Origin of the sequence: Actinoplanes sp. NPDC026670 (assembly GCF_040638175.1) — a bacterium.
In the GTDB taxonomy this organism is placed as follows: Bacteria; Actinomycetota; Actinomycetes; order Mycobacteriales; family Micromonosporaceae; genus Actinoplanes.
Genome location: NZ_JBEZXU010000015.1, coordinates 111,270 through 200,298 on the forward strand (window position 1 = coordinate 111,270; position 89,029 = coordinate 200,298).

80 protein-coding genes, 1 tRNA gene, 1 other RNA gene and 1 pseudogene are annotated in these 89,029 nt (G+C 69.4%); 35 read left to right on the top strand and 48 right to left on the bottom strand.

The window, feature by feature from the left end; genetic code table 11:
* Nucleotides 1–661: MFS transporter (locus AB0E94_RS16910; protein ID WP_360327023.1), on the bottom strand; the 661-nt coding region annotated here is incomplete at its 3' end.
* A gap of 46 nt (nt 662–707) precedes the next feature.
* Nucleotides 708–1,757, bottom strand: coding sequence for a MerR family transcriptional regulator (locus AB0E94_RS16915; RefSeq protein WP_360327025.1), 1,050 nt, complete (start codon nt 1,755–1,757; stop codon nt 708–710).
* Between the two features lie 163 nt (nt 1,758–1,920).
* Here AB0E94_RS16915 and AB0E94_RS16920 point away from each other — a divergent pair, with 163 nt between their 5' ends.
* Nucleotides 1,921–3,165 (top strand): alpha/beta fold hydrolase, encoded by a 1,245-nt coding sequence (locus AB0E94_RS16920; protein WP_360327027.1) that lies wholly within the window; start codon nt 1,921–1,923, stop codon nt 3,163–3,165.
* Here the strand turns inward: AB0E94_RS16920 and rdgB are convergent.
* From rdgB to AB0E94_RS16940, 4 genes are read right to left on the bottom strand one after another with little or no spacing between them, the layout of a single operon-like run.
* Nucleotides 3,162–3,782 carry an RdgB/HAM1 family non-canonical purine NTP pyrophosphatase gene (gene rdgB, locus AB0E94_RS16925; RefSeq protein WP_360327028.1) on the bottom strand — a complete coding sequence of 207 codons (621 nt, stop codon included), beginning with the start codon at nt 3,780–3,782 and terminating at the stop codon, nt 3,162–3,164. The two genes, AB0E94_RS16920 and rdgB, sit on opposite strands and share 4 nt — an antisense overlap.
* A complete protein-coding gene (gene rph / locus AB0E94_RS16930) occupies nt 3,779–4,507 on the bottom strand; it encodes a ribonuclease PH (protein ID WP_360327030.1) in 729 nt (242 codons plus the stop codon). The genes rdgB and rph overlap by 4 nt, the downstream gene beginning before the upstream one ends.
* A gap of 10 nt (nt 4,508–4,517) precedes the next feature.
* Complete coding sequence (locus AB0E94_RS16935; RefSeq protein ID WP_360327032.1) at nt 4,518–5,741, bottom strand: glycosyltransferase; 1,224 nt, start codon at nt 5,739–5,741, stop codon at nt 4,518–4,520.
* Between the two features lie 49 nt (nt 5,742–5,790).
* Nucleotides 5,791–6,537: an MBL fold metallo-hydrolase gene (locus tag AB0E94_RS16940; protein ID WP_360327033.1), complete on the bottom strand. Its 747-nt coding sequence runs from the start codon at nt 6,535–6,537 to the stop codon at nt 5,791–5,793.
* Between the two features lie 273 nt (nt 6,538–6,810).
* On the opposite strand from AB0E94_RS16940, the gene AB0E94_RS16945 reads away from it, so the two are divergent.
* Nucleotides 6,811–7,194 (top strand): hypothetical protein, encoded by a 384-nt coding sequence (locus tag AB0E94_RS16945; protein ID WP_360327035.1) that lies wholly within the window; start codon nt 6,811–6,813, stop codon nt 7,192–7,194.
* Here AB0E94_RS16945 and AB0E94_RS16950 read toward each other — a convergent pair.
* The 5 genes and pseudogenes from AB0E94_RS16950 to clpS form a co-directional block, all read right to left on the bottom strand.
* The gene (locus tag AB0E94_RS16950) at nt 7,191–8,156 is read right to left on the bottom strand and encodes a cysteine synthase (RefSeq protein WP_360327037.1); all 966 of its coding nucleotides are present in this window, start codon (nt 8,154–8,156) and stop codon (nt 7,191–7,193) included. The genes AB0E94_RS16945 and AB0E94_RS16950 overlap by 4 nt on opposite strands.
* Before the next feature lie 5 nt (nt 8,157–8,161).
* Nucleotides 8,162–8,479 carry a MoaD family protein gene (locus tag AB0E94_RS16955; RefSeq protein ID WP_317788346.1) on the bottom strand — a complete coding sequence of 106 codons (318 nt, stop codon included), beginning with the start codon at nt 8,477–8,479 and terminating at the stop codon, nt 8,162–8,164.
* Between the two features lie 68 nt (nt 8,480–8,547).
* Nucleotides 8,548–9,044 (bottom strand): annotated as a pseudogene (locus tag AB0E94_RS16960) (M67 family metallopeptidase).
* A 59-nt stretch (nt 9,045–9,103) separates the two neighbouring features.
* Complete coding sequence (locus AB0E94_RS16965; protein WP_317788347.1) at nt 9,104–9,604, bottom strand: DUF2017 domain-containing protein; 501 nt, start codon at nt 9,602–9,604, stop codon at nt 9,104–9,106.
* Nucleotides 9,605–9,653: 49 nt separating this feature from the next.
* On the bottom strand, nt 9,654–9,944 hold the full coding sequence (clpS, locus tag AB0E94_RS16970; RefSeq protein WP_093620264.1) for an ATP-dependent Clp protease adapter ClpS: 291 nt from the start codon (nt 9,942–9,944) through the stop codon (nt 9,654–9,656).
* 106 nt (nt 9,945–10,050) lie between these two features.
* Here clpS and AB0E94_RS16975 point away from each other — a divergent pair, with 106 nt between their 5' ends.
* The 5 genes from AB0E94_RS16975 (at nt 10,051) to AB0E94_RS16995 (ending at nt 14,082) form a co-directional block, all read left to right on the top strand.
* The gene (locus AB0E94_RS16975; protein ID WP_360327039.1) at nt 10,051–11,337 is read left to right on the top strand and encodes a nicotinate phosphoribosyltransferase; all 1,287 of its coding nucleotides are present in this window, start codon (nt 10,051–10,053) and stop codon (nt 11,335–11,337) included.
* Nucleotides 11,338–11,348: 11 nt separating this feature from the next.
* Nucleotides 11,349–11,927: an isochorismatase family protein gene (locus tag AB0E94_RS16980; protein WP_360327041.1), complete on the top strand. Its 579-nt coding sequence runs from the start codon at nt 11,349–11,351 to the stop codon at nt 11,925–11,927.
* A complete protein-coding gene (locus AB0E94_RS16985) occupies nt 11,917–12,417 on the top strand; it encodes a GNAT family N-acetyltransferase (protein WP_360327043.1) in 501 nt (166 codons plus the stop codon). The genes AB0E94_RS16980 and AB0E94_RS16985 overlap by 11 nt, the downstream gene beginning before the upstream one ends.
* A complete protein-coding gene (locus AB0E94_RS16990) occupies nt 12,414–12,995 on the top strand; it encodes an alpha/beta hydrolase (protein ID WP_360327045.1) in 582 nt (193 codons plus the stop codon). The genes AB0E94_RS16985 and AB0E94_RS16990 overlap by 4 nt, the downstream gene beginning before the upstream one ends.
* A gap of 70 nt (nt 12,996–13,065) precedes the next feature.
* Nucleotides 13,066–14,082: a hypothetical protein gene (locus tag AB0E94_RS16995; RefSeq protein WP_360327047.1), complete on the top strand. Its 1,017-nt coding sequence runs from the start codon at nt 13,066–13,068 to the stop codon at nt 14,080–14,082.
* 1,362 nt (nt 14,083–15,444) lie between these two features.
* On the opposite strand, the gene AB0E94_RS17000 is transcribed toward AB0E94_RS16995, so the two are convergent.
* From AB0E94_RS17000 to AB0E94_RS17010, 3 genes are all read right to left on the bottom strand, one after another.
* Nucleotides 15,445–16,839, bottom strand: a complete 1,395-nt coding sequence (locus tag AB0E94_RS17000) for an MFS transporter (RefSeq protein ID WP_360327048.1) — start codon at nt 16,837–16,839, stop codon at nt 15,445–15,447.
* A gap of 214 nt (nt 16,840–17,053) precedes the next feature.
* Complete coding sequence (gene ctaD, locus AB0E94_RS17005; protein ID WP_360327049.1) at nt 17,054–18,808, bottom strand: cytochrome c oxidase subunit I; 1,755 nt, start codon at nt 18,806–18,808, stop codon at nt 17,054–17,056.
* A gap of 112 nt (nt 18,809–18,920) precedes the next feature.
* Entirely contained in the window at nt 18,921–20,027 is a 1,107-nt protein-coding gene (locus AB0E94_RS17010; protein ID WP_360327050.1) for an FAD-dependent monooxygenase, read from the bottom strand.
* A 360-nt stretch (nt 20,028–20,387) separates the two neighbouring features.
* Between AB0E94_RS17010 and AB0E94_RS17015 the strand changes: the two genes are divergently transcribed.
* A complete protein-coding gene (locus tag AB0E94_RS17015; RefSeq protein ID WP_360327052.1) occupies nt 20,388–21,455 on the top strand; it encodes a DNA polymerase ligase N-terminal domain-containing protein in 1,068 nt (355 codons plus the stop codon).
* A gap of 240 nt (nt 21,456–21,695) precedes the next feature.
* Nucleotides 21,696–23,069 (top strand): trehalase family glycosidase, encoded by a 1,374-nt coding sequence (locus AB0E94_RS17020; protein WP_360327053.1) that lies wholly within the window; start codon nt 21,696–21,698, stop codon nt 23,067–23,069.
* A gap of 3 nt (nt 23,070–23,072) precedes the next feature.
* On the opposite strand, the gene AB0E94_RS17025 is transcribed toward AB0E94_RS17020, so the two are convergent.
* The 5 genes from AB0E94_RS17025 to AB0E94_RS17045 all read right to left on the bottom strand — a co-directional run bounded on the left by AB0E94_RS17025 (nt 23,073) and on the right by AB0E94_RS17045 (nt 31,514).
* Complete coding sequence (locus AB0E94_RS17025) at nt 23,073–24,158, bottom strand: S-(hydroxymethyl)mycothiol dehydrogenase (protein ID WP_360327055.1); 1,086 nt, start codon at nt 24,156–24,158, stop codon at nt 23,073–23,075.
* Between the two features lie 54 nt (nt 24,159–24,212).
* On the bottom strand, nt 24,213–24,692 hold the full coding sequence (locus AB0E94_RS17030) for a MarR family transcriptional regulator (protein WP_360327056.1): 480 nt from the start codon (nt 24,690–24,692) through the stop codon (nt 24,213–24,215).
* A gap of 203 nt (nt 24,693–24,895) precedes the next feature.
* A complete protein-coding gene (locus AB0E94_RS17035; RefSeq protein WP_360327058.1) occupies nt 24,896–25,285 on the bottom strand; it encodes a cupin domain-containing protein in 390 nt (129 codons plus the stop codon).
* A 20-nt stretch (nt 25,286–25,305) separates the two neighbouring features.
* Nucleotides 25,306–26,979 (bottom strand): EAL domain-containing protein, encoded by a 1,674-nt coding sequence (locus AB0E94_RS17040; RefSeq protein ID WP_360327060.1) that lies wholly within the window; start codon nt 26,977–26,979, stop codon nt 25,306–25,308.
* A gap of 338 nt (nt 26,980–27,317) precedes the next feature.
* Nucleotides 27,318–31,514: an AAA domain-containing protein gene (locus AB0E94_RS17045; RefSeq protein WP_360327061.1), complete on the bottom strand. Its 4,197-nt coding sequence runs from the start codon at nt 31,512–31,514 to the stop codon at nt 27,318–27,320.
* A gap of 130 nt (nt 31,515–31,644) precedes the next feature.
* Between AB0E94_RS17045 and AB0E94_RS17050 the strand changes: the two genes are divergently transcribed.
* A complete protein-coding gene (locus AB0E94_RS17050) occupies nt 31,645–32,517 on the top strand; it encodes a hypothetical protein (protein WP_360327063.1) in 873 nt (290 codons plus the stop codon).
* A gap of 312 nt (nt 32,518–32,829) precedes the next feature.
* Here AB0E94_RS17050 and AB0E94_RS17055 read toward each other — a convergent pair whose 3' ends face one another.
* Nucleotides 32,830–33,498: a hypothetical protein gene (locus tag AB0E94_RS17055; protein ID WP_360327065.1), complete on the bottom strand. Its 669-nt coding sequence runs from the start codon at nt 33,496–33,498 to the stop codon at nt 32,830–32,832.
* Nucleotides 33,499–33,601: 103 nt separating this feature from the next.
* Here AB0E94_RS17055 and AB0E94_RS17060 point away from each other — a divergent pair, with 103 nt between their 5' ends.
* Nucleotides 33,602–33,886: a hypothetical protein gene (locus AB0E94_RS17060; RefSeq protein WP_360327066.1), complete on the top strand. Its 285-nt coding sequence runs from the start codon at nt 33,602–33,604 to the stop codon at nt 33,884–33,886.
* Nucleotides 33,887–34,220: 334 nt separating this feature from the next.
* Here the strand turns inward: AB0E94_RS17060 and AB0E94_RS17065 are convergent, their stop codons facing one another.
* Nucleotides 34,221–34,676 carry a hypothetical protein gene (locus AB0E94_RS17065; protein ID WP_360327068.1) on the bottom strand — a complete coding sequence of 152 codons (456 nt, stop codon included), beginning with the start codon at nt 34,674–34,676 and terminating at the stop codon, nt 34,221–34,223.
* A 3-nt stretch (nt 34,677–34,679) separates the two neighbouring features.
* Complete coding sequence (locus tag AB0E94_RS17070) at nt 34,680–34,964, bottom strand: hypothetical protein (RefSeq protein WP_360327070.1); 285 nt, start codon at nt 34,962–34,964, stop codon at nt 34,680–34,682.
* Between the two features lie 179 nt (nt 34,965–35,143).
* On the opposite strand from AB0E94_RS17070, the gene AB0E94_RS17075 reads away from it, so the two are divergent.
* The 4 genes from AB0E94_RS17075 (at nt 35,144) to AB0E94_RS17090 (ending at nt 40,453) form a co-directional block, all read left to right on the top strand.
* Entirely contained in the window at nt 35,144–36,448 is a 1,305-nt protein-coding gene (locus tag AB0E94_RS17075) for an AAA family ATPase (RefSeq protein WP_360327071.1), read from the top strand.
* 15 nt (nt 36,449–36,463) lie between these two features.
* Complete coding sequence (locus AB0E94_RS17080) at nt 36,464–37,468, top strand: beta family protein (RefSeq protein WP_360327072.1); 1,005 nt, start codon at nt 36,464–36,466, stop codon at nt 37,466–37,468.
* Nucleotides 37,469–37,487: 19 nt separating this feature from the next.
* Entirely contained in the window at nt 37,488–38,336 is an 849-nt protein-coding gene (locus AB0E94_RS17085) for a bifunctional DNA primase/polymerase (RefSeq protein ID WP_360327073.1), read from the top strand.
* A gap of 293 nt (nt 38,337–38,629) precedes the next feature.
* A complete protein-coding gene (locus AB0E94_RS17090; protein WP_360327075.1) occupies nt 38,630–40,453 on the top strand; it encodes a SpoIIE family protein phosphatase in 1,824 nt (607 codons plus the stop codon).
* On the opposite strand, the gene AB0E94_RS17095 is transcribed toward AB0E94_RS17090, so the two are convergent.
* Nucleotides 40,346–41,836, bottom strand: coding sequence for a hypothetical protein (locus AB0E94_RS17095; protein WP_360327077.1), 1,491 nt, complete (start codon nt 41,834–41,836; stop codon nt 40,346–40,348). The genes AB0E94_RS17090 and AB0E94_RS17095 overlap by 108 nt on opposite strands.
* Entirely contained in the window at nt 41,833–42,873 is a 1,041-nt protein-coding gene (locus AB0E94_RS17100) for a hypothetical protein (protein ID WP_360327079.1), read from the bottom strand. The genes AB0E94_RS17095 and AB0E94_RS17100 overlap by 4 nt, the downstream gene beginning before the upstream one ends.
* A gap of 107 nt (nt 42,874–42,980) precedes the next feature.
* Here AB0E94_RS17100 and AB0E94_RS17105 point away from each other — a divergent pair, with 107 nt between their 5' ends.
* Nucleotides 42,981–43,265 carry a DUF427 domain-containing protein gene (locus AB0E94_RS17105; RefSeq protein ID WP_317788377.1) on the top strand — a complete coding sequence of 95 codons (285 nt, stop codon included), beginning with the start codon at nt 42,981–42,983 and terminating at the stop codon, nt 43,263–43,265.
* A 19-nt stretch (nt 43,266–43,284) separates the two neighbouring features.
* On the opposite strand, the gene AB0E94_RS17110 is transcribed toward AB0E94_RS17105, so the two are convergent.
* Entirely contained in the window at nt 43,285–43,617 is a 333-nt protein-coding gene (locus AB0E94_RS17110; RefSeq protein ID WP_360327080.1) for a hypothetical protein, read from the bottom strand.
* Nucleotides 43,618–43,666: 49 nt separating this feature from the next.
* Entirely contained in the window at nt 43,667–43,852 is a 186-nt protein-coding gene (locus AB0E94_RS17115) for a hypothetical protein (protein WP_317788379.1), read from the bottom strand.
* A 237-nt stretch (nt 43,853–44,089) separates the two neighbouring features.
* Here AB0E94_RS17115 and AB0E94_RS17120 point away from each other — a divergent pair, with 237 nt between their 5' ends.
* Complete coding sequence (locus AB0E94_RS17120) at nt 44,090–45,760, top strand: bifunctional diguanylate cyclase/phosphodiesterase (RefSeq protein ID WP_360327082.1); 1,671 nt, start codon at nt 44,090–44,092, stop codon at nt 45,758–45,760.
* Here AB0E94_RS17120 and AB0E94_RS17125 read toward each other — a convergent pair.
* On the bottom strand, nt 45,744–47,021 hold the full coding sequence (locus tag AB0E94_RS17125) for an MFS transporter (RefSeq protein ID WP_360327084.1): 1,278 nt from the start codon (nt 47,019–47,021) through the stop codon (nt 45,744–45,746). The two genes, AB0E94_RS17120 and AB0E94_RS17125, sit on opposite strands and share 17 nt — an antisense overlap.
* Before the next feature lie 53 nt (nt 47,022–47,074).
* On the opposite strand from AB0E94_RS17125, the gene AB0E94_RS17130 reads away from it, so the two are divergent.
* The 10 genes from AB0E94_RS17130 to AB0E94_RS17175 all read left to right on the top strand — a co-directional run bounded on the left by AB0E94_RS17130 (nt 47,075) and on the right by AB0E94_RS17175 (nt 56,573).
* Entirely contained in the window at nt 47,075–48,046 is a 972-nt protein-coding gene (locus tag AB0E94_RS17130) for a helix-turn-helix domain-containing protein (protein ID WP_360327085.1), read from the top strand.
* Nucleotides 48,047–48,178: 132 nt separating this feature from the next.
* Nucleotides 48,179–49,846: an ATPase, T2SS/T4P/T4SS family gene (locus tag AB0E94_RS17135; protein ID WP_360327086.1), complete on the top strand. Its 1,668-nt coding sequence runs from the start codon at nt 48,179–48,181 to the stop codon at nt 49,844–49,846.
* 85 nt (nt 49,847–49,931) lie between these two features.
* On the top strand, nt 49,932–51,044 hold the full coding sequence (locus tag AB0E94_RS17140) for a type IV pilus twitching motility protein PilT (protein WP_360327088.1): 1,113 nt from the start codon (nt 49,932–49,934) through the stop codon (nt 51,042–51,044).
* Between the two features lie 4 nt (nt 51,045–51,048).
* Nucleotides 51,049–52,278 carry a type II secretion system F family protein gene (locus AB0E94_RS17145; protein WP_360327090.1) on the top strand — a complete coding sequence of 410 codons (1,230 nt, stop codon included), beginning with the start codon at nt 51,049–51,051 and terminating at the stop codon, nt 52,276–52,278.
* A 125-nt stretch (nt 52,279–52,403) separates the two neighbouring features.
* Nucleotides 52,404–52,889 (top strand): prepilin-type N-terminal cleavage/methylation domain-containing protein, encoded by a 486-nt coding sequence (locus AB0E94_RS17150; RefSeq protein WP_360327092.1) that lies wholly within the window; start codon nt 52,404–52,406, stop codon nt 52,887–52,889.
* A gap of 50 nt (nt 52,890–52,939) precedes the next feature.
* Nucleotides 52,940–53,722: a prepilin peptidase gene (locus AB0E94_RS17155; protein ID WP_360327093.1), complete on the top strand. Its 783-nt coding sequence runs from the start codon at nt 52,940–52,942 to the stop codon at nt 53,720–53,722.
* A gap of 38 nt (nt 53,723–53,760) precedes the next feature.
* Nucleotides 53,761–54,783, top strand: coding sequence for a type IV pilus assembly protein PilM (gene pilM, locus AB0E94_RS17160; protein WP_360327094.1), 1,023 nt, complete (start codon nt 53,761–53,763; stop codon nt 54,781–54,783).
* Nucleotides 54,783–55,478 (top strand): PilN domain-containing protein, encoded by a 696-nt coding sequence (locus AB0E94_RS17165; RefSeq protein WP_360327096.1) that lies wholly within the window; start codon nt 54,783–54,785, stop codon nt 55,476–55,478. Before pilM ends, AB0E94_RS17165 begins: the two co-directional genes overlap by 1 nt.
* Nucleotides 55,478–56,053 carry a type 4a pilus biogenesis protein PilO gene (pilO, locus tag AB0E94_RS17170; RefSeq protein ID WP_360327097.1) on the top strand — a complete coding sequence of 192 codons (576 nt, stop codon included), beginning with the start codon at nt 55,478–55,480 and terminating at the stop codon, nt 56,051–56,053. Before AB0E94_RS17165 ends, pilO begins: the two co-directional genes overlap by 1 nt.
* A gap of 133 nt (nt 56,054–56,186) precedes the next feature.
* Nucleotides 56,187–56,573 carry a response regulator gene (locus AB0E94_RS17175; protein WP_360327099.1) on the top strand — a complete coding sequence of 129 codons (387 nt, stop codon included), beginning with the start codon at nt 56,187–56,189 and terminating at the stop codon, nt 56,571–56,573.
* Nucleotides 56,574–56,727: 154 nt separating this feature from the next.
* Here AB0E94_RS17175 and AB0E94_RS17180 read toward each other — a convergent pair whose 3' ends face one another.
* The 3 genes from AB0E94_RS17180 to AB0E94_RS17190 form a co-directional block, all read right to left on the bottom strand.
* Nucleotides 56,728–58,314: a hypothetical protein gene (locus AB0E94_RS17180; RefSeq protein WP_360327101.1), complete on the bottom strand. Its 1,587-nt coding sequence runs from the start codon at nt 58,312–58,314 to the stop codon at nt 56,728–56,730.
* Between the two features lie 167 nt (nt 58,315–58,481).
* Nucleotides 58,482–58,554 (bottom strand) — tRNA-Ala (locus tag AB0E94_RS17185).
* A 77-nt stretch (nt 58,555–58,631) separates the two neighbouring features.
* Nucleotides 58,632–59,180, bottom strand: a complete 549-nt coding sequence (locus AB0E94_RS17190; protein ID WP_360327145.1) for a YqgE/AlgH family protein — start codon at nt 59,178–59,180, stop codon at nt 58,632–58,634.
* Between the two features lie 122 nt (nt 59,181–59,302).
* Here AB0E94_RS17190 and AB0E94_RS17195 point away from each other — a divergent pair, with 122 nt between their 5' ends.
* Nucleotides 59,303–60,097 carry an S-methyl-5'-thioadenosine phosphorylase gene (locus AB0E94_RS17195; RefSeq protein WP_360327102.1) on the top strand — a complete coding sequence of 265 codons (795 nt, stop codon included), beginning with the start codon at nt 59,303–59,305 and terminating at the stop codon, nt 60,095–60,097.
* Nucleotides 60,098–60,168: 71 nt separating this feature from the next.
* On the opposite strand, the gene AB0E94_RS17200 is transcribed toward AB0E94_RS17195, so the two are convergent.
* Nucleotides 60,169–61,497: a PHB depolymerase family esterase gene (locus tag AB0E94_RS17200; RefSeq protein WP_360327103.1), complete on the bottom strand. Its 1,329-nt coding sequence runs from the start codon at nt 61,495–61,497 to the stop codon at nt 60,169–60,171.
* A 253-nt stretch (nt 61,498–61,750) separates the two neighbouring features.
* On the opposite strand from AB0E94_RS17200, the gene AB0E94_RS17205 reads away from it, so the two are divergent.
* Nucleotides 61,751–62,443 carry a lytic transglycosylase domain-containing protein gene (locus AB0E94_RS17205; RefSeq protein WP_360327104.1) on the top strand — a complete coding sequence of 231 codons (693 nt, stop codon included), beginning with the start codon at nt 61,751–61,753 and terminating at the stop codon, nt 62,441–62,443.
* Nucleotides 62,444–62,499: 56 nt separating this feature from the next.
* Here AB0E94_RS17205 and AB0E94_RS17210 read toward each other — a convergent pair whose 3' ends face one another.
* On the bottom strand, nt 62,500–64,884 hold the full coding sequence (locus AB0E94_RS17210) for a carboxypeptidase regulatory-like domain-containing protein (protein ID WP_360327105.1): 2,385 nt from the start codon (nt 64,882–64,884) through the stop codon (nt 62,500–62,502).
* Nucleotides 64,885–65,192: 308 nt separating this feature from the next.
* On the opposite strand from AB0E94_RS17210, the gene AB0E94_RS17215 reads away from it, so the two are divergent.
* From AB0E94_RS17215 to AB0E94_RS17225, 3 genes are all read left to right on the top strand, one after another.
* Entirely contained in the window at nt 65,193–66,416 is a 1,224-nt protein-coding gene (locus AB0E94_RS17215; RefSeq protein ID WP_360327107.1) for a glycosyltransferase, read from the top strand.
* 3 nt (nt 66,417–66,419) lie between these two features.
* Entirely contained in the window at nt 66,420–67,334 is a 915-nt protein-coding gene (locus tag AB0E94_RS17220; protein ID WP_360327109.1) for a glycosyltransferase family A protein, read from the top strand.
* Nucleotides 67,335–67,424: 90 nt separating this feature from the next.
* Nucleotides 67,425–68,528 carry an acyltransferase gene (locus AB0E94_RS17225; RefSeq protein WP_360327111.1) on the top strand — a complete coding sequence of 368 codons (1,104 nt, stop codon included), beginning with the start codon at nt 67,425–67,427 and terminating at the stop codon, nt 68,526–68,528.
* Here the strand turns inward: AB0E94_RS17225 and AB0E94_RS17230 are convergent.
* From AB0E94_RS17230 to AB0E94_RS17255, 6 genes are all read right to left on the bottom strand, one after another.
* The gene (locus AB0E94_RS17230; RefSeq protein WP_360327112.1) at nt 68,519–69,574 is read right to left on the bottom strand and encodes a glycosyltransferase family 2 protein; all 1,056 of its coding nucleotides are present in this window, start codon (nt 69,572–69,574) and stop codon (nt 68,519–68,521) included. The genes AB0E94_RS17225 and AB0E94_RS17230 overlap by 10 nt on opposite strands.
* A 1-nt stretch (nt 69,575) precedes the next feature.
* The gene (locus AB0E94_RS17235; RefSeq protein ID WP_360327114.1) at nt 69,576–70,898 is read right to left on the bottom strand and encodes a polysaccharide biosynthesis C-terminal domain-containing protein; all 1,323 of its coding nucleotides are present in this window, start codon (nt 70,896–70,898) and stop codon (nt 69,576–69,578) included.
* Complete coding sequence (locus tag AB0E94_RS17240; protein WP_360327116.1) at nt 70,895–72,331, bottom strand: O-antigen ligase family protein; 1,437 nt, start codon at nt 72,329–72,331, stop codon at nt 70,895–70,897. The genes AB0E94_RS17235 and AB0E94_RS17240 overlap by 4 nt, the downstream gene beginning before the upstream one ends.
* The gene (locus AB0E94_RS17245) at nt 72,328–73,131 is read right to left on the bottom strand and encodes a hypothetical protein (protein WP_360327118.1); all 804 of its coding nucleotides are present in this window, start codon (nt 73,129–73,131) and stop codon (nt 72,328–72,330) included. Before AB0E94_RS17245 ends, AB0E94_RS17240 begins: the two co-directional genes overlap by 4 nt.
* Before the next feature lie 19 nt (nt 73,132–73,150).
* Nucleotides 73,151–74,329, bottom strand: coding sequence for an exopolysaccharide biosynthesis polyprenyl glycosylphosphotransferase (locus tag AB0E94_RS17250; protein WP_360327119.1), 1,179 nt, complete (start codon nt 74,327–74,329; stop codon nt 73,151–73,153).
* 485 nt (nt 74,330–74,814) lie between these two features.
* Nucleotides 74,815–75,771, bottom strand: coding sequence for an NAD-dependent epimerase/dehydratase family protein (locus tag AB0E94_RS17255; RefSeq protein WP_360327121.1), 957 nt, complete (start codon nt 75,769–75,771; stop codon nt 74,815–74,817).
* Nucleotides 75,772–76,393: 622 nt separating this feature from the next.
* Between AB0E94_RS17255 and AB0E94_RS17260 the strand changes: the two genes are divergently transcribed.
* On the top strand, nt 76,394–77,395 hold the full coding sequence (locus tag AB0E94_RS17260) for a hypothetical protein (protein ID WP_360327122.1): 1,002 nt from the start codon (nt 76,394–76,396) through the stop codon (nt 77,393–77,395).
* Between the two features lie 105 nt (nt 77,396–77,500).
* Here the strand turns inward: AB0E94_RS17260 and AB0E94_RS17265 are convergent, their stop codons facing one another.
* Nucleotides 77,501–78,574, bottom strand: coding sequence for a hypothetical protein (locus tag AB0E94_RS17265; protein ID WP_360327123.1), 1,074 nt, complete (start codon nt 78,572–78,574; stop codon nt 77,501–77,503).
* A gap of 543 nt (nt 78,575–79,117) precedes the next feature.
* On the opposite strand from AB0E94_RS17265, the gene AB0E94_RS17270 reads away from it, so the two are divergent.
* Nucleotides 79,118–79,852: a hypothetical protein gene (locus AB0E94_RS17270; protein WP_360327125.1), complete on the top strand. Its 735-nt coding sequence runs from the start codon at nt 79,118–79,120 to the stop codon at nt 79,850–79,852.
* Between the two features lie 269 nt (nt 79,853–80,121).
* Here AB0E94_RS17270 and ssrA read toward each other — a convergent pair.
* The 8 genes from ssrA to AB0E94_RS17310 all read right to left on the bottom strand — a co-directional run bounded on the left by ssrA (nt 80,122) and on the right by AB0E94_RS17310 (nt 86,710).
* Nucleotides 80,122–80,503: a transfer-messenger RNA gene (ssrA, locus tag AB0E94_RS17275) on the bottom strand.
* A gap of 25 nt (nt 80,504–80,528) precedes the next feature.
* On the bottom strand, nt 80,529–81,224 hold the full coding sequence (locus AB0E94_RS17280) for a cellulose binding domain-containing protein (RefSeq protein WP_360327127.1): 696 nt from the start codon (nt 81,222–81,224) through the stop codon (nt 80,529–80,531).
* A 219-nt stretch (nt 81,225–81,443) separates the two neighbouring features.
* Nucleotides 81,444–81,920, bottom strand: coding sequence for an SsrA-binding protein SmpB (gene smpB, locus AB0E94_RS17285; protein WP_317788415.1), 477 nt, complete (start codon nt 81,918–81,920; stop codon nt 81,444–81,446).
* A gap of 22 nt (nt 81,921–81,942) precedes the next feature.
* The gene (locus AB0E94_RS17290) at nt 81,943–83,172 is read right to left on the bottom strand and encodes a M23 family metallopeptidase (protein ID WP_360327129.1); all 1,230 of its coding nucleotides are present in this window, start codon (nt 83,170–83,172) and stop codon (nt 81,943–81,945) included.
* A gap of 96 nt (nt 83,173–83,268) precedes the next feature.
* Nucleotides 83,269–84,144 carry a permease-like cell division protein FtsX gene (gene ftsX / locus AB0E94_RS17295; protein ID WP_360327131.1) on the bottom strand — a complete coding sequence of 292 codons (876 nt, stop codon included), beginning with the start codon at nt 84,142–84,144 and terminating at the stop codon, nt 83,269–83,271.
* Nucleotides 84,145–84,210: 66 nt separating this feature from the next.
* Complete coding sequence (gene ftsE / locus AB0E94_RS17300; protein WP_317788419.1) at nt 84,211–84,891, bottom strand: cell division ATP-binding protein FtsE; 681 nt, start codon at nt 84,889–84,891, stop codon at nt 84,211–84,213.
* 140 nt (nt 84,892–85,031) lie between these two features.
* Nucleotides 85,032–86,144: a peptide chain release factor 2 gene (prfB, locus tag AB0E94_RS17305; protein WP_360327132.1), complete on the bottom strand. Its 1,113-nt coding sequence runs from the start codon at nt 86,142–86,144 to the stop codon at nt 85,032–85,034.
* Between the two features lie 50 nt (nt 86,145–86,194).
* Nucleotides 86,195–86,710: a PadR family transcriptional regulator gene (locus AB0E94_RS17310; protein WP_360327134.1), complete on the bottom strand. Its 516-nt coding sequence runs from the start codon at nt 86,708–86,710 to the stop codon at nt 86,195–86,197.
* 366 nt (nt 86,711–87,076) lie between these two features.
* On the opposite strand from AB0E94_RS17310, the gene AB0E94_RS17315 reads away from it, so the two are divergent.
* Complete coding sequence (locus tag AB0E94_RS17315; RefSeq protein WP_360327135.1) at nt 87,077–88,303, top strand: hypothetical protein; 1,227 nt, start codon at nt 87,077–87,079, stop codon at nt 88,301–88,303.
* On the opposite strand, the gene AB0E94_RS17320 is transcribed toward AB0E94_RS17315, so the two are convergent.
* Entirely contained in the window at nt 88,255–88,764 is a 510-nt protein-coding gene (locus AB0E94_RS17320; protein WP_360327137.1) for a hypothetical protein, read from the bottom strand. The two genes, AB0E94_RS17315 and AB0E94_RS17320, sit on opposite strands and share 49 nt — an antisense overlap.
* Nucleotides 88,765–89,029: the final 265 nt, after the last annotated feature.

An 89,029-nucleotide genomic window follows, 5' to 3' on the forward strand; every position in this document is an offset into this window, starting at 1 on the left:
GCGATCGCACCGCCGAACCGCTTCCGGACGGGTGCGTGGTTGCGCCCGACGAAGGCGACGACGGTGTCTGTGGGGGCATTACGGGCAGGCGGAGGGCCGCCCAGAGGACGGCCAGCAGGGTGGCGGCGTCGCAAAGATAGAGGGTGCTCAGGCCGGCCACCGGGATGAGCAGACCGCCGAGGACCGGGCCCAGGATCCAGCCGCCGTAGCGAACCAGGGAGTTCAGGCTGTTGGCGGCGGCCAGGAGCTCCGGTGGCAGCAGCCTGGGCAGGACCGCGCCGGCAAGGGTGGAGATCGCTCCGAAAGTCAGGCCCTGACAGGTCACCAGAGCCAGCAGAATGGGCAGCGGACCGTCAAGGGTGGCCTGCGCCCACAGGCCCACGTAGGTAGCGGCGAGACCGGCCTGGGCCGCCAGCAGGACCAGCCGCCGGTCCCAGCGGTCGGCCAGGGTGCCCGCGGTCAGCGCCCCGATCACCAGACCGGCGAACGACAGCACGGCGGAGCCGCCGAGCGCCGCGGACGAGCCGGTCGTCGCATAAAGCTGAGCCGGGACCGCGACCACGCTGAACGAGCCGCCGACCGCGGTCACCAACGACGCGATCCACCAGCGGCGAAACGCGGGAACCGCGAGCGGGCGGCGGTCGGCGAGCGCCGCCCTCACGGCGACACCGCCGGAGCGGGCGCACCACCGCCGGCGAGGGTCTCAGTCATGCCGGGACCACGTCGGCGACGACAGCGGCGACGTTGTCGTGGGCGCCGGCCGCATAGGCGCGGGAGAACAACTCGTCGAGCGCCTGGGCCGGGTCGCCTGGAGTGGCCAGGACGGAGCGCAACTCAGGCTCCGGGACCGTGGTGGCCAGGCCGTCGGAGCAGAGCAGGTAGCGATCGCCGGCGGCGGCCTCGTGGAGGGAGAGATCCGGGGTTTCGTCGCCCGCGCCGGTGAGGGCTTTGACCAGCAGTGACCGCTGTGGGTGGACGGCGGCCTCGGCCTCGGTCAGGCGGCCCTCCGCCACCAGTGACCGGACATAGGTGTGGTCGACGGTGATCAGGCTCAGCTCGCCGTCGCGAAGGCGATAGGCGCGGGTGTCGCCGATGTGCGCGAGCGCCAGCTGTGAGCCGGACCAGTAGAGGGCGGTCAGCGTGGTGGCCGCCTCGCCGTCGAGCTCGCCGACCGACTGGGACGCCGCCCGCACCGCCTCGGCCAGCGAGCCGAGCAGGTCGCCGGCCGGGATCGTCACCGTCTCCAGTGTCTTCAGCGCGTCGACGGCGGCTGAGCTGGCCCGGTCACCGCCGGGGCCGCGCATCCCGTCGGCCACCGCCATCAGGCGGGGGCCCGCGTAGGCGGTGTCCTCATTGCTGTCGCGGACCAGGCCGGTCTCGGACCGCGCCGCATAACGGAGCCCCAGTGTGCCCATCGTGCTGCCCCTCCCGGAGAGATAGTCGACGAGGAAGGTGGCGAGCCGGCCCCGCTCGGCGGTCTCGGCGAGCACCTGATCCCAGTAGGCGCCGATCTGGGCCGCCTGCTCCGGCGCGGGCAGCTCGCCGACCTGCCGGATCCGCTCCAGCGGCATGCCGAGCCGGCGCAGCCAGGCGATCAGGCGGGCCTGCTCGAGCTGCTCGGGCGCGTAGAGCCGATAGCCCGAGTCGTTGTCGACCTCGGCCGGTCTCAGCAGGCCCAGCTCGTCGTAGAGCCGGAGCGCCTTCGGCGACAGCCGCGCCGCCCGGGCGAACACGCCGATCGTCAGCAGCTCACGCACCGTGTCTCCCCCGCGTCATCGACCCGGCCCTGATGACCGGTACCGAAATCCTGAGCCCTTCCCCAAGGGCAAGGTCAAGCCGACGCCGACGCCGCCCGACGACACGGAGGACAAGGGTCGATCCGGCTCCCGTCGGCGGCCGTCGATACGGGAGGCTCGGAGGATGATTCATCGTCACTCCGGGCTCGTCTTCGTCGGGCACACGCTGGCCGTACCACTGAATCATGCGGATCCGGACGGACCGCGCATCGAGATCTTCGCGCGGGAGGTGAGGGAGACGGGATCAGCGGCCGAAGGCCGTCCGTTTCTGGTGTATCTCCAGGGTGGGCCGGGAAGCCGGTCGCCGCGTGATCTGCCGGTGTGGCTGCGCCGGGCGGCACGTGACTACCGGGTGGTGCTGCTCGACCAGCGGGGAACCGGGCGCAGCACGCCGTTGACCAGGCAGACCCTGGCCGGAATCGAGGACCAGGCCGGGTATCTGGCGCATTTCCGGGCGGACAGCATCGTGGCCGACGCCGAACTGCTGCGCGCCCGTCTGGCCGGGGATCGGCCGTGGAGTGTGCTGGGGCAGAGTTTCGGCGGGTTCTGCGCGGTGACGTATCTCAGTTTCGCGCCGCACGGCCTCCGCGAGGTGATCATCACGGGTGGTCTGCCGGGGCTGACCGCGACGGCCGAGGACGTCTATCGGGCCGCCTATCCGCGGGTGCTGGCGCACAACGAGCGGTTCTTCAAGCGGTATCCGGAGGACGAGGCGATCGCCAGGCGGGTCGTCGACGCGCTGCGTGACCAGGACGCCCGGCTACCTGCCGGGGACCGGCTGACCCCGCGCCGTTTCCAGACGATCGGCATCAACCTGGGATCGAACGCCCGCTTCGACCTGCTGCACCATCTGCTGGAGGAGGCGTTCGCCGGCAACGAGTTGTCCGAATTGTTCCTGCGCCGGGTGGACGCCGCGGTCTCCTTCGCCGAGCAGCCGCTGTTCGCGGTGGTGCACGAGGCGATCTACGGTCAGGGCGCGGCCACCGGATGGGCGGCGCACCGGGTCCGTGACGAGTTCCCGGCCTTCGACCTGGATGCCGGCGGGCCGGTCCGGTTCACCGGGGAGATGATCTACCCGTGGCTGTTCGAGGAGGACCCGGCGCTGGTTCCGCTGGCCGCCGCGGCCGATCGGCTGGCCGGGAAGCCGGACTGGGCGCCGCTGTACGACGTCGACCGGCTGGCTGCCAACGAGGTGCCGGTGGCGGCCGCGGTCTACTTCGACGACATGTATGTGGACCGGGACATGTCGCTGGCCACCGCGGCCCACATCGGGAACCTGCGGCCGTGGGTGACCAACGAGTACGCTCACGACGGCCTCGGACGTGACGAGCACGTCCTCGACCGTCTCCTGAAGATGGTGCAGGACTAGCGGGGCAATTCCTTGGCGATCACCTTCGCCAGCTCGCGGAACGCCTTGCCACGGTGGCTGATGGCGTCCTTTTCCGCGGGGCTGAGCTCGGCGTTAGTACGCTCCTGGCCGTCCCCGACGAAGATCGGGTCGTAGCCGAAACCGCCCTCGCCGCGCCGGCTGCGCAACAGCCGGCCGGTCTGGCGGCCCTCCACCAGGTGCTCGCGCCCGTTCGGCAGCACGAGCGCCGCGGCGCAGACGAACGCCCCGCCCCGGTGCTCGTCGGCCACGTCGGAGATCTGCGCCAGCACCAGGTCGAGGTTGGCGTCGTCCTTGTCGTCGCCGGTGGTGCCGGACCAGCGGGCGCTGAACACGCCGGGCATCCCGTTCAGCGCGTTGACCGCGATGCCGGAGTCGTCGGCGACCGTGGGCAGGCCGGTCCGCTTCGCGCCCTCACGGGCTTTGATCAGCGCATTTTCCCCGAAGGTGAGGCCGGTCTCGGGCACATCCGGGTAGCCCGGGAAGTCACCGAGCCCGACCAGCTCGATCTGGGCGACACCGAGCGCGGCGTCCAGAATGCGCTGTAGTTCGACGAGCTTCTTCTTGTTACCGGTGGCGAGCAACAGCCGTGCGCTCACGCGGCCAGCGCCTTCTGCTGAAGGATCGCCAGCTCGGCGCAGCCCTGCACACCGAGGTCGAGCATCGCGTCGAGCTGGGCCCGGCGGAACACGCCGTTCTCTCCCGTGCCCTGCACCTCGACGAAGTCGCCGGCGCCGGTGCACACCACGTTGAGGTCGACCTCGGCCGAGACGTCCTCCTGGTAGTCCAGGTCGAGGCGCGCCTGGCCGTCGTGCATGCCGACACTGACCGCCTGGATCGAGGTGTGCAGCACCTTCTCGATCTTGCCGGCCAGCGACTTGCGGTCGGCCAGCCAGGTGACCGCGTCATACAGCGCCACATAGGCGCCGGTGATCGCAGCAGTACGGGTGCCGCCGTCGGCCTGGAGCACGTCACAGTCGAGAACGATCGAGTTCTCCCCGAGCGCTTTCAGGTCGATGCAGGCTCGCAGGCTCCGGCCGATCAGGCGGGAGATCTCCTGAGTCCGCCCGCCGACCTTGCCCTTCACACTCTCCCGGTCGCCGCGGGTGTCGGTGGCCCGGGGCAACATCGCATACTCCGCGGTGAGCCAGCCGAGCCCGGAGCCCTTACGCCAGCGGGGCACCCCCTCGGTGACGCTCGCCGTGCACAGCACACGGGTGTTGCCGAACTCCACCAGCACCGAACCTTCGGGGTGCATACTCCAGCGCCGGGTCAGCGTCACCGGTCGCAGCTGATCGGCCGTCCGGCCGTCGGGTCGCGCCATGCTACGTACCTTATGCGTAGCGTGCTGCGCCCGCTTCGTCCGCCCCGGATTCCCGCCCGGCGGCACCGAACCGGCGGGGCGACGGCAGGCCGTTGAACGGCGCCGCGGGCCGGATCAGACCGGTCACCGGCGCCGGGTTCGCCTCGTGGGCCTGGAGGAAGCCCTCGACCGATTTCGGCCATCCATACTGCTCGGCCTGGGCCCGTGCGGCGGCCCGGCGCTCCACCCGCGGGCGCTCCATGATCCGGCTGACCGCGTCGGCGAAGCCCTCGGCGGTGCCCGGCACGGCCACCCCGGCGTCGCCGACCACCTCGGGCAGGGCGCTCTGCTCGTTTACCACCACCGGCGTCCCGCAGGCCAGCGACTCCAGCGCGGCCAGGCCGAACGTCTCGATCGGGCCCGGCGACAGCACCACGTCGGCGCTGGCCAGCAGCGCTGCGACATCGGCCCGCTCGGAGATGTGCCCGGCGAACCGGACCGGGAGCCGGGCGGCGCGGTAGGCCAGCGCGGTCCGCCGGGTGCCGTCACCGGCCATCACCAGCACCGCCGGCACCTTGCCGTTGCGCAGCGACGCCACCGTGTCCACCGCGAGCTCGGGGCGCTTGGCCGCGGACAGCCGGCTGCAATAGACCATCAGCAGCTCGTCGGGCCGGGCGTAGCGGGCGCGGACCGAGACGTCCATCTTTCCCGGGTGGAACAGGTCGAGGTCGACGCCGAGCGGCACCTCGACCAGGTTGGGCACACCGATCCGGCGGAACTCCTCGGCGGCGAAGGCCGTGGTGCATACGATCGTGTCGAACGCCTCGGCGGTGCGCCTGTTGAACCGGTCGGCGAGGGCGTCACGTTTCGGCATGCCCCAGACGCCGAGCAGGCCGGCCAGGCTCTCGTGGGAGACCATCATCGATCGCACCCCGCGCTGCCGGGCCCAGCCACCGGTCCAGCGCAGCGTGGTGCGGTCGGAGACCTCGATCCGGTCCGGCTCCAGGCTGTCGAGCAGTTTGACCAGCTCACGGCGGCCGGCGAGCACGCGGTAGCCACCGGTGCGCGGCAGGGGCGCGCTGGGCAGCGTGATGACACGCCCCTGGCGGGTCATCTTGTCGGAGTAGCGACGCCCGGGAATGACCAGGACAGCCTCGTGGCCGGCCTCCTGGTAACCACGGCCGAGTTGACGCAGCGCGGTCCGCAGGCCACCGGTATGAACCGTGACGAAGTTGGCCAGGCGAACAATGCGCATGCAACAACTCCAAGGTCACGACAGCCGGTCCCTTACCCCCCGCTCCGGCTCAGAGATCGTATCTGGCGCCGGGGCGGACGACTTCGACCGGTCCCGCATAGGCGGCGGTAGCCGCCTCCACAATAGATGCCTCACTGGCCCAGGCCGGAACGAGATGGGTCAGCAGCAGCTTGCCGACATCGGCCTTCGTCGCCGCCTCACCCGCTTCCCCGCCGGTCAGGTGCAGGTCAGGCGGGTTGGCCACACCGTCCTGGTAACTCGCCTCACAGAGGAACAGATCGGCGCCGGCGGCCAGGCGCAGCAGCGCCTCACAGGGCGCGGTGTCCGACGAGTAGGCCAGCACCCGGCCCTCGTGCTCGATGCGCACCCCGTACGTCTCGACGGGGTGGTTGACCCGGTCGACGGTGACCTGGAGCGGCCCGATCGGGAACGTGCCGGGCTGGAGGCCGTAGAAGGTGTAGACGTCGTCGACCGGCTCGCCCTCGGTGCTGTACGCGGCGGCGATCCGCTCGGCCGCGCCCAGCGGGGCGTAGACCGGCAGGGCCGGCAGCGGACCGGCCGGGTCGTAGCGCCGCACCACGACGTAGGTGCACGCGTCGAGCATGTGGTCGCAGTGCAGATGGGTGAGGAGGATGGCGTCGACACGACGCATATCCGAGTATCGCTGGAGGGCGGAGAGCGACCCGGAACCGAAGTCGATCAGGAGCCGGAACCCTTCGGCTTCCACGAGGTAGGCCGAACACGCCGACTCGGGACCGGGAAAACTGCCGGCACAACCGAGAACGGTTAGTCGCATCCCGATCCCTCTGGCTCACACCGGGTTGCCCCACCGGACCGGCCGATGCCCGGCCTGAAGCTGGCCGAGCCGGACTTGTCTGACCAGTCAATCACGGAGCGAAGCGTACGCCGCGACCAGCGCTTGACGTTAACAACTGATCGATTTGTCGCTAAATCGACAACGCACATCACAGCCGTGATGACCAGGCTCATCACGTTTGCACCGTCACGTCCGGTGATCCATTCGCGTTGCTCAGGGTGAGTGCTCTGAAGATCATCGGATGGAGGCGGAGTGACCGCGCTGGAGCAGGTCCCCACGACGCGGGCCGTGACGCCCGCGGACATCCCGCACCGGCTCGTGCCCGAGGAGCCGGTGATCTTCCGCTTCCCGGCGCCCGACGATCCGCCACCCGGCGCCGCACGGATGCTGGCGGTCGCTATCTACAGCGCGGGACTCGGCCTGTGCGGTGTCGCGGTGGGCCTCTACGCGGTGGTGTCGGTCTTCAGCGGGGCGCCGGTCTGGTACCTGCCCGCGCTGGCGCTGCTCACACTGCTGAGCGTGGCGCTGGTGGTGGCCGCGTTCCTCGCCATCCACCAGCGCGCCCTGCCCTGGATGCTGCTCCTGGCCGCGGCCGTGCCGATGGCCGCCAACCTTTACATCGCTGTGATGTATTAGGCCCAGAGCTGGCCTTCGAGGGCCTCTTCCGCCTCGTTCAGGGTGCCGCCGTAGGCGCCTGTCGACAGGTATTTCCAGCCGGCGTCGGGCACCACGAAGGCCACGTCGGCCCGGTTGCCGGCCCGGACCGCCTCGTGCGCCACCGCCAGGGCGGCGTGCAGCACCGCCCCGGTCGAGAAGCCCGCGAAGATGCCTTCGACTTCGATCATTTGGCGGGTACGCAGAACCGCGTCCCGTGTGCCGACCGAGAAACGCCGGGTCAGCACCGAGGCGTCGTACAGCTCCGGCACGTAGCCCTCGTCGATGTTGCGCAGCCCGTAGACCAGTTCGCCGTACCGCGGCTCGGCGGCGATGATCTGGATGCCGTCGACCTTCTCCCGCAGGAACCGCCCGGTGCCCATCAGCGTGCCGGTGGTGCCCAGCCCGGCCACGAAGTGCGTGATCGTGGGCAGGTCGTGCAGCAGCTCGGGACCCGTGGTCTCGTAGTGCGCCCGGGCGTTCGCCGGATTCCCGTACTGGAAAAGCATCTTCCAGTCGGGGTGCTCGGCGGCGATCTGCTTGGCGGTGGCGACGGCCTGGTTCGACCCGCCCGCCGCCGGCGAGAAGATGATCTCCGCGCCGTACATCCGGAGGATCTGGGTCCGCTCGGCCGACACGTTCTCCGGCATCACGCAGACCAGCCGGTAGCCCCGCAGTTTCGCCACCATGGCCAGCGCGATGCCGGTGTTGCCGCTGGTCGGCTCCAGGATGGTGTCACCGGGGCGCAGGTGCCCGGACTCCTCGGCCTCGCGCACCATGAAGAGCGCGGCACGGTCCTTGATGCTGCCGGTCGGGTTGCGGTCCTCCAGCTTGGCCCAGAGCCGCACCGGCGGCGCCCCCTCGGGCACCGCCGGTGAGAGCCGGGGCAGGCCGACGAGCGGCGTGCCCCCGCACGCGTCCAGCAGGCTCTCGTAACGAGCCATCGAACTTACAGACCGCCGAGCAGCGCCGCGGCCGCCGCGAACCCGAGCGCGCCGCCGGCGACCGCCGGGAGGATGGTGATCGAGTCGCCGTCCTTGACCTTGGCGTCGAGCGCGCCGAGGAAGCGGACGTCCTCGTCGTTGACGTAGATGTTGACGAACCGGTGCAGGCCACCCTCGGGGGTGATCAGACGGCCCTTGAGGCCGCTGTGCTTGGCGTCCAGGTCGTCGATCAACTCGGTGAGGGTGTCACCGGCGCCCTCGACGATCTTGGCGCCGCCGGTGTAGCTGCGGAGGATGGTGGGAACGCGAACTTCGATAGCCATGGCTGAATTTCTCCTAGAGGAGTCGACTTGAAAGGGCGAAAAGGGTCGGTCTGGTCGGGTCGCACGCCTTAGCGGCAGCGACACTCATAGAAGACCGACGCCGGGCTCTGCCCGAACATGAACGACTGCACTGCTGCGGAAATCACGCCTTCACCGTCGCATCCACGATGTTGACCTCTTCTTCGGTCACCACACCGTCCACGATACGGAACGACCGAATCTCCTCGGAGTCGGGCTCGCGGGTCGAGACCAGGAGGTAGTGCGCGTTGGGCTCGCCGGCGAACGAGACGTCGGTGCGCGACGGGAACGCCTCGGTGGCGGTGTGCGAGTGGTAGATGACCACCGGCTCCTCGTCGAGGTCGTCCATCTCGCGCCAGACCCGTAGGTGCTCCATCGAGTCGAACTCGTAGAACGTCATCGAGCGCGCGGCATTGTCCATCGGGATGTGCCGGGTGGGCACGTCACTGTCAATCGGGCCCGCGACGACGCCACAGGCCTCGTCCGGGTGGTCCCGGCGGGCGTGGGCGACGATCGCGTCGACGATCGCACGGTCGATGGTCAGCACGGCGTTCACATTACCGAAGCAATCGGCTGCCTGACCGGTGGCGGTGCACACACCCGCAATCATTGAATGTCGGGTAGCGCGTTCAACAGGGACTCCTGTAGGTAGCCCAGATACGCGTACACCGACAGCTGGAAGACCCGGCTCGACCCCGGATCGTCGAGCACCGCCTGGTCCAGCTCGTCGCCGAGATCGGTGTCGGCGTGGATCTCCAGCCGGGTGCCCATGGCGAGGCGTGCGTCGTTGATCGCACGGAGCCAGGCCTCGGCGGCCTCGCCGTCCAGCCGTACCTCCCCCTCGCCCTCGTCCGGAAGGGCGGCGAGGATCGCGCCCGCCTGATCGATCTTGCTGGTCTTCAGGTCGCCCTCGGTGTAGAGCCGGAACTCCTGCGAGTCCTCCGGGCGATCGGGGTAGATGTCCGGGAAGAGGCGGGAGACGACCGGATCGGTGTGGTCCATCCCGTCGGTCAGCAGGCCGACCACCTCAGCGGCCACCTTGCGCAGGACCCGCACCTCGTCGTGCGCGAACGTGGCAACACAGTGGCTACCGTTGCGTCGGAACATGTGCTTTACCCCACCCGATCGCCGATTCGTCTATCCGGCCGGCCTGCGGTCAACCCCTGTCGACCGTGGCCCAGAGACCGTATCCGTGCAGTTGGTTGGCGTCCATCTCCATGCGCTCGCGCGCGCCGATGGAGACCACCGCCTTCCCTTTCGTGTGCACGTCCATCATCAGCCTCTCGGCCTTTTCCTTGCTGTAGCCGAAGAGCTTCTGGAAGACCCAGGTCACATACGACATGAGATTGACCGGGTCGTCCCAGACGATGGTCACCCACGGCCGGTCCTCGGCCGGTACTTCCTCGATCTCCGGCGTCTCCACGGGAGCAACCTGAGGCAACGCCATGCCCACCATGGTGCCACCGGATCCGGCGAACTGGTGAACCAGGCATCCAACCCCAGGTCAGCGGCCGCGTCACGCCTCGGCATCATCCTCGTCGTAGGGTATGACCGTGGAGACGATCGCGCCGGCCCTGATGACCGATCAGTACGAGCTGACCATGGTCAGTGCCGCGTTGCGAGACGGCACCGCAGACCGCCACTGCGTCTTCGAGGTCTTCGCCCGCCGGCTGCCGACCGGGCGGCGCTACGGCGTGGTGGCCGGCACCGGGCGGCTGATCGAGCTGATCCGCGACTTCCGGTTCGAGCCGGGCGAGATCGAGTTCCTGCGCTCCGCCGGCATCGTCGACGAGACCGCCGCGAAATGGCTCGCCGACTACCGGTTCAGCGGCGAGATCGAGGGGTACGGCGAGGGCGAGCTGTTCTTCCCCGGGTCACCGATCCTGACCGTCTCCGGCAAGTTCGCCGAGTGCGTGGTGCTGGAGACGCTGATCCTTTCGGTGCTCAACCACGACTGCGCGATCGCGGCCGCCGCGGCCCGGATGGTCACCGCGGCCCGCGGGCGCCCGATCATCGAGATGGGCTCCCGGCGCACCCACGAGCACGCCGCGGTCGCCGCCGCGCGGGCCGCCTACCTGGCCGGGTTCGCCTCCACGTCGAACCTCGCGGCCGGCCGCGCCTACGGCATCCCGACCACCGGCACGTCGGCGCACGCGTTCACGCTGCTGCACGACGACGAGCCGGCCGCCTTCGCGTCCCAGGTGGCGGCGCTCGGCAAGAGCACCACGCTGCTCGTCGACACCTATGACATCAGCCAGGGCATCCGCAACGCGATCGCGGTCGCCGGACCGGATCTGCGGGCCGTCCGCATCGACTCGGGTGACCTGTCCGTTCTCGCCCAGCAGTCGCGTGAGCTGCTCGACTCGCTCGGCGCCACCGAAACGAAGATCATCGTCTCCGGCGACATGGACGAGTACTCGATCGCCACCCTGGCCGCCGAGCCGGTCGACATCTACGGCGCCGGCACCGCCGTGGTGACCGGCTCCGGCGCGCCGACCGCGAGCCTGGTCTACAAGCTGGTCGAGGTCGACGGCCGCCCGGTGGTGAAACGCTCGGAGAACAAGGCGACGGTCGGCGGCCGCAAGACCGCGATCCGCCGGCACAAGCCCACCGGCACCGCCACTGAGGAGATCATCTACTCCCAGGGCGTGCCCGACCACCACACCAACGACCGGCTCCTGCAGCGCACCTACATCGCCGGGGGCGAGGTGCTCGAGACGCCGAGCCTGGCCGAGTCACGCGAACACCTCCGGCAGAACCTGATCTCCATCCCGTGGGAGGGCCTCAAGCTCTCCGCGGGCGACCCCGCCATTCCGGTCGTCATAGTTCCCACCGCCTAGGGGGCAATCCCATGTCACGCGCTCTGATCATCGTGGACGTGCAGAACGACTTCTGCGAGGGCGGCTCACTCGCGGTCGCCGGTGGCGCGGCAGTCGCCAAGGGCATCTCGCTGGTCCTCGACAAGGCCGGCGACCGCTGGAAGCACGTCGTCGCCACCAAGGACTGGCACATCGACCCGGGTTCCCACTTCAGCGAGACGCCCGACTACGTCGACTCGTGGCCGGTCCATTGCGTCGCCGGCTCGCCCGGCTCCGACTTCCACCCCGAGCTGGTCACCGACCGCGTCGAGGCGGTCTTCCACAAGGGCGAATACGAGGCGGCCTACTCCGGCTTCGAGGGACACGGCGAAGGCGGCGAAACTCTCGCCGGGTGGCTGCGGGGCAAGGGAGTCACCGAGGTCGAGGTGGTCGGCATCGCCACCGATCATTGTGTACGGGCGACCGCCCTCGATGCGGCCAAGGAGGGTTTCACCACCACCGTGCTGCTGGAACTGACCGCCGGAGTGGCCCGTGCCACCACCGACGCCGCGATCGAGCAGCTCCGCGCCGCCGCGATCGAGACGACCGGGAGCCCAGTCGTTGACGCCTGAGATCCGCCCGTTCACCGACTCCGACTGGCCGGCTGTGTGGGCCATCGTCCAGGACGTGATCAAGGCCGAGGAGACGTTCCCGTACGATCCGGCGATGCCCGAGGCCGTGGCCCGGGCGATGTGGGTCGAGCAGCCGCCCGGCCAGACCGTGGTCGCCGTGGTGGACGGGCAGGTCGTCGGCACCGCCAAGATGGGCGCCAACCGGCCCGGCCCGGGTTCGCACGTCTCCACCGCCAGCTTCATGGTGGCGGCCGCGGCCCGTGGGCGCGGGGTGGGCACGGCGCTGTGCCGGTTCGCGGTCGGCTGGGCCAGGCAGGCGGGTTTCGCGGGCATGCAGTTCAACGCGGTCGTCGAGAGCAACACCAGCGCCGTCGAGCTGTACCGGCGTGAGGGTTTCGAGGTGATCGGCACGGTTCCGCGGTCCTTCCGGCACCCGGTCCACGGCCGGGTCGGGCTGCACGTGATGTACCTGGAATTCGACGTCCCATGAGCTTCCTGCTGCTGCACGGCTGGCAGAACCGCCGGCCGCCCGGTCACTGGCACCACTGGCTCGCCGGGGAGCTCGCCGCGGCCGGTCGGCACGTGACCTATCCGCAACTTCCGGAGCCCGATCAGCCGGTCCTCGCCGATTGGCTGGCTGCTCTGCGTACCCACCTCGCCGCTCTTCCCGACGGCGAACGCACCGTGATCTGTCACAGTCTCGGTTGCCTGCTCTGGCTGCATGCGGCCGCGGCCGGGGAGGTTCTGACGCCTGTCGACCGGGTGCTGCTCGTCGCGCCACCCGGGCCGGACGTCACCGCCGGGATCCCGGAGATCGCCGGCTTCCAGGCGCCGCACGTCACCGCGGGGCAGCTCGACACCGCGGCCCGGAACACGCGCCTGGTGTGCTCCGACAACGATCCCTACTGCCCGTCCGGGGCCGCCGCCGACTACGGGGTGCCGCTCGGCATCCCGACCACCGTCCTGGCCGGCGCCGCCCACCTCGACATGGAGGCGGGATACGGGTCGTGGCTGTCGATCCGGGACTGGTGTCTCAGCGGCTCACCGGACACGCCACTCACCGCCTGACCCGTTTCGGTCGCGCCATCACCCTTCCACATCCGATGTGGACAATGCCCGGCATCGATATCATGGGCCGATGGCGCGACGGGGCCGCTTGTCGGACAGCAGATACCGGCTGTCCTATCTGTACGCAGCGATCGGCGCGCTCCTGCTGGTGACCGCGTTCGTGCTGCTCTACCCGGTCCGGCACACCGCGGGCTTCGCCGACGAGCTGCGGATCAGCATCGGCGCCAATCTGATCGACCTCACGCTCGCCGTGCTCGTCCTTCAGCCGCTGGTGCTCTACCTGAGCCGCAACGCCGTCCGGCGGCGCAACCGGCTCGACTACCGGGACGTCATCGGGCGCATCGAAACCGCCGACGACCGGGTCGACCTGTGGAAACACTGGACCGGGCTGCTGGAGGGCCCACACGAGGCACGGTTCACCGAAGCGGTCCGGGGCGCTCTCGATCGCGGGGTCCGCTTCCGGATCATGCTGACCGACCCGTCCTCCCCCGACGCCGCCGAACGTGCCCGCCAGGTCGCCCCGACCGACGCCATAGCCGCGATCCGGCAGAACATCGAACGACTCGACCGTTTCATCACCTCACTGCCGACGCGACATCACCCCGGCTTTGAGGTGCGGATCAGCGCCACCGGGCCGGCGCACGCGTTCTACCGGGTCGACGACTGGCTGTCGTACGGCATCTTCCGCGACCGGCGGGTCAGCGAGAGTTCCCAACGCGAGGTCCGGGTGCGTGGCGACCTGGGTGAACTCGCCCTGGAAGCTTTCGAGAACCGCTGGAACGGGGTCGGCTTGCAGAACATCACCGACCACTACCGGATGCGGTTGCGGGTCACCGTCCCCAACGACACCGCCGAGTACGAGCTCCGCTACGTCACCCACGACGGCGAACACTGGGTCAACGTCAATCCGGCGGCCCTGCCCCACGCCTTCCATCCCGACCACCGGGTCAGCGCCCCCGACGACGGCGCCGCACGGTGGATCCTGGCCACAGCAGCACCGGAGACCCTGGACCGGATCACCACTTTGTACGCGGCCAAGTACGGCCCGGGCGAGGGCCCAGTCCTGCTCCGCCTGACAGCTCCCTGATCCGCCCCACCCCGAACCTCCAGCCCCGCCCGCACCCCGGACCGGTCACGGTCCACGCCCGTCCACCCCGTCCCGACACGCCTGCGTCAGCTGTCCGACGGTAGCCGCCGCCACGTTTCCACAGGTAGACGGTTACCTGGTGGGCCATCAGGGTCACCGCTGTCCCGGCACGCGCGAGGCAGCCCTGCGAGACCTGGGGCTGAGATCGAGCGGAGTCCTCGACAGTGCGCCAGATTTGGCAGGATACATACCGTTCGGGATTCGGGTGGTTCCGTAAAACTCCAGCGCTTCCGCCAGTCGAGGCCTAGGAATCTTGCACGGTTCTTCACCCTCGCGCCGATCTTGCAGCCTTCTCCGCGTCCCGACGGGAAGAAAGCTGCAAGGTCGCCCCGGCGCAGTAGACCTTGCACGATAAAACACACCCAGACGTGAAGAATGATGCAAGATCGCCTCGAAGGTGGAGAAACGTGCAAGATCTACGCGACTGGCCGGGGCCGAAACCTCTGCATGCGCGACATTTCGTCCCAGTTTCCCGGTCGACGGCGTGACCGGTGCGATAGTCCACAGGCCGGGCACGAAGTCATCGCCCGGCAGGGATTGAGATCGGATACAGCGAAAGCCTTGAAGACGCCTCCATGAAGTGCAGCATCATGCAAGGTCCACACCCCGGCGTGGACCTTGCACACGTTTTCCCGCTGGGACGTGTCTGCTGGGACGTGGAGACGTGTCTGCTGGGACGTGGAGATGCCCGCAAAATCGGCCCCGAGGTGAAACTCGTGCAAGATCGGCTCAGCGGGCAGGCTGGTGCGCGGGCGGTCAGCTCTCCGGGTCGACCCTCCAGTTGATCGAGAAATCCTCACTGCCAGCGCATACGTGCCCACGGTCACCATCGCGAGGCGTTGCCCCGAGGCCATCGGCCAGCGGACCCACGTTCAAGATCCAAAAGCCTACCTCGACTGCCCGGCGGCAGCCACCGCCACGTCTCCGCTGGTAGAGGGGTTCCTCAAATGGCCATCAGAGTCACCACTGTCTCGCAGCACCCCAAGATGGCGGCCACGACCAGCCACCCTGGCAGGCGGGCTCCTCAATTAGCCATCAAAGTCACCACTGCCACGAAACGCCAAGGCAACGGCCACGACCAGCCGGTACTTCGCGGCCGGCTCGGGCCGCTGCATAGAAGCGCGCAAGACAGCGGCCACGACCAGCCCAGCGAGATTCACCCCACGGTGAATCCGGCCGACCCGAGTACTGAATCCAATTCAGCGTGGGCCCGGCATCAGCTGCCAGGCCGCAGGCTGGGAACCTGCGCGATGCGCGAGCCGGAGGAAGGAACCGGGGCGGTGACCGGATCTGCGGCGGGAATCAGGCTGGTGCTAGCGGAAGGGCGACAGGCGCGGTGCCAGCAGCTGAATCGGCGACGGGAGCCGGGGCAGCAGCGGGAGTCGGGGTGAACTGCGGATCTGGGGTGGACGTGAGCCGTGGGGTGGCCGGCAGGTCTGGGGCGGACGTGAGCCGCGGAGTGCCCGGCAGGTCTGGGGCGGACGTGGGCCATGGGGTGACCGGCGGGTCTGGGGTGGGTGTGGGAGGAGTGCCACGACGGTGGCGGATCTCGGTGGGGAGCACCAGAAGGGCGACCAGCACGCCGACCGCGCCCACCGCCACGAACCCCCAAGCCGGGCCCCAGTGGTCAATGGCGAGGCCCGCCAACGGGGCGCCGCAGGCCACGCCCACGGTGAGTGCGGAATTGTGCAAGCCCATCGCCTCGCCTCGGGCGCCGGCCGGGATGAGGCGGCTGATGGCGTCGGTGCTGGCGGTGATGGTGGGGGCACACAGGGAACCGGCCGGGATCAGCAGGAGGGCCAGCAAGGCCCAATGATCGCCGCCCAGGCCGACCGGGATGGTCAGCACCGCCATCGGGGCGAAGAGCGGCAGCATCGGCAGGCCGCGCCGGATCATGCCGTAGAGGAAACCGCCGATCAGCGAGAAGAGCGCCCACAGGGACAGGACCAGGCCTGCCCACTCGGTCTGGCCGGTCTCGCGCAGCACCGCGACGACTGCCACGTCGGTGCCGGACAGGACCAGCGTAGCCGCCATCGTGACGGCGAGAATGGCGACGAAACGGGCATTCAGCCAGCTGCGGCGGGGCACCCGCTCGCCGGAGACGGGCGCCTCGTGGGCGGCCCGGACCGGTGGGTCGAGCAGCCACAGGCCGACACCGGCGAACAGGATGCCGACGGCCAGGGTGACCATCGCGAAGCGGGAGCCGGCGGTGGTGACGATCAGGACGCCGAGGGCCGGACCGGCCATGAAGGACAACTCGGTGGTCATCGAGTCGAGGGCGAACGCGGGCAGCCGGTGCGACTCCGGAGTGAGCGCGGCGATCGCCTGCCGGGCCACCGAGAACGCGGGCAGCGCCAGGAAACCGCCGACCGCGGCGACGGGCAGCAACGCCCAATACGGCAAGGCCTGGGCCACCAGCCAGTAGACGACCTCGGCCACGGTGGTCAGGACGAGCACCGGCCGCAACCCCCAGCGGTCGATGAGCCGGCCCATCACCGGCGCGCCGATCGAGCCGCCGATCGTGGCGGCCGCTCCGACCAGGCCGGCCGCCCCATACGTCAGGTGAAGCCCCTCGACGACGTGCAGGGTGAGCACCACCGCGGCCGCCGCGATCGGAATGCGGGCGAGCGTGGCGACGACGAGAACCGACGTGATCTTCGGCAGCGCGAGTGTTTCGCGGTAAGGCGTAAGCGACATGGTGGATCCTGACCTCCACCGCACATCCTGCCGTGGGGGTATGACACAACGCCAACCACTTCGAGCCGCGACCTGCCGTTCAAGCGCCCGGTGTGACGAGCGACGCATCGCAGGCGAGAGGACGAGAAGGCCGCGGGAAGAGAAGGCAGTGCCGGAAACGGAATCGGCCCGCACTCACGATGAGTGCGGGCCGATCCACGGCGACTACATACGATCAGCGATCGCGATCGGTGACCACGTCTTCCCGGTAGGTGGCGCCCCCGTCGGACTCCGCGGTGAGCGGCCGCGCGCCACCCTCCGGCGGGCCGGCGAGCGAGTGACCGGCCGCCAGCTCCGGGAACTTCAGGTCGAAGGCGGGCCGCTCGGAGCGGATCCGCGGCATCCGGTCGAAGTTACGCAGCGGCGGCGGGCTGCTGGTCGCCCACTCGAGCGAGTTGCCGTGGCCCCACGGGTCGTCGGCGGTCACGAGCACGCCGACCTTGTACGACTTCCACACGTTGTAGATGAACGGCAGGGTCGACAGGCCGAGGATGAACGCGCCGATGGTGGAGAACGTGTTCAGGAAGGTGAACCCGTCGGCCGGCAGGTAGTCGGCGTACCGCCGGGGCATGCCCTTGGTGCCGAGCCAGTGCTGCACCAGGAACGTGCCGTGGAAGCCGATCATGGTGAGCCAGAAGTGGATCTTCGCGAGCCGCTCGTCGAGCATCCGGCCGAACATCTTCGGGAACCAGAAGTAGATGCCGGCGAACACCGCGAACACGATCGTGCCGAAGAGCACGTAGTGGAAGTGGGCGATCACGAAGTACGAGTCGGAGACGTGGAAGTCGATCGGCGGCGAGGCGAGCAGCACGCCGGAGAGACCACCGAAGAGGAACGTCACCAGGAAGCCGACCGCGAAGAGCATCGGCGACTCGAAACTGATCTGGCCGCGCCACATGGTGCCGATCCAGACGAAGAACTTCATGCCGGTCGGGACCGCGATCAGGAAGCTCAGGAAGCTGAAGAACGGCAGCAGCACCTGGCCGGTGGCGAACATGTGGTGCGCCCACACCGACATCGACAGCGCGCCGATCAGCAGGGTCGCGGCGACCAGTCCCTTGTAGCCGAAGACCGGCTTGCGGCTGAAGACCGGGATGACCTCGGTGATGATGCCGAAGAACGGCAGCGCGATGATGTACACCTCGGGGTGGCCGAAGAACCAGAAGAGGTGCTGCCACAGCATCGGGCCGCCGGTCTCCACGTCGAAGACGTGGGCGCCGAGCACCCGGTCGGCGGCGAGCGCGAAGAGCGCGGCTGCCAGGAACGGGAAGACCATGACCGCGAGCAGCGCGGTGACCAGCATGTTCCACGTCATGATCGGCATCCGGAACATGGTCATGCCCGGGGCCCGCAGGGTCAGGATCGTGGTGATCAGGTTGACCGAGCCGAGGATCGTGCCGAGACCGGAGATCGCCAGGCCGACCACCCACATGTTTCCGCCGACGCCCGGCGAGTGCAGGCTGTTGCTCAGCGGCGTGTAGGCGAACCAGCCGAAGTCGGCGGCGCCACCCGGCGTCAGGAACCCGCCGATAGTGATCAGGCCGCCGAACAGGTAGAGCCAGTAGGCGAACGCGTTGAGCCGCGGGAACGACACGTCGGGCGCGCCGATCTGGATCGGCACCACGTAGTTGCCGAACGCGAACACGATGGGCGTCGCGAAGAACAGCAGCATGATCGTGCCGTGCATGGTGAACAGCTGGTTGAACTGCTCCGGAGAGAGCAGCTGCATGCCCGGCCGGGCCAGCTCGGCGCGCATCAGGAGGGCCATCAGGCCACCCAGCAGGAAGAACACGAAGGCCGTGATCATGTACATGATCCCGATCTGCTTCGCGTCCGTCGTGCGCAGGATCCGAGCAAACGCCGAACCCTTGACCTGCCGCCGCACCGGGTATGGTCGGGTCGCGATCGGCGACGGCGCAACGGTCGTCACGAATTGCCTCCGTTGTCTCGTTCGTCCCTCTCGGGTTTCCCCGATGATCGGGCGTACCTCGGTGGCAGAATAGTCCCCCGTGGTCGTTCGGCCTTCGCGGGGTGACCAAACGTCAGACCGGCGACACCAGGGCCCGATAGTGATCGGTGAAGATGCGGGCGCCGCGACGGCGCAGCATCGGGTCGCGCAGGGACGGTGGGACGTCGCGGGCACGGTCTCGCTCACGGGTCCGCTCGCGCACCTCGGAGCAACGCGGGCGCCTGCGGTCCTCATACGCCCGAAGCGCCGCCGGGATGTCGCCGTCGGCCGACCGCAGCTCCTGGCCGAGCACCCAACCGTCCTCGAAGGACATCGCGGCGCCCTGGGCGAGGGTCGGCGCGGTGGCGTGCGCCGCGTCGCCGACCAGCACGACCGGGCCTTTCGACCAGGACGGCAGAACCACCTCGTCGGTGCGCGCGACCTGCACCTTCTCGATCTTGTCGAGGATCGCCGGGATCGGGCCGCCCCAGGCGCCGAACAGCTCACGCAGGCGCTCGGCCGGATCCTCCGGGTTGGGCGTGTCGGGTGCGGTCTCGTCGGCATAGCAATACAGCCGGCGGCCACCCATCGGCATGGCGACGAAGGCCGACCGGCGGCCGAGCACCGCGGTCCAGTCGGTGAGCGGCGGGCCGCCGGTGACCACCGAGCGGTAGACGATCTGGCCGGTCGGGGTGGCCGGGCCACCCAGGCCGACCTTGTCGCGGATCAGCGAACGGCGGCCGTCGGCACCGACGACCAGGTCATACTCGGTCACCGCGCCGGTGCCGAACTCGACCTTGGCGGCGCCGTCGACGATCTGCACGTCGCGCACCTCGGTCTCGAAGCGGACCTCGCCACCCACCCCGGTGAGCAGGACCTGCTGGAGGTCGGCCCGGGACAGGGCGCGGGACTCGCCGACACCGGCCCACAGCCCCGCGACGTCCATTTCGAACAGATCGCGGCCCCGGGTGTCGAGGAAGACCTGCCGGAAGATCAGATCACCGAGCGGGCGCAGCGGGACATCGAGGCCGAGCAGCCGCAGGGCACGGGACGCGTTGCCGGGAAGATAGATGCCGGCCCCGGGCACCACGGAGGCGGGCAACGCCTCCACCACCTCGGGCCGGAAACCGGCGACACGCAGCCCCCGGGCCGCAGCCAAGCCGGCGATGCCGGCGCCCACCACGAGGATGCGCAAGCTCATCACACCAACGCTTTCTTGTCGATGGATACGCGTGGGAGCCAGAACACTACCCCCCGCAACCATCGTGGGGAACACCCGCGATCAGGCGGAGGTCCGATATGGGCGTGATCTTAGGTTGTGCAACCCGTGAGGACAGTCTCCTGTGGCGGAACGGATGAGTCGGCCGTCACGACGGCGAACGCACGGTCCGCACGGGCGAGGGCGACGGCCCGGCGGCGGGCGTAGAAGCGGTGCAGGGAACGCGGCGAGCGGTTCATGCCGACAGCAAACCATCGGGGTACGACACTTTCGGCTGACGCCCGGCGGCCCCGCGAATCACATCGGTGTATTTCTGTCGTACCCCGGGCAGACAATCGGAGCATGACCGACCGCCTCGATGAGTACCGGCGCAAGCGCGACGCCCGGCGCACCCCTGAGCCGGTGCCGCCCACCGCCCCGGCCAAGACCGACACCAGGCGATTCGTCATCCAGCAACACCACGCCCGCAGCCTGCACTGGGATGTCCGGCTGGAGCGTGACGGCGTTCTCGTCTCGTTCGCCGTGCCGCGTGGTCTCCCCCGCGACCAGGCCCGAAACCACCTGGCCAAACACACCGAGGACCACCCCCTGGAGTACCTCGGTTTCGCCGGCGAGATCCCCGCCGGGGAGTACGGCGGGGGCCGGATGAGCATCTTCGACGCGGGCACCTACGAGGCCGACAAGTGGCGCGACGACGAGATCGGCGTCACCTTCCGCGGGGAGCGCACCAACGGGCGTTACGTCTTCTTCCAGACCGATGGACCGGACTGGATGGTCCGGCGGATGGATCCGTCCGAGCCGGGCTGGGAGCCGATGCCGGATGCGGTGGAGCCGATGCTCGCGACCAGTCAAGCCGGGCTGCCGCCCGATGACGCCGACTGGGGCTACGAGATGGCCTGGGGCGGGCGGCGCGTCCTCGCGTACATCTCGGGTGGAAGACTGCGTCTCACCGATGCCACCGGAACCGATGTGACCAGGTGGTTTCCGGAGATCCGGCCGATCGGGCCGGCGCTCGCGCCGGTCGAGGCGGTGCTGGACGGTGAGATCGTCGCCTTCGCCGGCGCCCGGCCGGATCCGGGCCTCCTGGCCCGGCGCGAGGCGCCGAAGGACGCCGCGGCGGCGAAACGCGCGGCCGAGCGGACGCCTGTGCAGTTCCTGGTGTATGACCTTCTCTGGCTGGAGGGCCACGCCACGACGGAGCTGGTCCGGTATTCCGAGCGGCGCGAGCTGCTGGACGGTCTGGCCTTGGCCGGCCCGCACTGGCAGACGCCCCCGTTCTTCACCGGCGGTGGCGACTTCGCGTGCGAGACCGCCCGCGCGCAGGGACTACCGGGAATCGTTGCGAAACGGCTCGATTCGCCCTATCTGCCGGGCCGGGCCAGCCGCCTGTGGCGCACCATCAAGACGTGACAAAAGGCCACCCCGCACCATCAAGGCACGACGGAAGGCCACCCCGCACCATCGAGGCGTGACGGAAGGCCATCCCGCACCATCGAGGCGCGGCGGAAAGCCGCCGAGGTGTGACGAAAAAGCCACCCCGGTCGGCGGGCCGAGGGCCGCCGAGGCCAGAATGCGTGCGCCCGTTTTACTGGAGCCGGCCACCAACCGGCCGATGAGCCGGGCGGCCCAGTGGAAAGGCGAGTTGCCAGCATGCATCCCGTCCCGTCCCCGACCGCGCCAGTCGTCCCGGACATGTGCGCCGAGCTGTGGCGCTCGGCCGCCGGGGTGCTCGACGCGAACTGGACCGGCCACTACACGGTTCCGTCGCGGACGCTCTATCCGCACCAGTGGAGCTGGGACAGCGCGTTCGCGGCGATCGGCCTGGCCTATGTGAACCCGGCGCGGGCGTGGCGCGAGTTGCGGAGCCTGTTCGAGGCGCAGTGGCCGGACGGCCGGGTGCCGCACATCGTCTTCGATCCGGAGATCAGCGAGGACGCCTACTTCCCCGGGCCGCGGTTCTGGAACGTGCCCGCCTACAACGGCCGTCCGGCGCGGGGCAGCACCGGTCTGGTCCAGCCGCCGATGCACGCGCTCGCCGCCTGGGAGGTGTACCGGCACGCCGCCGCGCACGGGGCCGACGCCGTGCAGCAGGCCCGGGTCGAACTGGACTGGCTGTATCCGCGTCTGGTGGCACAGCAGGAGTTCCTCGGTGACCGGCGGGACGCGGGCGGCGGTGGCCTCGCCTCGATCGTGCATCCGTGGGAGTCCGGCCTGGACAACAGCCCGGCCTGGGACGATGCGCTCGCCTCGGTCCCGGCCGACCTGACCCTGCTGGACACCCACCATCGGCGCGACCTGGACGTCTCGGACGTCACACATCGGCCGACCGACACCGACTACGCCCGCTACCTGGGCCTGGTGGAGAACTACCGGGACGGCGGTTACTCGGACACCGACCTGGCCGAACGGCACAGTTTCGTCGTCGAATGCCCCGGTTTCAACGCCCTGCTGGCGACGGCCGAGCTGGCTCTGGCGCAGATCGCCGGAGTGCTGGGCCGGCCGGCTGAGGCACGCCGGCACCGGGAGCACGCCCGGGGCATCACCGCCGCCATCACCGATCGGCTGTGGGATCCGGAGACCAACTTCTTTCATGCCCTGGATGTACGGTCCGGGCGCCGCACCCCGGCCCGGAGCGTGAGTGGCCTGCTCCCGCTGATGCTGCCGGATCTCGACCGGGGCCGGGCGAACGCGCTGGCCGACGAGGCCGGGTCACCCCGGTTCGGGCTGCCGGCGCCGAGTTACGACCGGACCGGGCCGGCGTTCGACGATCGCCGCTACTGGCGCGGCCCGGTCTGGGTGAACGTGAACTGGCTGTTGCGCCGGGGTCTGCTGGTGCACGGCCGGCGCGACGAGGCGGAGCAGCTGCGGCAGGCCCTGGTGCGGCTGGTGCACCGCAACGGGCACTACGAGTACTTCCACCCGGAGGACGGCGGCGGCCTCGGCTCACCCGCTTTCGGCTGGACCGCCGCCCTCTGTCTGGATCTGCTGGCCGACCGGTCGGCGCCGGCCTATGCCCGCTCGTGACGGTTAGAAGATCACCACGGAACGCAGCACGTCACCGGTGTGCATCTTGGCGAACGCCTGCTCCACCTCGTCCAGCGCGATCTCCTCGGTGACGAACGCGTCCAGGTCGAGCCGGCCCTGCTTGTAGAGCTCGACGAGCAGCGGGAAGTCCCGGCTCGGCAGGCAGTCGCCGTACCAGCTGGATTTGAGCGCCCCGCCGCGGCCGAAGACGTCGAGCAGCGGCAGCTCGATCGTCATGTCCGGGGTCGGCACGCCGACCAGGACCACCGTGCCGGCCAGGTCACGGGCGTAGAAGGCCTGCCGGTACGTCTCCGGGCGGCCGACCGCCTCGACCACCACGTCGGCGCCGTTGCCGCCGGTGAGCGCCTTGACCGCCTCGACCACGTCGGCTTCGCGCGCGTTGATCGTGTGGGTCGCCCCGAAGCCGCGGGCCCACTCCAGTTTCCGGTCGTCGGTGTCGATCGCGATGATCGTGGTGGCGCCGGCCAGGGCCGCGCCCGCCACCGCGCCGTCGCCGACACCGCCGCAGCCGATCACCGCGACCGAGTCGCCGCGGGTCACCCCACCGGTGTTGATCGACGCGCCGAGGCCGGCCATCACGCCGCAGCCGAGCAGTCCGACCGCGGCCGCCCGCGCCGACGGGTCGACCTTCGTGCACTGGCCGGCGTGCACCAGTGTCTTCTCCACGAACGCGCCGATGCCGAGGGCAGGGGACAGCTCGGTGCCGTCCTCCAGGGTCATCTTCTGCTTGGCGTTGTGGGTGGCGAAGCAGTACCACGGCTTGCCCTTGTTGCAGGCCCGGCAGTTGCCGCAGACGGCACGCCAGTTGAGCACCACGAAGTCACCGGGCGCCACGTCGGTCACCCCGGCGCCGACCGACTCGACCACCCCGGCCGCCTCGTGGCCGAGCAGGAACGGGAACTCGTCGTTGATTCCGCCCTCGCGATAGTGCAGGTCGGTGTGGCAGACCCCGCAGGCCTGCACCTTCACGACCGCCTCGCCCGGTCCTGGGTCGGGGACCACGATGGTGGTCACCTCGACCGGCTTGCCCTTCTCCCGGGCGATCACGCCCCGCACCCGCTGACTCATCCCTGCACGCACCCTTCACCGGTCGGTGGTCCGATCAGGACAGCCTTGCAGATCTCACCGGGAAACGGGACGGGATCGCACCTCCAACGGTGACTCCAGCAGTGACTCGGCGAGCCTGGTCAACTGCCTGACCTGCGCGGTCGTCAGCCGATCGAAGATCAGTTGCTGGACCGCCTCGGCGTGGCCGGGCGCCGACTCGGTGACCTTGTCCCAGCCGGCGTCGGTGAGCACGGCGATCTGGACCCGGCCGTCCTCGGCGTCCCGTTCCCGGCGCACCCAGCCCTTCTCCTCCAGGCGGGCCACCACGTGGGAGAGCCGGGAGAGCGAGGCGCTGGCCCGTTTGGCCAGCTTGCTCATGGCCAGGCGGCGGTCCGGGCGCTCGGAGAGGGTCATCAGGACCAGGTAGCCCATGTGGGTCAGTCCGGCGTCGCGTTGCAGCTGCGCCTCCAGCGCGGCCGGGACCCGGACGAGCACTTCGACCACCTGCCGCCAGGCGTGCTGCTGCTCGTCGGTCAACCAGCGCGGCTCATCCATCCTGGCAGGTTAGTGGCGATCGACGGTTACGGTAGTGACCGGACAGGTGAGATCCAGCCAAGGCGTTACGGATGGCCCATCGATTCGATCGACTTCCGTGAACCTGGGCAGGTAGGCTGTCCGGGGACTTTAACCCCTGAACACGGCGCCGGAACCGGCTGGCTGGGGGGCCTCGGCCGGTTCCGGCGTCGTGACCTAATCACTCAGTCGGTGGGCGGTTCGTCCTTGCCGGCCTCTTCGAGGGCGTCGGCCTCCTCCTTCGTCTTGTGCACCGCGCCGTCGGCATGCTCCGGCGGGCCGTAGACGGTGTAGAGGACCAGCGGGTTCGGCCCCTCGTTGACGAAGTTGTGGGTGCGCCCGGCCGGCACCACCACCAGGTCACCCTGGGCGACCTTGCGGGTCTCGCCGCTGATCACGGCCTTGCCGACACCGCTCACGAAGGTCAGGATCTGGTCCACCTCGTGGACCTCCTCGCCGATCTCGCCGCCCGGCGGGACGGTCATGATGACGAGCTGGGTGTGCTTTCCGGTCCAGAGCACACGGCGGAAGTCGGGGCTCTGCTCGGCGACGGTGGCGATCGTGAAGTGCTCCATGAACCTGGTCGTTACCCAGGTCAGGGTTTACGCAACCCGCCCGGGACGACCGGGGACGGCCGGCCGATCAGGTAGCCCTGGACGTAGTCGACACCCAGCTCACGCAGCATCCGCAGGGTGGCCTCGTCCTGCACGAACTCGGCCACGGTGTGGATGCCGTACGCCTGGCAGACCTGCACCAGAGCCCGTACCAGAACCTGGTCCTGTGGATTGTCGACGAGGTCCACCACGTACTCCCCGTCGATCTTGACCAGGTCGATCGGGAAGAGCCGCAGGTAGCGGAAGGATGCGTAGCCGGAGCCGAAGTCGTCGAGCGCCAGCCCGCAGCCGAGGTCACGCACCCGGTCGGCGAACCGGCGGGCCTCGCTCAGGTTGCCGATCAGCGCCGTCTCGGTGATCTCGAAGGTCAGCTGCGCCGGATCGACCCGGTAGCGCTCCAGCAGCTTCTCCACCTCGTTGGTGAGCCGCGGGTCGCCGACCGAGCGGCCGGAGAGGTTCACCTGGAGGCACAGGCCGGGCTGCTCGGCGGCGAGGCGCATGGCCCGCTCGACCACCCACAGGTCGATGTCGAAGATCGCGTCGAGTCGTTCGGCGGTGTCCAGCACCTGGATCGGCGACTGCGGGCCGTCGGCCTCGTCGAGCACCCGCAGCAACAGCTCGTGGCGGGTCACCCGGTTGGTCTGGAGCTCCAGGATCGGCTGCGAGTAGAGGGTGAACCGGTCGGTGCCGAGCGCGTCGGCGACCCGGCTGCGGTACGAGCCCTGCCGATCGCGGACTAGCACCGGGTGCGCGACCAGGGTGATCGACCGGTCCGCCTCCCGGGACTGCCGCCACGCCTGCTCGGCGTCGATCAGCAGGCCGTGGCTGCCGGCTTCGGCGTCGCGCTCGAACCGGACCAGGCCACCCCAGCAGTGCGCCTGCTCACCGAGCGCGGTGACCAGGTCGCGGGCCTGCTCGCGGGCGGCACGCCAGGTGGTTCGCGCGAACAGGACACCTATCTCGTTCGGGCCGACCCGGCCGATCAGGTGTTCCGGGCGGGCTTTCTCCTCGACCAGCCGGGCCGCGTGGTGCAGCAGCTCGGCGTTGTGGTCCGGGCGTACCCCCTCGGGATTGTCCCCGGACTGGACCCGGACCACGAGCAGGGCGCCGCCCGCGCCGCGCAGCGCGCGGTCGATCTCGTCGGCGAACCGGGCGCGGATCAGCAGCCCGGTCGCCGGATCCGGCTCGACCAGGGAGGCCTGCACGGTCTCGCCGCGCCGGGTCAGGCGGGCCGACTCGCGGCGGGCCCGCTCGCGGGCCGAGACGTCGCGGACCGTGCCGCGGATGCCACGGACCGCGCCCTCCGGGCCGGCCATCGGCTCGATGGTGCAGTCGACGTCGAACCAGCCGCCGTCGGAACGCATCAGCCGGACCGTGGTGTGCACGACGGTCTGGCTGGTCCAGGCCTCGGTGATCGCGCCGAGCGCTTTGGCGTGGTCGTCGCGGTGCACGTGCCGGGCCAGTATCTGCCTGGTCTTGCCCTTCTCGGCGGGGACGCGGCCGACCATCGCGGCGAAGGCCGGCGACCAGACGATCTGATCACCGGCAGCGGTGTACGTGAACCAGGCCGCGCGTTCGTCAGCCGGCTGCCGTGGCTCCGGGAGGGCATGCGGCGGCGCGGGAGTCCAGCGCTCCCGTTCTTCGGGCACCGTCATATGCCACCACCTCCCCCCTTGCGCACGGCCGCTCCCCCTGCCACCCAGACCCCTTACCTATTACGACCTGTCACCGGGCCGTAGTAACAGTGGACGCGAGCGTCAAACTTTTACCGAATCCGCAAGCAAGGCCAGGAGCAGGGAATTATCGCCCATCCAGAGTAACGAAACAACCGAATGGATGACCTCGTTCCCTTACATTTACGTCGAAATACCCATGCTCAATCCATGACAGACAGTCACTACCTGTATTTGTTCTGAAACCTTCCGCATTTCCCTACCCGGTTCCTACCGTCCACATGCACCCAGAGCGGTCATCGATGCGCACTGCGTGAGCATCAGACCGGAGTGATCTCCAACTCATCGACACGCTGCCAGACCGGCCGCATCGCCACCTCCGGCTCCCGGGCGAAGACGCTGCCCCGGATCCGCACGAACACACAGTTACCGACGCGCTCGAGCACCGACTGCCGGCGCATGTCGCTCTCCCACTGTTCCGGCCCCTGATAGGCGTCGCCGTCACACTCGATCGCGAGCCGGCGGCCATCCGGCGCATTGAGGACGAAATCGATCCGATAGGCACCGATCCGAAACTGCGGAATCGGCCGGAAACCACGACCCACGAGCAACTTCAAAACCTCACGCTCGAAGTCGCTCTCGCAGTGCGCGGACGGATCGGCCGCCGCGGCCTCCGAGGGCAGATCGATGGCGTACGACAGAAGCCGCCCCCTGGCATCGTCGGCGAGAAGAGCGCCCGGCCGGGTCGAGTGGAAGATCCAGAGCTGGTCGCGGGCCCGGGACGCCGCCACATTGATCCGCCGGTGATAGTCGCGCTTGGTGAACGCCGCGATCCGTGGATCCTTCTCGGACACCACCATCGACACCAGCACCACGTCGCGCTCGTCGCCCTGGAAGGTGTACGCGTCACCGACCCGCAGCCGCCGCGCCTGGATCTCGTCCTCGCCGATCGCCTCGTGCAGCTGCTCCAGCAGGTAGCCGGCCTGCCCACTGCTGCTCAGCAGACTGATCACGCCGAGCGTGCGACCGTCGTACCGCGGATCGGCGACGATCTTCGTGACCCGCTCGACGAGCGCGGTGGCCTCCTCCAGGTTCACGTCGCCGTACCCGGCGATCGTCTGGCGCACGCCGTCCGGGCAGTGCACGGTCTGGATCGGCGGCAGCGCCGGCCGGTCCGCCCGCAACGGCCGGATCTTGCCGTCGTAGTAGTTACGTGACGAGAACTCGATGATCTGCGGAACCGACCGGAAGTGCTCGGTGAGCAGGATCCGCTCCGGCGACCGGCGCACCGCGTGGTCGTAGAGCGACGACTCCGGGTCGAAGTGCTCGGCCGACGGCACCCCGGTCAGGTGCCGTTTGATCAGGCCCTCGACCGAGCCGACGAACCCGAGCTGCGGGCCGATCTGCTGGTCGTCGCCGACCACCACGGCCCGCTCGGCCAGCGACAGCACCGGCAGCGCGAACAGGTCGGCCTGCGACGCCTCGTCGACGATCACCACGTCGAATTTCGCACCTCCGGCGAACTGCTCGATCGCCCGGTCCACCGACATGACCCAGACCGGCACCGCGGTGACCGCCGACTCCATCGCCCGCTGGGCGTGCGCCTGCCAGGTGGCCGCGCTCCGCCCGGTGCCCTTGCCGATCTTGCGCAGTGCCGTGGTCCAGTCGGCGAGCGCCGCCCGGCGCCTGTCGTCGAGCGCCCGGGACACCTCCAGCCACGCCGACGCCACCACGAGCTCGCTGGTCAGCCGCCGGATCCGGTCACGCGCCCGCTCCACCCGCCGGGCCAGCACGGCCGGATCGACCTCACCGACCACCCCGTCGAACCAGGTCTGCGCGCGCCGCCACTCCCACGCCTCCAGGCACGCCTGGCCGGAGACCACCGGGTGCTCGCCGCCGCCGATCTGCGCGGCCCACTCCGGCGCGGCCACCGCCAGCCTGCGGTACGCGGCGTCGAACCGCATCACATCCGGCTGCAACAGCACCAGCCGGCGCACCTCGGCGATCCCCTCGTCCCAGCCGTCCAGCGTCTGCCACGCCTCGGCCAGATGCGGCCACGCGGCCACCCGGTCGGCGACCGCCCGGTCCCGGGCCACCGTGCGTTCCATGGTGAACACCTCGGCCAGGGTCTCCAGCACCTCGGCCACCCCGGACAGCCGGGACGCGTCCACCGACAGCTCGCGCTGCGGCATCAGCACCGCGATCCGCCGGGCCAGCGGCGGCCACCGGTTCAGGTCGAAGTCGAGGGACTGCTTCGCGTCGGAGAGCAGGCCGCCGGCCCAGATCTCCGGGTCGCCCCAGCCGCCGTCCGGCTCCGGGATCGCCAGCCGCTGCACCCACTCGAACCACGCCTCGCCCAGACGCTGACGGGCCTGGGAACGGCGTACCGCCTTCTGGGCGACCTCTATGTCGGCGACCGTGCGCAGCGGCTCGCCGTCCACCCGCACCTCGTCGGCCAGCCGGTACAGGCCGGGCTGTAGCAGCCGGTTCAGGCCACGGCCGGCCTCGAACCGCTGACGGATCTCGGTAAGCCTGGTGAACAGCAGTTTCGGCTCGGCCAGGATCGGCTCCGGCATGGTGATCCGGTGTCCGGACACCTCCCTGGTCAGGGTGGCCAGCTCGGCGAACAGGTTCTCGGTGGCCACCACCTGGTCGTTCCAGAGGGTGCGCCAGTGCGCGTCGTCGAGCAGCCGGCCCAGCCGGTCGGTCCAGGTGCCCTCCCGCCGCCGCAGCCAGGCCACCGACTCACGGACCTCGGTCAGCAGATCGGTCATCCCGGCGCGGCCCTCACTCCGTACCGCCGCCATGTCGACGCCCTCGTCCGCCAACCGGGACAGGCTCGCCTCGGTCCGGGCCATCCGCTCCCGCGCCGCCGAAGCCGCCTCGGTGTCCGGCAGGTCGGAGATCTCGGGAAGCGGCCGCATCGCGGCCGCCCGGTCCTCCGGCGACAGCCGGGAGGCGAGTTTCAGCAGCGTGGCGAATTCCTCGATGGTCAGCGGCGCCGGACCCGAAATCGGGTCCGGGATGCCACCGTGCGCGGCGGCCCGCTCCCGCAGCCAGCCACCGACCTCGGCGGGAAGAAGGGCAACCCCACCGATCTGGTACGTCTGAGCCTCGCTCTCGGCGATCAGCCGCAGCCCCGCCATCGCGGCCGCCAGCTCCCGCTCCGCCTCCTCCAGGTTGCCGGTCAGCCGGTTGACCCGGCGCTCCTCGGCGGCCTTGTCGAGGGTCGCCGCCCGGTCGGACAGCTCGCGCGCCGCCAGCTGCAACTGCACCAGCTGATCGGTGGTCCGGCCGAGCACCGCGAGACAGAGCGGCTGGACCTCCTCGGGCAGGCCGTCGCGCAGCACCCGCAGCGGCTCCTCCTTCTGCGCCACCACCAGGACCCGTTTGCCGTTCGCCATCAGGTGACAGATCAGGTTGCGGATGGTGTGCGTCTTGCCGGTGCCGGGCGGGCCCTGCACGGCCACGTTGCGGTGATGCGCCAGCCGGCGGGCGATCGACTCCTGCGCCTCGTTCGTCGGCAGCGGCATGAGCAGCCGCTCCCCCACCCGTTCCCAGGTCTCCGGGGTGTCGTCCGGCATCAGCAGGCGGCTCGGCTCGTGCGCCACCACGGCGGCCAGCGCGCCGACCCGGCCCTCCTGGTCTCCGCTGTTCAGGCGGTTTCGCATGTTCTCCAGGAACCCGCGCAGCTGCCGCTGCCTCGGACGGGCGAAGAGGACCGCCACGTCCCTGATGAACGCCTCAGCCGACGGTTTCTCATCGGTGGCGCCCACCACCGCACGGTCGAAGCCGAGACGGGTCAGCGCGCGCTCGAACAGCTCCCGGCGATCCGTGTCGTCCCACAGATCGACCTCGACCGCGCCACCCGGGCCGGTCAGCGCGGACAGCTGCGCCAGATGCCTGTGGTCCAGGCCGGCGAGTGCCTCGGTCTGCAACCGGGACGAGCCGGCCGGGGAGACCGTGATCAGGGCGCGATCCGCGTCGTACTCGATCAGGACCGGCGTCGCCACCAGCGGATAGCGGACCCGGGTGCCGTCGATCACCGTCTCCAGGACGCCGTGGCCCCAGACCAGCTCGGTGGTGGCGCCCGCCATGTCCAGCTGATGCATCCGGTCGAACAGCCGCCGGTGCAGCTCACGGGTCTGCTCGGCGGCGGCGGTGGCCAGCGACCACGGCCGCCACACCTCGTCCCGCCAGGTCCCGAAGTCGTCGCCGGCCTCGTCGAGCTGCGGCTCCTCGGCCGCCGTGATCTCGCCGCGCAACCGTCGCCGCAGCGCCGCCGGCACCGGCGCCGGGCCGGGCATCTCCGGGCGGCCGACCCGCAACCAGGAGGAGTCCTCGCCGGCCGGGCCGGTCTGGCAGTCCGGATGCTGGGGAAGGGAGTGCAGCCAGTGCGCGTCGGACGGCACGGTCCGGGCCGGGCGCTCCATCTGTGCCCGCACCGCGAGCAGGTAATCAGCAACCGCCACGGCCCTGTCACGGATCGTGGACGGCGATTCCCGCTGGTCGGCCATCTCCGGAGTGTAGGGCCTGAATGCGCCAGGTGTTCCGGGGCGGCGCGTGGGCTTCCGGAACCGCTAAGGTGTCGCCGCTGATCTTGCAACTACGGTCCTGAGGAAGCACGTGAATCAAGGTTGGGCGGAGATGGACGGTAACGGGCATTACTGGCCCGGGCAGCCGCCTTCACTTCCGCCGGCGTACTACGCGACACCGGCCGACCCGCTGGTCAGTCCCACCTACGAGGGCTGGTGGCAACGCGCGATCGCGCTCGCCCGGCAGACGTGGCGGCAGGTGCTGACCGTCCACCTGATCGCCCTGGTGCCGACGACCGCCCTCACCCTGCCCGCCACCCTCCGGCTCAACGAGGTGGCCGCCACTCTCGGCCTCGTCCCCGGCCGCCCGCTGCCGGACATGACCGAATACATCCAGGTCGCCCTGCAACTGGTCGGGCTCAGTATCGTCGCGAGCCTCATCTCGGCGGTCGCCGTGGCCGTCAGCGTCCAGCTGATCGTTCTCGCCGCGACCGGGCGGCCGGTGAGCGTCCCGGTCGCTTTCCGGGTCGGCATCCGCCGTGCGCCCGCCGTCATCGGCTGGGGCGCGCTCGCCGGCTTCGTCTATGTCGGCGCGGCGCTGGCCTGCTTCCTGCCGATCTTCTATGTCGGGGCGGCGCTGATGGTCCTGCCGGTCGTCGCCACCCTGGAACGCGGATCCGGCATCGGGCGCAGCTTCGCCCTGTTCCACGCCGACCTCGGCACCTCCATCGCGCGGGTGGCCACCATGTTCGGCGTCAGCCTCGGCAGCCTCGGCGTCTCCGCCGTGATCGGCGCGGTCCTCAGGGCGGTCGTGGCCGACCCGGCCGCCACCATCGGGGCCACCCTCCTCAGCGGCGTCGCGAGCCTGCTGCTCGGCATCATCCTGGTGCCGCTGCTGGTCACGACCTACGCCGACATGCGAGCCCGCCGCGAGCCCTTCTCCACCGCCTACCTGGCCCCCGCCCCTGCCGAGGGCCACCGCTAGAGAGCTTCCGGGCCGGGGCCGCTCGGCTCGGTCCCTCCCAGACCACCAGCCGTCGCCCACTACTGGAATACCGACGGCATAACCGCGCTGAGCGACGGCCGAGCCCACCTGAGACCACGAGCCGTCGCCCACTACTGGAATACCGACGGCATTACCGCGCTCAGCGACGGCCGAGACCGCCGGCCGCACCTCGCCCCGCACGTTGAACCGGACCGGCCTGATGGCCGGTCCGGTTCGCGTTGGGCGGGCTGGCGGCTGGCCCGCCTTCCGCTGGGCAGGTCGGACGGCCCGGCGGTTGCCGGGCCGGGGTGGTCAGGGGAACTGCATCCGCCGCGGGCGCGGGATCACCGGCGGCGGAAGCGGCAGGTCGTCGAGGTGGCTCCAGCTCAGCGTGCCGTTGTCGGTGGACTTGATCTCGCCGAGGCAGGCACGGAGCAGGCCCAGGTTGGGTGCGCCCGCGTAGCCGGCGATGACGACCTCCGGTTCGGGCGCGATCTGGGCGATGGCCGCGCAGATCTTGGCGACCTCCCGCTCGTCGACCGCGTCCAGTGGCAGCGGCGCCTCCACCGGCGACCGGCGCCAGGGCGGCCCGAACCGGCGCAGCAACTCGCGGGCGAGGCGACCGAACGAACGGCCCACCTCGGCGTCGCGCATCGAGAGCCGGGCGGACTGGCCGTAGCACCAGGGCACCACGACATGACCGTTGATCAGTACCAGTTGGTAGACCGAGCGCGGCACGCTGATGATCTCCGCGCCGGGCAGGGTCCCCAGGAAGAGGACCAGTTCCTCATAGGGAAGAGGCCACCGAGGATTCGCCAGGACACGCTCCATGGTCTGGGTCATGGCTGGATGAGCGTGAACCTCACGGTCGATCGCCGTGCTCAGGGCCTCTGGCACCCGGGTCCATAGTTCGTCCGCGACCTTGTCGCCGAACTGCTCGATCAGCCATTCACTCGGACCGACGAGAACGTCTGGACGCATTCCCCACCACCACCGTCCGTGATGCCGACGTCACTGCTGGCTAGAAGAGTTGCACTTTCATTGATCGACTGGAAGGGGGAAGAACGAGATCACAACAACGAGCATGAATGAAATCGAACATGTCGATCAGCGCTTGGCCACAACGATGGAGCGGCGGGGCGGCGAGACGCAAAACATGCAACTTGCGCGGCGCAGCACAGGCGCAACTTGCATGCCTGTTTCGCAATTCGCCAGTACCCGATATTCAACACGAGAGATATTTCCAAGTGGTGACGCGCACGCAAACAATGCTTCACAGAGCGTGATCAAATACCTCGCGACCAGCGAATCGTCCGACCAGCTCAGCAAGATCGAGATTGTCGGGAACCCGGTGAGGGAGCTGAAATGAATTGCAGTACACGCGTCCGTTTTCACGTGAACGCCGCCGAGGGTGCTCCTCGATACCCCTGACCCGCAAGGGACATCCGTCAAGTGTCAGATACCCGTCAGATCGCCGCCGGAGACGCCGAGGTCGACGGGCAAACGCTCTCCCAGCCATGATCACAACTTCTCCCGAAGTCCGACTTATCGGAAGGTTCGCCTGTAGGCGATTAGCACCCTTCACGGCTTTCATCGCCGGCTAACCTCGACAACGAACTTCAAACCCGCCCAGCGGTAGATTTGCGGCGGCCATCAAAAGCGCGGCGGACCGATTCCGGCCACGCTATTTGACGCGTCGCCAATTAGTCGTGGGCGGCCGGCTGGAATGGCAGCCAGGTCTCGCGATCCTCGGCATACGGAGTGACGTTCTCCGGAAACCAGACGAGCTTCTTGGCCCCGGCCGCGGCGCCGAGCAGGAAGTCGTAACCGCGCACCAGCGCGACCGGCACCGAGGACGCCCCGGCCAATTCGGTGAAGAGCGCACGGGCCTCGGCCAGCTGCCGCCCCCGATCACCGATCGTGATGCCCAAGTCGAGGACCAGCGGGAACACGTCGAGGAACGACGGCTCACCCGGATCGGCCAGCTCGTTGGCGCGCAGCTCACCGCCGACCGCACCGCCGTCCGGGAGCGGCCGGGACAGGAAGATCTCCCCACGCCCTCCACGGATCACCGTCATGCCGACCGCCGGACCGATCTCCGCGGCGAAATCGGCCGCGCTGTGCCCCGAATGAAAGTAGACGTGCTCCTGAGTGGACATCGGTCAGCCCTCGTTCTCGTTCGGGAGGTCAGAAATGGTCGCACCGAGTTGCCGGTCCAGCGGAGCAGGCCGATCAGGGTCGGCCCGATCACCGACGTCGTCGACCACCCTCGCCCCGATCGGGCCGCGCCGCGCGGCGACCAGCGGCCCACCCTCGCCCGGATCGCGTGGACCGGCGACCGGCTGCCCGCTCTCGCCCAAGCCGCGCCACACGTCGATCAACCGGCCGCTCGCGCCCGGATCTTGTCCGGTGAAGCCGCCGAAACCGAGATCCCGTCCGTCCAGCATGCTGCCTCCTCATTCACCGTGATGACTCCGCGGCGAACGGTAGCGAGATTGACGGAACCTTGGGGAAGGCCTGTGGATAACTACTTTCCGTGTGGATCAGTGGTGTCCCGGGACGACACCCTCGCCCAGGATCCGGGTAGGCCACCGGTTCTGTCAGAGGGGGGCGCTACCGTGCCGGAATGGGTTCGAACACGCTCGTCAGCCCGGCCGAGGAGGCCGCGACAGTCATCGCCGCAGTCCTCCATGACCTCACCGAGGGTGACCACCGTGGGGTGGTGGTCGATTCCCCACCCGGCGCCGGCAAGTCGACGCTTGTGGTGCGGGCCGCCGGGGAGTTGGCTGCCACGGGCGAGCCGTTGATGATCGTCGCGCAGACCAACGAGCAGGTGGACGACTTGATCGAGCGGCTCGGGGCACGGTCGCCGGAGCTGCGGGTGGGCCGGTTGTCGGCTGTCGACTACGAGCCGACGCCACGGGTCCGGGCGCATCCGGGGTGCCGGGTGGCGGCGAAGGTCGCTGATCTGGGGTCACCACCGGTCACCATCGGCACGGCGGCGAAGTGGGCCACGGTCACCGAGGGCACCTGGCCGTGGGCGATCGTCGACGAGGCGTACCAGATGAGGTCTGATGCTCTTCTGCGCGTCGCGCCGCGTTTCGCGCGCGCGTTGTTCGTCGGCGATCCGGGCCAGCTCGATCCGTTCTCCACGGTGGAGGTGGAGCGGTGGATCGGCTTGTCCTGGGATCCGATGCAGAGCGCGGTGGCGGTGCTGCTGCGGCACAATCCGGAGCTGCCGGTGCATCGCCTGCCGGTGTCGTGGCGGCTGCCCGCGTCGGCGGCCCCGGTGGTGGCGCAGGCGTTCTACCCGTTCACCGGGTTCCGTTCGGGGACCGGGCCGGGTGATCGCACGCTCGCTTTCGAGCAGCCCGGGCGGGACGCCTTCGACACGGTGCTGGATTCCGCGGCCGCGACCGGGTGGGGGTTGCACGAGCTGGCCGAGCGCTTCACCGTGCGTACCGATGCGGAAGCCGCCGCCGCCTGCGCGACACTCGCCGCACGAGCCTTGACCAGGGAGGGCGTCGCGTCCTCGGAGTCCGGGACGGGCCGGCTGACGCCGGACCGGATCGCCATCGGCGCCGCCCACCGCGACCAGGTCGCGGTGATCCGTTCATTGTTGCCGGCGGAGGCGGCCGAGGTCACCGTGGACACGGCCAACAGGTTGCAGGGCCGGGAGTACGACTTGACGGTGGTCCTGCACCCGCTCTCCGGCCGGCGTGACGCCACGGCGTTCCATCTGGAGTCGGGTCGCCTGTGTGTGCTGACGTCCCGGCACCGGCACGCGTGTGTGGTGGTGGCCCGGGCCGGGATAGCCGAGTTGCTCGACGCGCACCCGTCGACCGAGCCGGTGCACCTGAATGTTCCGGTGAAGTTCCCGGACGGGTGGGAGGCTAATCAATCGATGCTCGCCCATCTATACCGTCCGTGACGGTACCGTTGGTGAATGAAGCGCGACCGGGTGTATCACCCGATCCTGCGGCCCCGCCGGGGTGAGTTCACCGCCCTGGCACACCTGTCGGCGGAGGAGTCCGGCCGGGTCGTGCCCATTGTGGAGCTGGAGCCGGACGGTGTCGTCCTTCCGCTGGTCCGCGAGCTGCGACCATGTGTGCGCGCCCTGGCCGTCGACTTCGGTGAGGTGCCGGAGCAGGCCGCCGGGCCGGAGCAACTCGCCGAACGGCTGACCAGTGCCGGTCTCGTCATGATCCCGGTGATGCGGCCGCACGAGAGCAGCCTGCGCCTGGCCGAGCACGGCCGGGCGGCGCGACTGCACCGGCAAGGGGCCGTGCTGCGCCTGCGACCGCACGCGGATGCCGGCAGTCCGGCCCAGGCGACCGCCGTCACCGAGCGTCTGCTGCGCGCCGCCGCCCTCGATCCCGGCGAGGTCGACCTGCTGATCGACCTGGCCGAGACGGCCTGTCTGGCGCACGCCGCCGAGGTGGAGGAGCGGGCCCGCCGGGTGCTGCGCTGGGCCCGGTCCGCGCCGTGGCGTTCGGTGAGCGTGGCATCCGGCGCCATGCCGCCGAATCTGGACGATCTGCCGACCGACCGGCCGGTGCCGCTGGGCCGGCTCGACGCCCGGCTCTGGGAGCGGCTCGGCGAGCCCGGCCTGGGTTATGCGGACTACGGCGTCACGTCCCCGGTCCGGCGCCGCGGGGTCCAGCATCATCGGCAGCTTCCGACCTTGCGGTACACCACCGAGAAGGAGTGGTGGATCTACCGCTGGGCGCGGCGTGGCGGCCGCAGCGACGACAGGTGTCACGACCTGTGCCGGACGCTGGTGACCTCACCGCAGTGGCCGTCGATCGGGGCGCGGTTCTCCTGGGGCGACGCCGAGATCGCGAAACGGGCCCGGACCGCCCGGGGTGCGGGCAGCTCGGCCAGTTGGATCGCGTGGAGCACCTCGCACCACATCGCCCATGTCCTGCGCACTCTGCCCGAGGACGGATAATTGTCGTACGGTTGTTCTAATGTCGCTGACAGCTGCCCTGGCGTATGCACGGCACGGCGTTCCCGTCCTGCCGGTGCACACGCCTGACCTGACAGGCGCCTGCTCCTGCGACAGAGGAGCCCGATGCGAGCGTTCCGGCAAACATCCCCGCCTGCGGCACGGCCTGTCCGAGGCGTCGACCGATCCCCTGCAGATCCGGCTGTGGTGGACGTTCTGGCCACGTGCCAACGTAGGCCTGCGCACCGGCGTGGTGATGGATGTGGCCGACGTCGACTCGGCCGAGGGCTGGCACGGGCTGCGTCATCTGCTCGGTGGCGACGTGCCGTCCGGTCCCCAGGTGCGCACCGGTTCGGGCGGCCGCCACCTGTGGTTCCGGCCGACCGGCTTCGGCAACCGGGTGCGGCTGCTGCCCGGGCTGGACTGGCGCGGGTCCGGTGGTTACGTGCTGGCCCCACCGTCACGGCACGCGAGCGGCAGCGTCTACCGCTGGATCCAGCGGCCCGCGGTGACCCTGCCGGCCGGGCCGTCGCCGCTGGTCGAGCTGATCGCGGGCCCGCCGCCGGCGCCGGCCCCCAGGCAGCCGCTGACCCGTCCGGACCGTTATGCGGAGGCCGCGCTGGAAGCCGAGACCACCCGGGTCGCCGACGCCGTCACCGGCACGCGCAACGACACCCTGAACCGCGCGGCTTTCGCCCTCGGGCGTCTGGTCGGCGCCGGCCTGCTGGACGAGTCGCAGGTGCGGTGGGCGCTGACCGCCGCCGCCCGGCAGGCCGGGCTGGGCTGGGCGGAGATCCGCGGCACGATCCGTTCGGGCCTCACCGCGGGCCGCCGCCAGCCCTTCGACCACCGGCCGTCGAGCGCGGCCTGATTCATTTCGGACGGCCGCGATGCGCGCCATGGCCGTCCGCGTGACGCCCCTTCGGCGCAGGAACCCATGCGGCTGCTGGGCTGTGCCCCTCAGCGTGGTGAGCTGCGGTCCGAAACACGCTGTGTGTCGTCGCCTCACTGCGGCCTGGCGCGGGAGGATGGCTGAAACGGCGTGACGCAGGGCCGGGGGCGGATCGTCCGTTCGGATGGGTTGAAACGGATGATCGGGTCACCTTGGAAACGGTGCGCATACACGTGGCGCCGGTAGCCTGACGGTCGAGACCGCGGGGGGCGATGGTGCTTCAGTGGGGCCTGATCGGTGCAGCTGTGCTCGCTGATCCGCCGCGTCTGCGATCGGTCCGACGGATCACCGCAGGCCCGGTTCCGGATGACGCGTTCAATCGGGTCGCGATGCTGGTGCACAAGCTGATCGATGCCCCGATGGGTGCGGTCTGCCTGGTCGACGAGGACCGGCAGGTGCTGGCCGGCCAGGTGGGCGTGCCGGAGCCGCTCGCCTCGGCGCGGGAGATGCCGCTGGCGCACTCGTTCAGCCGGCACGTCGTGATGTCAGGTGAGATGCAGGTGGTCCCGGACGTCCGCGACGACCCACGGATGAGCGACAACCCGATGATCGACGAGATCGGCGCGATCGCGTATGTGGGGGCGCCGATCGTCGACCCGGACGGTTTGATCGTCGGCGCGCTCTGCGCCATCGACCAGGAGCCCCGCGCCTGGACCCCGAGCGAGATCGCGCTGATCGGCGAGCTGGCCGAGGTGTGTTCGTCCGAGGTGTGCCTGCGGATCGCGAGGGCCACGGCCGAGGAGGCACACGAGGCGGCAGAGGAGGCGCGCCGGGCCGCCGAGTCCGCGCACCACCAGCTGGAGCTGCTGGCCGAGCTGACCGAATCGCTGGCCGCCACGATGGATGTGGCGGAGGCGATGCGCCGGCTCGGCGACATCGTCACGGCGACCCTGGCCGACTGGTGTGTGGTGGCGATCGCCGACGATCCCGGCGGCACAGCCCAGGTCTCGGCCGCGCACTGCGACCCGGACCGGGCGGCCGACATGGCCCGGCTCGCCGAGTTGGCCGCCGGTTCGCACCAGGACCTGCGGGCGATGATCCTCGCGGTCCGGGCCCGGGGCCGTCCGGTGCGCTCGGCCGACGGTGACGCCGAGATGCGCAGCCGGATCGGCGACGCGGAACTGTCCGAGATCACCGCGCGGGCCGGGTTCGGCGCGTCGCTGATCGTGCCCGTGGTGTCTCCGGTGCGGCGGCGGGCGCTGGGCGCGATCCTGCTGGTGAACCGCCCGGATCGGCCGGCGTTCTCGGCCGCCGAGGAGTGGACTGCGGCCGAGGTGGGCCGCCGGGCGGGCCTGGCGGTGGAGAACGGGCGGCTCTACCGGGAGCAGCGGCACGTCGCCGAGGTGCTGCAGCGGAGCCTGCTCACCGAGCTGCCGGTGATTCCGGGCATCGAGCTGCACGCCAGGTATCTTCCGGCGCAGGACGGCGCGGCGGTCGGCGGCGACTGGTATGACGCGTTCGCCCAGCCGGACGGCAGTGTGGTGGTCGCGGTCGGGGATGTGTCGGGTCACGACATCGAGGCCGCCGCGACCATGGGTCAACTGCGCAATCTGGTACGCGGGGACGCCTACGGCCGGGACGAGGAGCCGGGTGCCCTGCTGACCGCCTTGGACCAGGCACTGCACGGGCTGCGGGTGCCGGCGTCGGCGACGGCGGTGCTGGCCCGCGTGCGTACCTGCTGGTCGGGTTATGAGGTGGGGTTCGCCAACGCCGGCCACCCGCCGCCGTTGCTGTTGCTGCCGGACGGCCAGGTCCAGGTGTGGTGGGTGCCGCCGGAGCCGTTGCTGGGCCTACCACCGCGGGGTGAGCCGCGCACGACGGCACGCCGGTTCGTCCCGGCCGGCTCGACGCTGGTGCTCTACACCGACGGCCTGGTCGAGGACCGGGAGCAGCTGCTGGACGACGGGGTGGCCCGGCTGTCGGAGGTGTTACGGGAGTACGCGTCCGGCCCCGGCGACGAGCTCTGCGCCCGGCTGTTGGAGGTCGCCCCGCGGAGAAGCGACGACATCGCCCTCCTTCTCGTCAGGTTGACCTGACAGAGGCGGCCCGCCGTGGGTCCAGGGTGTCTCGGACGGGTCGGGCAGCGCGCCCCCCGGCCGGTACGCCTCGCTGAGTGTGGTGAGAATCAGCCGCTCCCCCACCGCCGGAACGCTGCCCGGCTCGGCGACCAGCCGCCGCCCCATCCCGCCGGACAGTTCGAGCAGGACGTCGCCGTCCGGGCTGATCGAGATGACCCGGGCCTTCTGCGACGGCCGGGCCGGCGAGGTGAGCGAGGCGCCCGGCTCGACCCGGACCGGCTCGGTGGTGCGGACCATGATCCGGGGCCGGAGCACGGGCCGTTTGCCGCTGTCGTCGACCCGGTCCGGGTTGGCCAGGGTGACGGTCCCGGCGAAGGCCGCGCCGCTGAGCCGGTACTCGGCCAGGACCAGCGGGTCGTCGAAGGCGCGCTGGACGGCGTACCGGGAGGCGGCGCTCTCCAGCCGTTGCAGGCGGGCGGCGGCCGCGACCGCACCGTCGCGGCGGGGCTGTGGCGGGCCGCCCTCGGCGAGGTTCTGGGCGAAGGCGGTGAAGGCGTCCCGGTCGGTGTCCCAGCGCAGCCGGACCCGTTCGCCGACGGGCAGCCGGCGCAGCAGGCCGAGGGTCCGCCACATCCGTTCCCAGGTGGGCAGCAGCAGGTCGTGCAGCACCTGGGGCAGTTCCGGCGCGGAGCGCTCGATCAGCGGCGCGAGCACCCGGTTGTCGAAGTCGGGGTCGGTGGCGGGCCCGGCGGCCGGGCCGTTCTCGGCCGCACGGGCGGCGGCCGCACCTGATTCGATCCAGGCGAGCTGCACCGCGAACTGGGCGTCCTCGGCGCCGCTCTGCCCGGTCACCCAGTGCAGCCCGAGCGCCTGGACCGCGTTGACCAGCAGCGCCGAACCGGGCACCTCGGCGGTGTTGGCGAAGAAGGTGAGCCAGCGCCCGAGCAGCGGCACGGCGGCCGGGACCGGGTTGTCGCCGTCGGTACGCCGGAACCGGGTGGACCGCCCGAACAGGCGCAGGAAGTCGGCCCCGGCCGGGTTGGGCACCCAGATCTGGGGCGCGTCGACGTACCGCTGGCGCACGTCCTTGCCCCGGTCGATCGCGACGTCCTCGGTGGCGTCGGTGAACGAGTCGACATAGTCGACGAGGGTCGCGGCGAGGTCGGCGGCGAAGGCGAACCGTTCGTCACGGTTGCGGGGCTGGCCGACGACGAGCAGCCTCGGCCGGGCCGGGTCGGTGCCGATCATGGCGGCCAGGGGCGCGTTCGCCTCACCGGCCATGATCAGTGGGATCAGCACCAGCGGGTGGTCGTGGACGTGCAGGTGCCGCACGGTGGCGATGGGCTGAGCATGGCCGGTGGCGGCCGCTTGCGCCCGGGCGAGCGCGGTCAGCGTACTCAAGAAAGGGCCTCGGACCGCAACCGAAGTGCGGCCTGGAGCATCGCGGCGGCCTCGGCCTGATCGGGGTCGGGCTCCTGGCGGCCCTCGGCGAGGGCGAGCACCTCGCCGACCGAGTCGATGCCGCCGAGCGCCTCCCGGACGGTCCGGCCGAGCGCTGCCGTGCTGCCGGCCGCCTCGCTGCGGCAGTAGACGGAGAGTTCGCAGGCGGAGAGGCACTCCGGGGCGTAACGGGCCTCGACGTGACCGAGCGCCGTGACGATCTCCTCGGGTTCGAGCGCGAGGTCGAAGGTGAGACCGGCCGGGAGGGCGTCGATCAGGTCGCTGACCGCGGCGAGGCGGGACAGCTGGCGGCGCAGGGTGGAGAGCTGTTTGCGGACGTCGAGGACGACCGCGGTGGGATGGAAGCTGAAGTCGGCCGGGCAGACCAGGACGACCTCGTGGCTGACCGCCGACGGGTCCTGGCCGAGGCGTTCCAGCAGCTCACGAAGGGCCAGGACGTAGACGGCGGCCTGGATGGCGGCGGCCGAGACCTTGGCGCTGTCGGCCTGCCCGTCGATGATCGCGAACGACTTGATCTCCACCACCTGGAGGCGGCCGTGGTGGGCGTACGCGATCAGGTCGGGCTCGAGATAGACGGTCTGGCCGGCGATGTCGAGGGTGAGCAGCGGGTGGTCGATGAGCGCGGACCGGGCGTCGGCGAGCACCTTGACGGTCTGCTCGTGCCGGTCGCTCAGCGTGTCGGCGGCGAGGTCCTGGTAGCCGAGGCCGGCGTCGGCGGCGAGCACGTCGCGCAGCAGGGCGCAGTCGTCGGCCTTGAGCATGGCCTCGAAGGCGTTGCCGCGGGACAGCGCGAACCGGGACTGGCCGAAGCTGCCCGGGAAGCCGATGTGCTCGGCGAGTCTCTGCTTGTCTATCCCGGCCGCGTCGAGGACCGCCCGGCGGTTGCAGCCCGGGTTACCGGTGAGCGCGGCGATGGTGCGCGCGTTGTGGCGTTTGGCCCGTGCAGAGCCGCGCAGCTGGTCCAACCGAGACTCCATAAGGAATTCGACTCTAGATCTTCAACCGGGTCGCGGCAATTCACCCACGGGAGGTGAATAAATCGCACATATCAGACACAAACCCGGCTTCGCGCTAGGTTCGGGGCATGCCGAAGGCCATCTGGAACGACGAAGTGATCGCCGAGAGCGAGGACACGGTGGTGCTCGAGGGCAACCACTACTTCCCCCTCGACAGTGTCCGCGAGGACGTGCTCGTCCCCTCGGACACGCACACCGTCTGCCCCTGGAAGGGCAAGGCGTCCTACTACTCGCTGCGGTCGGACGGGCACACCGCGCCGGACGCCGCGTGGTTCTACCCGGACCCGAAACCGGACGCCTCAGCCGTACGCGACCGCGTCGCGTTCCGCCGAGACGTCCTGATCCAGGCCTGATCCCGTCCACGAGGCCCGCTCACGTGATCCGCGGGTGGGCCTCCTCGATCTTCCCGACCTCCAGGTAGTCCAGCATGTCGCGCTGCTCCTCCGGGTCCAGCGCACCGAACGCGGCATACGCCTCGTCGCGCGAGTGCGTGGTCTCCGCCGCCAGCAGCGCGATGATCGCCGACCAGGCCAGCGACACCCGGTCGAAGAGCCGCGCCCGCCGCAGCGAGGTGAGCCGGGACAGCATCCCGACCTTGGTCGCCGCGTCGTCGTCGAGCGCGATCCGGTCGCAGAGCTCGAACAGCGCCTTCCCCCGGTACGGGTGCTCGGACTCGATCAGCCGGGCCAGCTCGGCGTTGTCCATCCGGTCGACGGGCGGGGCCGGGCCGCGGCGGGGCAGCGAGGGGCTCGGTTCACCGTGCACGGCTGTCGCGCCCGCTCTCGAATCCGTTGCCCGGTGACTGGTGGGGCAACCCCGCGGTACGGGTGAAGGTCGGGAACTCAGGCGCCGGCATCACCGGCTCCTCCACGTCGACAGGTGTCACGCCCTCGGCGGCGCGTGGGACGCCGTCGTCGACGCCGCGCTCTCCATCCAGCACGTTATAGCCCTCCGTTACCGACTTACCGTGATGAAGTCCCATGAGATCACGCCCGCGCAACCCCCGCGACCCTGGTCACCCGACTCGACGACCGGCGTAACGCCCTGGCAACGCATCGACCGGAGCTACTTGTCGTCACCGACGGTGAAGCCGTACCCCAATAGATCTTGAAGTAACCGCGGTGTGATGACTCAACCGGGACCGGCCAGGACCGATGTGTCTCGCCGGAGGTGGATCGTGGGTCGCAACGCTCTGTGGGACCGGGTTCGGGTCGTCGTCGACGACGCCGTGGTGCTCGCGTCGCTGGTACTGCTCGCCTGGCCGGTGGCCGATCCCGCGCAGCCCGGTGGGCTGGTGGGCCGGATCATGCCGCTGCTGGCGGTGCTCTGCCTGGGTCTGGCCGTCCTGCTGCTGGACACCAGGCGCGGGGTGCTGCGGTACATCACGGTGGGGGCCGCCCTGGCCGTCGCCGGGATCCGGCACATCACCGGTGATCTTCCGCCGGCGGCGACCTGGCTGGTCCTGCTGGTGGCGGGGGCCGGGGTGCTGCGGCAGGTCCTCGGCAACCGGATCGACCCGGACCGGAACCGCCAGCAGACACTGCTCGCGCAGCAGGCCTTCCGGGACCCGCTGACCGGTCTCGGCAACCGGCGGATGTTCGTCGAGTACGCCGAAGAGGTGCTCGCCGAGCCGTCGCGCACCCAGACCGCGGTGATCGTGGTCGACCTGGACGGCCTGAAAGAGGTCAACGACGTGCTCGGGCACGCCGCCGGCGACGATCTGCTGCGTGCCGCGGCCGACCGTCTCGCCGAGAACGTGCGCGCCAACGACACGGTCGCCCGTCTCGACGGCGACGAGTTCGTGGTGCTGCTGCCCGGCCTGGAGGACGAGCAGGCGGCGGTCGCGGTGGCCGAGCGCGTGCTGACCGAGCTGCACCGCCCGCTCCAGCTGGCCGGGGTCGCGCTGACCATCCGGGCCAGCGCCGGCGTCGCCATCACCGACGGCCACGACGGTCTGGACGGGGTGCTGCGGCGTGCCGACCAGGCGCTGATCCGGGCCAAGCGGGACGGCGGCGGGGTGGCCCGCCGGTTCGACCCGGTGCTGTTCGCGAAGGCGGAGCAGCGGCGGATCGCCGAGCACGACCTGATGCGTGGTCTGGAAGCAGGCGAGTTCGAGGTGCACTACCAGCCGATCGTGGACCTGGACAACGGCGGCATCACCGTCGGTGTGGAGGCTCTCGTGCGCTGGCGTCACCCGGAGAAGGGCCTGGTCCCGCCAGCCCTCTTCCTGGAGCTGGCCGAGCAGCTGGGTCAGGTGCCCCGGCTCGGCGGCTGGGTCCTGGAGGAGGCGTGCCGGCAGGCGCTGGCCTGGCAGGAGCAGTTCCCCGGCTTCGAGATGAACGTCAACCTGTCCGCCTCTCAGCTGACCAACCCGAAGCTGATCGACGAGGTCCGCGAGGTGCTGGAGCGTACCGGCCTGCCGCCGCGGGACCTGGTGCTGGAGCTGACCGAGTCGGTGGCGCTCACCGACCTGGTCGAGTCGGCCCGGGTGCTGAGCCAGCTCAAGGAGCTCGGTGTCCGGATCGCCCTGGACGACTTCGGCACCGGTTTCTCCTCGCTCAGCCACCTCAGCACCCTGCCGGTGGACGTGGTCAAGATCGACCGCTCGTTCGTGCAGGCGATGCCGGAGACCGGCGGCGCCTCGGTGGCCGAGGCCGTGCTGCACATCGCCCGGACCTTCAACCTGTCGCCGGTCGCCGAGGGCGTCGAGGACGCCGGTCAGGCCGAGCGGCTCAAGGACCTGGGCGCCGGCCGCGCCCAGGGTTACCACTTCGCCCGGCCGATGCCGGCGATCGGGGTGACCGAACTGCTCGACAAGCAGTCCGCCGAGGTCAAGGTCGAGCAGTAGCGCCCTGCACGGACTGCTCCAGCAGCGGTAGACGTTTCCCGGCGTAGAGCATCAGGCTCAGGATCGCGCCGAGGATCGCCAGGCCGCCGGCCGCGTACCAGGCGACGGTGTAGTTGCCGAACTGGTCACGCACGAGGCCGGCGGCCGTGGCAGCGGCGGCCGCGCCGAACTGGTGCGAGGCGAAGACCCAGCCGAACACGATCGGCCCGGCGGCCCCGAAGTACTCACGGCAGAGCGTCACGGTCGGCGGCACGGTGGCCACCCAGTCCAGTCCGTAGAACAGGATGAAGACCAGCATGCTCGGGTGGGCGGTCGCGGCGAACAGCGACGGCAGCGTCAGCAGCGACAGCCCGCGCAGCGCGTAGTAGGCGCCGAGCAGGATCCGGCTGTCGACCCGGTCGGTGAGCCAGCCGGACGCGATGGTGCCCACCACGTCGAAGACGCCGACCAGCGCGAGCAGGGTCGCCGCGGTGGTCTGCGGCATCCCGTGGTCGTGCGCGGCCGGGATGAAGTGGGTGCCGACCAAGCCGTTGGTGGTCGCCCCACAGATCGCGAAACCACCGGCGAGCAGCCAGAACGGCCGGGTCTTGGCAGCGTCGCGGAGGGCCCGCAGGGCGTTTCCGGCGGCGCCTCCGGCCGGCTTCGCCGGCTTTTCGATCTCGGTGGCGCCGAGGGCGGGCACGTTCAGGTCGGCCGGATGGTCCCGCAATCTCCACCACAGCAGCGGTACGACCAGAAGCGCCGAGATCGACACGGTGACAGCCGCCGTCCGCCACCCGTCCGACTCCACGATCCGGGACAGCACCGGCAGGAAGATCAGGTTTCCGGTCGCCCCGGCCGCGGTCAGCACCCCGGTGACCAGCCCGCGATGTCTGACGAACCAGCGCCCGGTGATGGTGGCCACGAAACCCAGGGCCAGCGAGCCGGTGCCGAGCCCGACCAGCACACCCCAGCAGAGCACGAGCTGCCAGCTCTGGGTCATCCAGAGGGTCAGCCCGGACCCGGCCGAGACCAGCAGGAGCGCGGACATCGCGACCCGGCGGATGCCGAACCGGGCCATCAGGGCCGCCGCGAACGGCGCGGTCAGGCCGTAGAGCAGAAGGTTCACCGACACGGCGGCGGAGATGGTGCCGAGCGACCAGCCGAACTCGTCGTGCAGCGGCTGGAGCATGACCGATGGCGTGGCCCGGAAACCGGCCGCCCCCAGCAGGGCGACGAAGGTGACCGCGGCGACCGCCCAGGCGGGATGGATACGTCTCACGGCACTGATCCTTCTTCCTCCGAGGCGTTCGGACGAGTGGCCCGGAGGCCATCATGCGCAAGAATCGAGCCATGCGGCATCTGATTTCCGTGCTGATCCTGGACGGCCTGGTCCCCTTCGACCTGGGCACCCCGACGCAGGTGTTCCTCTCCGCCCGCGACGAGACCATGACCAGGCTGTACGACGTGCGCGTCTGCGGCCCCGGCCCGGTCACCGCCGAGGCCGGCTTCACCGTCGTCCCCGACCACGGCCTGGAGCAGCTGGCGGTCGCCGACACGGTGATCGTGCCCGGCATCCACCGGGGCGGCCCGGTCACCGACGGCACGCTGCCCGCCGACGTCAAGGACGCGCTGGTCGCCGCCGCGGCCCGGGGCGCCCGGATCGTCTCGATCTGCACCGGCGCGTCGGTGCTCGCGGCGGCCGGCCTGCTGGACGGGCGCCCGGCCGCCACCCACTGGGCCTGGGCGGACCGGATCGGCGGGCTCTATCCGCAGGTCAAGTGGGACTTCGACGTGCTGTTCGTGGACGACGGCGACGTGCTGACCTCGGCCGGGGTGGGCGCCGGCGTGGACCTGTGCCTGCACATCATCCGCACCGACCACGGAGCCGCGGTGGCGAACCGGACAGCCCGGCGCTGCGTGGTGCCGCCGTGGCGGGACGGCGGCCAGGCGCAGTACATCGAGCGGCCGGTGCCCGCCGCGAACGGCGCCGGCACCGAGGGGACCCGGGCGTGGGTGCTGGACCGGCTGGCCGATCCGGTCTCCCTGGAGGAGATGGCCGGGCACGCCCGGATGAGCGTGCGCACGTTCACCCGCCGGTTCCGCGACGAGACCGGCCTGAGCCCACGGCAGTGGCTGCTCCGCCAGCGGGTCGAGCACGCCCGCATCCTGCTGGAGTCGACCGATCTGGCGGTCGACGCGGTGGCCCGCCGGTCCGGGCTGGGCAGCGCGACCGCCCTGCGTCAGCACCTGCACGCCACGATCGGGGTCGCGCCGTCCGCTTATCGCCGTACCTTCCGGCACTGATCCGCTTTTCCGGCGCCGCCCCTCCTTTCCGCCGCCGACCCCCCCTTCCGCCGCCGACCCTCACGCTCAGTTCCGCCCAGAAGTGTCCGACTGGATCCCTGAGACCTCTTTTCCGCCCCGGCAGAGGAACCCATGGATCAGACCTTCCGCCCGCTGCTCGACGCCCTCAAGCAGATCGGCGTCGACCCCGACGCGGTGGACCGGGCCGCGGCGGAGGCACAGCGCAGCGGCCGGCCGGTCCGGGCCGTCCTGATCAACGACCAGGTCGTCACCGAGGAGCAGCTGACCCAGGCGGCCGCCGCCGCGTTCGGGATCAACACCCTGGACCTGGTCGGCTTCACCCCTGATCCGCAGGCCCTGAAGCGGATCCCGCTGACCGTGGTGCTCCGGCACCGGGTCCTCGGCCTGGCCATCAACGACGGCGAACTGGTCGTCGGCGTGACCGACCCGGCCGACGTGGTAGCCCTGGACGACGTGCGGGCCGCGACCGGCATGACGATCCGCCCGGTGGTGGTGGCCCGCAGCGAGGTCCGCCGGATCATCGAACGGCTCCAGCGTGAGGGCGCCGACCTGGCCGACCTCGCCGACGAGGGGCTCGACGACCAGGCCGGCATGGCCGCGCAGCAGACCAGCACCGACGACGCCCCGATCGTCCGGTACGTGAACAGCCTGATCGAGCAGGCCGTCATGAACCGGGCCTCCGACCTGCACCTGGAACCGACCGAGGACGACATGCGGGTCCGCTACCGGATCGACGGCGTGCTGCACGAGGTGGACCTGGTGCCCCGGGGCGTGATGAACGCGCTGATCTCCCGCATCAAGATCATGTCCGGGGTCGACATCACCGAGAAACGGGTGCCGCAGAACGGCCGCATCACCGCGATGATCCGCGACCGCTCGGTCGACCTGCGTACCGCCACCCTGCCCACGGTATGGGGCGAGAAGATCGTGCTCCGCGTCCTGGACACCGGCGGCATCGACCTCGACCTGGCCAAACTCGGCTTCACCGAGCACAACCTGAGACGCTTCTCCGAGTCGTTCACCAAACCGCACGGCATGGTGCTGGTGACCGGCCCGACCGGTTCCGGCAAGTCGACCACGCTGTACGCCACCCTCGGCAAGATCAGCCGGCCCGAGGTCAACGTGATCACCGTCGAGGACCCGGTCGAGTACCGGCTGCGCGGCATCAACCAGGTGCAGGTCAACGCGAAGGCCGGGCTGACGTTCGCGGCGGTGCTGCCGGCCATTCTGCGTACCGACCCGGACGTCGTGCTGATCGGTGAGATCCGGGACGGCAACACCGCGCAGATCGCGGTCGAGGCCGCCCTCACCGGCCACCTCCTGCTCTCCACATTGCACACCAACGACGCGCCCGGCGCGGTCACCCGGCTCACCGAGATGGGCATCGAACCGTTCCTGGTCGGCTCGTCACTGGACTGTGTGCTCGCCCAGCGTCTGGCCCGGCGGATCTGCGACTGGTGCAAGGAGCCGTACACCCCGACCGAGGAGGAGATCCTCGGTGCCAACTGGCCGTTGCAGGACCTGGCCTACCCCGAGGTGCTGTACAAGCCGGTGGGCTGCCGGAACTGCGCCAACACCGGGTACAAGGGCCGTATCGCGATCCACGAGGTGATGCAGGTGAGCCCGGAGATCGAGTCGCTGACCATCCGGCGCGCCTCGGCCGGCGAGATCCGTGAGGTCGCCCTCACCCAGGGCATGTACGACCTGCGCGCCGACGGCCTGGCCAAGGCGGCGGGCGGCCTGACCTCGATCCGCGAGGTGTCCCGGGTGGCCGTTTAGCGCACCTGTTTGGCTACTAAACCCGGTCCGTGCGGTGCCGATTCAACTGGCGTCGGAAACACCGAGGACGGACCGGGAGGGACAGATGGACACGCTCCAGCACGACGGGCAGCAGGCGTACCGCTCCGACGATCTGGATGTGCTCGACCAGATGCTCATCACCCTGGTCGAGTCGGGTGGCTCCGACCTGCACCTGACGGTCGGCTCCCCGCCGATGATCCGGGTGCACGGCTCGCTGCGGCCGATCCCCGGCTACGGCAAGCTGAACACCGCCGACACCGAGCTGCTGGCCCGCGCGGCCGTCAGCCGCGAGCAGTGGGAGACGTTCCTCGCCGACCAGGAGATGGACTTCGCGCACAGCATCGTCGGCGTCTCCCGGTTCCGTGGCAACCTCTACCGGCAGCGGACCTCGTGCGGCGCGGTCTTCCGGGCCATCCCGCACAAGATCAAGCCGCTGGACGAGCTGGGCATGCCCGAGTCGGTGGCCCGCTTCGCCCACCTGCCGCGTGGCCTGGTGCTGGTGACCGGCCCGACCGGTTCCGGCAAGACCACCACCCTGGCGTCGCTGCTCGACCTGGCCAACCGCAGCCGGGCCGACCACATCATCACCATCGAGGACCCGATCGAGTTCCTGCACCCGCACAAGCGGTGTGTGGTGAACCAGCGGGAGGTCGGCACCGACACCGACACCTTCGCCTCCGCGCTCAAGCACGCGCTGCGGCAGGACCCGGACATCATCCTGGTCGGCGAGCTGCGTGACCTGACCACCACCGCCACGGCCCTGACCGCGGCGGAGACCGGCCACCTGGTGATGGCGACCCTGCACACGCAGAGCGCCACCCAGACCATCGACCGTGTCATCGACATCTTCCCGCCGCACCAGCAGCTGCAGATCCGGGCCCAGCTGGCGGCCAGTCTCCAGGGTGTGATCACTCAGGCGCTGGCGCCGACTGCCGACGGAAAGGGGCGTGCCGTGATCTGCGAGATCCTCACCGCCACCCCGGCCATCCGCAGCCTGATCCGGGAGGGCAAGACGCACCAGATCCCGTCCTTCATGCAGGCCGGTGGCGCCGAGGGCATGCTCGCCTTCGACCAGCATCTGGCCGAGAAGGTCCGCGAGGGCATCGTCAGCATGGCGGCCGCCCTGGAGATCTGTCACGGCGCCGACGAACTCAAGCGACTCGTGGGACGGAACTGAGCCGATGGCGTCCACCAAGACCTTCACCTATCACGCGATCGACGCCTCCGGTAAGAAGGCCAAAGGCACGATCGAGGCCCCCAACGAGGCGGCCGCCACACACATGCTGCGCCAGCGCGGCGAGGTTCCGCTCGATCTGATCGAGGCGGGTCAGGGGCTCCAGCGGGAGCTCAAGATCCCCGGCTTGGGGAACCGCGTCAAGCTGAAGGACCTCGCGGTCTTCGCGCGGCAGTTCGCCACCATGACCGCGTCCGGCATGTCGCTGCTGCGGTCCCTGGCGATCCTCGAGGAGCAGACCTCGTCGCTGCCGCTGAAGAAGGCGCTCGGCGAGCTGCGTACCGACGTGGCCGGCGGCGCCGGGCTGTCGGCGTCGATGGCGAAGCACGACCGTGTCTTCCCGCGCCTGATGATCGCCATGATCAGGGCCGGTGAGACCGGCGGTATGATCGACAAGGCCCTCGAGCAGATCGCCGAGAGCCTGGAGAAGGACACCGCGCTCCGTGGCAAGATCAAGAGCGCGCTGACCTACCCGGCGATCGTGCTGGGCTTCACCTTCGTGATGATCGCCGGCGTCCTGATCTTCATCGTCCCGATCTTCGAGGCGATGTTCAAAAGCCTCGGCGGCGAACTGCCGGCGATCACCCAGTTCCTGGTCACCGCCAGCCACAACATGGGCTGGATCGGGCCGCTGGTGCTCGGCATCATGTTCGGCGGCAGCTACTTCTACAAGCGCAAGATGCGCGACAGCGAGGACTTCCGCCTCAAGGTCGACCGTCTGAAGATCCGGCTCCCGGTCTTCGGCCCGCTGCTGCGCAAGCTCGCCATGAGCCGCTTCTCACGCAACCTCGGCCTGCTCCTGAACGTCGGCGTTCCGGTCATGCAGGCGCTCGCGGTGGTCGGCGAGACCACCGGAAACGAGGTGATCAACGCCGCGATGAAGGACGTGCAGTCGACCGTTCGTGACGGTCACCCCATGTCCTCGGCGCTGCGGCATCATCCGATCTTCCCCGAGATGGTCACCCAGATGATCGAAGTCGGAGAAGAGAGCGGTCAGATCAGTCAGATGCTCGACAAGATTGCCGACTTCTACGACCGCGAGGTCGATGAGGCCGCGGAATCACTGACCGCATCGATCGAACCCATCATGGTGCTCGTCATGGGCACCGTGGTCGGCGGCATGGTGATCTGCCTCTACCTGCCGATGTTCACGATCTACCAGAACATCCAGAACTGACACGGCCCCGCAACGAAGCGACCGCCGATTCACCGGCCGACTCCCGACGGCCGGCGGTAATACCCCGGGCACCCGAGCCCGAACACCCTTCCCCGCCCCACCCCCATGTCCTGGAGGACCCCGAAATGCAGGATGTCATCGCCCGTCTCCGTGCCGGCAAGAAGGACGACGAAGGCTTCACCCTCATCGAGCTTCTGGTCGTCGTGGTCATCATCGGCGTCCTGGTCGCCATCGCCGTGCCGGTCTACCTGAACTACCGGCAGGGTGCCGCCGACAAGTCGGCCCAGTCCGACGTCCGTGGCGCCATCAGCGCGATCGAGCAGTGGTACACCAGCAACGGCAACACCTACCCCACCGGCCCGCTGACCAACGACGCCACCGGCAACAAGATGACCCTGCCGGCCGGCTCCGGCGGCGCCACCGGCTCCGTCACCCTGTCGGACAAGACCGTCATCCACTACACCTCGACCGCCAACAGCGGCGTGTACAAGGTCTGCGCGAACAACACCGGTGGCACCACCGGCAAGTACTACCTGTACGACAGCAACGCCGGTGGCTCGGTCAAGGAGACCACCGCCATCACCACCGCCAACTTCGCCACCTGCGGCTGACGCAGGCAGCAAGCTGGTAACAGCCACCGCGAGCCCCGAGGAGGACCACCGTGCCGGACTACTTCCTGCTCTGTGTCACGGCCCTCCTCGGGCTCGCGGTCGGCTCGTTCCTGAACGTGGTGATCCACCGGGTGCCCCGCGACGAGTCGCTGGTGCACCCGGGCTCGCACTGCCCGCAGTGCGGCAACCCGGTCCGGGCCCGGCACAACGTGCCGGTGTTCGGCTGGCTGATGCTCCGCGGCCGGTGCGCCGACTGCGGCAACCGGATCAGCGCCCGCTACCCGCTCGTCGAGGCCGGCACCGCTGCCCTGTTCGTCGCGGTCACGGCCCGGTTCGGCTTCTCCTGGGAACTACCCGCCTACCTCTACCTCGCCGCCGTCGCGGTCGCTCTCACGATGATCGACCTGGACGTCATGCGACTGCCCGACAAGATCGTCCTGCCCTCGTACGGCGTGGCGGTCGCCCTTCTCGCCCCGGTCTCGATCGCGGCCGGCGACCCGGGCGCCCTGCTCCGCGGCGCTCTCGCCGCGGTTCTCCTCTACGCGCTCTACCTGGTGCTCGCCACCTTCGGCATGGGTGGCGGCGACGTGAAGCTGGCCCCACTGCTCGGCTTCTACCTCGGCTGGCTCGGCTGGAGCGCGGTCGCGGTCGGCGCCTTCGCCGGGTTCCTGCTCGGTGGCCTGGTCGGTGGCGTGCTGATGGCCCTCAAGCTGGCCTCCCGCAAGAGCCGGATCCCGTTCGGCCCGTACATGCTGGCCGGCGCCTTCCTCGCAGTCTTCGCCGCGGCCCCGGTCGCCGGCTGGTACACGAACCTGCTCGTCCCCATCGCCTGAACATCCCGCCCCGAACCACCGAGAAGGAAGGAACACCGATGGCTGGCTCAACGCCGATCGGGCTCGACATCGGCTCGTCTTCCATCCGGGCCGTGGAGGTCCGCCGCAACAAGGACGACTACACGCTCATCAACTTCGGCCAGTTCCCGCTGGAGCCGGGCACCGTCTCGGCCGGTGTCGTGCAGGAGCCGGGCACCGTCACCAACGCGCTCAAGCAGCTCTGGGCCGCCTCCAAGTTCGGCAGCAAGAAGGTCACCATCGCGGTCACCAACCCGCAGCTGGTGGTTCGTGAGACCTCGGTCGCGAACCTGCCGCAGAGCCAGATGCGCCAGGCCCTGCCGTTCCAGGTGAAGGAGCAGCTCCCGCTCGCGGTCGAGCGCTCCCTGCTGGACTTCTACCCGCTGGAGCAGCCCGGCGACAACCCGACCGTACGCGGCCTGCTGATCGCCATGCCCAAGGACGCGGTGCTCACCCTGGTCCAGGCGGTCCAGAAGGCCGGCCTCAAGGTGGTCGGCGTCGACCTGGCCTCGTTCGCCATGCTGCGCTCCGCCTCCCGGCTGGACGCGCAGGTCGAGGCGATCGTGGACATCGGCGCGAACATCACCAGCGTGGTGGTGCACGCCGACGGTGAGCCGCTGTTCGTCCGTACCCTGCCGCGCGGTGGTTCGGAGGTCACCGAGAACATCGCGACCCGGCTGGGCCTGGCGACCGCCGAGGCCGAGGCCCTCAAGTGCCGTTTCGGCCTGCACGGCGACGGTAACCCGGACACGGTGGCCGCCCTGGTCGACGCGGTCCGGCCGCTCTCCAGCGAGCTGCGCAGCTCGTTCACCTACCTGGCCTCGGGCGAGCGCCAGAAGCAGGTCACCCGGATCTCGCTCTGCGGCGGCAGCGCCCTGATGCCCGGCCTCGCCGAGCACCTTCAGGAGCAGCTCGGTGTCGCGGTGATGTACGCCGACAACGCCGCCCGGCTGCGCGACACCCGCAAGGCCCGGGAGCGTGGGTTCGACAGTTTCGTGCCGTCGGCAGCGGTGTCGATCGGCCTCACCCTCGGAGCCTCCTGATGAGCACGACCGCACTGATGCCCGTGGACCCCACGGTCTCGCCGCAGCAGGCGGCCCGGGTCCTCTCCATCCGCGCCGACCTGCTGCCCCAGGAGATCCGGGACAGCCGGCGCTCCCGGCGGGTCCGTTCGCTGATCGCGTTCGTGGTGCTGCTCGTGGTGGCCGGCCTCGGCGCGTGGTACTGGCAGGCCACGCTCGACAAGCAGGCCGCTGACGAGGAATACGAGCAGATGTTCCAGACGCTCACCAAGACCCGCGCGGACCAGAAGACCTCCGAGCTGAAGACCCTCGTCGAGTACCAGGAGGGCGGCAAGCTGCTGAACACCGAGCTGACCGCGATCCTCGCCGACGACCTCTCCTGGACCAACCTGATCAACCTGATCCGGGACGAGGCCAAGGACGAGGACGTCACGCTCACCGAGCTCTCCGCCGGCCTTGCCGCGAACGGGAACAGCAGCGCACCGACCGACTCGTCGGAGATCGGCACCCTGACCGTCTCCGGCTCGGCCGACAACAAGAAGATCGTCGCCGACTTCGTGAACCGGCTCGGCGTACTCGAACTCGTGACGAACCCGTTCGTGACGAGCGTCTCCCAAGTGGATCGCACCTACTACACGTTCTCCATCACCCTGACCATCACCGACAAGGCGCGCTGCGGCCGGTTCACCGAGGAATGCCCGAGCGGAGGCAAGTGATGACGACCCGACGCGTCGACCAGATCTGGCTCTTCGGTGGTCTCACCCTCGTCGTCCTGTTCGTGGTGGGCGGCTGGTTCATGATGGTCAAGCCGCTGTACAACCAGCGGGACAGTGTGCAGGCCGACACCGCCGAGACGCAGACCCAGCTGATCACCGAGCAGAAGCGGCTCACCGTGCTCAAGAACGAGCTGAAGAAGATCAGTCAGTACAAGGCGGACCTGATCACCGCTCAGCAGGCTCTGCCACCGCACAACACCACCAACAAGATCCCGGAGTTCCTGAAGCAGCTGCAGACCCTCGGCCTCAAGTACGACGTCGAGGTCAGCGGTTACGCCGCGAGCGGCGAGGAGCCGTCCGCCACCACGCCCTCGGTGACCGAGCTGCCGATCACCCTCAACATCGAGGGAGAGGTCGACAACATCGTCAAGCTGGTCAAGCACCTGCAAACCGAGCAGCCCCGGGCCCTGCTGATCGAGACCGCCAAGCTGACCGACGCCGGTCAGGAATCGAAGCTGCAACTCACCCTCTCGGCCTTCATCACCGCGACCGAAACGGTCGACGTCAAATCCTGATCGATCCGGTACGGACGCCCCTGTTCCCTGTGGACAGGGGCTTTTCCGTCGCTCCCGGCCCGCACCCGAACGGCACTCGTCGGCCCCCTCGTTCCCGCCGATCGGTCAGACGACACAAGGAAGGAAGCCCTCGATGAACCAGAACCTGATCCTGATCGCCGATGACGACAGCGACGTGCGCGACCTTCTCGCGGTGACTCTGGAGGCGGCCGGTTATCGTGCGCTCGGCGCCAAGGACGGCAACACCGCGGCCCGCATCCTGACCGTCGCCAAGCCGGTCGGCATGATCACCGACGTGCGGATGCCGGCCATGAACGGCATGGAGCTGTGCCAGCTGGCCCGGAGCAACCCGGCGATCCGCGACATGGCGATCCTGATGGTCTCCGGCAACAGCCACACCTACGACGTCGACGCCGGTCTGGGCGCGGGCGCCGACGGTTACCTTCCGAAGCCGCTCTCCCCGCGCGACCTCGTCGCCCAGATGCAGACCCTGATCAGCAAGCGTCACCTGGGCGGATGACGCCGGACAGACCGTCCGCACACGACCGGTTTGCTGTGTGATTCCTATGGATCGCCGCCAAACCCTCGCATCTGCCCGAAAAGACGGTTATCTTTGCGTCCAGCCCGTGCCGTTCCCCCCGTAACGGCACGGGCCCCTTATCTCGCGCGTCGGCTCAGTCAGCCACGACGGTCAGGACCAGCGGACCGGTGGGAATCGGGTGACCGGAGTTGTTGGGATAGCTCCAGAAGCTGGTGTTCTGACCTTCATCGGTCAGCGAGAAACCAATGGTGTAAGTACCCGGTTGCAACCGGCCGGTCGACACCGCCAAGTGGAGAACGCCGGTACCGTCGTCGTGCATACCGCCGGACATACCGCCCTGCGAAACTCCCGCACTGTCGTAGAGCGTCGCGCTGTACCCGGAGATCTCGGCGAACTCGTCCACCTCGACGGTGACGTCGAACCCGAGACCCCAGGCGTCCTCGGTCTCCTGCGACGTCCAGGTCGTCTTGGACAGCTTCGCGGAGAGCACGACCGGCGCCTTCTCGTCCGGCACCCGAGTGATGGTGAGATCGATTCCGGGAGCGTTGTACTCGGTGCCGTAGAACGCGACGTTGCCTGCCCCGTCGGTCAGCTTGACCCCGTCGATCTTGCAGGAACTGACCCAGGACGACTGCACCACGATCTCCACCGCAACGGAGCCGTCCGCGCGCACCACCGGCGTGTGCGACGGCTGCGAGCACCAGGACAGGCTGACGTCGACGGATGCCAGGCCATCGACCGCGCCGTGCGGCATGAAGGTGAGCGCCGTCGATGCCGGTTTACGCCAGTTGTTGACCTGCGACTCGGTGAGAGCGAAGCCCGACGCGCTCACCACGTCGTTCCGGCTCACCTGGATCGGAGCCGGCCCCTCCGGCGCGGTTACGGTACGGACGTTGCCCCAGATGTCGGTCAGGTCGAGGCGGGCGGCCCGCCAGGTGCCGGAGGCCGTGCCGGCCGGCACGACGACCGAGACAGGGCAGGTCAACCAGGTCGGATCGTAAGCCGTCTCACCGTTGCAGGACCACTGCGAACCACTCTGGGTCAGCTGGAACGTCGAGGCCAGCCGGATGCCACCCGGGCCGGCGAGGACCAACCTGCCCTTCTTGACGGACGAGTCGTCGGTGACCTGCGCCCGATAGCGCAACGTCACGCCGGACCCGTCGTCGTAGACCCCGTGCGGCTGGTCGAAGTCGGTGTACAGCTGCTCGACGATCGGCCCCTCAGCATCCACCAGCTGTGTCACCGCCAGCTCGGCGGGGCCGGGGTCACGCACTGTCCGGGCATGGGCGACGTCGTCGGCGATCGTCACCTTCGTCACCCGCCAGACCGTCTCGGTTGCGGAGGCGAAGCGTGGCACCGTGAACTCGTAGACATACGTGGACTCCTGCGCTGTCCCGGAGCCCCCGACCTGCGCCGACCCCCAACTCAGGTCGTAACTGACCGTGCGAGGCCGGCCGATCTGCTCGCCACCGGCGAACTGGCGTAGCTCCACCGCGCCGTTGACCCGCTGCGCGCTGGCGGCCCGGTCGGTGATCGTCCAGGTGAGATTGACGGTCGCGTAGTCCTGAGTAACGTCGACCTGCGCACGGTCGAAGGCAATCGACTTGATCTCGAGAACCGGACCGGCGGCCAGCGCCGCCACCGGCGGAGCCGTGACCGAGAGGATCGCCGTGGCGGCGGCCACGGCGGTGACAAGCGCACGAAGGCGCGGAAGTTTCATCTGCTCTCCCCGTATGACAAGGTCCATCGATGGACTTGCACACAGAGGATAGAGCCGGGGTACGACGAAATTTCGTCTAGGCCGATCGCACCCGTCCGCGCGGCACTCGTCACCGCAAAACAAAAGCGCCCTGGCCGGAAAACCCAGCCAGAGCGCTGATGTAAGGGTGGAGCTGAGGGGACTCGAACCCCTGACCCCCACACTGCCAGTGTGGTGCGCTACCAGCTGCGCCACAGCCCCTTACTTTTGTCCCCGGTTGTTCCCCGGGCACGCTGGAAATACTACACACCCTCCGGGCCCGCTTTGACGCACCCCCCTCAGTTCAGCGAGACGTCCGGAGGGAAGTGGGCCACCGCAGCCAGGATGTCGCCCTGGCGTCGCAGCACCATCGCCCAGAGGTCATCCGGGCGCTCGACGAACGGATCTCCGGGCAGCGCGTCGAAGACGAACCAGGAGCCGGACGCGATCTCGTCCTCCAGCTGGCCGGCCGACCAGCCCGAGTAGCCGGCGAAGACCCGGATGCCGGCGACGCTCTCCCGCATCCGGTCCGGGTCGGCGGAGAGATCGAGGGTGCCCAGCGCGCCGCTGACCGGATGGAACCCGGACAGCCGCTTCTTCACCTCGGGTTTGGTGCGGGCCAGGCAGATCGCCGACTCGGGCTGCACCGGGCCACCCTCGAAGAGGACCGCGGGGTCACCGGCGAGCTCGCCCCAGGTGCCGAGGACCTCGGCCACGGGGACCTCGGTCGCGCGGTTCAGCACGACCCCCAGGGCGCCGCCCGTCTCGTGGGCCACCAGCAGCACGACCGTCCGGTCGAAGTTGGGGTCCTTGAGGGTGGGCGTGGCGACGAGCAGCTGACCGGTCATCGACTCCACCGACCGGCCTCCGATCCGCTGCTGCTCACCGAACACCTGTTTACCGCCGTCCGCTCGACGTAGCCATGACTCGCACATTAGCTTGCGATTCCGGCCGCGGATAAGGTCTGGACATGAACCCGCCACCTACGGCAGCAGAGATCGGCGTCATCGGCGGATCGGGGCTGTACGCGCTCCTCGACAACGCCACCGAACACGAGGTCGACACCCCGTATGGTTCGCCATCGGACCGGATCACGGTGGCGGACGTGGGTGGGCGCCGGGTGGCGTTCCTGCCCCGGCACGGCCGTGACCACCGGTTTCCCCCGCACAAGATCCCCTACCGGGCCAATCTGTGGGCGCTGCGGTCGCTGGGCGTCCAGCAGATCATCGCCCCGTGCGCGGTCGGCGGCCTGCGCCCGGAGCTGGGCCCCGGCACGTTCGTCGTCCCGGACCAGCTGATCGACCGCACGAGTGGCCGTGAGCAGACGTTCTACGACTCGGGGGCGGTGCACGTGTCGTTCGCCGACCCGTATTGCCCGGTGGGCCGGGCCGCGGTGCTGGATTCCGCCGAGCGGGTGAGCGCCGTCGACGGCGGCACCATGGTCGTCGTCGAGGGCCCGCGCTTCTCGACCCGGGCCGAGTCCCGCTGGTTCACCTCGATCGGCGGCACGATCGTGAACATGACAGGTCACCCGGAAGCGGTCCTGGCGCGTGAGCTGGCGCTCTGCTACACGGCGATCGCCCTGGTCACCGATCTGGACGCGGGTGTCGAGGGCGGCCACGCCGTCACCCAGGAGGAGGTGTTCTCGGTCTTCGCCGAGAACACCGCGCGTCTCCGCGACGTCCTTCTCGATGCGGTGGTCAAGCTTCCGGCCAAGCGTTCCTGCCCCTGCAAGGACGCCCTGGCGGGCATCAAGATCCCTTAGGTTGTACGGCTACGCGTACCGATTCGGAGCTGAGGCCGAGGTGGGGAACCCGGTCTCAGCTCCGATGCTCGTCAGACGACGGCGCAGTTCGCGCCGTTGAGTGTGAACGCGGTGGGCTTGGCGGCGCTGCCGGTGTGGGTGGCCTGGAAGCCGAAGGTCTGTGACCCACCGGCCCCGATCGTGCCGTTGTAGGAGACGTTGGCGGCGGCGACCGCCCCGCTGGACGGGCTGACCGTGGCGTTCCACGCGTTGGTCACGGTCTGCCCGGTGGGCAGGGTGAACCGCAGCGTCCAGCCGTTGACCGCGGCCGTGCCGGTGTTGGTGACGGTCACCGACGCGGTGAAGCCGGTGTTCCAGGAGTTGACCGTATAACCGACCCGGCAGCCACCGGTCGGGGCCGGCGAGGACGGGGCGGGCGATGACGGGGCGGGCGACGACGGCCCGGGTGACGACGGGGCCGGCGAGGACGGCGACGGCGAGGTGGTGTCGAGCCCGAGGAAGTGCACGGCCGCCGCCGCGTCGACCGGGAGGTTGTGGCTGACACCGTTCATGCTGATCGCCTCGACCGGGGCGGTGTCACCGGTTCCGCCGTACCGGGTCCGGGTGTATCCGCTCTGTGGGGTGTCGGTGTACGACGGCGTCTGGCTGAGGCCGTGCACGTTGGTCCACTGGTCGATCTGCTCGCCGAAGTTGGGGTAGCGCAGGATCTCGTCGTTGGTGCCGTGCCAGGTCTGCATGCGCGGGCGGCGGCCGCTGTATCCCGGATAGGCGTTGCGGACCAGGTCGCCCCACTGCTGCGGGGTCTTCGTGACCAGGCCGTTGGCGCAGTCGCTGTTCCACTCGGAGCCGTTGGTGGTGGCGAAACAGGCGAACGGCACACCGGCGAAGGCCGACCCGGCGCTGAACACGTCGGGGTAGAGCCCGAGCAGCACGTTCGTCATCATCGCGCCGCTGGAGACACCGGTGGCCACGATCCGGTCCGCGTCGACCGGGTACCGGGCCCGCACGTAGTCGATCATCGACTTGATGCCGACCGGGTCGCTTCCGCCGTCCCGGACCAGCGCCTGCGGGGAGGCGACGTCGAAGCACTGGCTGCTCCGGGTCACCGACGGGTAGATGACGATGTAGCCGTACCGGTCGGCCAGCGCGGCGAACTGGGATCCGCTGTAGAAGGCCGGCCCGGTGCCGGTGCAGTAGTGGACGGCCACGAGCAGACCCGGCCGGGGCGCCAGGTTGTCCGGGACGTAGAGGTACATCCGCAGGTTGCTCGGGTTGGTCCCGAAGCCGGTGACCTCGGTCAACGCGGCCGCGGAGGCGGGTTGTGGGAGGGCGACGGCGGCCACTGCTGTCGCCACTGCCATGGCGAGGGCGGCGAGCAGGGCCTTCACTTTCGTTCTCATGGGGGATTCCTTGCGGGGATCGTGGGGACGGGGCGCTCCCGGCACGGCGGCGGCCCGGCTCCCCACATCGCCCCGATCCAGAAGCATCGACAAGTATGTATCGGTGTCGTGGGTCACGCCAGCCCGTCCCACGGTCGGGACATCCGGCACACCCGCCCCACGCGTATGATCCGTCCCACTTCGCTGCACAGCGATCTGCCGCTGGACCGTCGTAACCCCCGAGGACGGCTCACGGCTGTCGAAGGGACCCCCGGTGACTCGACCGCAACGTTTCCAGGCCGTCGGCGCGCGCGTCGCGTCGGTGACGCTCCTGCTGGCCGGTGTGGCCGGTGGTGTTCAGCTGGTGCGACAGAGCGACGCCCGCGACCGGTCGGCGGCCGAGGCCCACCAGGCGGTGCTCGCCGCCGAGCAGGCCACCGTGCAGCGCGAGGCGAAACACGCCGCCGACCGGGCGGCGCGGGCCGAGTCGGAGCGCACCGCCGCGCTGAAGGCGTCGACGATGGCCAAGACCGCCGCGGCGGACGCCCGCAAGCTCGAAGCCGCGCAGAAGCAGGACGCCGCCGAGAAGAAGGCCGCCGCCGAGCGCGCCGCCCTGACCGGCCCGGTCCCCTACACCGGCACGATTCCGGCCTCCTGCCAGAGTCTCAGCGGCAGCCGCGAGATCGGGTGCGCTCTGATGATCAAGGCAGGTTTCGAGTTCAGCGAGTTCTCCTGCCTGAACAAGCTGTGGGACCACGAGAGCGGCTGGAACTACAAGGCCACCAACCGCAGCTCAGGCGCGTACGGCATCCCGCAGGCCTACCCCGGCGACAAGATGGGGCAGGTGGCCGACGACTGGCGGATCAACCCGGCCACCCAGATCACCTGGGGGCTGGGCTACATCAAGGGCCGCTACGACTCCCCCTGCGGGGCCTGGAACCACTTCCAGAGCGCCGGCTCCTACTGACCTGACGCCGAGACGCCCCGGGCTCCTGCGAGCCCGGGGCGTCTTCGTGCCGGTGATCAGCCGAGCGTCACGTTGACGCGTTTCGTTCCGGAGGCGGGCACACCCACCCGGGTCGCCGAGTCCTGGCCGGTCGCGTGGTCGTACCACCCGGTCTTGATGATGTCGCCCTCGCCTGTCGCCAGCCAGCGGATCTTGACCTGCTGTCTTCCGATCACCGGCATCCGGTACGTCCCACCCGGCCCCTGGCCGTAGCTGTCGAACTCGGCCATCTGGTCACCGGTGACCGCGTTGATCGCGGTGAGCCGCCAGCCGTCCGCGGGCAGTCCGGGCGGGATCACGACCTTGCCGGTCAGCACGGATCCGCCGGTCAGCTTGATGTCGTAGGTCGCCGCGGCGCTCGACGTGACCGGGATGTGCACCGCCTGAAAGCGGTTGCCGACGTTGCCCGACCACTGCCGCGGGTGACCTGACGCGCTGAACGCCAGCGGCCACGCGTACGGCCCGAGCTTGCCGATCGTGTACCGGCCACGGCTGTCGGTGTCGACGTCGTGGATCGGCCCGGCGCCGAAGCTCCAGGCGGTGAACGAGACGTTGGCGCCCTCGATCGGCGCGCCGTCGGCCCCCTTGACCACGCCGGTGATCGACCCGGCCCGGTCCAGGCGTGCGGGCGGGGCGGCCACCGTCCGGTCGGTCCGGACCACGATCCGGGCCGCCGCCTTCTGGTCGCCGGTGCCGCCGGACGAGCCGATCCACTGGTGGCCGTAGGTGCCGGGGGTGACGGCGAAGGCCTCGTAGGTGCCCGGGGCGAGCGCGGCGCTGGTCGACGTGCCCTGGTTCTCGGTGCAGTCGCCGTACCCGTCCGGCAGGCCGCCCCCGCCGATCGTGGTCAGCACGAAGCAGGTCTCCGGCACCGGCCGGCCGGTGGTGTGGTCGGTGGCGGTGAACGACACCTTGCCGCCCTTGGCCAGCGGAACCGTGAGCGTGGCGGTCTGGCCGCTGACCAGCGTGACCGGGTTGTCGCGGTCGCGCAGGAAGTAGGTGTCCTCCCCCGGCAGCACGTCGACCACGGCCTCGCCCGGGGTCAGATCGCCCACCGTGGCGACCCCGCCGACCGAGCAGCCCTGCTCGAACCCGCCGGACTCGACCTGCACGCAGAAGTCGGTGACGGGCGCCCCGGTGACCTCGTCGACCGCCTTGACGGCCACCGTCGCGCCGGTCAGCCAGGTGTCGTCCACGGTCACGTCCGCCCCGCCGCCGACGGTGATCACGTCGGCCGCCTCGCGGGTGGTCTTCCCGTACGCCCACTGGTTCCGCGAGCCCGACGGGTTCATGAACGAGACCTGGTAGTCGCCGGGGTGGACGTCGTCGACCCGCCACCCGCCGTCCGATCCGGTCGAGGTGCCGTAGCTGTGCTCGTCGTCGGTCGAGGTGAGGTAGACCTGGAACTCCGCCTTCGCGCCACCGTCCGCCGCGACCAGGCGACCGGACACGGAGGCCGGCTTGAGCACCGAGTCGTCAGCGACGATCGTCTGCCCCGCGGCGAGCGTGTAGACCCGAGCCCCGGCCCGGTCGACCGCGCCCGGGATGTACTGGACGGCCCCGTTGGGGGCGGCCTGGAAGGCGACGACGTAGTCACCGGGCAGCGCCGGGAACGAGTAGTCGCCGTCCTCGCCGGTGAAGCCGCCGTAGATCCGCCGCTCCCCGGCGAACAGCAGCACCTCGATCCAGGGCAGCGGGCTACCGTCGACACCGGTGATCCGGCCGCGGAACGTGCCGGTCGGGAGCAGCGTCTCGTCGACCCGGACCGTCGTGCCCGCCGCGACGCTGAACGTGGCCGCGTCCTCCTCGGTGGCCGACTGCGGCGCCCACTGCCGGGCGGAGTCCGGTCCGAACCCGACGTGCTGGTCACCGGCCCACACGGTCACCCGGTACCGCCCGGCGTCGTCGGTGTAGGTCAGCGCCCGCGAACCGCCCGCGAGCTCGTGGACGTCCACCTGGAGCCAGGCCGCGGGCGAGCCGTCGGCGCCGGTGACCGTCCCCTCGACGACACCTGACGGCAGCCGCCGCGCGTCGACGGTCAGCACCCCGCCGTCGGTCACGTCGTAGACCTGCCCCGCCTCCTGGCTGAGCTCCTGCGGCGCCCACTGGATCAGGGAATCGGTCTGGAAGGAGACCTTCACCGGCCCTTCACCGATCCCGGTCAGCTGGTAGCGCCCCTCGGCGTCGGTGGCCGTGCCACCCAGGTACGACCCGTCCTCGGCACCCCAGGCCACCACCCAGGCGTCGGCCAGCGGCGCGCCGGCGTGGTCGAGATAGACGCCGCCGATGTCACCGACACCGGCCGAGGCCGGAGCGGCGCCCGCGGGCGCGGTCATCCCTCCGGCCAGGAGCAGTCCGGCGGTGAGGACACCACCGAGCCGAACGAGAAGAGATCCGATCACGACAAGCCCCCATGGCTATGACAGCGAACACGACCCATGTCGATGCGTCACATCGCCCGCAGCATAGATGAGTCCCCTGCGGACGGAGGGGCGATGAGCACCGGGAATTCGCCGGGATCCGGCTCGGCGGCGCCCGGCGCTCGGCTGATCGGCCTAATCCGTGCAGGTGAATTCCGGGGCCACGCCTGGCGTAGCCGAGATACTCCGGAGTTCCCCGCCACCCTCTCGGCGAAGGTGTCGTTACACGACGGGGACGTCGACCGTCCGCCAGCGATGCCTACCGAACCGAGGCCGGAGGGACCTTCTTGTTGCGTTCGCCCAGAGATCAGACCGCGGGCCGAGGAAGGCTCGGCGTCTACGTCGACACGGTGGTCGACATCGGCCACGGGGACGAGATCCACACCGTGCGGACCAACGCGGCGAGCCTGGCGTTCCTGACCTTCGTCTGCGAGGTCGGATCAAGTTTCCCAGGCCTGACGATTTTTGCCAGGCAATCGAGCAACGCGGGCGCAGATTTCGAGCTCCCCGGCCGTCCGGGCGTCGCCGGTCTGCCCTACTACCCGGCGGTGTCGCCCGGCGCGCTGGCCACCAACGCCCTCCCGACGGTACGGGCGATGTGGCGGCATCTCGACGACGTCGACCACGTCTGGGTCTTCGGCCCGCATCCGTACGGATTCCTGCTCGCCGTTCTCGCGGCGGCCCGGCGCCGGCGGGTGACGCTCGGCGTCCGCCAGGAGACCCTGCACTACTTCGCCAGCCGGATGCGGCCGGGCGCCCGCCGTACCGGAATCCTGCTCGCCGTGCGGCTGCTGGACGCCGCCTGGCGGCTGCTGTCCCGGAAGATGCCGACAACGGTCCTCGGCACCGGTATCGAGAAGACCTACGGCGGACCGCGGACCGGCCTGTATCCGATGAGTGTCTCGCTCGTCCGGCACTCCGACCTCCGGCCGGCCGGCCCGCGGCGCGAGCTGACCGGCCCGATCGAGCTGTTGGCCGTCGGCCGGCTGGCGCCGGAGAAGAACCCGATGATGCTGCTCGACGCGCTCGCGAGGCTGCATTCACGATGCCCGGGCCGCTACCGGCTGACCTGGGTGGGTGACGGCGAGATGCGGTCGGCAGTCCACGAGCGAGCGGCTGAGCTCGGCATCGGGGACGTCGTCTCGCTTCCGGGATTCGTGCCGATCGGCCAGGAGCTGATGGCTTACTACCGGCGCGCCGACCTGTTCGTCCTCACCTCGGTCACCGAGGGACTGCCCCAGGCTCTCGTCGAGGCGCAGGCGAACGCCGTCCCGATCGTGGCGACCGACGTCGGCGGGGTCGGGCTGGTGCTCGACGACGGCCGGGCCGGCGTGCTGGTGCCGTCCGGCGACGCGGCCGCGCTGGCCGAATCGATCGACGGGCTGATCGCGGACAGCGCCCGTCTGGCCGCGCTGGTGGAGCGGGGCCGGGAACTCGCGGAGATGCGAACCCTGGAAGCGACCTCCGCCTCGGCGGCCGCCTTCCTTACCGGCGGAACCCGGCAGAAGGGCTGAGGAATGCTCGCCGACACAGATGCCGAACCCCGGGTGGCGGTGGTCATTCCGTGCTTCAACGACGGCCACTTCCTCCTGGAGACTCTCGAGTCGGTGCGGGACCAGGAGGAATGCGAGACCGTCATCGTGAACGACGGCTCGACCGACGGGCGCACGCTCGACATTCTCGCCGATCTACAGGAATCCGGCATCCGGGTCATCACGCAGTCGAACCAGGGACTGTCCGCGGCGCGGATGACCGGCGTCCGGAACACCAGCGCACGGTACGTCCAGCCGCTCGACTCCGACGACCGGCTCGCGCCAGGCGCCCTGAAGCGCCTCGCGGACGTTCTGGACGCGCAGCCGGAGGCCGACCTCGCGTGGGGCGACTACTCCTGCTTCGGCGCCTTCACCGGGCGGGTCCCGGGCGCGCGACTCCTGGACCCGTGGCGGATCACGTACGTCAACGAGGTCGTCGTCGCCAGCATGATCCGGCGCAGCGCACTGACCTCGGTGGGCGGGTGGGACATGGGTTCCGGGTTCGAGGACTGGGATCTCTGGATGAAGCTCGCCGAGATCGGCGCGCAGGGTGTGCACGTCCCGGCGGTGACGCTGCACTACCGCCAGCACGCCACTCCCCGAATGTATCGGGAAAGCCTCGGCCGCATCGAGGCTTTGAACGCCCAGCTGCGTACTCGCCGGCATCGCCTGTTCGCCGAGCGCACCTCGAATTGGCGCCGGTCCCCATCATCGTGGGGAGTCAAGGCGATGTTTCCGGTCGTCGGATCCATGCCCGGACTACCGGAGCGCCGGCGCCAGCAGTGCTACGCCCTGATCCGCGACATCTTCGAACCCGAGATGAGTTCGGAAACCTTTTGGGGCCCTCGTGCGCGCCTCCGGCGATGGCGTCGCCGGCCGATGGCCGAGGTCGTCGGATAGGGGTGCCTTCACGCTAAAAGCGTGGCCACGGATTTATGCGAAAAATCTTCGGCCGAAAGAAGGCCGGTCGTCTCTGCTACGGTCCACTTCATGTCATCTGCAAGCGGCGGCACGATCCGGAGTATCCAGATCCTGCGTGCCATGGCGGCGACCGCGGTGGTCTATTTCCATTGCAACTCGCCGCACGGTGGATTCGGCTTCCCACAGACAGGCGCGTGGGGCGTCGATATATTTTTCGTAATCAGTGGCTTCATCATTGCGGGCACGGCCCTGCGGAGGCGGGAGAACTTCCTGCGGATCCGCGTCATCCGGGTCGTGCCGATCTACCTGGTCGCCACTTTTCTCATGACGAGCGTGGTCCTCGCGCTCCCCGACCGGGTCAACAGCGCCGAGGTCTCCCCGGCCGGCCTGCTCAAGTCGGCCCTGTTCATCCCGTACGAGATGGCGACGAGACCCGGGCCGATCCTCGAGGCCGGCTGGACGCTGAACTACGAGATGTTCTTCTACGTGATGGTGGCGCTCGCGCTCCTGGCCACCAGAAACGCGAGACGCGGCCTCGCGCTCGCGGCCGCGTTGCTCTGCCTGCTCGTGCTGAGTGGCTGGTTCGCACCCTCGGAGTGGTATCTCGTTCGCTTCTATCAGAGCAGCCTGTTTCTGGAGTTCCTGTCCGGGGTTCTGCTCTGGGTGATTTACGAAAGGTCCCGCGAAATACCGGCCAGATTCATGGTAGGCCGAATGGCGAGTGCCGTCGCTGGCGGTTTCCTCATCGCCGGTGGCATCGGCCTGCTATTGGCCGTGGATGCCGGAGCGGTCTTCGCCGGCGGAACGGACGTGCGCTTTCTTCAGTACGGCCTGCCCGCCGTCCTCGTGGTCGCGGGTGGCCTGCTGACCGAATCCGCATTGCCGGCCGGCCGGTGGACCACACTATTGGTGGAACTGGGCGACGCGAGCTACGCGCTCTATCTGTTCCACCCGTTCGTCATCCTGTTCCTCTCCCGGATCGTTTTCGAGGGCGCCCTCGCCGGAGGCGGGCCCTGGCTCCGATTGGCGCTTCTGATTCTGGCGACAGCGCTGGCGCTCACCGCGAGCGTCGTGGTCAACCGGTACATCGACGGTCCGATACAGCGCCGGCTCCGCGGCCGGGTGCTGAGAGTCAAGTCGTCCGAGAAGGCGCTGGTCCGACCTCAGGTGTGAGCCTTGACCAGCTTCGCGGGGCTGCGGTGGCGGGCCGTTCGCACCAGGTGCGCCAGCGCGCCGAAGGGCGGCCCGAACCGGGCGCAACCGGCGATGAAGCCGGCGCCCCACGCCAGCTGCATGACCGCGAAGACCGCGGGAAGCAGGGCACAGTCGACCGGTTGCCGGCCGCGAACCATCTCGCGGCCGGCAACCGCGACCGCAGCCACAACCCAGACCGCGATGCCGGTCAGCGGCAGCCACCGGTACGGCCCGGGCAGAACGGCGAGAGCCGCGGTGAGCGCCAGCGCCGGTGGCAGGACGTGTGACCGGCGCATGCTCGTGGGATGCCGGCGGGAGGTCTTGGCCCGGTACTGCCCGTACCGCCAGTACTGCCGGGCGAGCGCGGGCAGGCTGTCACGTGGCGTGTACGTCGCCGCCATCTCCGGCAGGCACACGATGCGGCCGCCGGTCGCCCGTACCCGGGCCGCCAGCTCGGCGTCCTCGTTGACCGGCCAGCCCTCGTCCCAGCCGCCGAGGTCTTCGAGGGTGCTCCGGCGCAGGATCCCGGTGAACCCGGTGTCGGCGTCCTTCTCCGGGCCGGGCCGGCGGAAGGTCGCGCCACCGACACCCATCGACGTGTGCAGCGCCATGGACACGCGCCTGGACCATCGGCCGTCACCGGCCGCGAGCGCCGCTCCGCTCACCCAGGCGACGTCGCCTGCCTGGAGGCGGGCCAGCCCGGTGGCCAGATAGCCCGCCGGATAACGGGTGTGCGCGTCCATGCGCGCGATGAAGCCGCCTCGGGCCGCGCGCAGGCCGATGTTGAGCGCCATCGGGATCTGCCGTTCCGGGTTGTCCAGAAGCCGGATCCGCGGATCCCGGGCCGAGATGTCCTCGACCATCTCCCGGCTCCCGTCGGTGGAGCCCCCGTCGATCACCAGGATCTCGAAGCCGCCAGGCACCTGCTGGTCACACATCATCGCCAGCGTGGTCTCGATGTGCGACGCCTCGTTCAGGACGGGCACCAGCACCGACACCACGGGGGTCGCACTGCTCTCCGGCATGTCAACCTTTCCGTCTGGGCAACAACCGCATCAGCTGGTCGATGTCGGACAGCCGCGGCACGAGCGAGCGGTACTGCAAACCGAGCGTCCGGTGCACGAGACCCAGCGCGACGCAGCCACAGATCAGATAGGAGATCGTGGATGCGAGAGCTGCGCCGGACGCACCGAACGGCGGGATCATCACCAGGAACAGGACGATCGCGACCGCGAATCCGACACCGTGCACGACCGACTCGAGGATCGGCCGCTGCTGGGCGACCAGTGCGGTGCCGAAGATGTTGAACGCCATCACCCCGAAGGCGCTGACGGCGAGAATCCGCAGGTCCAGCACGGAGTCCGAGAATTCCGGGCCGAAGATGGTCACGCAGAGGAACGGCGCGATGAGCATGGTTCCACCGACCAGGATCAGCACGAAGACGGCACAGATCCGGAAGATCCGAGCCGCCTGCCGGCCGGCGTCCGCCTTCGTGGCCCGCAGCAGGTCCGGCCGGAAGGTCACGCTCACCGCCCGGGACAGGTGGACGATCGCGTCGAACCACGCCACGGCGACGCTGTAGGTGCCCAGCTCACGGGCACCACCGAGCACGCCGAGCAGCCAGTGGTCGAGACGGTAGGTCCCGGACACCATGACGCCGCCGAGGTGGCTGCGCAGCCCGAACCCGAGGATCTGCTTGAGCAGGGGCGCCGATGGGAGGGCGAATCCGGAGGACCGGCCGACGTGGGCCACCAGCAACCCGGCGGAGACGGCGATTCCGATCACCCAGTCCAGGACGGCGACCCGGATCGTCAGGCTGCCCATCACCGCATGTCCCGCGTTGAGGGCCAGGGTGGCCAGCGGCGCGCTGATCCAGGCCAGGCTGGCCATCGCCAGGCTGTACGAGGCACGGGCCAGGTACAGGAAGTTGAGCTGCAGGATCGAGATCGGGATGGCGCTGACCGCGATCAGGACGTCGACGTCGGTGAGCTGGATTCCGGACGCCGGGACGGCCCAGAAGAAGACCCAGGCCGCGGCTGCGCCCAGCAGGCCCAGCACCCCGGCGAGAACCACACTGGCGCCGGCGAGGGCCGGCCGTTCGCCCGGACGGGTTCCGCTGATGTTGGTCATGGCCTCGTACGCGCTCAGGGTGGCCAGGAACCCGACCAGCCCCGCGACGGTGGTGAGGAAGGCGACCTCACCCCGGCCACTCGCGCCCAGCAGGCGCGCGGTCAGCATCACGTTGGCCAGACCACCCGCGGACGCGAGGAGGTAGGACCCGTAGGTCTGCATCGCCGCGCGGAACATCGGCGGCCGGCGGTCCTCCGGCAGGGTCTTGGCGTCCGTCATGACGCGGGGCACGGTTCGGTGACCGGCGTCGTCTCCGCCGAAGGCCCGCGGCGCCATGGGGTCTCGGCCCGGGCCAGCGACAGCAGGATCGGCCCGGCCGCCAGCAGGATCCACAGCCGGAAGTCACGCGCGATGGTGAGGAACGCGGCCGACCCGAGCAGCGAGATCACCGCCACCGCCACGCTGCGGCTCAGCGCCGCCAGGTCGCGACGGCCGGCCCAGGCGAAGTCGCGACCGGCACGCAGCGAACACCAGGTGCAGAACCCGATGATCGCGAGGAACAGCCCGAGGCCGATCGCGCCGCTGTCCACCCAGAGCTGCAGGTAGGTGTTGTGTGCCACCAGCGGCTTCTCCGCGATGGCGGAGGCGTTCTGCACCTCGCCGATCGCCAGCGCGACGCCCGGTTTGTGAACCTGGAAGTTGTCCAGTCCCAGCCCGGCGATCGGGTTCTCCAGCGCCAGATGGACCGCGGCGTTCCACAGATCCTCCCGGCCGGACCCGCCGTCGTTGGAGACCACCATCCGCTGCCACGCCGGCGGGAAGCAGTAGAACCACAAGGCGGCCGGCACGACCACGCACACCGCGGCCGCGAGCACCCGTCCGATCACCTGCCGGAAGATCACCAGGGCGGCGACGAACGCGACACCGGCCGAGATCACGACCATGCGCGACGCCGTTCCGGCCGCTGCCGCCGCCAGCATCAGGATCGCCACCACGATCGCCGACCGGACCCAGGCCCGGCGGACCACACACGCCAGGCCGAACGCCAGGATCGCCGCGGCGATGAGCCCGGCCCCCAGCCCGTTGGGGTCTCCGGCGGCCCCCGAGACACGGTTGTCCATGCTGGTCAGCGGGTCCGCGGAGGCGGAGGCGGTCGAGCGCAGGGTGATCATGCCGATGGTGGCGGCGAGCGTTGCCGACGCGACGAAGGTGCTCACCAGGAGCAGAAGGAGCCTGATGGAGGTGATCCGGGTCAGCACCAGGCCGAAGACCGCCAACGGGATCGGCCACCACCGGTACTCCCGCACGACGGCCGCCGGGTCGTCCGCCCACAGCATCGTCGCCCCGAACCACAGGTACATCGTGATGACTAGGGCGACCAGCCAGCGGAATTCACGGATCCGTTCGTCGGTGATCGACCGGCGCCGGATCGCGTCGACGGCCCACGCGGCGAGCGACAGCACGAAGCCGGCCCGCAACAACGCGCCACCGGCAACGCTGGCGGGGACGAACACACCCGGCAGCCAGCAGAGCAGGCCCGCGGTCGGATTCCGGAAGCAGCAGGCGGCGAGGGCCACCACGCACAGCGCACCGACCGCGATCCGCTCATCGAACCCGACCAGCGCCCCGAGGGCCACCGCCGCGCAGGTCACGGCGAGGACCAGGGACAACCCGTGGAGCTGCGCGGGCCGCCCTCGGACGGCTGTCGTCACTTGTCCGAACCGCCGTCGCCCGGCGGGTACGCCGGCGCCCGCATCCCGGTGCGGGGCGCGGCCCGATGAGTTCGAGCCCAGGCGCCGGCGACCGCGAGGCAGAGACCGAGGACCAACGACAAAGCGATCTTGTACGCGGCCGGCAGCCCGACCGGCGCAGTCGGCGGGCTGGCCGGCTGATCCGTCGACAGTGAGGGGTCACCGGTTCGGATGATCAGTTCCAGGCGTGCCGTGCTGGCCGCGCTCGGTTTGCTCGTGGCGCCGGCCGGCATCTTGGCGCGCAGGGCGAGCAGGGTCGCCGCCCGTTTCCGGATCTCCGAGTTCCTCGTCGCGAGGGCGGCTTCCGCGAACGTCGTGGCCAGCCGGGCGGCGGCGGCGGGCGAATCGGCCTGCGCCTTCACCGCGACGACGTAACTCTGGCCCAACGGCTCGAGCACGACGCTCTGATCGACGGACGCCGGGCTCCACGGAGCGCCGAGCTTGGCGGCGGTGGCGGCGACGGCGGCCGGTGTGTCGAGCTGCGCGACGGCCGTCTGCACCGATCGTGCCGGCTCGACGGACCCGGTGATGACGCCCAGTCCCGACAGGTCGGCATCCGCCGGAACCGGTGCGACCAGGATGTGCGCGGAAGCCTCCCACTTCGGGGGTATGAGGAGGACGTAGGCGGTCGTCGCGGCGACGCAGGTCGCGACCACCACGGCGATGAATCTCCAGTAGCGGACGATGCCGACCAGTGCCGGCGTCGGCGCCGGCGCTACTGGTTTCGTGCTCGGTTTGTCCTGAAGCAGGGTATTGATCACTGGGGCACGCCTAAATCCACTAGGTCTGGGGGGAGGGAGTCGAGGACGCCAGCGCCCGATGTGCGCTGGCGGTCTGCCACTGACGGTCGAAGACCAGGGTTCGGACGGTCTCCAGCAGGATCACGCAGTCGACCGAGAACGATCGATGCTTGATGTAGTAGAGGTCGTAGCAGACCTTCAGTGCGGATCCGGCTTCGGATCCCGCGTAACCGCCACGTACCTGGGCCCAGCCGGTCAGGCCGGGCCGCACGAGATGACGGACGTCGTAGTAGGGGATCGCCAGCCGCAGGCGTTCGGCCAGGGCCGGCTGTTCGGGGCGTGGACCGACGATGCTCATGTCGCCACGGAAGACGTTGACGATCTGCGGCAGCTCGTCCAGGTGGGTGCGGCGCATGAACCGCCCGATCCAGGTGACCCGGGGATCCGCACGGGACGACCACTGCTCGTGCTCGCTGGTGGAACGCATGGAACGCATCTTCAGGATCTCGAACGGCCGGCCGCGCTCGCCGATCCGCATCTGCCGGTAGAGGACCGGGCCGCCGTCCAGTTTCACCAGGACGGCGAGGACGGCGAGCACCGGCGCGGCGAGGAGGCCCGCCACCAGGCTGATGACCACGTCCAGGATCCGTTTGCTCCGGGGTGTCCCCGGTTGATAGCTCGGGTGCAGCACTGATTCGAGCCAGCGCGGCTCGATCGCCGCCAGCGCCGTCAGCCCGAAGGTCTCCTCGCAGAACGAGACCAGCTCGATCACGCGGACCTTCATGTCCAGACAGTTGGCGGCCAGCAGTTCGAACGCGGAACGACGGGCCTCCTCCGAGGAGACCAGCAGGAGGTCGATCCCGTTCCGCTCGATGATGGCGGGTAGCTCGCTCTCCGGTCCCAGCCGGTGATCGTGACCCTGGAGCGGGCCGGCCGGCGGCTCACCGACATATCCGACGACCTGGCCGACGGACGGATGCACGACCAGCGCCTGATTCAGTGCCGTGACCAGCTCGGAGTTGCCCAGCAGCGCGATACGGACCGCCCTGCTCCTCGGCCGGCGGCGCAGGGACAGCAGAACGATGCCCAGGCTGCCGGCCAGGCAGACGATCGCGAGCTTCCGCGACGGGATGTGCGCGCGCCGGGCGACGAGGTCCGAGGCCAGCGTCATCGCCAGGAAGATCAATGGCCCGCTGGCCGGCACCAGCCACTTGGCCATCGGAAGAAAATGTGCGAAGGGACGACCACAACGAACAATGAGAATGGATGCGAATATGGCGGCCGTGACGGCCGGGGCCTCATGCAGAGTCAGTGACTCGGTCGCGGCGGCAATGCCGATCGTAGCGACCGATACAAGGGGTGAAATCTCGATGCCGCCCATGTCCAGTGCGCGACGGAATCGTTCTCGCAAGGCGACGTACTCCTGGTTCCGGTACTTGGGCACGGCTCGATCGATGACTCACGGGCCGGACGTCGACGCTTTCGATTAATTGTGCATGCCGGCGCCACTCCGACACTGTTCTGCCGGCACATTTCACCCGGCCGGGAACAGTCGGGCCGACCGATGGCGCCCAATGACCGGTCAACCGGTCGCATCCGGGCGCCATCAGCCGCCACTACCTTCGGAGGTGGATGAGTCCGCGGCATCCGGACAAAGCCGGATCAGGAGGTGTTCTCACAACCGGGCCGCAGATGTCCACGACTTCACACCAGGATTTGCTCCGTGAACTCCGCCTCTCGGAGCCGGAACCAGTCAATCGTCGACCGGAGTCCGAAATCCAGGTCGGAATCGCGCGCCTCGGGCATTAGCATCCGCAACCGGCCGCCATTTGCCTGCGAATCACGGACGTCGCCCGCCCGGGCCTTGGTGAATTGAAGATCAATTGGCCGGCCGGAGATCAGTTCGATCTTCTTGGCCAGGTCGATGATCGTCGTCCGCGTGCCGAAGGCCAGGTTGACAGGGGACGGACTCGCCATTCGGTTCAGGGCCGCGTCGGCAAGAACCGAAGCCAGAGAACCGACATACGTGAAGTCCCGGGACTGCGTCCCGTCACCGTAGATGACCAGTGGCCGGCCACGCAGCGCCGCATCGATAAAGGACGGGATGACCGCCGCATACGGGTGGTCCGGTGACTGGAGAGGGCCGTAGACGTTGAAGAACCGGAACGCCACGACAGGGATCCGATACGTCGATGCGTACGCCAGTGCATAAGATTCAGCGGCAAGCTTGTTGGCAGCATATGGACTCACCGGCGCAGCGGCGTCGTCCTCACTGATGGGCAGCTTTTGGGTTTGGCCGTACACAGCCGACGACGAGGCGAAGATGAATGACTTCTGGAATTTTCGGCAGGCCTCCAGAATCGTGACCGTGCCATTCATGTTCACCTCGTGACTCGAAAGTGGATCCATGACCGAGAGCGGCACCGAGGGCTGCGCGGCCAGATGAATCACCGAATCACATTGATTGACCAATTCGGCGACGGTGTCGCGACTGAGAATGGTGTCCTTGACTACCTCGACAGGAATCGACTCGATGTTGGAAATATTGCCGGTGCTGAAATCGTCGAGAACCGTGACGGCTTCGACTTCGGTCCTCGCGAGAAGCTCGCTGCACAGGTTCGCACCAATGAAGCCGGCTCCGCCGGTTACCAGGATCCTCATATTATTTTCCGCTCAATTTTTGCAGATAGAGTCCGGACACGGCGACAGTCACCCGGTTCCCACCAAGGTGATTCTGATCGCCGGCGTCTTCGCTGTTCACATCCGCGGCAGCACGTCCTGCCCACGAACGATCGATGTCCGCGTTGATCAACGAGGCCTGGGCGACACGGTGACGGACAATTCGTCCGGGAACCCGCCAAGCCTGGCAAAGGGTGCAGGTGGCCTGCGGCCGACCTGGTCTCATCCGTCACCCGTAGCCACGATCTTCGGACTCGTTCGAGTGGCCTTCGCTCGCGAGCGCCTTCCGGAACCCGGTGATCCGGACCTTCCGCGATCCCGGTTCCCAGAATCCCTGTTCCCAGATCAGAAGAACTTCGTCTCCGGGCGCACCGCGCCCCCGTCGCCCATAGGGAATCTCGCCTTGAACATCGAGGAGCCGCGCCGCCAGGAGCCGGACCCCACTGGATCCGCCCCGCGAACGCCCGTCACCACGCGAGCCGACCGAGACGTTCAGGCAGATCCGCCCAGACGGCCTTGGTTCTCGGCCGGCCGCTGGGCGAACAGCCGGGTCCGAGCCGGCTTCACCCGCCCCGGACCGGGCCGGATCATCGCGGCGCTGCTCGTGATCTCGCTGATCACGCTGACGGTGGTCAGATGCCACCGGTCGACCGACGCCCCGCACCGCGTCGAGGACAACCTGGACCCCCGGACCGGCGGGCGTCTCCATTCCGCCACCAGCCCGTTCAACCAGGCCATCCCCGCGAACCCCCAACTGGACCCGCGCTCCGCCGACTACGTACGCCTGCTGGGTCGCAGCAAGAACGAGAAGGGCTTCGTGCTGGCGGTCGAGGAGTGGACCGTGCCCGCCTACTTCGTCAAGCACGACACCAGGCGACACGACGTCCGGATCTCCGGCTACGACAACGTCCAGCGGGTCATGCGCAACGTCCCGATCCCGGACAACGCCCGCCCCGACCCGTCGGAGGACGCCCACCTGTCAGTGATCGACCCGGCCACCCGCTGCGAGTACGACCTCTTCGGCGCCAAGAAGACCCCGACCGGCTGGACCGCCAAATGGGCCAACGTCACCTCGATCGCGGACAGCGGGATCTACCCGGCCGGGATGTCGACGCGGGCCACCGGGTTCGCAGCGCTCGCCGGCATGATCTGGCCCGCCGAGCTGCGCAACCGGCGGATCGACCATGCGCTCGTCTTCGCCTACCCGTACACCAAGTCCGGCGGACCGGTCGCCCCGGCCACCGCCAGCGACGGCCGGACAGCGCTGCCCGCGGCGATGCCACAGGGCGCCCGGGTTCAGCTCGACCCGGCCCTGGACCTCGACACGCTCGGGCTGACCACCTACGAACGGACGATCGCCGAGGCCCTGCAACGCTACGGGATGTTCCTCGGTGACACCGGCGGCGCGTTCGCGCTCTATGCGGTGAGCCCGCAGAGCTTCGACACCAATCCCTACACGGGACTGCTGCCGGACGAACCGTATGTGTTCCTCAACAAGATCCCGGTGAACAGGTTCCGGGTGTTGAAGACCGGCAAACAGATGGCACAGACGCGTTACTCGATCGTGCCGTCGAGCTGCGCCCGGATCGAGGCCGTAGCCGGCTGATCGAAGCCACGCAGCAGTAAAGCCACACAACAGAAAGCCACCGCCGCGTCCCGTTCGGTTCTCCCGAACCGCGGGCGCGACGGTGGCTCTCCTACACGTACGAGGTCAGTTCACGACGTCGATCCGGGCACAGGTCGACGGCACGATCGAGTAGCGCGTCTGCGCGACCTGCTTACCGGTCTTCAGCACCCGGAACTTCTCCACCGGGATCTTGTTGAGGAAGGCGTAGGTCTCGGTGGTGGGCAGCACTCCCGCGTACGGGTCGGTGTCGAAGCTCTGCCGGCTCACCCCGTAGATCGCGAACGCTCCACCGGTGTCGCCCAGGTACATGCCATACCGCTGCAGAGCCTCGGCAATCGTCCGCTCGTAGGCGCTCAGCCCCAGGGTGCTGAGGTCCAGGGCCGGGTCGAGCTGCACCCGGGCGCCTTCCGGCATCGCCGCGGCCAGGGTGGTCCGGCCGTCGCTGGACGTGGCCGGCGCCACCGGTCCGCCGGACTTGGTGTACGGGTAGGCGAAGACGAGCGCGTGGTCGATACGGCCGTTGCGCAGCTCGGCGGGCCAGACCATGCCGGCGAGCGGCGCGAATCCGGTGGCCCGGGTCGACATGCTGTACGGGTAGATCCCACTGTCCGACGTCGAGGTCACGTTGGCCCAGATCGCGGTCCAGCCGGTCGCGGTCTTCTTGGCGCCGAAGAGGTCGTACTCGCAGCGGGTGACCGGGTCGATCAGGGTCATGTGGGCGTCCTCAGCCGGGTCCGGCCGGGCGTTGTCCGGGATCGGGACGTTGCGCATGACCCGTCGGACGTCATCGAAGCCGGAGATCCGGACGTCGTGCCGCTTGGTGTCCTGCTTGACGAAGTAGGCGGGCACGGTCCATTCCCCGACCGCCATGGTGAAGCCCTTCTCCTTCTTGCTACGGCTCAGCAGCCGCACATAGTCCGCGGAGCGCGGGTCCAGCTCGGGGTTCGCCGGGATGGCCTGGTTGAACGGGCTCGTACCGGAATAGAGCCGCCCACCGATACGGGGGTCTGCGGCGGCCGACTGGAAGTCCGTTGCTCCGGTGACCACGGCGGCACGGGCCGCCGCGTCGGCGCTACGGGGAACCATCGTGACCGTGCTCGCCATCGCGAGCAGGGCCGCCAGGACCGGACCGTATTTGTGCAGCTTCCGACGACGCAATTATTTCTCCCCCGCTTGTCCAGCCGCGTTTCGGCTGGGCATGCGAAGAAGATTCGCGGTCGGATGGTGCGCGGCCGGTACCTCTCCCGGTGCCGTCCGGTTGCCGTCGTCCGGGGCCGATACAGGGCGGACGCTCACGCGCGCGGGCACCGCGCCCGGATAGCGGCGCGCCAATGGCCGGACACCCCGGAAGGCCACCCGAAGACCATCCACTTATGGGCGCAGTAGACCCTGAAAGGATTTCGATAATCAGTTCATCTGAATAATGAAATCTGATGACCGGGGTCGGAATTGACCCCACAATCGACCCGGTAAACTACTTCCGAAAAGCTTCCGCCGACCCGGAATTCGATCTCGGAATCCTAACCGCCGAACCGGAGAGAAATTCACGTCAATGATCGACCGCTTGCGGCCGCATTTACATGAGTGCAGGAATTCGGCGCGACCGGCAGCCCGTCGAGGAGCTTCAGCGAGTCCCGCAGGCGCTGGTGAGCAGCGCGGGCGGCCCGACCGACGGTCGAGCGACGGAGCGAGCAGGAACCCGTGACATCGATCCGAGGGCGCCGAAATCCGGGCCGGGCGGATCCAACTCAGCAGGAGAATGAAATGATCAAGAAACTACTCCCCCGACGGACCGAGGAGTTTCTCATCGCGATGACACTCGTTACCGGAATGACCGTCGGTTTCGCATCGAGTGCCTCCGCCGCGGGTTCCCCGTCGATCGTGGGAAGATCCTGCTCCTTCAGCGAGATCGGCCGACAGGTATTCACCGTCGAATCGGCCTCGGTGTCTCCCGTGGTGACCCATTTCGCAACCTTCAACGTGACCACCGGAACGCTTACCGAAAACACCTATCGCCTGAACGTGGTCAACCGTGTGGGCACGACCATCAACGGCAACTCGGGTTCGTCCGAAACACTCTCCGACGAGGTGACCCGCACGGTCGGGTTCTCTGTTCGCAAGGACGAGGGCACCACCGTCACTCAGGACATCACGGTCAAGTGGAGGTTCAGCAGCCCCGGCTACTACGGCCTCTACAAGGGGACCAAGCGCGTCAGTGGCACGTTCAGCCAGGCCGTCTGCCGCCTCGGCTGGGGATTCCCCCGGTTCGAGCGCTGGGGCGGCGGCACCTACACCACGTTCGGCACCGTCGAGGAGGGAACCGTCCTGTGCAGCGACGTCCTCCCGGCCCGGACGGTGCGCAGGGCGGCTCAGGTCATGCTCGGGTGCAGCACACCCACAACCAGCAAACCGGCCCCGAAAGCACCGGCCCGCTAACCCAGCAAAAAACAAAAGCGGCGGCACCGCCGGTGCCGCCGCTTCGGGCAACCTTCCCACAAAACCACCAAACCACCACAGACGACCGCAGCTTTGAGACGGTGGCGAACCGGAACAAAACCACCCACCACACCCACCCACCATGGGGTAAGCGGAACATAGCCACCTGCAGCGCCCACCGTGATGCGGGGCTTCCGGGGGCTCGGCCCCCGGAGTAGACAAACCGGAACGGCCCCCGGTTCGCGCTTTCCGCGAACAGGGGGCCGCCAAAGTGGAGGTGCCGGGAATCGAACCCGGGTCCTTCGTTGTTTTGTCAGGGCTTCTCCGAGCGCAGCTCACTACGTCCCTACTCGGCCCTCCGACTCACGTGAGCAAGTTCGGACGACGGGCCCAGTCACTGATTGATCTCGCCGTAAGGTCCCCGTGACCGGGACCCATTGGCCAGCCTCCTAGCTGATGCCGGCAGCTGGGACGGAGGCGCTCCCAGACCGACAGACCACGCTACTTGCCTCAGGCGGCGAGAGCGTACTGGTCAGCGTCAAACTTTTCGTTGGCGCTTATAAGTTTCCGACGACCGATTCTCGAGACGACGTCGGCTTCCTCGGCTCGCTTCCCCTGTCTCCACGTACGAAGTCGAAACCAGTCACCCCCATGTCTGTATTACAGCCTGGCAATCTTAACCCATCCGGCAGGAGCCTCCACCGACGGAGCAGCCGACCGGGCGTACCGCGTCGGCGACGCCCTTGGCGCCCTGGAAGCCCGCGGTGATGGACTGCCCGCCGGCCAGCGACTTCCCTCGCAGGGTGACGGTGTCGCCGCTGACGCTGACCGTGGCGTTCCACGCGCCGCGCACCTCGACGTCGGCGCTGGACGGGTAGGTGATCGTGACCGACCAGTCGCGGGTGCTCGCGTCGTTGTTGACGATCCGGATCGCGGCGATGAACCCCTCCCGCCAGTTGGCACTGGTCGAGTACGTGGCGGTGAACACGTCAGGCGTGGGCGAAGGGCTGGCGCTGCGGGACGGCGAGGCGCTCGGCGTACGGCTGACGCTCTTTGAGGGTTTGGGTTTGCCCGAGGCCGACGCGGACGGTGAGCTGGACGCCGACGTTGAGGGTGACGCCGAGGCGGAAGCCGAGGTGGACGGGGCGACGGAGGGTGTCACCGTGGCCGATTCGGTCGACGGGGCGGTGGCCGGTAGGGAACCTTGGGCGGCCTGGAGGTTCGCGGTCGGCTGGACCATCAGCGGCTCGCCGTCGCTGCCCGATCCGCCGGCGACGACGGCGACCCAGATGACCAGGGCGACGAGCACCGCGGCGGCGGAGCCGAGCACGAGGCGGGCCAGGATGAACTGACGGATGGCATGCTTCGCCAACGGGTGGCTCTCCCTCACGGCATCGGAAGATCGAAACGGCAACGCAAGATCTGAACGGCAACGCAGGATCTGAACGGCACAGCAGGAACGGACGGCAACACAGAATCGGACGGCAACGCTGGAACGGACGGCGCGCGACAGCGAAAGATCGCACGATTGTGGAGGATCGGGCAACGGCGGATCAGGCGAAGATCAAAGCCTGGCGGGCGAGAATACCCGTCAGTCCATCCCCTTCGCGCGGCGGCCCATCGCCCGGTTGATCTCCCGCTGGGCGTCCCGGCTGGCCATGTCCTGACGTTTGTCGTACGACTTCTTGCCCTTGGCGACGCCGAGCTCGACCTTCGCATACCCGTTGTGGAAGTAGACCGAGAGCGGGACCAGGGTGACGCCGTCGTCACGCAGCTTGCCCAGCATCTTGTGGATCTCTTCGCGGTGCAGCAGCAGCTTGCGCACCCGGCGCGGCTCGTGGTTGGTCCAGGTGCCCTGCGTGTACTCCGGGATGTGCATCCCGTGCAGGTAGATCTCGCCGTCCTTCTCGTGGCCGAACGCGTCGACCAGGGACGATCGGCCGGCCCGCAGCGACTTCACCTCGGTGCCGGTGAGGACCATGCCGGCCTCGTAGGTGTCGAGGATGGTGTAGTCGTGGTACGCCTTCCGATTGGAGGCGACGACCTTGCGGCCCTGTTCCCGTGGCATGAGCGAAAAGCCTACCCGGGGTTCAGCAGAGGCAGCCGGGGAGGTAATTGAGCGGGTTACGGGGCACCCCGCCGAACCGGGTCTCGAAGTGCAGGTGCGCTCCGGTGGAGGCGCCGGTGCTGCCGACCCGGCCGATCACCTCGCCACGGCGGACGTAGTCGCCGACCCGCACGTAGATCCGGGACTGATGGGCGTAGCAGGTGGTGAAGCCGTACCCGCTCAATCGCCCGTGGTTGATGCACGTGTACCTACCGTAACCGCCGTTCCAGTCGGCCTGGATGACCCGGCCGGAGGCGGCGGCCCGGATCGGGCTACCTGAGCCGGCCGCGAAGTCGGTGCCGGCATGCAGTTGCCAGACCCGGTAGTAGGGGTCGTAGCGGTTGCCGTAGTCGCTGCTCTTCCAGCCGCGGACGGGCATCAGGAGGTGCCCGCCGGGATAGCGGCTGCCGACACCGCCCCGGTTCTCCCAGCCGCGTACCGCCGACCGGACCCGCTGTTCGGCCCGGACCGCGGCCCGGTACTGGGCGAGGACCGTGGTCCGCTGGGCCTCGGCGGCCCGCAGCGCGGTCTGCCGGGCGAGCACCAGGTGGTAGAGCGCCTGCCGGGCGCGGATGGCGGCGGCCTGGGCGTTCTGCGCGGCGCGGAGTTTGTCGACGGCGGACCGTTCGGCCGCCTCGGCGGCACGCTTGGCAGCGCCGGCCCGGTCCTGCGCGGTGCGGGCCTCCCGCCGGGCGCCGAAGAGGGTACGGACCTCCTCCTGTTCCCGGGTCTGGAGGTATTCGACGAGCCCGAGGCGGTCCAGCATGTCCTGTGGCCCGCTCGATCGGGCGAGCATGTTGAACCGGGTGAGCCGGCTGCCCATGTAGCTGGCGGCCGCGATCTCGTCGACCCGGGCCCGGGCCTGGTCGAGCCGTCCGGCCGCGACCTCGTAGTCGCCGGCCACCCGCCGGTGCTCGCTGCGGGCCAGGTCGGCGTTGCGGCGGGCCAGGTCGGCCTGGACGCGGGTGGCGACGACCACACCGCGGGTGGTGGCGACCCGATTCTGAGCGGCGGGAAGGGCGGCGGTGGCGCGGGCCAGGTTGGTGGCGGCGGTCCGGGCGGCCGCGCTCGCGTTCTCCAGGAGGGCCTCGGCCCGGCGGACGGCCCGGGCCGCGTCGTCGTTGCGATCGGCGGCGGCGGGCCGGGGTCCGGTCAGGACGATTCCCACGATGCCGAGGAGGCAGAGGCAAGCGGCTATCAGGCGGTACCTCACCGGGTCACGCTACCGCGACCAATCACCCCCAAAGCCCCAAAACGCCCGATGGCCGCATCCCTGTCCGGGAATGCGGCCATCGGCACGGTCAGGTCGTCAGACCTTCAGGTAGAAGCGCAGCGTGATCCACGCGGTGACCGCGCTGACCAGGGCGCCCACACCGGCCAGCAGCGGCAGCATGAGCAGCACGTTGCCGGTCGGAATCGGGGTGAGGATCGTGGTGAGCGCCTGGAGCTTGTTGTCCAGCAGGACCACCTTGGCGATGAAGAGCGCGACGAAGCCCAGGATCGCGCCGATCAGACCGGCGACCACCGCCTCGAGCACGAACGGCGCCTGGATGAACCAGTTCGACGCGCCGACGAGCTTCATCACCGCGACCTCACGACGCTTGCTGTACGCCGCCACCTGGATGGTGTTACCCACGAGGAGCAAGGCGGCCACCGCCATGAAGCCCGCGACGATCAGTGCCGCCAGCTGGATCGAGTTGAAGATGTCGAAGACCTCTTCAAGGATGTCGCTCTGGTCGATGATCTGCCGGATCCCGGGCATGCCCTCGAGGCCCTTGGCGAAGTCCTTGTACTGCTCCGGGTTCTTCAGCGTCACCCGGTACGACTCCGGCAGACTGTCCGCGTTGATCGCGTTGACGAAGTCCGGGGAGTCGGCCCAGAGCTGCTGGAAGCGCTTGAGCGCGTCTTCCTTGGTCTCGTAGGTCTTGTCCTTGACGAGGTCACTACCGGTGATGGCCTGGTCGATCGTGGCCTTCTGACCGTCGGTGATGTCCTCGGTCAGGAAGATCGAGACCTGGATGTTCCCGTAGTAGTAGTCCTTCATCTGGTCGACCTGCATGTACAGCAGCACGCTGGCGCCCAGCATGCTCAACGAGACGGCCATGGTGATGATCATGGCGACCGTCATCGTGACGTTTCGCCACAGGCCCACCAGGACCTCGTTGAGTACGTACTTCACGCGCATCGGGGGGATCCTTCCAGGACTCCGCGTGTCACAGCTTCAGCGTTCGTTACGGGGGCGGAGCCGGGACTAGCCGTAGACACCGCGCGCCTGGTCACGGACGATCCGTCCGCTCTCGATCTCGATAACCCGGCGGCGCATCTGGTTAACGATGTTGGAGTCGTGCGTGACCATCACGACAGTGGTGCCGGTCCGGTTGATCCGGTCCAGCAGTCGCATGATCTCGATGGAGGTGTCCGGGTCCAGGTTACCCGTGGGCTCGTCGGCCAGCAGGATCAGCGGGCGGTTGACGAAGGCCCGGGCCACCGCGACACGCTGCTGCTCACCACCGGAGAGCTCGTGCGGGTACCGGTGCTCCTTGCCACCGAGACCGACCAGCTCCAGCACCTCGGGCACCACACGCCGGGCCACGGCCTTGGTCTTGCCGATCACTTCAAGGGCAAAGGCGACATTTTCGTACGCCGTACGGTTCGGCAGCAACCGGAAGTCCTGGAACACGCAGCCGATCGAGCGCCGGAAGTGGGGGACCTTCCAGGACCGGAGCGTGGTCACATCCTTCTGGTTCACCACCACTTTGCCGCTGGTCGGAGAGACCTCGTGCAGCAGCAGCTTGATGATCGTCGACTTGCCGGAACCGGAGGGGCCGATGAAGAAGACGAACTCACCCTTCTCGATCCCGACGCTGACATTGTCCAGCGACGGCCGAGACCCCTTCGGATACGTCTTCGTCACGTTCTCGAGCTGAATCACGGGACTGGAGTCTACGCGGTGTAACGAAATCGCCAAGCCCGCCGGGGCCGGGAATATTCACGAGCTGCGGTAACGGCACATTCGACCGCAACCCGGCCTGACTCACCGTTCAGGACGGGTTGCGCTCCGTCACCGCCGGATCAGCCCGCGAGCTGGTTCTGCTTGCGCCAGCGGATGCCGGCCTCGATGAACCCGTCCACATCGCCGTCGAAGACCGACGAAGGGTTGCCGGTCTCGAACTCAGTGCGCAGATCCTTCACCATCTGGTACGGGTGGAGGACGTACGAACGCATCTGGTCGCCCCACGATCCGGTGGTGTCCTGCCGCAGATCGTTCATCTTGGCCTGCTCCTCCTGGCGCTTCCGCTCCAGAAGACGCGCCTGGAGCACCCGCAGGGCGGCCGCCTTGTTCTGCAGCTGCGACTTCTCGTTCTGACACGAGGCCACGATGCCGGTCGGGATGTGGGTCAGCCGGACCGCCGAGTCGGTGGTGTTGACGCTCTGCCCACCGGGGCCCGAAGAGCGGTAGACGTCGGTCCGGATCTCGTTCTCCGGAATCTCGATGCTGTCGGTCTGCTCGACCACCGGCATCACCTCGACACTGGCAAAGCTGGTCTGGCGGCGGCCCTGGTTGTCGAACGGGCTGATCCGGACCAGCCGGTGGGTGCCCGACTCGACACCGAGGGTGCCGTACGCATACGGCACCTTCACGGTGAAGGTCGCCGACTTGAGGCCGGCCTCCTCCGCGTAGGAGGTGTCGTAGACCTCGGTCGGGTAGCCGTGCCGCTCCGCCCAGCGCAGGTACATCCGCATCAGCATCTCGGCGAAGTCGGCGGCGTCCACGCCACCCGCTCCGGCCCGGATGGCGACGAGCGCCTCCCGGGAGTCGTACTCCCCGGAGAGAAGGGTGCGGACCTCCATCTCGTCGACCGCCTTGGTCAACGTGGTGAGCTCCTCACCGACCTCGTCGATCGACCCGGCGTCGCCCTCGGCCTCGGCGAGCTCGAGGAGGACGCCGGCGTCGTCGAGACGGGAGCGCAAGCGCTCCAGCTTGGAGATCTCACCGGAGACGTACGCGAGACGGCTGTTGACCTCCTGCGCGCGGGCCTGGTCGTCCCAGAGGTCCGGGGCGGAGGCCTGCTCCTCGAGGTCCGCCTTGTCCCGGCGCAGCTTGTCGACGTCCAGGACGTTCTCGATGTTGCGCAGGGTCGCGTCGAGGGCCTTCAGTTGCTCGGGAAAGTCGGCAGCGGTCACGACACTCAAGACTACGCCGCCCGGCCAGATTGCTGGCCGGGGCGGTCCGTTCAACTCGTCGGGGCGGCTTTGAGCCAGGTGAGAGCGGCCTTGTGATAGGCGACCGCGAACTCCAGCGCCGCCGCGCCGAACGGGTCGCCGTTCTTCTTGGCCTCCTTGGCCTGCTCTTTCGCCATCGCCATGGCCTCCGAGTGGTACTGGTTGGCATTGGTGTAGAGCGTCTGCAACTGGTCGCCGCTGTGCTGCTGACCGAAGGCGACCCGGAGAGCGACCGGGTTGCGCAGCGCGTCCCGGCCCGGCGACTCGGCGAGCCATCGGGTGAAGGCACGTTTGCCGGACGCGGTGATGGCGTAGGGCTGACTGGATCGAGGGCCCGGCTTTCCGAGGCGAACGTACGACATTTCGGCCAGCACGGGCAGTTCGCGGTAGACCTGGCTCCGCGTCATCGACCAGTAGGGCCCGAGGCGGCGTTCGGCAGCCGCCATCAGCTGACCGCCGGTCATCGCCCCCTCATGGAGGAGGCCGAGAAGGGCAGCCGCCGTCGGATTGATTTGGAAGTCGGGCATGCCTAATAAGCTGCCACTTTGTCGCGCCCCCGTCCAGGATTTAGCCCGATCCGTCCAGTTTGCGCCTCCACAAACGACTGTCCCGCACAGACAGTCCGACAACGAGCGTGCGGATCGGGCGTTTCGGCCTTGAAAACCACGTTGACCAGGTAATATGGCGCAGATAAACGGTCACACGAACCGTTGCGGGCAGGAATTACGCGAAACCCCGCGATTCGCCATGCAAAACCAGACAATCGGCGCTAACCACCCATCGCCTCCTCGGGTGCCGATCGGCCGCCCCCGTTTTTCGCGCGACCGTCCATCGTCGCACCTCACCGGACGGCCCGTCGGGCCTTCGCAGGCACGCCGGTTACCCTGAGCCCCATGACAGACCGCCAGACCGCCCCCGAGACCGTCGAGGAGTCCCGGCTCACCGCGGCGCTGCTCGCGGTCGCCGCCGTGGGGTGGACCGCCGCGATGCTCTGGTCGGCCCGCGCCAGCATCACCAGCCGGGCGGACGCCGCGATGGAGGTGACCTCCACGGCCTATGCGCTGCCCGGCGCGGTCTCCGCCGACCTGGTCGCCGGCGCGGCGGTGGCGCTGCTCGTGCTCACCCTGGCTGGCGGACGGTGGACGCTCGGCCCGACCGCCCGGTTCGCCCTGGCCACCGGGTCGGGGCTGCTCGTCGGCGTGCTCAGCGCGATCCCGATCATCACGATCAACACGCTCGGCACGATCTACGCGGCGGTCGGCGGCACCGTCGCGGCGGCGGCCACCATCGGCGGGGCGCTGGCCGGTCTCCGGATCCCCCGGGTGATCTCAGCGGCCGCGGCGGCGTCGGTCGGCGTCTTCCTGATCGGATTCGTGCTCAACCTCTTCCAGGAGCCGGTGCTCAGCGCTTTCGGCGCCGGCGACACCGAGTCCTCGGCCAACGCGGCACAGTGGTTCTCGTACAGCCAGGCGGTCCTCAGCGGTCTGGCCGCCGGGATCATCGCCTACCTGATGCTGCGCCGCGCCGGCGCCGGTGTCCGCTGGCCGATGTTCGCACTGGCCGGCGCCGGGCCAGGCCTGCTGCTGGTGATCGGCGAGCTGCTGTCGCGCACCGCCGGGGCCAAGGTGCTGGAGCTGGCCGGCAAGGTCAGCGAACTCGAGCGGACCGTTCAGGAGCTGCTCAGTACGGCTCGTCTCAACAACGCGCTGATCGTGGTCTTCGCGGGCGCGCTGACCGCGATCTTCGCGGTCGGCCGGACTCTCGGGTCACCGGCCGACGAGACCGACGAGCCCCAATCCGAGACGCCCCGGTCCGAGGCGCTCCAATCCAAGAATCCCCAATCCAAGACGCCCCAGTCCGAGGCGCCCCAGTCCGACAAGCCTCGGACCGACAAGCCTCTGACCGCCGCGTCTCGGGCCGACGGGGCTTCGTCCGAGACGTCTCGGACCGACGGAACTCAGACTGACAAGCCACAGGCCGACGGGCCTCGGGCCGACAAGCCTCGGGCCGACGGGCCTCGGGCCGACAAGCCTCGGGCCGACGGGCCTCCGGCCGCGGCCGATGAGGAGGCTCAGAGCAGCTCGTCGAGCTCGGAGACGGCGTACCACTCCAGCTCGTGATCTTCGGCGCCGTCGACGGTGAACTGCGCGTCCGGGTCGCCGGCCAGGGCTTCCTCGATCACTCCGGCGGCCTCCCCGATCGACTCCTCGGCGTCGGCGCTGTCGACGTGAATGCTGGCCACCTCGGACAGGCGCACCGCCTGCGGCAGGCGCACGGTGCTCGAACCGAGCTCGGTGTCCTCCCGGATCAGACTGGCGGCCGGCACGTCGGCCGACACCACCACCCGCCGGCGCGGCGCGGCCGGGTCGTGCCGTAGCAGTTGCAGGGCGCCCTGGGCGGCCCGGGTGAAGGCGACGTACTCCAGCTCCTCCTCGTCGCCCTCCGCATACCACTCCCGGAGCCCGGGGGTCACCGCGTGCGCGATCGTCGCCTGGTCGCCGAGCTGCCCGTCGGCCCGCAGCGCGGCGAGCAGCGGCAGCGTGGCCGGCACGTAAACCCGGACCAGATCGGTGATCGGCACGTCTTTCCTCCTGCACACGGCGCGTTCTGCGGTCCCGGACAGTACACCGTCCACACGGTTCGCCGAGTGCCCCATTCCACCAGGCGTCTCCGGATCGGGGCAGCGCAGGGGGCTTTCGGAGTCGAGGTCACCGCCGACCACCCGCGATCTTGTGGATTTCGGGCACACCTGGCGGAGTCAATACTTCGTTGCATCACTGTCGATGGATCTTGATGGGATGCTGTGATGGCGGCGCGGTTGAGTGTGGCGGAACGGGAAGAGATAG

Excerpts from the sequence above, each read along its gene's own strand:
- AB0E94_RS16920 (WP_360327027.1), top strand. The coding sequence starts at position 1,921 with ATGATTCATCGTCACTCCGGGCTCGTCTTCGTCGGGCACACGCTGGCC.
- rph (WP_360327030.1), bottom strand. The coding sequence starts at position 4,507 with ATGGCGCGACCCGACGGCCGGACGGCCGATCAGCTGCGACCGGTGACG.
- AB0E94_RS16935 (WP_360327032.1), bottom strand. The coding sequence starts at position 5,741 with ATGCGCATTGTTCGCCTGGCCAACTTCGTCACGGTTCATACCGGTGGC.
- AB0E94_RS16940 (WP_360327033.1), bottom strand. The coding sequence starts at position 6,537 with ATGCGACTAACCGTTCTCGGTTGTGCCGGCAGTTTTCCCGGTCCCGAG.
- AB0E94_RS16950 (WP_360327037.1), bottom strand. The coding sequence starts at position 8,156 with ATGGCTCGTTACGAGAGCCTGCTGGACGCGTGCGGGGGCACGCCGCTC.
- AB0E94_RS16955 (WP_317788346.1), bottom strand. The coding sequence starts at position 8,479 with ATGGCTATCGAAGTTCGCGTTCCCACCATCCTCCGCAGCTACACCGGC.
- AB0E94_RS16965 (WP_317788347.1), bottom strand. The coding sequence starts at position 9,604 with ATGTTCCGACGCAACGGTAGCCACTGTGTTGCCACGTTCGCGCACGAC.
- clpS (WP_093620264.1), bottom strand. The coding sequence starts at position 9,944 with ATGGCGTTGCCTCAGGTTGCTCCCGTGGAGACGCCGGAGATCGAGGAA.
- AB0E94_RS16980 (WP_360327041.1), top strand. The coding sequence starts at position 11,349 with ATGTCACGCGCTCTGATCATCGTGGACGTGCAGAACGACTTCTGCGAG.
- AB0E94_RS16990 (WP_360327045.1), top strand. The coding sequence starts at position 12,414 with ATGAGCTTCCTGCTGCTGCACGGCTGGCAGAACCGCCGGCCGCCCGGT.
- AB0E94_RS16995 (WP_360327047.1), top strand. The coding sequence starts at position 13,066 with ATGGCGCGACGGGGCCGCTTGTCGGACAGCAGATACCGGCTGTCCTAT.
- AB0E94_RS17000 (WP_360327048.1), bottom strand. The coding sequence starts at position 16,839 with ATGTCGCTTACGCCTTACCGCGAAACACTCGCGCTGCCGAAGATCACG.
- AB0E94_RS17010 (WP_360327050.1), bottom strand. The coding sequence starts at position 20,027 with ATGAGCTTGCGCATCCTCGTGGTGGGCGCCGGCATCGCCGGCTTGGCT.
- AB0E94_RS17015 (WP_360327052.1), top strand. The coding sequence starts at position 20,388 with ATGACCGACCGCCTCGATGAGTACCGGCGCAAGCGCGACGCCCGGCGC.
- AB0E94_RS17020 (WP_360327053.1), top strand. The coding sequence starts at position 21,696 with ATGCATCCCGTCCCGTCCCCGACCGCGCCAGTCGTCCCGGACATGTGC.
- AB0E94_RS17025 (WP_360327055.1), bottom strand. The coding sequence starts at position 24,158 with ATGAGTCAGCGGGTGCGGGGCGTGATCGCCCGGGAGAAGGGCAAGCCG.
- AB0E94_RS17030 (WP_360327056.1), bottom strand. The coding sequence starts at position 24,692 with ATGGATGAGCCGCGCTGGTTGACCGACGAGCAGCAGCACGCCTGGCGG.
- AB0E94_RS17035 (WP_360327058.1), bottom strand. The coding sequence starts at position 25,285 with ATGGAGCACTTCACGATCGCCACCGTCGCCGAGCAGAGCCCCGACTTC.
- AB0E94_RS17040 (WP_360327060.1), bottom strand. The coding sequence starts at position 26,979 with ATGACGGTGCCCGAAGAACGGGAGCGCTGGACTCCCGCGCCGCCGCAT.
- AB0E94_RS17045 (WP_360327061.1), bottom strand. The coding sequence starts at position 31,514 with ATGGCCGACCAGCGGGAATCGCCGTCCACGATCCGTGACAGGGCCGTG.
- AB0E94_RS17050 (WP_360327063.1), top strand. The coding sequence starts at position 31,645 with ATGGACGGTAACGGGCATTACTGGCCCGGGCAGCCGCCTTCACTTCCG.
- AB0E94_RS17055 (WP_360327065.1), bottom strand. The coding sequence starts at position 33,498 with ATGCGTCCAGACGTTCTCGTCGGTCCGAGTGAATGGCTGATCGAGCAG.
- AB0E94_RS17060 (WP_360327066.1), top strand. The coding sequence starts at position 33,602 with ATGAATGAAATCGAACATGTCGATCAGCGCTTGGCCACAACGATGGAG.
- AB0E94_RS17065 (WP_360327068.1), bottom strand. The coding sequence starts at position 34,676 with ATGTCCACTCAGGAGCACGTCTACTTTCATTCGGGGCACAGCGCGGCC.
- AB0E94_RS17070 (WP_360327070.1), bottom strand. The coding sequence starts at position 34,964 with ATGCTGGACGGACGGGATCTCGGTTTCGGCGGCTTCACCGGACAAGAT.
- AB0E94_RS17075 (WP_360327071.1), top strand. The coding sequence starts at position 35,144 with ATGGGTTCGAACACGCTCGTCAGCCCGGCCGAGGAGGCCGCGACAGTC.
- AB0E94_RS17080 (WP_360327072.1), top strand. The coding sequence starts at position 36,464 with ATGAAGCGCGACCGGGTGTATCACCCGATCCTGCGGCCCCGCCGGGGT.
- AB0E94_RS17085 (WP_360327073.1), top strand. The coding sequence starts at position 37,488 with ATGTCGCTGACAGCTGCCCTGGCGTATGCACGGCACGGCGTTCCCGTC.
- AB0E94_RS17090 (WP_360327075.1), top strand. The coding sequence starts at position 38,630 with ATGGTGCTTCAGTGGGGCCTGATCGGTGCAGCTGTGCTCGCTGATCCG.
- AB0E94_RS17100 (WP_360327079.1), bottom strand. The coding sequence starts at position 42,873 with ATGGAGTCTCGGTTGGACCAGCTGCGCGGCTCTGCACGGGCCAAACGC.
- AB0E94_RS17105 (WP_317788377.1), top strand. The coding sequence starts at position 42,981 with ATGCCGAAGGCCATCTGGAACGACGAAGTGATCGCCGAGAGCGAGGAC.
- AB0E94_RS17110 (WP_360327080.1), bottom strand. The coding sequence starts at position 43,617 with ATGGACAACGCCGAGCTGGCCCGGCTGATCGAGTCCGAGCACCCGTAC.
- AB0E94_RS17130 (WP_360327085.1), top strand. The coding sequence starts at position 47,075 with ATGCGCAAGAATCGAGCCATGCGGCATCTGATTTCCGTGCTGATCCTG.
- AB0E94_RS17135 (WP_360327086.1), top strand. The coding sequence starts at position 48,179 with ATGGATCAGACCTTCCGCCCGCTGCTCGACGCCCTCAAGCAGATCGGC.
- AB0E94_RS17140 (WP_360327088.1), top strand. The coding sequence starts at position 49,932 with ATGGACACGCTCCAGCACGACGGGCAGCAGGCGTACCGCTCCGACGAT.
- AB0E94_RS17145 (WP_360327090.1), top strand. The coding sequence starts at position 51,049 with ATGGCGTCCACCAAGACCTTCACCTATCACGCGATCGACGCCTCCGGT.
- AB0E94_RS17150 (WP_360327092.1), top strand. The coding sequence starts at position 52,404 with ATGCAGGATGTCATCGCCCGTCTCCGTGCCGGCAAGAAGGACGACGAA.
- pilM (WP_360327094.1), top strand. The coding sequence starts at position 53,761 with ATGGCTGGCTCAACGCCGATCGGGCTCGACATCGGCTCGTCTTCCATC.
- AB0E94_RS17165 (WP_360327096.1), top strand. The coding sequence starts at position 54,783 with ATGAGCACGACCGCACTGATGCCCGTGGACCCCACGGTCTCGCCGCAG.
- pilO (WP_360327097.1), top strand. The coding sequence starts at position 55,478 with ATGACGACCCGACGCGTCGACCAGATCTGGCTCTTCGGTGGTCTCACC.
- AB0E94_RS17175 (WP_360327099.1), top strand. The coding sequence starts at position 56,187 with ATGAACCAGAACCTGATCCTGATCGCCGATGACGACAGCGACGTGCGC.
- AB0E94_RS17180 (WP_360327101.1), bottom strand. The coding sequence starts at position 58,314 with ATGAAACTTCCGCGCCTTCGTGCGCTTGTCACCGCCGTGGCCGCCGCC.
- AB0E94_RS17190 (WP_360327145.1), bottom strand. The coding sequence starts at position 59,180 with ATGACCGGTCAGCTGCTCGTCGCCACGCCCACCCTCAAGGACCCCAAC.
- AB0E94_RS17195 (WP_360327102.1), top strand. The coding sequence starts at position 59,303 with ATGAACCCGCCACCTACGGCAGCAGAGATCGGCGTCATCGGCGGATCG.
- AB0E94_RS17200 (WP_360327103.1), bottom strand. The coding sequence starts at position 61,497 with ATGAGAACGAAAGTGAAGGCCCTGCTCGCCGCCCTCGCCATGGCAGTG.
- AB0E94_RS17220 (WP_360327109.1), top strand. The coding sequence starts at position 66,420 with ATGCTCGCCGACACAGATGCCGAACCCCGGGTGGCGGTGGTCATTCCG.
- AB0E94_RS17225 (WP_360327111.1), top strand. The coding sequence starts at position 67,425 with ATGTCATCTGCAAGCGGCGGCACGATCCGGAGTATCCAGATCCTGCGT.
- AB0E94_RS17230 (WP_360327112.1), bottom strand. The coding sequence starts at position 69,574 with ATGCCGGAGAGCAGTGCGACCCCCGTGGTGTCGGTGCTGGTGCCCGTC.
- AB0E94_RS17235 (WP_360327114.1), bottom strand. The coding sequence starts at position 70,898 with ATGACGGACGCCAAGACCCTGCCGGAGGACCGCCGGCCGCCGATGTTC.
- AB0E94_RS17250 (WP_360327119.1), bottom strand. The coding sequence starts at position 74,329 with ATGGCCAAGTGGCTGGTGCCGGCCAGCGGGCCATTGATCTTCCTGGCG.
- AB0E94_RS17255 (WP_360327121.1), bottom strand. The coding sequence starts at position 75,771 with ATGAGGATCCTGGTAACCGGCGGAGCCGGCTTCATTGGTGCGAACCTG.
- smpB (WP_317788415.1), bottom strand. The coding sequence starts at position 81,920 with ATGCCACGGGAACAGGGCCGCAAGGTCGTCGCCTCCAATCGGAAGGCG.
- ftsX (WP_360327131.1), bottom strand. The coding sequence starts at position 84,144 with ATGCGCGTGAAGTACGTACTCAACGAGGTCCTGGTGGGCCTGTGGCGA.
- AB0E94_RS17310 (WP_360327134.1), bottom strand. The coding sequence starts at position 86,710 with ATGCCCGACTTCCAAATCAATCCGACGGCGGCTGCCCTTCTCGGCCTC.
- AB0E94_RS17315 (WP_360327135.1), top strand. The coding sequence starts at position 87,077 with ATGACAGACCGCCAGACCGCCCCCGAGACCGTCGAGGAGTCCCGGCTC.